Raw genomic sequence first — 115,343 nt, 5'->3', positions numbered from 1 at the left:
AATCACGAAGATAAGGGTTATTTTATATCCGGAAAAGTTAATTTACCTTATCGCTCTTTCTGAAACTTCAAGTTAAACAATTGCTCCAGCCTTGAATTCAAAATCGGTAATATGGCCTGTATCTTCCTCATGTTCAGCCCTTACCTGTTCCATTTCCTGCCAACTTGTCCAGCCGGTAAGTCTTTTACTTTCATCGTAACAAACGGCCCTATAAACACAACCTGGCCTTGGATGGTTATCAAATTCGCTCGTTATCTTTTTCAGCGTTTTCGCAAAGTAAAGGTTTTGCTTAAGCTGTACCGGTTTTTTGCCAGCCTTTGGCCGACTGTTTTTCTTTGCCATAGCTATTTGAATAATTTGTTAAAAGGCAAGGTTATGCGTACCCCAAATTCGTTTCTATCCCAGAAGTTGTTTGTGGCATCCAAACTGTTAAAGCTATCCACCGATACAAAATAGGCTTCCAGGTTCAGCGTAGATTTCTCTTTCTTCTGGTCTTTAAAAGAAAACATCATCCCTAAACCAGTATCAAGATAGCCCCGCTTATCCTTAGGCTTGTAAAATGAAGGGAAGAAATGGAGCGCAATATTGCCACCGTTGAAAATATGATACAGGTTGGAAAAAACACTCAGCTGCTGGTAATCGGCTATTTTATCTGGCTCGGTATACGCCGTGTATTTTTTTGTAGCTTTGCGTGTGACGTCGCCAGCGGTATTCTTATACACCGATTCCTGCGAAATTTCCTGAGTAGGCAGCAGGGAAAGGTTATTGTCTTTCATCCATTGCACACCTAAATTGGCCATCCATGCCTTTTTGGTAAGGTTGTCCTGATCATAGAAATTCAAGGCAAAGCCAAATTTATAGGTAGGCAAATTCGGGTTCTGCAACTGGTCGGCAAAGGGTTTTGTACTATCAAAAGTATAGTAATCCACTTTACCGGCGCCAGCGATTAAGGTGACCCAAAACAGCTTAAACTCGGCAAACTGATAGTCGTTTTGCAGCTTGGCTCTTTTTTCGTTAGCAAGGTTACGTTGCTGCAAGCGATACTTGGTAATCAATCCCCCACTATTTGCCGATACTATGCCCAAAGAGTCGATCTGAAAATTGGCCGTTTCTAGGCTTTTTCTCATTTTGGGCAATTCGGCAACAATCTTCTGGCTTTCTACATAGGCTTTCTCTTTAGCCTCATAGGTTTCTGTAGCGTTGTTTATGGTTTTGTCGAAGACTTTTAATTGCAACTCCTTGGCCGCTATTTGCGCATTGGTGCGTACAACCTGATCTTGCAGAGCGGCCTGCCTCGCAGCTATTTTGGCTATTTCGTTTTTATAGGCATTTACGGCATGATCTTCAGCTTCGGTTATCATACGCATATCTGCTGTATATTTTGCATCATTGGCCCCGAATTCAGCGGGATTGTCTTTTCCAAACCTAAAATTATATTCCAAATTAATGCCCGCACTGGTATTAAGTCTGGTATTTTTAAAGACTGTGGCAAAATTGCCATTCACCAGGTTTCCCTGCGCCGCAACAGACAAAAAACTCAGTCTTCCGCTTTTTGCCGCAATAGGTACAGTTCCTTTAAAAGAAAGCGAAGCATTTAAAGGGTCTAAACTGGCATAGCTGCCAATCGTGCCACCATTGCCATCGGCACCAACCAAAGTACTGTAGGACCCATTGAGCGACGCCTTCCACTTATCAGGAATAATGGACTTTTTACCGACACTGTCATTTTTCTCTTGGGCGTAAAGTCCAAGCGAAAAAAACGACAGACCAAGAAATAAAATAATTGCACGAATAAGCACAACAGGCCTATAAAGAGCGAGATAAGATAAAGAAATCATCTTTTGAGCATTTAGATACTTAAAGCTAACTATAAAAATCCGACATTTTTATAGTTGTAAAAAACAAGAACATTTAGGCCATTTGTTCAACCCCATGCTACATCAACCCACCTTGCTTTTTCACCTTCTGATGTCTTGCCATAGGACAAGACTTTTATACCCCCTTTCCAGGTAGCATCTCCTATATCAAACCGACTGCCGACCTACTGAAAACAAAAAAATCGCCTTCATTATATCCTGAAAGCGATTCGTGGTTGGTGATTGTATCTAATTTGACCTAATTTATGCAACAATGAATTGAAATTGATTTATTTACTTAAACGATAAAGTCTTAAGATTGGATAAACGCCAACAAATCTTTATTGATCGTAGCAGCTTCGGTTGTTGGCATACCGTGAGCAAAACCCGGATAAGTAATCAACTTTCCATTTTTCAACAACTTAATGGACTTTAACGCTGCGTTTTGATAGGGAACGATCTGATCGTCTTCACCATGCATCACTAAAACCGGGATCTCCACTGCTTTCAAGTCTTCGTTAAAATCTGTTTCAGAAAATGCCTTAATTCCTTCATAATGCGCTACAATTCCACCCATCATCCCCTGTCTCCACCAATTTCTTTGTACACCTTCCTTCACTACCGCCCCTTCTCTATTGTATCCGTAGAATGGAATGGTCAAATCCATATAAAATTGTTGCCTATTGTTAAGGGTCTGCTCTCTGATCCCGTCGAAAACTTCCATTGGCACACCATCCGGATTGCTCTCGCTGGCCACCATGATTGGTGGCACCGCACTGATCAGCACAGCCTTTTTAGCCCTACCATTTGCATATTTATGTACGTAGCGAATTACTTCGCCTCCACCGGTTGAGTGGCCAATGTGAACCACATCTTTTAGGTCAAGAAACTCAACTAGTTCAGCAGCATCAGCGGCATATTGTTCGATGGTGTGCCCATAGATATCCTGACTGGAACGGCCATGGCCTCTCCTATCGTGCGTTACGACCCTGTAACCCTTTTGCAGGAAGAAAATAACCTGTGCATCCCAATCATCTGATGACAAAGGCCAGCCGTGGTGAAACATTAATGTTGGTCCTTGACCTTGATCTTTGTAGAAAATTTCGGTTCCGTCTTTTAATTTTAGTGTACTCATGGTTTTAAGTTTTTAGTGGATGATTATTGATTGAGCATGTTATTTGCCTTGATGCCCGAACAAATGTAGTCTAGTAAAAACCAATCCATCTTGATCTATGGTAAAATCGTCTTATAACCTGCCGTCGCCTAGCTTGGCCTGCGCACCCTTAAACAGCTCATTAGTGTAACCAGGATAAACACCCATCGCGAAAACCTGCTGAAAAAATTCGATGTAAAAAATATTGCTACGCTCATTGTAAAGGCTACGAATTTGGGTTTGCTGGATAAGGGCGCTCATAGGTTCGGTTTTGGCTGTCTCGAATAGCTATTATAATTACCCACTTAGCCCTCATCAAGGTTGCCAGACTATCTCATCGACAATATCGGCTGCGCCACCAGACATTTACTTAGCTAAGCTTATGAAGAAAGGATAAAATTTGCGCTAGACTATTTAAAACAATGACATAAATACTATCCAAGATATTCTTGAGCAAAACCTTATTGCCTTTGTTTTTTTAAAACGATATGCAACCCTTTTCAGATCCATATCGTCTTGCCGATATATGAAAACTACACGTAATGCTTCGAAAAAGCTGTTTTTGACGGTTATAGCCGTCTTTATATTATTTAATGCCAGGGCTCAACACATTTTAGAAGGAGTGGTGAAAGATATCAGGCAAAATCCTGTTGCCTATTGCTCTATAGGCATTAAAAACAGCAGGGTTGCCACAGTGGCTGATGAAAATGGAGCCTTTAGGCTATCCATACCCGATAGTTTGGCCAATAGCAACTTGGTTTTCAGCGCTATTGGTTTTATTGATCGGCAATTACCGCAGAAGGAGCTCAAATCTGTAGCTGTGGTCATCCTTAAAGAAAAAATATTTGATATGGCCGAAGTGGTCATCAAGGGATCCCAGTTGAAAGAAAAAACCATCGGACAGCAGTCACGTCCGATGATTACTTTTTCGAAGATGTTCGATCAAAACATTCCAACAATAGAACAGGGAAGTATCTTTGAAATCTATGACCAAACCATATTAAAAGGTTATAACTTCTATATCATGCCAAGCTCGAAGTTCTCTTCCATCACTTTGAAGCTCAATATGTACGCGGTTAAAAACAACTTGCCCGATAGCAATGTAATGCGCAAATACATTACCTACCGCACAAGCTCTACAGGTTGGCAACACATAGATCTTGCACCTTATCAGCTCAGTTTTGAGGGAATGGATCAGATTGCCATCACACTCCAACTTGTAGCACATGCCCCCGATAGCAGCAATAATTTTGTTTTTGGCGTTTCGGCAAAAAAAACAATATCGAAAAACTTGCTTTTCCGTTACCAGAGCCAAGGAAATTGGGAAAGCAATGCCGGCACATTCATTGCCAACCTTGAACTTAAATACAACAAGGAAGACCGCAAAGCGGGTGCTACGCTGAAACCCGAAGCAACCGAAAGCTCGGCAATAAAGCAGCTTGCCAATTATTACCAATATAAACATGAAGCCTCAAAAAGCGGCTATGGCAAAAATAAAAAGGGCAGGTACATTGATTTGGGCGATGCCAAAATTTATACCGAAGAATATGGCAGTGGCGAGCCTTTGGTCCTATTGCATGGCAACAATGGAAGTATAGCGGACTTCTATCGCCAGATTCCTGTCTTTGCGAAACATTTCAGGGTGATTGCCATCGATACCCGTGGACAAGGCAGAAGTACCGATCTCTCTACTGGGGCTTATAGTTATGATTCGTTTGCGCAGGACCTATATCAGGTGCTCACCGCAATGGGATTGAAAAAAGTAAATATAGTAGGCTGGAGTGATGGAGGCAATACTGCGTTGAGCTTTAATCTAGCCCACCCTGAGGCCATCAATAAGATCGTAACCATTGGCGCCAACTTAGACCCTTCAGGTATAAACGATAGTTTGTTGGTGAGTTTTAAAAACCAACTTGATGCCAAAGATCTTTCTAAGAACAGTAGATTGATCAGCCTGATGCTGACGCATCCACACATTACCGCAGCACAGCTGCAAAAGATAAACAATCCTGTATTGGTTATTGCGGGAAGCAATGACGTCATCAAACCTGAGCATACCAAACTCATTGCCGCTCAGCTTAGCCAAGCTAAGCTCCAGACTATTCCCAACTCAACCCATTACGTACCTTTTGAACAACCAAACCAACTTAATCAGCTCATCCTGGAGTTTTTGGACATCCGTTAAAGAAAAGGCGAAAATTGGCCGAAAGTAGGTGCGCTTGCATACCAATCAGACTAGGTTTAAAGCTGCTTTTAAAAACTCAGGGGCGTTGGCAAATGAGGATCAGGCAAAGAAAATTTTAGATTTTTGTATTTCATAGCAAAGACTTGCAGCATTACTGAAAGCAATAATTATAACCCCAATCAGAAATCGAGGGTTAAATAAAAACACAAAATCCCGAACCGCTTTACAAGCTATAAATTAGCAATTTAAAACATTGACCACAAAGAATTAGAGAAAATAAAAAAAGAGATGGTCAAAATTGATCATCTCTTTAAGGGTGGAATACCGGGCTCGAACCGGCGACCTCCTGAACCACAATCAGGCGCTCTAACCAACTGAGCTAAAACCACCGTGTTTTTTCGAGCTACAAAGGTACTATTTTATTGTTTGCTGTCAAATAATTTTGAAAATTAGCAAAAATTCAGCGTTAAAGCATTAAAAATCAAATCAATGAAATCTACCCAAACCAACCAACTAACTAAAGTAAGCCTTCATCTCCTCATTAATTTCCTTACGCATGTTGGCTAGCCTAATGGCATATCGGTGCAACTGTTTGTCTTCTTCGGTTTTGGGCACCCACTCCGGCACCGGCACCGTTTTGCCTTCATCGTCAATGGCCGCAAATACAATGATACAGTGGGTGGCTTTGGTTTCGGCCTTGGTTTTAGGATTAATGGCATTAATATCGACGCTGATGTGCATGCTGGTACGACCTGTATAAATAATCCTGGCGTTCACTTCCACAATTTCGCCGATCAGGATAGGGTTAACAAATCGAATACCGCCTACATACACTGTTACGCAATAGTGGCTGCTCCAATTCACCGCACAGGTATAAGCGGCCTGGTCTATCCACTTCATAACGGCGCCACCATGCACCTTGCCACCAAAATTCACGTCGCCGGGCTCGGTTAAAAACCGAAAAGTAACTGCATTTTTCTCCATAAATCTTTTATTTTGTTGGGTTTTACCAACATTTCAAAGGCTAAACTAACCGTAATTCCTATATTTGGGCACTTTGAACAGCACTAATTTAATGCAATTAAACGGCATTGAAACTTAACCGGCTAAAAAATAAAGCTTACCAAACTGCATGATAGAAATTTACACAGACGGCGCTGCAAGCGGCAATCCTGGTCCGGGAGGCTACGGCGTAATCTTGCGCTCGGGCACCCATTACAAAGAACTTAGTGGCGGCTTTAGGCTAACCACCAACAACCGTATGGAGTTGCTCGCTGTTATTGTAGGTTTGAAAGCCCTCAAAAGTCCCGGACAGCAGGTCATGATTTTTTCGGACTCCAAGTATGTGGTCGATTCGGTAGAGAAAGGCTGGGTTTTTGGCTGGGTAAAAAAAGGCTTTCAGGGCAAAAAGAACAAAGACCTTTGGATGCAATACCTCGCCCTGCACAAGCTGCATCAGGTTAAATTTACCTGGATCAAAGGCCATAACGAACATCCCGAAAACGAACGTTGCGACCGCTTGGCCGTCGCCGCCTCGCAAAACAAAAGCGCAATGGGAATCGACGCTTTTTTTGAAGCCGAGCGCAACAGCACTTCGCTACTTTAAAATTATTGCTTAATTTCAACGGCAAATCTAACTCGCTCAATATGTTTGCCTACTGGAACGACTATTATTATATAGCTGTTGTTTTACAAGTGTTGGCTATTATCCATGCCCTTAAAACTGGCCGTGGAAACTGGCTTTATCTTTTGATATTCCTGCCGGGTATTGGCTTTGTCATCTACTTTGCCATGGAGCTGCTGCCCGAAATTACCAATGGCAACTTTTCTAAAAGCCTAAAAAAGTACTTCTTCCCCAACCAGGAAATTAACGAATGGCAAAGAAAAGTACAGATTGCCGACAGCATTACCAACAAACTTGGCCTTTCTAACGCCTACGCCAACCAGAAGCAATATGGCAAGGCGATCGAACTCTCTCAAAGCTGCCTGCAGGGCCACTATAGCGACGATCCGGCCATCCTGTTGCAACTGGCCAGGCAGTATTTTTACAATGGGCAATACAAAGAGAGTCTAACCTATTTTGATCAGCTTTACGCCAAAAACACAGCCAGGATAAGCATGGTGGAAGACGAACTGCTTCATGTACGCGCGCAGGAAGGCAATGGCGAAAACGAATTGGCCAACAAAGGCTATCAACAGGTCATCCGCAACCATCATTCTTTAGAGGCACGTTATTATTACGGACTTTTCCTAAAGAAACAGAACCGAAAAGAAGATGCCCGGGAACAGTTTCAGGCGGTGAGAAGCGAAATCAGGCTCTTGCCTCGATACCTCCGCAAAAGAAACGCAGGCTGGCTAAGGAAATCGATCAGGGAACTTCTATCCCTCAAATAAGCAAAAAAAAGCCGCATCCCAGTTGAACACGGCTTTTTGTACTTTTGACTATTTTATAGAAACAGGAACCGAAATCTTGTCCCAGTCCATAGAAAATCCTTTACCAGTGATCTTGTATTCCAATCTTTCCTGGGTAGTACTCAAGGCTTTTGTTTTTACATTAACCCTGAGCTGGTCTTGGGCTTCCTGATATTTAAAAGCACCCCACTGCTTGGCTTCTTTGTTAAAAATAGCCGTCCAGACACCATTTTCTTTCGGAATTAAAAAGAAACTGTAAGTGCCGGCAGGCAGGGTTTTGCCTTCAACCTTGATGTCTTTATCGGTTTGGAAGGTAGTGGCTTCGTTCGCCCCTGCACGCCAAACCTTATCATAGGCTTCTAGCCCACCCCAAATTTTACGGCCCTTTACCGATGGACTGCTGTAATTAATGGTAATGGTTGCATCTTTGATTTTGCCTGTTGCCGACGCCTTAGGGCTCACAGGTTTTGTGTCTTGCGCCATAACGTTTGCCGAAATGAAAACCGCAAGAAGCACCGGAATTGATTTAAGGATTGCTTTCATAATTTACACAATGTTTTAATTACGAATTTAATATTTACAACCAGTAATTGACGCAAAGCAAATCAGCTAATTTCACCTTTATCAGTCGATACCCCCTACGATGCCCAGCTGCTCCAGTTTTGCTGCTGTATTTTGACCTGCCTGCGGCTTTACTGGCGAATATTCGGCCATAAGCGCTTCGGCCATTTGAACCATTTTGGACGATCCGATAAAAATAGCGGTACGTTGATGCAGTTCGGTCGGTTCGATATCGAGGATGCGGTTCAATCCGTCTGAAGCCATGCCACCAGCCTGCTCAATAATGAAGGCCATCGGATTGCACTCGTACAACAGGCGCAACTTGCCATTTGGCGAGGCCGCCGTAGTGGGATAGATATAAATACCGCCTTTGATGAGGTTACGGTGGATATCGGCAACCATAGAACCAATATAGCGAGAGGTATACGGCCTGCGCGTAGCCAAGTCTTCCACCTGCGCATATTTCAAATATTTTTTAACACCATCGGGAAAATGTACGTAATTGCCTTCGTTGATCGAATAAATCACGCCATCTTCCGGAATTTTCATGTTCGGGTGCGATAGGCAGAACTCGCCGATGGATGGGTCTAACGTAAAACCATTAACGCCTTTGCCCGTTGTATACACCATCATGGTGGAGGAGCCATAGATTACATAGCCTGCGGCCACCTGCTCGGTTCCTTTTTGCAACACATCGCTAATGGTGGCATCGCCTTCTACCGATTTCCGGCGATATACCGAAAAAATAGTCCCCACAGCCACGTTACAATCGATATTTGAGGAACCATCCAAAGGATCGATACAGATGATGTATTTGGCATTTTTAGAAACCGGCGAATCAATCGGCACAAAGTCATCTTCCTCTTCTGTAGCCACAATGCAGCACTCGCCTCCGCTGGTTAAAGCCGAAATAAATTGTTCATTGGCATACACATCCAACTTTTTCTGGCCTTCGCCTTGGATGTTCATCGTGCCTGCATCGCCCAGAATATCTACCAGACCGGCTTTGTTCACTTCGCGGTTCACGATTTTGGCCGCAATGCCGATATCCCTCAACAGCCTCGAAAGTTCACCCTTGGCGTATGGAAAATCAGCCTGTTTTTCAATTATAAATTGACCTAATGTTTTTATACCGGACATATTCAGCTTAGTGTATATTTTACGTTATCTAACTCCTAATTCTATGGCCTCTAAGGTATGGATTTTTTCTGCCGAAATACAAAAACGAATCAAAGTTCTTACCTTATGCCAACCGTGTTTTCCGGCCGCACCAGGATTTATATGCAAACATTTGATTTTTTCGTCGTACATAACTTTTAAAATATGTGAATGCCCAGCAATGAAAAGCATTGGAGGCTTAGTGTAAATTTCAGGCTTCACAAAAGACGAATACCGCCCCGGATAGCCACCGATGTGGGTCATCCAAACATCCACGTCCTCACATTTAAAACGCAGGTGCTCCGGGAATTCGCTTCTGATGGTTTTATCGTCGATATTGCCATACACGCCACGCAAGGGCTTAAAGGCCGCCAAAGGCCCGGCCACATCCGGACCAAAATCGCCGGCATGCCAAATCTCGTCGCAGTCCGCAAAATACTTGAATACGGCTTCGTCTAGATAGCCATGGGTATCAGAAAGCAGGCCTATTTTTTTCAATTGTTAGTTTTTTCGTACCATTTTAAACGTACCGTTAGGCTGTATAAACGAAGCAGACAACGCATGAGTTGCCCCCTCTTTCATTTCGAATTTTACACTATAGCCTTTTAATTTTTTAATGTTAAAGGTATTATTGCCCACTGAAATGGTTTCGTACTCTGGCTGGCCCGGCACATAAATATATAAGACGTTTTCCTTCAGGTATACTTTTGTTCCATTGCCATATTCCCCAATGTAGCCCTTTAGAGCGTCTTTACTTAAATTAACCACTCTTGGCTTGCTGGCAAACACAATGGGTTTCATGCCCGCCTCGAGCGGTATAGCTATATTTTCGATCTTGCCATCTGACCCACTGCCAAAATTAAATCGCAAATCGCTTGTGGCGGTATCAATTTTACCATTTTTATCTATCCCACTTATACTAAACACATCATAATGGTAGTGCCTAAGCAATAACTGTTCTTTTCCCAAAGTTGCAAACAGCGAATCGTTCTTAAACACCACATTTATTGGCCCATAGGCTGGATTATAAAACAAACCATCATAATCTTTTAAAGGGTGCGAAGGTTCGGTATTTGGAATACGATTAGCCATGGCCTCCTTTTTAGCGATGGCTGTCCTTTCCTTCGCTTCAGCCCTTTGCTTGCGTTCCCTGCCGTTCCAATCTATTTTTTCAAGGGCAAACATCCTATCGGCAATACTGTTAAGTACAACCGTAGGCACACCTGAACTATTTTGATTGGTTAAAACCACAATACCTAATTTATCGGTAGGAAAAAACGACACACTGGCCGAAAAACCGTTGATATTGCCACCATGTTCCACCAGATAATGGCCACGATAAGAACTGATCATCCAACCAAGGCCATAAGTAGAGAGGTAGATGTCTTTATCCGCTTTGGGCAAGCCATCGTCCATTACCATTTGGGAACTGGAAGCCTCACGCACATAGGAGCTTGGCAAAATCTCTTTGCCCTTATAATAGCCACCACTTATCCAAACCTTTAACCAATTGGCCATATCGTCAACATTACTATTTATACTGCCAGCGGGACCCATTCCGTCGATATTATAGTAATCGATTTTCTCTATCTCGCCTTTGTCATTTACTATATAAGGCAAAGAAGCATCGGCATCTTTCTCAAGCTCGAAAATGCTAGTATTGGAACGGCTCATTGCCAATGGCTCAAAAAACCTCTCTTTGATATTTTGTTCCCAGGTTTTGCCACTTAGCTTCTCGGCGATCATGCCCTGGGCCAAAAACATAAAATTATTGTATTGCCACTTTTCGCGAACACCCGCACTTGGTTCCATATAGCGAACCCGTTGGATCAAGCTGTCGCGATTAGATGTATTGAAAACAAACCAAGATAAATCGTAACGCGAAAGACCAGTGCGGTGGCACATCATGTCGCGCACAGTAATCTGATTGTTCATGTTATCATTAAAAAACCGTAGCTGGGGCAAATAGGAAACTGCATTTCCATCCAACGATAATTTACCTTCCTTTTGCAACAAACCCATCAGCGAAGCAGTAAAAGCCTTGGTGCTCGACCCTATGGCAAATAACGTATTAGAGGTTACCGGCTTTTTGTTTTCAAGATCGCGATAGCCAAAACCCTTACTGTAGATTACCTGGTCGCCTTTAACCACCGCCACAGCAAAGCCCGCCAGTTGTTGGTCTTTTAATATCCTGTTAAATAAAGTATCTACTCCAGCCAAGGGATCTGTAGTTTTTGGAGATTGTGCCCGAGCTGACAAAACAATAAGGCAGCCTAAAAGGACAAGAGTATTTTTCATCTTAATTTTAAAGGGTGTATGTTGTAGAGCGCCTAAATTACGAAGGATACTCCAATAATTTTAGCCTGCAGAAAAACATTTGATGTAGACCAACAGCAGTTTTAGGAAACAATCAGAACATTTTTCTTACAGATAGGGCTTAAAACGCCAAAAAGAAATCCTTCAGCAATATCCGATAAGCTTGGGTATACACTTTCTCGGATTCGTAAATATAGAAATGTTCGCGCGCCACTTCTCCTCCAGTCCTGCCTAAACAAACAATACGCCGAAACTCGGGCTTGCGTTCATCAGAATGCAAATGGATCTGTTTGGCGAGGCTTAAACCATGGCTTTTTGCCTTTTCTACCAACAGTAGCGCTTGTTTAACGGGCAAGACAACCCAGAACCGCCCCTTTTTGCTCAACAAAGAGGCCACTTTGGCAATCAGTTGATCAAAAAAAATTTCATCAGTATGTCGCGCCAGGCCTTTCTTTTCAGCGGCGTTTTTCAAATCGTTGATAAAATACGGGGGATTAGAAACAATAAGATCAAACAGTTCATCACTTTCAAACTGTTCGATGGCCACCGCATTGGCCCGAAGCCGATCCTTAAAAACCGAAGTTTCAAAATTTCGTTGCGCGGTATCGGCGGCCACTTCATCTATTTCTACGGCATGCACCTCAGCCTGATCAAACCGCTGGGCTAACATCAAAGCAATCACCCCTGTTCCTGTTCCAATATCCAAAATACGCTTGGGCGCTTCGCTTTCGGTCAACACGGCCAGCAATATGCCATCGGTATTGATTTTCATGGCGCAACCACTTTGGTCTACTTCGAACTGCTTGAACCTAAATATGCTCATCTTTCGTAAAGCTCTAAAGGCAAACCATCCGGGTCGGCAAAAAAGGCAAACTTCCGGCCGGTAAACTCATCGATCCTGATCGGCTCGGTCACAATGCCTTTAGCATTTAGTTCAGCAACTGTTTTTTGCACATCGTCTACCTCAAAAGCCAAGTGCCTCAAACCCGCAGCTTCTGGCCGCGAAGGCCGGGCAGGCGGATTTTCAAACGAAAAAAGCTCCAGCTGATAAATCCCGTTCACAGCCAAGTCGAGCTTGTACGATTTTCTTTCTTCGCGATAAACTTCTGCCAACACTTCAAACCCCAGCTGGTTCACGTAAAAGTATTTAGAGCGTTCGTAATCTGTACAAATAATAGCAATATGATGGATGCGGTTAAACATGGCGTTGAATTGCGATAAGCAAATATTAATTTTTGAACTTTAAGATGACAAAGTTGCGTATTCTATCCTTCAAAATTGAATGATTCTTTCATTAAAAAACGCTAAATTTGCGGCATCAAAAATAAAGCATGATTCATTTCTTTTTAAGTCAATCCGACACGATTTTTGTTTTGCAAACAGCTCAATCGCTCCTTTCAACTGATGTTCCTAAATTAGAATGGCTTTTCGGCGATGCCAAGTTGCAGCAAGAAACCATACTCAACGGTACTTTTGTTGGGCCGCGCGCGGCCATGATTACTCCTTGGAGCACCAACGCCGTTGAAATTACTCAGAATATGGGCATTGAGTGCATCATCAGGATTGAAGAATTTAAAAAGGTAGCTGCCGATTTTTCCGACTTCGACCCCATGCTTTCGCAAAAATACGACCAGCTTGGACAGGATATCTATACCATCAATATCCAGCCCGAACCCATCTTGGAGATTACCGACATTGCCGCCTATAACAAACAGGAAGGCCTTTCTTTGAGCGACGAGGAGGTTGAATATTTAAATTCGCTTGCTCAAAAACTAGGCAGGGCATTAACCGATTCTGAAGTATTCGGCTTCTCGCAAGTTAATTCAGAGCACTGCCGCCATAAAATATTTAACGGAAAATTTGTGATTGATGGCGTAGAACAGCCTACTTCGCTGTTTAAGCTGATCCGCAAAACTTCTGAAGAAAATCCGAATGATATCGTTTCGGCCTACAAAGACAACGTCGCTTTTATCAAAGGCCCTGTTGTACAACAATTTGCACCTAAACGTGCCGACGAGCCCGATTATTACGCTACCAGCGATTTCGAATCCGTGATTTCGCTCAAAGCCGAAACCCATAACTTCCCCACTACAGTTGAGCCTTTCAATGGCGCGGCAACTGGTTCGGGGGGCGAAATCAGAGACAGGCTGGCTGGCGGACAAGGCTCTTTGCCCCTGGCTGGAACCGCCGTTTACATGACCGCCTTTTCGCGATTGGAAGAAAACCGCCCCTGGGAAAAAGCCATGGAAGCAAGGCAATGGCTGTACCAAACACCAATGGACATCTTGATCAAGGCTTCAAACGGTGCCAGCGATTTCGGCAACAAATTTGGCCAGCCCCTCATTACCGGCTCGGTACTTACTTTCGAGCATGAAGAAGATGCCCGCAAGCTGGGATTCGACAAGGTAATTATGCTTGCCGGCGGCATTGGTTACGGCAAGGCCAGTCAGGCGAAGAAACAAAAACCATCAACCGGCGACAATATCGTTGTGCTGGGTGGCGAAAACTATAGGATTGGAATGGGTGGTGCAGCCGTATCTTCGGCCGATACCGGCGCCCATGGAAGCGGCATTGAACTGAATGCCATCCAACGTTCCAACCCAGAAATGCAAAAAAGAGCGGCCAATGCTGTTCGTGGCATGGTAGAAAGCGATAACAACCTCATTATTTCTATCCACGACCACGGCGCTGGTGGCCACCTGAACTGTTTGTCGGAACTGGTAGAAGAAACCGGTGGCAAAATAGATTTAGACAAATTGCCGGTTGGCGACCCTACCCTTTCGGCCAAAGAGATCATCGGCAACGAATCTCAAGAGCGAATGGGATTGGTTATCAGTGCGGAGCATACCCAAACGCTGCAAAAAATTGCCGACCGCGAGCGTTCGCCTATGTATACCGTGGGCAAGGTAACCGGCGACCATCGTTTTACTTTCCAATCGGCCAGTACCGGTATCAAGCCAATGGATCTCGAACTGAAAGACATGTTTGGCAGTTCGCCCAAAATGGTGATGGAAGACCAGAAAGTTGACAGAAAATACAGCGACCTTACTTATAGCGATTCGCAAATTGCCACTTATGTAGAGCAGGTACTGCAACTAGAGGCTGTAGCTTCGAAAGATTGGCTAACCAACAAGGTAGACAGGTGCGTAGGTGGTCGCGTGGCCAAGCAGCAATGTGCCGGTCCGCTGCAATTGCCTTTAAACAACTGTGGCGTAATGGCCTTAGATTACCAAGGCAAGGAAGGCATCGCCACTTCGGTAGGCCACTCGCCGCTTTCGGCTTTGATTGACGCAGGCGCAGGAAGCAGAAATGCCATTGCCGAATCGCTTTCAAATGTGGTTTGGGCACCGCTTAAAGATGGCCTGAAAAGTGTTTCGCTTTCGGCCAACTGGATGTGGGCCTGTAAAAACGAAGGCGAAGATGCCCGTTTATACGAAGCCGTAAAAGCTTGTTCCGACTTTGCCATCGAATTGCAGATCAACATTCCAACCGGAAAGGATTCGCTGTCGATGAAGCAAAAATACAAAGATGGCGATGTAATTGCCCCGGGAACCGTGATTATTTCGGCCGCTGGCAACTGCAACGACATTACCAAAGTAGTTGAGCCTGTTTTGCAAAAAGACGGTGGGGCTATCTATTACATCAACCTTTCTAACGATGCCTATCATTTGGGAGGTTCTTCTTTTGCGCAGATTCTCAATAAAATCGGCACTTCGGCACCCGATGTTAAGGATGCCGTACAGTTCAGCAATGCTTTCAACACCATCCAGCAACTCATTAAGGAAGATAAAATCCAGGCCGGCCACGATATTGGCAGCGGCGGATTGATCACCACCTTGTTAGAGCTTTGTTTTGCCGACCGCAATTTGGGCGCAAGCATTGATTTAACCGCTTTGGGCGAAGCAGACAGCACCAAATTGCTATTTGCAGAAAACATTGGCCTGGTATTTCAGGCCACAGCCGATGCTGAGGAACTATTAAAAGCTAATGGCGTAACTTACCATAAAATTGGCGAGGTAAACCACCAGGCTACCTTGAAATTGGCCAATCATGGTGCCAATTTTAGTTTTGACATCGACCACCTTCGTGATGTATGGTTCAAGACTTCTTACCTTTTAGACCAAAAACAAAGTGGTCCTCAAAAAGCAAAAGAGCGTTTTGACAATTACAAAAACCAACCTTTAAAATATAGCTTCCCTACGCAGTTTACCGGCAAAAAACCGGTAATCGATTCGAGCAAGCCACGTCCGAAAGCGGCAGTTATCCGCGAAAAAGGCAGTAATTCGGAGCGCGAATTGGCCAATGCGATGTATTTGGCGGGTTTCGACGTCAAAGACGTACACATGACCGACCTGATTTCGGGCCGGGAAACTTTGGAAGACATCCAGTTTATTGGTGCCGTTGGCGGTTTTTCCAACTCCGATGTTTTAGGTTCGGCTAAAGGTTGGGCCGGTGCATTCATGTACAACGAAAAGGCAAGAGTGGCTTTGGCTAATTTCTTCAATCGCCAAGACACACTTTCGGTAGGCATTTGCAACGGCTGCCAGCTTTTCATAGAATTGGGCCTGATCAACAGCAACCACAGCGAAAAACCAAAAATGCTACACAACGAAAGCCATAAACACGAAAGTATCTTTACTTCTTTAACTATCCAAGAGAACAATTCGGTGATGCTTTCTTCGTTGGCAGGCAGTACTTTGGGCGTATGGGTATCGCATGGCGAGGGCCGTTTCCAGTTGCCTTACGAAGAATCCAAATACCATATCGTATCTAAATACGGCTACGAAAGCTATCCGGCTAATCCAAACGGCTCAGACTACAACACGGCCATGCTTTGCGACGAAACAGGCCGCCATTTGGTAATGATGCCACATATTGAACGTTCTTTATTCCAATGGCACTGGGCTAACTATCCAAAAGGACGCCAAGATGAGGTTTCGCCTTGGATGGAAGCTTTCGTAAACGCCAGACAATGGATCGAGCAACAAGGCCAATAAGCAACAAAATATCAAAAGCTATCTCCAAATGAGGTAGCTTTTTTTGTTGGCAGGCTACTGTACAGGCCATATCGAGGCGAAGAACATCAAAAATTGCGATTTCACCTCTAAAATGGCCGTTATTTTGGCAATTATTTGTATGTTTGGGCATGTTCAATATCATCAAACGATGAATAGCGTTGAACCAAACAAAGCCAAACCCCGCCAGGTTGCCGGCCCCAATCAGATATAGATTTTAGCATTTTTGCGCCAATTGTATAGAAAACAAGTATGTGCGGGATAACAGGATTTATCGATCATACAGGAACCTTAACGGAGCAGCATCTCCGAAAAGCGTCTGCCTCCATCGCCCATCGTGGCGGCAATGGCAGCGGCTTTATTATCGATACCCAAGCCCATTACACTTTAGCCATGGCCAATGAGCGTTTGGCCACCATAGACCTGAGTCCCAAAAGCCAACAGCCACTTACTTCCAACTGTGGCAATTACAGCATTACTTTTAACGGCACCATTTACAATTATCTCGAATTGAGGGAGGCCCTGATCAAATACGGCATTGCCTTTTCTACGTTAACCGATACCGAAGTAATCCTTGAAAGTTATAAGCGATGGGGCTATAAGGCCTTCGAAAAACTCGACGGTTCCTTTGCTTTCGCCTTGTTCGACAGGAAACAAAATCAGCTGCTGCTGGCCAAAGACGAAATAGGCGCCAAGCCCTTGTATTATTTCAAGCAAAAAGGCTGCTACGCCTTCGCCTCCGAAATCAGGGCTTTGCTGCAGTACCCCGCTATTGAAAAGGCGATTAGCCCAAATGCGCTGGCTACTTATTTCAGGTACGGCTACTTCATCGGCGAAGAAACCATTTACCAGCACATCTACAAGTTTAAAAAAGGCATGCTGACCACGATAGACATCCACAGTGGCAACAGTTACGACAGTCCGTTAACCATGCGCAAGCCTCCGCAGGTTGCAAACGAAACGCAAAGCGAAGAAGAAATCCTGGCTAAAATCGAGGAACTGCTAACCGAATCCATTTTAAAAAGAAACGTGGCCGATGTGCCTATAGGCTTATTGCTGAGCGGTGGCTACGATAGCGCCACAACTGCAGCCATTTTGCAAAAAAACCAAACCAAAAGGATAAAAACCTATACGCTCGGCTTTAAAGGCGAAAAACTTGACGAGGTGCCACAAGCTCGAAAAATAGCCGAGTACCTCAAAACCAATCACCACGAGCTCTACCTCGATAAAAACCAGGCACGAATGATCCTGAAGGAGCTGCCAGAGGTTTTTGATGAGCCCATTGGCGATAGCGGCGCCATTCCCTTAATGTTTATCGCATCGAACGTAAATAAAGAATATAAGGTATTGCTCAGCGCCGAAGGTGGCGACGAGCTTTTTGGTGGCTATCGGACGTACTCGCGTGCCTTGCAGTTTGAGCGGTTGCAAAAAAGAAAAATCCCGAAACTGATTAAACGTTTGGTGCTGGGGCTGCTCAAAAAAACACGTCCGCAGCTAAAGGAGGTCATAGAAGCCGAAAACCTGTTGGCCAAATACCTCGAAATCAACGCCAGCTTTACGCACCACCAGATCAATAGGTTGCTCAATACGGACAACGCGCCCAGCAAGGGCATAGAACGAAAGGCGCAAAACATCAAAGACCTGTTGATTTACGACCTGCACAATTACCTGCCCAATAATATTCTTTTTAAAAGCGAGCGGTGTTTTGCGCATTATGGCATAGACAACCGTGATGCCTTGCTGAAAACCGACCTTGTTGAGTACCTGGCCACCCTGGATTCGAAATGGTTTATCAAAGATGGCGAACAGAAATACCTGCTCAAAAAAATCACCAATAAATACATCCCGGCCTCTTACCTCAAAAAACCGCAAAAAGGCTTTGGCATTCCACTGGCCAACTGGCTTAAAACTTCTTTCAAGCCCTTGATAGAAACCTATCTTTCGGCCGAAAAACTAAACAGCCATGGCTTGCTTAACCTGAAGGAGGTGCAGAAAATCAAAAACAACTTCTATACCAACGGCTCCGCCTACAATGCCCAAAAGGTTTGGTTGCTGTTGCAATTCCAAATGTGGCACGAAAGATGGGTGGCTTAAAATAAAAAAGCGGTGACAAAATCACCGCCCTTTGAAGCACTTTCGGAGCGTTACCTTTATATTATGGTGTGATGGTATAATTAATCGGCATATTGTAGCGAACCCTAACCGCTTGTTTGTTTTGACGGCCGGCTTTCCACTTCGGCGATTTCTTGATCACGCGCATGGCTTCCTCATCGCAGCCGCCACCAATGCCCTTTACCAGGTTCACGTTACTGATAGAGCCATCTGTTTCGACCACAAAACTTACATATACCTTTCCCTGAATGCCATTTTCTTGTGCCATATAAGGATACCTTAGGTTTTTTTGGATAAATTTGGCCCAGGCCGCCATCCCACCCGGAAATTCCGGGTATTCTTCCACACCTGCCAATTCAACAATGGCACCCGGTTCGTTAGTACCTGTTGTTGCATTTCCGCCACCCCCACCTGTATTCGTGCTCGGCTCAACGGCATTTACTTTTCCAGCAACACCCTCTTGCGTGGTATTAGAAATTACCGCCTCTTGAACCTGCGCCGTTGTTGGTGGCTCTTCAATAGTTTCCTCCACCATTTTAATATTGGCAGTTAGCTTAACCGATTTAACGGGCGCAGGATCTTTGATGGGTTCAGCCTTGGCAGGCTCCTCTTTTTTCGGTTCTTCCTTCTTCATTTCGTGGATGGGTTGCTGCGACAATTCTACCGGAATAACCTTATCGGCTATTTCTTTAGGCTCGTGCGCAAACATTTTAGCATAGATCATAGGCCCTACAAACAGCATTGCAAACAAAGGCGCCACGATCATAAACGACCTGAACAAGATACTTGCCGACTGCATCCTTAAGGCGTAAGCGCCATAATCCTTGTTTCTGTTGTTGAATACGAGAGCGAGCCACTCGCTGCCGTACAAATTTGATGAATTGTTGAACATAGCTTTTAGGTTTTTCAACTATGATGTTAGTTGATTAGATATTCCATAAAGCAATTCAAAATATTTTTTTTTGACCTCTTGGGAAGCCTGCACCTGTGAAGTTTTAGAAACGTTGCATGCCTAGGCTCGAGTTAAACTTTACAAGTATTAGCAAGCATCAAAAATATTTATCCACATCAAACCCTATTTATTTCGAGAAATTTTGAAGAAAAAAATTGTATTTTAACAAAAACCAACATTTTTTATCACCAAAAAATCAATTATCATTGAAAAAACAGATTAAAAAATATATTTTTGGATAAAATTTTAAACTAATCCATGAAAAGTCTAAGAACTATTGCTCTAAAAGAGGCGCAAACCAGAGTATCACCTGAAGTTAAGGCCCCTTCTACTAAAATTTCTGAATTTTTCGGTTCAAATGTTTTTGACAAGAAAAAAATGAAGGACTACTTGTCCAAAGAAGTTTTCGAAAAACTAATGGCATCCATTGGTCAGGGAGAACTCATCAACCAGGAAGATGCCAATCAGATTGCGTCGGCAATGAAAACTTGGGCCATGGGCAAAGGTGCTACCCACTATACGCACTGGTTTCAGCCATTAACAGGTTCAACTGCCGAAAAACACGATTCGTTTTTTGAGCCAAGCGGCGACGGCGCTATCGAGAAGTTTTCTGGCAGCGCATTGGTACAACAAGAACCAGATGCTTCAAGCTTCCCTAACGGTGGTATCCGCAATACGTTCGAGGCCCGTGGCTACACGGCTTGGGACCCTTCTTCACCTGCATTCATCATGGAAAGCAAAGCAGGCAAAACCCTTTGCATTCCAACTGTATTTGTTTCTTACACCGGCGAAGCCTTAGATTACAAAGCTCCATTGCTAAAGGCATTGGCCGCTATGGACAAAGCTGCCGTTGATGTTTGTCAATATTTCGATAAAAGCATCACTAAAGTGAATGCTTCATTGGGTATCGAGCAAGAATATTTCTTGGTTGATTTGGCCCTATACAACGCCCGTCCTGACCTTGTATTGACTGGTCGCACCTTATTCGGACACATGTCTGCCAAAGGCCAACAACTGGAAGACCACTATTTCGGCTCTATTCCTGAGCGCGTATACGCTTACATGGTAGATTTCGAAAACGAGGCGCTTAAATTAGGTATTCCTCTAAAAACCCGCCATAACGAGGTTGCACCTTCGCAATTTGAATGCGCTCCTATTTACGAAGAAATCAACTTGGCTATCGACCATAACCAATTGTTAATGGATTTGATGGACAAGGTTGCCTTAAGACATAACTTCAAAGTATTATTGCACGAAAAGCCTTATGCAGGCATCAACGGATCGGGCAAGCACAACAACTGGTCGCTAATTACCGATACCGGCAAAAACTTGTTGGCTCCAGGCAAAACGCCTAAAAACAACTTGATGTTCCTGACTTTCTTCGTAAACACCATTAAAGCGGTGCACGAACATGCCGATTTGTTGAGAGCCAGCATTACTTCGGTAAGCAACGACCACCGTTTGGGTGCCAACGAAGCTCCCCCTGCAATCATTTCTATTTTCTTAGGGCAACAGTTAGACGAAATTTTAGATGAAATCGAGCATTCTCGCATCAGCAAGAAAGCCAAAGAAGACAATGGTTTGTGGCTAGGCATCCCTAAAATTCCGCAAATCTCTTTAGATAACACCGATCGTAACCGTACTTCTCCTTTTGCCTTTACCGGCAACAAATTCGAATTGAGAGCGGTAGGTTCTTCGGCTAACTCTTCTGCTCCAATGACTGTATTGAACGCGATTGTTGCAGACCAATTGACCAAGTTTAAGATTGATGTAGATAAATTGATCAAAAAAGGCGACAAAAAAGACGTGGCTTTGTTAACCGTGATCAAAAGATACATCAAAGAATCAAAAGACATCCGTTTCGAAGGCAATGGCTATAGCCAAGAATGGGCTGATGAGGCTGCCAAACGCGGTTTGTCGAACATCAAAACTACGCCAAAAGCTTTGGACGCCTATGTAAGCGACAAATCAACCGACCTGTTTGTTAAAACCAACATCTTCAGCAAACGCGAACTGCATGCCCGCCATGAGATTTTGCTAGAAAGCTTCTACAAAAAACTACAGATCGAGGCCAGAGTAATGGGCGAAGTAACCAACAGTCAGATTTTGCCTGCAGCTATCGCCTACCAAAATACCTTGATCGAAAACGCCAAAGGACTTAAAGAACTTGGCTTGAGCAAAGAAGCCATCGCTACGCCATTGGCGATCATCGAAAAACTTTCTGAGCACATCGGTATTGTTAAGAAAAGCATCGATACCATGCTTGAAGAACGCAAGAAAACCAATGCCATCGAAGACAGCCGCGACAAGGCAATCGGTTATGACGAGAAAGTTAAAGTTTACTTTGACACCATCCGTTACCATACTGACAAATTGGAGCAAATTGTTGACGATAGCGTTTGGCCATTGCCAAAATTCAGAGAATTACTCTTTTTAAAATAGAAACTTTACATTTAAGGTTAAAGCGCCCCGAAATTCGGGGCGCTTTTTTTTATTTTGCTTGTTTATATTGACGGGCAAGCAATTCATCTATGCTTAATTTCCCCGCACCAAAAAACAGCAAAACCAATAACATCGCTATATAATAAAGCGGTATTTCGAAACCATTGTTGCCTGCTTCAAATCCATTAGCCCAGTGCACTGTAGCAATGGCCACTAGCATGGTAACGATTAAAGGAATGGCGATTAACCGCGTACCCAAACCAAGAGCCAACAATACTACTCCGAGCACTTCTGTACCTGTGGCCAGGTATGCGTTTACATGCGGCAAGGGGATACCAATTTCTTCAAACCAAGATGCAATATCAGCAATGCTGGCCAGTTTCATTTTCGCGGGTCCATAAAAACCATAGGCGAGCACAAGCCTAAGCGAAAGCAATGGCAACCACTGGACCTTGTTGAACAGGGCTACAGTTGCGAAATACTTTGTACGTATTTTCATATTCAATAAAAGATTAATTTATAAAACCGAGCAGCAACTGCTGTTCGATGGCTTTTGCTATAAAACCAGCCACCATGTCCCTATCGGCCATGGATAAGGCCAACTGGTATTCGCTTTCAAACCTGCCCAACAACTGAGGCAGCGTTAAAGCTTCGTCGGCCAAATACTCGACGACCCTAAACATTGCAGGCGACAATTCGTTGAACTTTACCTCTCCTTCCTTATCGCGATGGGCAACTACATAATAATCGCTTTTATCTTTTTCAATGATTTGGAGAGGGTTTTTAAGGTGTACAGGGTACCTGAATAACAGCATAGCCAATTCTGGATTAAGCACCAGCTTATCTTCCAAGCTATTTCCTATCTGCCTATAGTCGACAACCCGGTCTTCCATCATAAATAATTCTATCTCTATCCATTCAAACCATAACAGGTCTTTTAGAACCGGGTATTTGATTAGAATTGGATGCTGTTTTTCTATGAGATAGGCATAAAATTCCTTTGGCATATACCAAACCTGTGGAGAATGACATGGATGTTTGGAGAGAAAATCGTCTACCGTATTTTTCCATTCTTTTTTAGGCAGCAATTCAAATGTTAACGGATAGGCATTTTCGAGGGTATCGTTAACTACATTGGAAACCAATCTTCTGTAATACGATACATTTTTTCGGTTAACGCCAGGAATATGCGTCATTTTTCCGGTACGGCAGTATGCTGCCAATGCCGATTGATGCTGAAAAGTTGTTGTTGTATCAGGCCGCTGCATAAGGCTGTACTTTAATTGCTTTGTTCTTGATCGATTTCAGTTTATCCATTTCCTGCTGCAGTTCGCCCATCTCAGGGATATTAAAATCGCGTTCCAACAATACCGGCACATCCCTTCCCAACTGCTCCATGGCAAAATCAAACAGCTCATATACCGGATCTACAATGGCTTCGCCGTGCGTATCGATGATCAGCGTATCCGACACCTGCAAATGGCCAGCCATGTGGATATAACTCACCTTATCCATTGGCAATTGCTTTAAAAACGCCTTGGCATCATAGCCGTGGTTAAAGCTGTTCACATAAACATTGTTCACATCCAGCAACAGGCCGCAGTTTGCCTCGGTTATGATTGCGTTAATAAATTCGATTTCTGATAGTTCTGGCGCAACAGGCGTATAATAGCTTACAATTTCTATAGCGATCTGCCTTTCTAACACATCTTGTACCGTCCTGATCCTCCCTGCCACATGTTTCACCGCCTCGGCTGTAAAAGGGATGGGCAAAAGATCGTACAAATGGGCATTGTCACACTTGGCATAGCTTAAATGTTCAGAATAAATGCGCGCGCCTGTTTCGGCTAAAAACGTCTTGACCTTACTCAAAAATTCAAAATCTAATTCGTCGGGACTCCCAACAGAAAGCGACAAGCCATGTGTAAACAACGGATACTTTTCTAAGGCCCTACGGAATTGTTTTTTCCAAAAGCCTCCAACACCTATCCAATTTTCGGGTGCCACTTCGATAAATTCCGGTCTCAAAGCTGTATTTTCCAGAAATTCGGAAGCAAAATCTTTTCTATAACCTATGCCTACCATTGTTTTAAGACTTAAAGATTTTAGGTGAGATCGCTCACCTAAAATCTAGTTCAACGCTGTGTTATCCTTTTGTTTTTGGTTTGGTCTTTTTGTCGCCACATTTGCCTTCTCCACACTTGCCTTCTTTGCCTTTTTTGCCGGTCTTGGCTTTTTTATCGCCACATTTGCCTTCGCCACATTTACCTTCCTTACCTTTTTTCGCAACAGAATCTGCTTTGCCTTTTGCGCCGCATTTAAGATCTAGGCTTTTGACACCTGTTTCTCCCTTTGCCAATAAATTTGTTCTCAGTTCTTCGGCAGTGCCCAAACTGTTGTGACTAAACAGGCCCGATGCACTAGCTGTAAAACCTGATACTGCGATAATAGCTCCTGCGATTAGTGAACTGGCGATCATGCTTTTTTTCTTTTCCATGTTGTTAAAATTTTGATTTTAAGTTTTCTTTCCTGTTTAGTAGCGCAAGCGCGTCAAACCTTACAAAAAAAATTTTCTCCAGTTAAAGAAACCTGAAAAGCCATCCCGATTTACTGTCCGTTTTTCCCTTAAAACCGCTATCTTTGTAGCAACATGAGCGATAACAGGTACAACCAACGTGGCGTTTCGGCCTCGAAAGAAGATGTGCACAATGCCATCAAAAACATCGACAAGGGAATTTTTCCGCAAGCATTCTGCAAAATCATTCCGGATATTTTAGGAAACGACGAAAACTACTGCAACATCATGCATGCCGATGGCGCGGGAACCAAGTCTTCGCTGGCTTACACCTACTGGAAAGAGACCGGCGATATTTCGGTTTGGAAAGGGATTGCCCAGGATGCCATCATCATGAACCTGGACGATCTGATCTGCGTGGGCGCTACCGACAATATCTTGTTATCCTCAACCATTGGGCGCAACAAAAACCTTATTCCTGGTGAAGTTATTGCGGCCATTATCAATGGCACCGAAGAAATTTTGGCCGAATTGCGCGAATTGGGCATTTCTATCTACTCTACTGGAGGCGAAACCGCCGACGTGGGCGATTTGGTAAGAACCATTATCGTCGATTCGACCGTAACCTGCCGCCTCAAACGTGAAGAGGTCATCAGCAACCATACTATCCAGCCCGGCGATGTGATTATCGGCTTGGCTTCTTACGGACAAGCCAGCTACGAAAGCGAGTATAATGGTGGCATGGGCTCTAACGGATTGACTTCTGCCCGTCATGATGTATTTGAAAAATCGATAGCCAATAGTTACCCAGAAAGCTTTGACCCTGCCGTACCTCTGGATCTTGTATTTTCTGGCGGCAAGAAATTAACCGATCTGGTAGCCATCGACGATCAACATAGTATAACCGCAGGCAAACTGGTACTCTCTCCTACCCGTACGTATGCCCCGGTGCTTAAAAAAATACTGGACCAATACAGAAAAGACATCCATGGCTTAGTTCACTGCAGCGGTGGTGCACAAACCAAGGTATTGCATTTCATCAATAACGATATACATGTAATTAAGGATAACCTGTTTCCTGTTCCACCTTTGTTTAAACTGATCCAAGAACAATCGGGCACCGACTGGAAAGAAATGTATAAGGTATTTAACATGGGGCACCGCATGGAAATTTATGCGCCTGCCGCCATTGCCGAGGACCTGATTGCCATTTCAAAAAGTTTTAACATCGATGCCCAAATTATTGGCCGAGTAGAGAAAGGCGAACAAAAACAAGTGACCTTAACCAGCGAGAAGGGAACTTTCGTTTACAACTAACCCAAAAGGATATTAAAAAAGCCCCGACAAAACCGGGGCTTTTTATGTTGGTTAGCGTAGCTAAGTTTTAACCAATTTTTGCCTTGAACAAATCTATGGTTCGCTGCCAAGCCAATTTAGCGGCAGCTTCATTATACCGGGTTGGCGAAGTATCGTTGTTAAAGGCATGGTTTACGCCATCATAGATATAGAGTTTGTAATCGATATGGCTGGCTTTTAGGGCTTGCTCGTAAGCCGGAATGCCCGCGTTGATCCGTTCATCCAATCCGCCGTAGTGCAACATAATGCTGGCCTTTATTTTAGGCACGTCTTCGGCCTTTGGCTGGGCGCCATAGTAAGCTACCGCGGCCATCAGATTTGGATCATTAACTGCCAGTTTATTGGCCATGCCCCCGCCCCAGCAAAAACCTACACAAGCCGTTTTGCCATTGCCATCTTTGTGTTTTCTCAAATATTCCAACCCTTTAAGATAGTTTTGCAGGTTCTTATCGGCATCAAGCTTGCCAATCAGTTCGCGACCTTTATCTTCATCTGCCGGCGTTCCACCAAACGGAGAAAGTGCGTCTATGCCTAAAGCCAGAAAGCCTTCGGTTGCCATACGTTTAGTTACATCGATGATATGTGGATTAAGCCCTCTGTTTTCATGAATCACCACGACGCCTCCTAAGCTTTTCTTGTTTTTGGGTTTGGCCAATACGGCTTTCATTTCGCCTTCGGCGCCTGCATAGCTGACATTTTCAACGCTGATATCTTCGCTATGAAAACCAGCTGCACTTGCATAGTTGTTTTCGAGCATGGGCAGAACGCTCAATGCCAGTGCCGTGCTTCCAGTTAGGATAGCTAGCTTTTTCATAAACGCTGCCCTGCTCAACCGGCTATGAGTGTACGAATCGTACAGGTTGATGATTTCCTGATTCATGGTTTCGGGTTTTGATACAAGATACAAATTATTGACTAACGAAAAGTTAAGGCAAAAAAAATCCCGCTAGCAAGCTAGCGGGATTTTTTTGTATGCGACGGTATTAGTTAAAGTTATAACGGATACCAAATTGAGCATAGAAAGTAGAAGATATGGTTTGAGAAGTACCAAAAGTGCTTCTTACGATATCGCCTTGGCTACTTGCCATAATAAATGTTGGCTTAGTAGTAGCGCTAATTGCACTCACGTTTTGAGGAACCAAAATAGCAGCATTGTTTACAAAGTTAACATTGCCCCAGTTTCTGTTCAACAAGTTGCCTACGTTGAAAATATCAGCAGTGAACTGCACTGAATTTTTAGAGTTGCCAAAGTTTTTGAATATTTCTTGGGTCAATCTAAAATCGAATTGGTTTCTCCAAGGTGAAGTTCCACCGTTACGTTGAGCGTACTCGCCTTTGTGTTTGCTCAAGTATTTATCTTGGTTGATATAAGCAAAGAAAATATCGCTTTGTTCTTGCGGCGTATAAGCTTTAGCATACTGTCTTACAGTAGTTACGCCACCAACTGTTGATGTAACCAAGTTAGTAGGTACCTGAACGAAAGTGATTTCAGATGGATCTCTTGGAATGTAAATCAAATCGTTTACTTGGCCATCACGGTTAAAGTCAGCCGAGTAAGTATAAGAGAACCTACCTTGTTGCGAGCCTTCATAGAATAATGACACCGAAGTAGCTAAATTTTTCAGGAACTCTTTTTTGTAAGAGATCGAAGCAATTAAGCGGTCAGGGTTCAAGTTACTTGAATAGCTCAAAGTTGGGATATTTGAATTGGTTGAAGTTTGAGGAATTGACCACAAATTCAACAATTGATCGCCAGAACCGTCGCCAAAGTTACGTTGATCGGTACGGGTGTAGGCAATCATCATCGACAAGCCTTGGCTAAATTGTTTGCTCAACTGTGCAGTAGCCATCCAGTTGTAACCACCTTTGGCATTGCCCATTTTAATAACGTTAACTGCTTGCGTACCAGTGGCAGATGGAACACCTGCAGAAGTAGTATTTACCGCTTGTCTTGCGTTTACGCTATTTGGATAGAAAGGCCTATTATCAGGGTAACCAGCAATGTTCAATGGAGCTGGGTCTTTCAAGTTTACGTTCATGGCTACAGCCGAGTAAAGATCTTTACCATAGATACCCTCTAAAGTACCTACGATGCCCCATGGCAACTTGGCATCAACAGCTAAACTTGATTTCCAGGTTTGCGGGAAACGCAAATTTTTAGACATCGCACTGATGGTACTTGGAATAGTAGTACCTGCGGCTCCTTTTGGAGAAGTCAGGTTAGGTGCAATGCTAGGGTTAAAGAATGGCGTTGCATTACCTGAATAAGTTTGAGTGTATTGCAACAAACCAGCATCACCTGATTGTGAAACGATCCATACAAAAGGAACACGGCCAGTAAAGATACCGGTACCACCCCTTACTTGTAACGAACGATCGCCGTTTACATCCCAGTTAAAACCGAAACGTGGAGAGTAGGTAATTTTGTTATCAGGCAATTCGCCAGTGTTCACGGTTGCACCATTGGCAAAAGTTTGAGCCGCGACCAAAGGATGCGTTCTGATCGCATCTGTACTTGGATACCTGGCTTGTTCTACCCTTAAACCGGCGGTCAATTTCAAACGATCGGTAACGGTAAACTCATCTTGCAAATAAGCAGAATATTGGGCGAATTTAAAGCTTGGGAAAGCTTGAGAACCATCCGCAGTTAAAGGATAAGTAACTGAATATTGCAATGGTCTTGCGCCATTCACAAAATCATCCCATGATTTGAAGGTATAGAAACCAGTTCCAAAACGTTGGAAACCGTTTTTAGTTGTACTGAATTCGGCTTGTAAACCCAAAGTCAAGTTGTGTTTGCCTAAGGCTGCGCTCAACTCGTCGCTATAAGTATAGGTTTTAACATCTCTTAAGTTACCATAGGTAAACGGCTCATAACCAAAAGTAGTAAGCACGTTACCAGCTGAAGTACCAGTTTGGGTATTATCCAAGATATCAACCAATGGGAATGGAGCACTGTCTGAATTCCTAGGGTCATTTTGGTGCGAATAAGCCGCACGCAAAGTGTTGGTGAATTTGCTGCCTAACTGAGAGTTTAACTCAGCAGTACCTGAATAAAGGTTGGCTGCTTGGTAATAGTTAGAGTTAGCAAATGGCAAACCAGCGTTTTGGTTGTTACCAGACCTTACGTTTCCATAAGACAAGCTTCCTGTAACAGCAGATCCAGAAACCGAAGTACTTGCAGGACTTGGGCTTTGGCTTTCTACCTGGTTGTAGCGCACACTGAAGTGATGGCCTTTAGCAATGTTCCAGTCTAAACGGGCGAAGAACTTTTTATTGTCGCTCACGTTCTCGTAGTTTTGATAAGAACCTGTTTTATAACCATATTTTGTATCCAAGAAAGAACTTACTGAATTCATAAAATCAGCAGTAGTTTTGGTTACGGTAGATAGCGATCCATAAGGAAGAGCTGGGGTAGCGGCAATCCTGGTTGAACCTGGCGCTTTTGTCTTTTTGATCTCGCCATTTACAAAGAAAAATAATTTGTCTTTGATAAGCGGACCGCCAAAGCTGGCACCATAGTTTTTCTCATCTAGGTTCTGCAGACTGGCAATGTGGTAATCGCCAATATTACGACCTTGCTGATCATCGCCACGCATGGTGTAGAAGATATTGCCTGAAAACTTATTTGTACCTGAACGTGTAACAGCGTTTACAGAAGCACCGGTAAAACCGGTCTGACGAACATCATAAGGTGTTACATTGATTGAGATCTGCTCCAAAGCGTCAATCGAAATTGGAGAACCGCCAGCGGGAATATTAGCACCAATACCAAATTGGTTGTTGTAGTTGGCACCGTCAACCGTAAAGTTGTTCGAGCGGTAGTTACCACCACCAATAGCTGTACCATTAGCCTGAGGCGTTAAACGCGTAATATCGTTGACACTACGGGTAATAGTTGGCAAAGATTGGATTTGTTGCCTGCTTACAACGGTATTTGCACCGCTTTTGTTCGAATTTAAGATCGGGTTGCTGCCTGTACCTATAATGTTAACGGTAGACAAAGTAGAGCTGTTGTCTGAAAGCGTTACATTAAGCACGAAAGGCTCGCCTAATTTTAAATAAACATCTTCAAATTTTTGTGGTTTATAGCCCACAAAGCTTACTTCAACGGTGTATGGGCCACCTACGCGCATCGCACCAATGGTATAGCGACCATCGGCGTTGGTAATTACGCCATAAACCGTACCGGTAGGCGTGTGTGTAGCTTTAACGCTAGCACCAGGCAAAGTCTCTTTCGAATCTTTGATGGTACCGGTCATTGAAGTTGTGGTAACCTGCGCATTGGCAACAACGCTCAAGCCCACAAAAGCAAAGACAATTACTACAAATTTTAATAGTAAAGATTTCTTCATACTCTTTTATTTTTTTTCGTTTTGTTAATGATATGTTAAATATCGCCACAAATGTAAATATTAATTTTCGACAGGTTTACATTTCCAATGTTAAATTATTATTAATTATCCCAAAACTTATCAACACTTAACATCAGATCACCATCCTTTAACTAGCAGTTTTTCAGCATTTTGACAGCCAGCAACTTTTGTATTTCTTTTTAACGCTTTACACCAAGCTTATTTAAATTGTCAAAAGCTTGTAGCAACAGGGGAGCTAATCTTATTTTAACCAACATTTTTTTTAATTTTGACACATTATTTTAAGTTAATTCCTTTTTTAAAAAGATACGAACCCGGCATAATTAGAATAATTATCAAAGGCTCCATCTGACAATTAAAAACAAAAACGCAAACAGATGAACTACGATGTAATTGTTATAGGCAGCGGTCCAGGCGGATATGTAACTGCAATAAGAGCGTCGCAATTGGGCATGAAAACCGCAATTGTAGAACGCGAATCATTAGGTGGTATTTGCCTTAACTGGGGCTGCATCCCAACTAAAGCCCTGATTAAAAGCGCACAAGTTTTCGAATATATCAACCATGCGGCAGAGTACGGTATTGAAGCGGCCGAGCCCAAAGCCGATTTCGCTGCCATTGTTAAACGCAGCCGCGGCGTAGCCGATGGCATGAGCAAAGGCATCCAGTTCTTGATGAAAAAGAACAAAATCGACGTGATTATGGGTACCGGAAAAGTTAAACCTGGACAAAAAGTTGAGGTTAAAGGCAACGACGGGACCCAACAGGAATTAACCGGAAAGCACATCATCATTGCTACTGGCGGCCGCTCTAGAGAATTGCCAAACCTGAAGCAAGATGGCAAGAAAGTAATCGGCTACCGCCAGGCCATGGTATTGCCAGAACAACCCAAATCGATGGTGGTGGTAGGCTCTGGAGCCATTGGCGTTGAATTTGCCTACTTCTATGCCACATTGGGCACCAAGGTAACCATTGTAGAATTCATGGAAAACATTGTTCCGGTTGAGGATGAGGAAGTATCGAAACAATTGTTGCGCAGCCTCAAAAAATCGGGCATCGAGATCATGACCTCTTCAAGCGTCGAATCTGTTGACACCAGTGGCACAGGCTGCAAAGTACAGGTTAAAACAGCGACCGGCATGCAAACTTTGGAGTGTGACATCGTGCTCTCTGCTGCAGGCGTAGTAGCCAATATCGAGAATATCGGACTGGAAGAAACCGGCATCAAAACCGATAAAGGCAAAGTGGTGGTTGACGAATTTTACAATACCACCGTCAAAGGATATTACGCCATTGGCGATATCGTTGGTGGACAGGCCTTGGCTCACGTGGCATCAGCCGAAGGCATTACCTGTGTAGAAAAAATTGCCGGATTGCATGTAGACCCTATCGATTACAACAACATTCCGGGCTGTACCTACTGCTCGCCAGAAATTGCTTCGGTAGGCTACACCGAGAAAGCAGCAAAAGCAGCAGGTTACGAATTGAAAATTGGCAAGTTTCCATTCTCGGTATCGGGCAAGGCAAGCGCTGCTGGCGCTAAAGATGGTTTCGTGAAACTGATTTTCGACGCCAAATACGGCGAATTGCTAGGCGCACACATGATTGGCGCCAACGTAACCGAAATGATTGCCGAAATTGTAGTAGCCCGCAAGCTCGAAACTACCGGCCACGAAATGATCAAAGCTATACACCCGCACCCTACCATGAGCGAAGCGATCATGGAAGCCGCCGCGGCAGCTTACGGAGAAGTAATCCACTTGTAAGCAAAAAGCTTAAAGATAACTGGAAAGCCTGTTGATGAAGTTCAACAGGTTTTCTTATTTTTGCCACTAGGCAAACCTTTGAAGGTTTTTCGCCAATTATTTGTTTTAACCCTGCAACATGAAACTCTATACCATTAATACCGGCTTTTTTAAACTCGATGGAGGCGCCATGTTTGGCGTGGTTCCGAAAACGATCTGGCAAAAAAGCAATCCGGCCGACGCCAACAACATGTGCGATTGGGCCATGCGCTGCTTATTGATAGAAGACGGAAGCCGCTTGATTTTGGTTGACAACGGCATAGGCAACAAACAGGATGAAAAGTTTTTCGGCCATTATTACCTGCATGGCAGCGACACCTTGGATAAATCTTTGGCGCTACACGGATTTCACCGAAACGATATTACCGATGTATTCTTAACGCACCTCCATTTCGACCACTGCGGAGGCTCCATTGAAAGAATTGGCGACAAACTGGTTCCAGCTTTCAAAAATGCTGTGTATTGGTCTAACCAACAGCATTGGGACTGGGCTGTGCATCCAAATGCGCGCGAAAAGGCTTCTTTCCTCAAAGAAAATATCCTCCCTATCCAAGAAAGCGGGCAATTGAGGTTTATTCCCACCCAAGATGGCGTATTTTTTCACGATGACATCAAAATCCGCTTTGCCTACGGCCATACCGACGCCATGATGCTCCCACAGCTCAGTTATAAAGACCGTACCATTGTTTACATGGCCGATCTTTTACCCTCGGTTGGACATTTGCCCCTGCCCTACGTTATGGCCTACGACATGTTTCCGCTACAAACCCTGAAAGAAAAAGCTGCATTTTTGGAGGAAGCCGCCAGCAACGAATACATCTTATATTTGGAACACGACCCCATTAACGAATGTTGTACTGTACAGCAAACCGAAAAAGGCATCAGGCTAAAAGACACTTTTAAGTTAACTGAAATCTAGATGATTAGGCAAGCCACCTTGGCCGATGCAAAAGCTATTGCTAAATTGACTGTTGCGGCCATGCCCGACTTGGCCATGCAGTTCTGCGCTTCCAATCGTATTGACGACGCCATTGACTTGCTCGAACGCTTTATTGCGTTGGAAGGTAATCAATACAGCTACGGCAATGCTTTGGTCTATACGGCCGACGGCAAAGTGGCAGGCTCTATTTCGGGTTATGATGGTGCGCAGATTCAGCAATTGCGCCAGCCCTTTTTCACTTATCTTCAAGAAAACTATCATCCACATGGCTTTGAAATGGAATACGAAAGCGAGCCTGGCGAGTACTATTTAGATACCATTAGTGTAAGCCCGCTGCACCAGGGCAAGGGCATTGGCAAAAGCCTGATCAAAGCCGCACTGCAGCACGCGAAGGCCTTGGGCCATCAAAAAGCAGGGCTATTGGTAGATGAAGAAAACCCAGATGCCAAAAGACTGTACGAAAACCTGGGATTTAAAATAGCTGGCCATAAGCTATTGCTAGGCAAAATGCACCACCACCTAAGCTACCAGCTGTAATTACTCGTCCCTAAACTCCAAAATATCACCGGGCTGGCAGGCAAGCGCCCTGCAAATGGCCTCCAACGTTTCGATGCGTACCGCCTTGGCCTTTCCGGTTTTGAGAATGGAAAGGTTTGACATGGTAATGCCCACCCGCTCACTCAGTTCGGTTAACGACATTTTGCGCTTGGCCAGCATTACATCCAAATTTACGATGATCGACATGTCAGATGGTGAGTTGATTTTCTTGTTTGGCAAAGATGGCAATTCTCAGCACTTCAGCCAACAAAATAATCAATATGCCCAAACCGATATTGGTAAAGCTAAATCCATTAAAAAAATCAAGGTCGACATCGAAATGGCGATAGGTCTTATCGTGCATCAGCGAAGCGCTATGCAAACTGGGATGCTGCAAAATAGATCCATTGATTATGCTGACCACAAAGTTGAAAACTTCGCTACCAATCAACAACCAGCCCAGGGATGCCACCAGCTTAAAGCTGCGTTGCTCAAAGATTTCGTTGTCCATATAGCGGTTCGTTAGCTTGATCAGCACCAAGAAGAACAAAGCCGTAACGATGTAATGCACTTGCGAGCTTATTGCCCAAAAGAGGTTGTGTTTCCAGTTGTTCGATTTAACTACCACGCTTACGGAACTGGGCACATATAAGCTATTGGAAATTTCGATGCCCTTGGTATCATAAACCTCAAACCTGTTGATGATTTTTTCGGAAACAGTATCCTTGGCACTTAATTCGTGTTTGAAAGGCAACAGATCGTCTTTATATACCCGTTGCTCGCCATTATTACTATAATAAATAACCGTATCTGGAATACTCATGCTAAGACCAGCCGGCAACGTATAGCCTTCCCGAGAATCTCCAAACGACCAGCCATCTCCTTTGATATAGGGCTTTAGCCCAAACACCCTGACTAAAATACTTAACACAATGGCCGATACGGCGAATAGAAATCCAAATTGGAGAAAAAGCCTGATGAAACGGGCCAGCAAAAAATATTTAACGTTTTTCATAAAGTGTAAATGAGATAGTTTGATTAGATGGTTAAAAGTTGTTCTTCCTTAATTTTATAGCGAGATCAAGACACCCAGTTATTGCCCGTTGCGCCGATTAACATAGACTGATCTTTAATTTCCGTGATTAGATGGTAAATTCTTGTTCCTTTTTCAATTGCAGCGAATAGCCCAGCACAAGCAAAAACACCCATACCATCACAATGGCAATGATCAAATCGGCATGAGGCTGCAGTTTCAGGCCAGCATGCTCAAAATATCCCAGTTTTGTAGCCAAAACGGCATCTTCGGCTTTCGGCAATACATAACGGACTATGATTTCCTTAAAAACGAGCTTTACAAGCAATAAGGCAATTAGGCTGGTCAATATCTTTCGCAACTGCTGCAGGCCCTCTTCAGAAACGAGATTGATAAAAGCTCCCTTCCGCGTATAAACGAGTCTGAAAAGATGATAGGCAACCACACCATAAAGCAAGGTTGTGACCAATTGTTTCAACGCATCGTTAAATACCAGCGACCGCACACTATAATCAGTTAATGCCGGATAGAGCTTTATGATTGATTCCAGTATAAAAATCGTTACGGCGGCTGTCCATACGCCTACCACAATCTGTTGCATCTTTTTGGTTGGTGCATCCATGTTTTTAGCTCTTAGTTTCCAATTTGTTTCTCCAGGTATGCAAATCTGTCAACAATGAAGGACTGACAATGCCCAGATACAGGTTGATCCAAGGTCAGTGAAATTAATCTTGATGTCATCTTTGACAGTACCCTGTCCAACTTTCGAATATTTTTGAAATACTTAAATAAAATATCCTCTTGCAAATAGAAATAATATTTATTAAAAAACAAAATATTTTTATTGTAAATCAATAAATATTCATTCCATTAGGGAAAATTCGGAAATTTACTGACAATTATAATTTGGAATGATTTTTGTAGTCAAGTATTTGTTAAAAAATAGGTCGTAAAGCCTAACATTTTCAGCATTTTACCCTTTCGTACTGTATATTTTTTTGTATTTTTGCAGCTTCGATACTTATATTTCAGAGGACTAAAACACATAAATGAGACAACTCAAAATAACCCAATCCATTACCAACCGCGAAAGTCAATCATTAGACAAATACTTGCACGAGATTGGAAAAGTAGATTTAATTACCGCAGAAGAAGAAGTAATATTAGCACGTAAAATACGTGAAGGCGACCAGGCCGCTTTAGAGCGCCTGACCAAGACCAATTTACGCTTCGTGGTGTCGGTAGCTAAACAGTATCAAAACCAGGGCCTAACCCTAGGCGATTTAATTAACGAAGGCAACCTGGGCCTGATCAAGGCCGCCAAACGCTTTGACGAGACCAAGGGCTTCAAATTCATTTCTTATGCCGTTTGGTGGATCCGCCAGTCGATTTTGCAGGCTATCGCCGAACAGAGCCGTATTGTACGTTTGCCATTGAACCAGGTAGGTTCACTGAGCAAAATCAGCAAAGCCTTCTCTAAACTGGAGCAGGAATATGAACGTGAGCCGTCGCCTGAAGAATTGGCAGACATTCTAGAAACCACTGTCGACAAGATTTCCGACACGTTGAGTAATTCGGGTCGCCATGTATCAATGGACGCACCGTTTGTGCAGGGCGAAGAAAATACCTTGTTAGACGTATTGGAAAACCATGAGCCGAATACCGACAGCAATTTGATCAACGAATCGCTTTCTGAAGAAATCAAACGCTCATTGTCTACCCTTACCGAGCGCGAGCGTGAAATCATCGTATTGTTCTTCGGCTTGAGCACCAACCATCCGCTTTCGCTGGAAGAAATCGGCGAAAAATTTAACCTGACCCGCGAACGCGTGCGTCAGATCAAAGACAAGGCCCTGCAACGCCTGCGCCATACGTCGAGAAGCAAAATCCTAAAATCTTATTTGGGATAACATCCTGCTCGCGCTGACGAACTTAGCACAAAAAAATAAGCAAGATATAATTAGAAAAAGATTGGGTACTCGCCCGATCTTTTTTACTTTTGTGGCTTTCTAACCAAATCAAATTTCTTGTATGTTAAACAAATATCAATCAGAGTTTCAAAACTGGATTGAAAAGGAGAAAAAAGCGCTCGAGCTCATCAGCGCAGTGGGGCACCTATGGTTTGATCGGTCTATCGAACTTGTCCTTTTCCGTAAACCCCTGTTCGATGTAGGAAGCAGCGAAATCCTGGCTTACCACCAGTATGCCAAAGAAGTAAGCGGAAAAGACATTTCCATTTACGAAACGCTCGAACTGGCCCTTACCATTTCGAAATGCAACATTGCTCCCTCGCGCATAGACGTTGGCCGTTTGGCAGCCGAGTGGCTCGACGAAAACAACAACCATTCTTCTATGCACGATTTCATCATCAGCAAATTGGGCAACCACATCGGCAAAGACAAAATCAGCCTAAAACCCAAAGATGTAGTGCTTTACGGCTTTGGCCGTATTGGCCGTATTGCCGCCCGCGAACTGATTGTACAGGCTGGTAAAGGCGAACAATTGCGTTTAAGGGCCATTGTTACCCGCAGCTACAGCGACGAGGAACTGATTAAAAGAGCCGAACTGTTGCGTACCGATTCGATACACGGTCCTTTTAACGGCACCATTATCGAAGATTTTGAAAACAAGGCACTCATTGTAAACGGACAAACCATTTACATCATCGCCGCCAAAAACCCTGAAGATGTTGATTATACGGTCTATGGCATCCAAGATGCTTTGCTGATTGACAATACCGGCGTTTTCCGCGACCGCGACGGCTTGGGAAGACACCTGAATGCCAAAGGCATTGCCAAAGTGTTGCTGACCGCTCCAGCCAAAGGCGATATCCCTAACATCGTAACCGGCATTAACGACGCTGACTTTAACTACGAAACCGAAAATATCTTTTCCAATGCCTCTTGTACCACCAATGCCATAGTGCCGGTGCTTAAGGTTATAGATAGCGCGTTTGGTATTGAAAAAGGGCACATCGAAACGGTACACTCGTATACCAACGACCAAAACCTGTTGGACAACTACCATAAAAAATACCGTCGCGGACGTTCTGCAGCCTTGAACCTGGTGATTACCGAAACTGGTGCAGACAAGGCGGTAGCCAAAGTTATTCCGCACTTGGGTGGCAAACTAACCGGCAATGCGGTACGCGTACCTACGCCTAACGTTTCGCTGGCCATCTTAAATCTTTCTTTGGATAAAACCACCTCGAAAGAAGAGGTAGAAAGCGTACTTAAACAAGCTTCTCTTTTTGGCGATTTGTCGGAGCAACTGGAGTATTCGATTTCGAACGAGTTGGTAAGTACCGACCTGATCGGCAACAGCCACGCTTCGATTGTTGACGGCCCAGCTACCATTATTGCCCGCGACAATAAGTCGATCGTACTTTATACCTGGTACGACAACGAATACGGCTATACCCGTCAGGTAATCCGCCTGGCCAAGAAATTGGCTGGTGTAGTGAGGCTCACCTACTATTAGTCGTGTTGTAGATGTGAGATTTGAGAGGTGAGATTTGAGATTCTTATGGCAATATTTTTCTGTCGCGGGCCTCAAATCCCACCTCTCTTTTGTAAAATCTCTTATCTTTAGCGCTCATCAATTTCTGTTTCATGAAACTCCCTTTATTTCAGGTCGATGCCTTTACCGATCGGCTCTTTGGCGGCAATCCGGCGGCTGTGGTTCCTTTGGCAACATGGTTGCCCGCCCCGGAAATGCAAAAGATAGCTGCCGAAAACAACCTGGCCGAAACTGCTTTCTTTGTACCACAGGGCGATAGCTTTGAACTGCGCTGGTTTACGCCCGAACTGGAAATAGATTTATGTGGCCATGCCACTTTGGCTACGGCGCACATCCTCTTTACCGAATTGGGCCATCGTCAATCGCACATTCATTTCCACACGCTAAAGGCAGGAACCCTAACCGTAACCAGGAATGCGAATTTATATACGCTGGATTTTCCGTCGAGACCCGTAATCGACTGCGAAATCCCCGAAGGTTTGTTGGCCGCAATGGGTGGCAAGGCTCCCATTGAAGTGTGGAACTCGAGAGACTACCTGCTAGTTTACGAAAGTGAAGCCGATGTACTGGCCTTAAAACCTGATTTTGTGGCCATGAGCAAAATAGATATGATGGGTGTTATTGCAACCGCCAAAGGCGACAACAGCGATTTCGTGTCGCGCTTTTTCATTCCCGCAGCGGGCGTTAACGAAGATCCGGTTACCGGCTCGGCCCATTGCAACCTCATCCCCTACTGGGCATCGAAACTGGGCAAAACCCAATTGCATGCCTATCAGGTATCGGCCCGGCGGGGCGAGCTGTGGTGCGAACTTAAAGGCGACCGCGTACTGATGTCGGGTAAAGCGGTGACCTATCTTAAAGGAGAGATTTATGTGTAGCTCATTGGCCGATTAGCGGATCTGGTTAGCTGCAAACTATTATCGCTTCGTTATTCCGCCTCGCAATGACGAGTTGCCTGGAGACCTAAAACACAGCTATCACCCATGAATGCCTTTACATTCAGCAAAAAAGCGATTTTCCTGTAACTAATCGCCTTCAAAATTGTCTATGAAGTATATAAATTCCTTAGGTTATGGATGCGATACTCACTTGGACAAAAGGCTTTTTCGAAAGCAACTACCAAATCTTCAGCAATGGACAGATTAAAAACAGCCTGCTTTTCAACACTTGGAAAAACGAGGCGCAAGGCATAGGTGCCAGCCAAAGTTATCATTTCAGAACCTCAGGCTTTTTGCATCCAACTACACAAATATTCAATCAGCAGCAAGAACTGATAGGCACCATCAACTATAATTCATGGCAAACAAAAGCCACGGTTAATATGAGCTCGGGCGAACAGTTCATGTGGAATTTTACCAATGGCTGGTACTCCAAATGGGCAGTCGGCAATTTTCAGGGCAAGCAAATCTTGTTTGATTCGAACAGCAGCAGCGGGGTTATCAGTACCAATACCGACGATGAAGTGCTTTTATTGATTGGGCTTTTCATCAGGGAATTCCACTCGCGTTTGTTTATCTTCTTAATCCTGATTATCCTCATCCCGATTATTCTCCATTAAAACTGGCTCACGCCACCGCTTACCACCAGTTTCATGGCATCGGCAGCACTCATGTTTAAAGGCTTGATTTTTTCTTTGCTTACAATATAAACCTGTCCGGCAAAGGAATACGAAAAAGGAAAATAAACAATGGCTTCGCCCGGAAGGTCGAGCTTGGTTAAATCGCTCTGCGTTAAAAAACCTATTTTTTTCAGGTTGCCCTCTGCCTCTACCAATACCGGATGGTTAAACTTCTTTTCGTCGCCCACAAAAGCTTCGGTGAGGTCTTTAATAGAAGAAAAGATAAAATTGATGAGGGGCAGTCGATTAAGCATGCGCTGAAACCAATTGTACATGGGCTCGGTAACGAAATTGGTAACAAAGATGCCGGCCAGCAGGATAATGGCGATAACCATGGCCAAGCCCAGACCCGGAATATTGCGGTTGGCGCCTGTAGCCGGATTAATACCCAGAAAATTGTTGATGTTTAACCAACTGTCGACCGTCGTAACTGCCCAAACTACGATAAAAACACTCAGGGCAATAGGTACAACAACCAACAAACCTTTGATAAGGTAATTCAAGAGAGCTTTTCCGATTTTGTTCATAACGCAAAGTTACTCATAAAAATAAACTCGTTTTACGCGTTGCGAGATATTGGTCAGGATTTCGTAGGGAATGGTACCGATTTGGCTGGCTAATTTAGCAATATCATGCGTTTCGTTAAATACAACAACTTCGTCGCCAGTGTTTACCTCGAGGCCAGTAACATCAAGCATGCACATGTCCATGCAAATAGAGCCTATGGTGGGCACCAATTTGCCACGGACGAGCATTTGCCCTACCCCATTGCCAAAACCGCGCGTATAGCCGTCGGCATAGCCGATTTTAACCGTTGCAATCTTTCCTCCGTTGGGCATCACCCCTCTTCTGCTATAGCCTACCGTTTCGCCGGGTTTAAGTGTTTTGACCTGGGTAACCGTAGTTTTGAGCACGGCTACGGTTTGCAGGCCACGGTTGTCTTTTAAAGCGCCATCAAATCCGTACAAGCCAATGCCCACACGCACCATGTCGAAATGCGCCGTTGGCCAGCGGGTTATTCCAGAAGTGTTCAAGGCATGCCTGATCGGCCTATAGCCTATCCCTTTGGCCAGTTCTTCATAAAGCGAAGCGTAAGTGGCCAGTTGCTGTTCGGTAAATCCATCGTGCTGGGCATCGTCGGTAGCTACCAAATGGGTAAAGGCCGAAACGACCTTCAGCTGTGCGCTATCTTTCAGCAAGGCAACCAATTCGGTCATTTCGTGGGCTTCAAAACCTAAGCGATGCATGCCAGTATCGAGCTTGATATGGATTGGAAAATCGGCAGTAGAAGCCGGCAAAAAATACATCAAGCTCTTTAATATAGCCGTACTGTAAATTTCGGGTTCCAATTGATGGCTGAGCATGGCCTCAAATGCCGACGGCTCTGGGCTCATCACCATAATGGGCAAGGTAATGCCCGCTTTGCGCAAGGCTATGCCTTCGTCGGCATAAGCTACGGCCAGGTAATCTACCTTATGGTATTGCAACAGGTTGGCAATTTCAAAACTGCCACTGCCATAAGAAAAAGCCTTTACCATGGCCATGGTTTTTACACCAGGCTTGAGCTTGGAACGGTAAAACTGCAGGTTGCCCAACATGGCATTGAGATTGATTTCGAGAACGGTATCATGGATTTTTTGTGTCAGTAGTTTACTGATGCGTTCGAAGCCAAACTTTCTGGCGCCCTTTACCAGGATGGTTTCATTGGCAAAATGGATAGCCGACAACTGCGCCATAAAATCCTGCGTACTATCGTAAAACGAGGCTTCCATCTTAAACAAATCGGCAAATGCCGAAATATTAGGCCCAATACCGATCAAGCGGTTCAGGTTTTTCTGCACCAGCAAGGCCGCTATCTCGGCATAAAGCACTTCGTTGGTTTTGCCACTTTCGTAAATATCCGATAAGATGAGTGTTTTCTTGGGATGCTGGTTCTGTTGGTTCAAAAAATCGAGCGCTATGGCCAGCGACGAAATATCGGCGCTGTACGAATCGTCGATGACCGAACAATTTTCAATACCATTGATCAGGGCCAGGCGCATGCTTACCGAAGTCAGTTTTTCTAGGCGCTGGTCGGCTTCTTGCGGCGTATAACCCAAAGCCAGTAAAGTAGCCCAACAAATAATGCCATTTTCGACGGAAGCTTTATCGCTAAATGGAATGAGGCATTCTATTTCCTTATGCTGGTAAATTGCCCGGATATAGTTTCTGCCTTCTATGGGTTCAATAAAGGAAATCTGCAAATCGACAGGTTGAGAGGCGGAAGTACCCCATGAAAATTTGGTTTTGCCGGGCAGGTCGGCTTCTTTGATGCCCATGGTATAGGTTGGCGAATACACCAAAAGCTCTACATCCTTAAAAAGCTTCAGCTTTTCGTTAAGTTTTTCCTTGCTGCTCTCAAAACCTTCGGCATGGGCCTCACCGATGTTGGTGAGTATACCTATCGTTGGCGCAATGATATCGGCCAAAACTTCCATTTCTCCTTTCCTGGATATTCCGGCTTCGAAGATGCCCAAATCGTGCGTTGCACTGAGCTGCCAAACCGAAAGTGGCACGCCTATTTGCGAATTAAAGCTTTTGGGGCTGCGTACAATATTAAAATCTGGCGCGAGCAACTGATACAGCCATTCTTTGACGATGGTTTTGCCATTGCTGCCGGTTATACCTATCACTTTGAGCTGGTTGGCTTTTCGGTGGGCAATGGCCAATTGCTGCAAGGCCTTCAGCACATCGTCTACCTGCAAAAAATTGGCATCGGGATAGGCCGAAGCATCCACTGCATCTGACACCACAAAATTGCGCAAGCCATTGTGATAGGCATCCGCGATAAATTCGTGGCCATTGCGCTGAGCCTTGAGGGCAAAGAATAGCGAAGCTTCCGGATCGATAGGCGTACGGCTATCAGTCAGCAACTGTGCAATAAGGGTTGTTGGCGTAGAGAGCTGGGCCTGAGCACCTAAAATTTGGGCAATATGGGCTATAGTATAGTGTTCTTGACTCATTGTAGCAGAAAAATACAGGATTGCTGTTATTTTTTACGAATTTCAGCATTTAATTATGAAAAGTCCTCAAGAAAAGCCATTGATTTTAGATAAAAAAACGGCATTGGTCAAAGCCGAAAGTTGGTGTGCTTATCAGGAGCGGTCGCAACAGGAAGTACGCAACAAACTTTACGATTGGCAACTGAAGCCGAATGAAGTGGAAGAAATTATAGGCGAATTGATTGTCAACAACTTTTTGAACGAAGAAAGGTTCGCCTTGGCCTATGCTTCGGGCAAGGCGAATATCAAAAAATGGGGAAAGCTTAAAATCAAACAGGGGCTCAAACTGAAAAAGGTTCCGGATAAGCTGATCCAAAAAGCGTTGAACAGTTTGGATGGCGACAAATATTTTGAAGATTTATGCCAAGCCGTGCTCAAAAAAGAAAAAACACTGACCGAAAAAGATCCCTTCAAAAAAAAATATAAGCTGTTAAACTACCTTATGGGCAAGGGCTATGAAAAAGATTTAATTTTTCTTGCACTGAAAGCCAATAACTTAAGCGAATAAGCCAATTTTTTATAAAAAAAATGTTGACGGGAATATAAATCTGTTTATATTTGCAAACCCAAACGGAGAAACGCACTACAAAAAAGGCCAACTTCGGGGAAGCATCGGAGGATGTTTACATCATGCGAAAGTAGCTCAGTTGGTAGAGCACGACCTTGCCAAGGTCGGGGTCGCGAGTTCGAATCTCGTCTTTCGCTCTAAATGCCTTCCTAACCGGGAGGCATTTAACATTAAATAGCTTTACCAAGCTTGCTCAGATGGTGGAACTGGTAGACACGCAGGACTTAAAATCCTGTGCCCTCAACAGGCGTGCGGGTTCGATTCCCGCTCTGAGTACTCAAGACATAACATACTGATAATCAGTTAGTTAAAGGAAAAATCGACTCCCCTCCAGAAGTCGAACCTAAAATTAAAAACCTGTAAGACAGACACTTACAGGTTTTTTCTTTTTAAAACTACGTCAACATGAATGTAATTTTCGTGAGTCTTTAGCTAGCAGAATTAAAATATCGAGCCGCTTAAGTTGCCTCACAATTTGGATCATCCATGATAAATTCATCAAGACATTTCATCAAGATGCCATTGTCCATTTGATGGGAGCTACAAAATCATCTAAAATATCTATTCTGAAATCGGCAAAAGACATTCCTTTTTTTGCATCGCAAAGTATGCTTACTGGAAAAACTACAACGACAATGCGACGGGACGGAATGCCAGAGCAGCCATTTTTCATTGGTTTTTCGACAGCCCGAAAAGCCGCACCATTCTGAAAAATAGTACTGCCATTTTGAAAGACATCCTTTCGAATATCCCACAACAAAAAAACACAATAAACTAACAATCAAACATTTATAAAAAACAAAATACTCATAGGCACTGAATTTGCAATCAGATGAGGTGAGGTGAGCTGAGCAATCAATCAGCAACCGATTAACATGGATGCCAACAATAAAAATATCGCTCAACTAAGAAGGCTTGCAAAAATAAGGGCCAAGGTTACTTCCGTTCATCTCGCAACAATCGTCATCGTCATTATGATGTTTTTTGGCGCCATAATGAAAGTTGTTTGCCGATAACCTGGAAAAACCACAAGCTATTGAGCCCTCTTTGCCAAAAACAATTTAACAGATATTTAATGGTCAGTCGGCGTATTATATATTGTTCTAAAAATTTGGGAAAGGGGTCAATCAATTTGGTTTGTCCACATATTACAAACCGTTATAAGAAAATATTCTTAATTTATTTATCTGATAAACAACAATTTATGGAACTAATCAGAATCAAAATTTGAAATATAAGAAATAACTCTTACGTTTATTCAGAAATAAGAATTATTTCTTAGAATAAAAGATATGAAAGCTAAACAAAATGCCCCTATAGGCGAACCCACCAAATCTGAACTTGAAATCCTGCAGGTGTTATGGAAATCAGGGCCTTCCACCGTTCGGTTTGTGAACGATGAGCTCAACCGTTCAATGCGTAAGGTAATCTATATGTCTACACTGAAGCTTATGCAGATCATGGTGGAAAAGGGCTTTCTGAAGAAGGACGAAAGCCAGTTCAAGCATGTCTATATGGCAGCCGTTGAAGAGGGAAAGACCAAGAGCGTGATGCTCAACCGGGTGATTGATACGATGTTCGGCGGTTCGGCCAGTAGCCTCTTGATGCAGCTGATGGGCAACCAGAAGCTATCGTTAAAAGAGATGGAAGAATATCAGGCCCTGATCAAAAAAATGGACGAAAATTCTAAATCCTAGGTTATGGAACTTAATATTTTCAACGACTTGTTGTCTCCTGGGCAGATGCGGGGCATCTGCTGGACGCTGGCGCATTCGCTCTGGATCGGACTGGTCATAGCTGCACTTGCTGGAATTGTCCTTGCGCTGACCAGACGGTCGAGCCCCCAGTTACGCTATCACCTGTTCTGCTCGCTGATGGCGATTTTCGTCCTGTCGGTTGTATTTATTGGGATCTACGAGCTTGGCGGAACGGCCAGTACGGCGGATTCCACGGCTTCTTCAGGTAAGCTGTCTGAACTTGTCTCAAGGGGCGGCCAGAAAATGAGCGCGACTGGCAATACCCTATCAGTTAGCGCCTCGTCATGGCTCGATAGGCATTCGGATTGGATACTTGTGGGCTGGTGTGTGCTGTTCGTCCTTAAGAGCATAAAGCTGATCGCAGGGCTAATCTATGTACAGCGTATCCGTAGCTTTCAGGTGCTGGGAGCAGGTGCTGACTGGTCGAAGAAGGTTTCACGATTCGCCATGGAAATGGGTATTTCCAGAAAAGTGGAACTCATTCAATCCAAGCTGGTGAAAATACCGGTGACATTGGGACACTTTAAGCCCTTGGTCGTTCTGCCAATCGGGTTGCTTTTTCAGTTGCCGGCTGACCAGATCGAAACGATCCTTTGGCATGAGCTGGCACATATCAAAAGGCGGGACTATCTTGTAAATATTATGCAGAAAGTGATCGAAGCGGCTTTCTTCTTCAATCCGGCGGTACTCTGGGTCAGTACACTGATCTCTGAGGAGCGCGAGGCCTGTTGTGATGACATGGTGCTGGGCCACGTGGAGCAGAAGACCAGCTATCTGGCCGCACTGGTGGCCTTCCATAGCTCGAAAAGCCGAGCCCCGGCCCTTGCCATGGGACTGAGCCTAAGACCCGACCAGCTCATGCGTCGACTTCGTCGAATGGTGCATAGGGAAAACCAGCGGCTCAGCGCACTGGAGCTTGGTATCCTTGTCGCAGGGTTTATCCTGTTCTCGGCTTTAATCTCCATTCCACAGGTACATAGCGGGCTAAAGAAAAGCGTCAGCTATCTCAACTACGCCATCACGCAAAAGATGAAGCCAGCCGCCGTTGTCAAGGTTAAGGGAGAAGCCGTTTCAGCAAAGGTGCGCAACGAACCTGACCGGCAAACCCCGGTCGCCCTGGACAGCCTCGCTCCTGATACCTTGATCAGATTCAAGAGCATCCGCTTCAATGGGGACAATCGCGACAGGGCCAACAGGGAGATGACCGTACTGGACGGGAAGGATAACCGCTACCGGATTACCGTTTCAGGGGGAAAGATCACCTCGGCCGAGTTCAACGGGCAGGTGGTTGCGCAGCAACGGTTGGCAGACTATGAGACCCTTGTCGCCCAGGTGGACCAGCTGATTGCGAACAAAGCCAAGGGTCCGTCCACCCAGTATGATAATGGCTACGATCCCTCACGGCATACCCTACAGTTCAAGCTTTCTGGTATACAGCATCCAGGCAAGGCCAAGGGCGATAGCAGCTTAGGTAGACAGGATGGGCTCACCAATGTGAAGACCCTTCCGGAAAAACTGGCCCTCGGCACCAAGGTGACTGGGGCAGGCCGTGTAGCAGCTCCCGACAAAATGGCGGTGATCGGCGCTCAGGTTATCCCGCAGAAAAAAATCGCTGTGGTAGATGCCTCGGCTGATAAGTTAAGGGTGCTGGGTGTAATCTCTGAACTTATCGATCGAAAGATCGTCCATGGTATTGAAGGCGTTGAATGGTTCGCCCTTACTGATGAGCAGCTGGTGGTCAACGGGCAGCAACAGGAAACTTCCCTACATCAGCAGCTCGTCAAAAAATATAAGATCTCCCCAGGCAATGGCCTGTTCTTTGGTCCTACCAAGGTGCACGGATCAGGGATCATATTCGATAAAAAAGACCTATAGCAATCAACTAAATACACATATCATGAAGATTTTTTTTTCGGCACTCATAGTGCTACTGGCTCTTTACGGCCCGATTTTCGCCCAACAGGAGGCAATTCTTAGGATAGACCGCCTGTTTTCCTCACAGTTCAAGCGGGAAGAGCCCGGGGCGAATGTGCTGGTGGGAAAGGGCGGAAAGATCGTCTATCAAAAGTCCTTTGGACTGGCCAATATGGAGTTTGGGATCCCTAGCGATACTTCAACGGTCTACTATATCGCCTCCAATACCAAGCAGTTTACCGCCGTTGGCCTACTGCAACTCGTTGAAAAGGGAAAGATCTCGCTCGAGGATACCTTAGGCAAGTTCGTCAACTGTACCGCTCCCGCCTCAGGGGTGAGCATCCGCAGGCTGCTCTCGCATACCTCGGGCCTCGGGGGCGACGGTTACCGCGATTCGCTGAACATACCCAAGGGGAAAGGGCCACAAGCAGAGGCCGAGCGATATGCCGCCCGTAAGATGGTCTTTGTTCCTGGCACCAAGTGGGCCTATAACAACGCAAACTTCCAGATCCTGGGGTATATCATCGAGAAGCTCTCTGGGGTGAGCTATGCCGAGTACATCAAAGCGAACATCTTTGTTCCGGCGGGAATGCGCAGCTCATTGGTGGCCACCTCGGATGAACCGATCATCAAGGGCAGGGCTTCGGGCTACGGGATCCTTCGAAGGGGGATCGTGAACTATCCGCTCCATGATATCGGTGAATTCTACGCCTCGGGCGGGATACTTTCCACTACCGGGGATATGTACCGATGGAACCGGGCACTGGTATCGGGAAAGTTGCTGCAGCAGAAGACCTTGGAGATGGCTTTAGCCCCAATCCTATTGAACAGCGGACAGACCGCGCCCTACGGGTTTGGTTTTTATATTGATGACCTAGGAGGAAGCCCCGTCGTTCGACATGGCGGCGCGGTTCCTGGGTTCATTTCCGAGACCTTTTATTATCCAAAGGAGGATGTCTACATCGTGATCCTGATCAACTCGGAATCCGCAGTGGTTCCGCAGGCGCTGGCCAGGATCGCGGCGAGCGAATTTACGGGCAGACCCTACCGCTATGAGGGAGCGTTAACTTTGGCGGGAAGGAATTTGGGCAGCTATGCAGGGGTATATGAAAACGATCGTAGGGAAAAAGTGAATATCAGCGAGGAAAACGGCAAGGTGTTTTGGCAAAAGGTTGGTGGCAAAAAGTATGAACTAAGGGGTGCCTATAGCGATGAGTTCTATCTGGAAAAGGATTTTCTTTGGGTAGCGTTTAAGCGCGGATCCAACGGCAAGGTTTCAGAACTGGCGTTCTCCAGGGCGGGTTTTATGCCCAGCTACTGTAAAAGGCTGGATATTCCGGTAATGGTGCTCTCTGAAAATGGACAGGAGGTGAAATGAGAAGGTCGGATATCAGAAAACTGATCATGATGCGGGGCCAAGTTTCCCGTCAGACAGCTACTGAACATGACCTCGGGCCTTGTCAATATAGATGTGGAAAGTAAGTTAGAAATCAACCTTTCCCAAAAGTTGAATAAAAAATTAAAAACCTGTAAAACAATCGTTTACAGGTTTTGTTTTTCTAAGCTTTTAATTTAATTGCTGTCTTTTAGTTTTCCGATTCCGCTTTTAAGTACCGGAGCCAGTTGTCGATGGATTTATCCAGGCTGGACTGAAACTTACTTTTTAGCAGCCACACCAACCAGCCTTCCATGCTTTCTTCTACCCGTACTGTGGTTTGTCCATTCTGCTCGTCAAAATGCCAGGTATGGATAGCGAAAGATCCAAAAGCAGGGCCCGACCAGCCAACCATTTTGTTAACCTCGACTGTTTGTAGGGTTGAAACAATGGTCAGTCCGTTACTTTTCCAATTGAACGTTGTACCTTGTTTGAAATCCCCGTTGATCTTCGGGCTTTTAATTTCATTCTGCTATTTACCCCAACCATCCACATCACTGAAAACTTTCCAAACCTTCGCAACCGGAGCATTGATTGTTATGGTTTTTCTCGTGATCACCGGTGCTTCCTGGTGTATTGTTTTCGACACCCTACCTGCTGAATGTTTCAAGTGCGGTTACCGCTATGGCTAGCGTACCGGCCAAAATGGCTATTCCGAAGAATACCTTTTTAATTTTCTCTTTGATGCTCATGGCTATTGTTTGGAGTTGCTGTAGATGGCTTCTATTTTGATTACATATTCTTCAATTGCATCTGCTGTTGTTCTGTCGGCTTTGTCAAAGAAGAAATGCTGCTTGATTTCAAAACCGCAATAGAGATAAATCCCTTTGTCGGAAGTAAGCGACAGGGCCTTGTCCATGCCTATGGCACTATATTCGGCATTTGATTTTCCATGAGAATTGATGATAACGGCCTGTTTCCCTGTTAGCAAGCCTTTTTGAACGCCTTGATCATAGCGGTAGGCAAAGCCATAGCTGAATACGCGGTCGATATAACCTTTCATGATGGCTGGCAAACCCGTCCACCAGATTGGGTGAATGAACGTGATACAATCTGCCCACGTAATAAATTCCTGCTCTCTTCTTACATCCTCGGCTACTTCTCCTTTCCGCTGTCCAGCCATATCCTCAAGGGAAAGAACAGGATTGAAATTCAGTTGGTATAAATCCCGTACTACAAGTTCATGACCTTGTTCTTGTAGTTTTGCCGACAGTACATTTTTAAAATGGCTGTTCAGGCTGCTTTCATTGGGATGTGCATAAATGATTAAATGTTTCATCGTTTTATTGTTTTAATGAAACAAAAGTAGCCAGGGGCCGTTCCTCAGAATTGTAAGAAAACGAAATCAGGATTTTGAGCTGCAGATGTCCTGCTGGAATTTCAGGTACTTGGTAGGGCTAAGATTGATATAGTGCTTAAAGTCATGGATGAGCTGGCTTTGGTCGTAATAGCCGCATTCAGCGATAACCTCGAACCAGTCTGCCTTTCCGGTAGCCGAAGCAAGCTGCTGTACCAGTCCTATAGCTTTCAAAAAGCGCCGGTACCGGCTCAGTTCCTTGGAAGAGTAGCCGAGGTGCTTTTTATGGTAGAGCTGGATGTTGCGCTCGCTTTGCTTAAGCTCAACGGCCACCGTTTTTATGGGGCTCAGCGAATCATTGTCGAAATCGGCAAGCTGCGAGGCAATGGTATTCTTGCTGCCCAGGTAGGGCCGGCAAAATTCAAAAATATATTTGGCCTGCTCTTCTATCTCCTTTATTACATTGAGTTCCTGCCACAGTAGCGTAAAACAGTTCTCCTCCAAGAGGTTATCCGGGTTCATGGGTACATGCTCGGCTATGGTGGCGCTTCCAAAGAAACGGTAAAATGCATCTTCTCTAAAATTGACTACCAATATCGCGGCATCGGGAGGCAACGAATAATTAAAGGCCTGTTTTATCGGCCCAAGTACGAGGCATCGTTCTACTTCGATCTGCGTGTTCTGTTTGGAATGCAACAACGCCCTGGTGCCAAAATTAAAGATCAGGATTGTCTGATAAGAGGGCAACAGGGTTTTGGTAATGGCCTCCCCCGATTTATTTTCCGCAAAATAAAGATGAGTAAATACTTCGTCGAATTCGGCTGGAACTTTAATCCGAGAGCTGCGATACTGCCCATTTTTATCCATGAACGAATATACTAAATTGCCTTGGTGTTTTGCAATGTTGCATGCGGGCCTTACCCGTTTCGGTCTGGATGAAATCTATGATGCCGTTCACATACCTGGATGCGCTCTATATAACCGGTCGTTTCTCCGATGGCACTGTTCGTCTTTTTGTGTACCCCCCCTATGTTTATTTTGACAAGGTATCATGCTTCGTTCAACACTGCCCTATCCTGCAATGAAATAGTTTATTGCAAAGAATATAAATAAAAAACCCACCCCTAAAGGGCGGGTTTCCTGTTAACCTATTTCTATCAGTCGCGAAAAGCGCTGACTTATTTGATCTCTATTTGGCGGCTTATGGTCTTCGCCTCTTCCCTTTTCGGAATGTTTATGGCAAGTACACCATCGTTATAAGTTGCCTGAATGCCGTTCTCGTCTGCGCTTTCTGGCAGGGTAAACGACCTTACGAAGGAACTGTAGCTATATTCGCGCTTGGCATAGTTCCTGTCCCCCTGCTTGTCTTCTGTTCGTTGTTCAACAGAGATGCTCAGTACGTTTCTCTCGAGACTTAGCTTAAAGTCTTCTTTTTTAAGCCCAGGAGCGGCAAGTTCTACATGATAGTGATCGGCGCTTTCGCTGATATTGGCCGCCGGCACCCTGGCCACCATACGGTCTGAGAAGAAAGAATCATTGAAGATGGAATCGAAAACGTCATTAAAGCCTGGCATTAATACGCTTCTCTTGTTGTCCGGATTAAATTTAACCAATGTCATGGGTTTTCCTCCTTAATTTGATTTCACGATTAAAACTTATAATTAATTAAACTCATAGGACTAATTGTCCATTAAGAAAGGTACAAGCCAAGTGCCAATTGGCCTTTTCACATCCTTGACGGAAAAAATTGCAGAATTTCTGAAAAACATTCAGTCTTTAGCTGTCAAAAATTCAGAAAAATGGAGACCAACCAAAACCGAATCCGATTTAGAGTAGCATTCTGCTTTTATTCAAAGTTGGCTTGTTTTCGTATCAAATATTATTTGCAAAGCTTTAGCTAGTACTTTAAAATCTTAAATTCGGTACGTCTGTTTAGTTGATGTTCAGCTTCTGTACATTTTACCCCATTGCCACAATGATTTAATAGCTTGCTTTCGCCATACCCTTTTGCTACAATTCTATTTTTAGCAATTCCTCTATCAATAATGTATTGTACCGCCGAGTTTGCCCTGCTTTGCGACAACCACTTATTATACTGGTCGTTACCACGGCTGTCGGTATGCGAACCCAGTTCTATCCAAATATTAGGGTTATCTCTCATGATTTTAACCAACTTATCCAGCTCAATCGATGCATCTTTTCGGATATTAGATTTATCAAAATCGTAGTAGATGTTTTCTATTCTAATTGGTGTATCTATTTGTATTGGCAACAGGTAGAGGTCTTTCCTAATTACCGTATTGGTTGTGAGGTTACGCACGGTTAAACTATCCATATCACTTCTGTAGCCTGTTTTTATTCCCTTAAGTTCGTAATCTGCATCCTTTTCCAGATTAAACGAGAATTCGCCCTTATCATTAGTTTGCACCTTCAAGGTTTGTCCGTCTAATTTTTTGAGGCTAACAATTGCATTGGACAGCAAGGCATTGGTCTTTTTATCGAATACCTTGCCTGCAAGCTGAAACAACAATTCTTGTTGCTTGGCAAAGCTGTAAATATCATCATCGCCTAAGCCATTATCGCGGTTTGAGGAAATAAAGCCTGTCGAGGCTGACGTTTTCAGGAAAGCAAAATCATCCTGGGCTGAGTTAAACGGATAACCTAGGTTCTTAACATTGGCAAATTTATCTCCATCTATTTTTGCTTCAAATACATCTAAGCCTCCCATGCCTACAAGGCCGTCGCTGCTGAAATAAATATAACCATCGGCTATGGATGGCGTACGTTCATTACCTGCTGTATTTAGTGCGATTAAGTTAATTGGATTTGCCCAACCATTAGCGGTTCTTTCGCATTTGTAAAGATCTGAACCGCCAGCACCCCCCGGCATATTGGAAACAAAGTACAACCATTTCCCATCATTGCTTAAAAATGGATCTCCCACCGAATATTCGTCAATCTTATTGTATTGAAAGGCTACCGGAGTGCCCCAATTACCCTCATGATCGATTTTACTACTGTAAATTTCGACATTAATGGTAGCCAATTTTCCTTTTTTGTAAACTGGTTTCTTAGGAATACGTGTCAGTGCAAAAAAAACTTCTTTTCCATCGGCAGAGAAACTGGCCGGACCGATGTGGTAAGGTGTGCCAGCCTCTATTGGAAACCTCATGGCCGTGTCTTTACCCGAGTATAAGCGCAGGTAGGATCTACCAGTCCAGCCACTCACCATTTGATCAGGTTTTTTTCCGCTGTCGAACTTTAAAAACGGACGGCTTCTGGTTTCTTTTTCATCGTCCACGTGTCCTCTATCAGATGCAAATACGAGTTTGTTTTGATACCAGCCTGCGCCCCAATCAGATTGTGGCGAGTTTAATTTTGTTTCATTGGCAATATTGATTTTTTTTGGATTTTTCATCCATACCATTGCCGAGTCGCAACTTGCCATCCATAGGTCGAGTTGTTTTGCGGTAACTTCTTTTTGTGCTTTGGCATATTGCAGGAACTGCTCTTTGGCCTCACTGTACTTCGCATTTCTTTGTAAGGCTTTCGCATAGCTTAAAATGTTTTCTGGTTTACTTTGGGGCATTGCTATTGCTATGGCAAACCAACTTTCTGCTTCTACAGCATTATTAATCAGTTCGTAACTTTTGCCCAATCTTTCGGCAGCATGTAGGGTCTTCTTTTTTTGGAAGGCTTGTTCGTACAAATCTATAGCCCTCGCATAATTATATAATTCGTACGCTTTATCGGCTTCGTTTAAAACATACTGTGCTTGTAATGGCCTGCTTACCAGTAGTAGCGATAGGACCATTAGCCATAACCTTGCGTATTTTTTAAATTGCATTATCATCAATTTTAGCGTTTGTTTGGGTTGATTTAGAAAAAGCGAGGCGTAGCCATACGTAACTTTTTATTGTTGAAGAAATAGCCTACAGAAATTTCGTGAGTTCCACCCGTGTAGCTTCTTATTGCACCTAAAGCAAAATCATAGGCATAACCGATACGCAAATTTTTTGTAGGGAAAACCTGAATGGCCGCCACCGCCGAGTTAAGGTTAGACAAATCTTTTTGTAAGTAATCTTTGTTATATAATTTTACTCCAGTACGGTAAGAACCACCGATCCAGAATTTTTCTGCCAAGATTAAAAATGCGGTGACATCTAAACTTGTAGGCCCGGCTCTATCATCCTTCAATAAAAAAGATGGCTTAATTAGAATGTCTGTAGACAAGGGCAGCAAAGCGCCAGCAGTAAGGTAATAATGTGGCTTAGGTTGCGGAATGTAGGCATATCTTTCGATACTGATGTACTGCGAAACCAAATTATCGGCACTAAAACCAGCATATAAACGATCGTTGGCAAAATATATACCTACCCTAGCATCAGGCACTATGGCATTTTGCATGCCCAAAGGCTGGTCTGGTTCCAAATCATTTGGATTAAGCAATGCCCCATTTAAACCTAATTGAACCATTCCTGCTCCTAAACCAAAAGCCAGTCTAGAGGTTCCGTCGGCATTTAGCCTTAAACGGTAAGCATAATTGGCGTAGGCCGATAAATTTTGTTGTGCACCCAGTTTATCATTGCTTATTTGTAAGGCCAACCCAACATTGCCGTCGTTAGCTATGGCATCTATTGCCAAGCTCAACGTTTTGGGAGATCCTTGAATTCCTGTCCATTGGTTACGGTAAAATGCATGCGCATTCAATTGCTCCCGATAGCCCGCGTAGGCAGGATTGATATATATGCCATTGAACATATACTGGCTGAACTGCGCATCTTGCTGTGCGTACATATAGTTTGCCGCCAGTATAAATACGATGGTTAGTAGTGTTTTTCTCATTTTAATTTTGGCCTAATAACCTCAACTCATTAATTTTTAAATTTTCTTATCAGTGTTACCCAACCTTTAAACACTTGCCATGTTGATGAGGCATTTTCTTTTACCCGTAACACATAATAATAGGTGCCTTCGTTTAAGCCTTCGCCCGTCCAAGTATTTTTATAGTTAGCTTGCTTGAATACCTCATTTCCCCATCTATTTACAATAACCAGGTCGTTTTCTGCAAATAGCTCTAGTCCGCGTATCTCAAAAGTATCATTGTTCCCGTCGCCGTTTGGCGTATATAAGTTTGGAATAACGAGTGTTGAACCAGTTACCGAATACTTGGTAAACCATGCGCCATTGGCAATGGCCTCGCCAACGATGTTTACGCCAAAGCGGGTATGCAGCCCTGGCAATGAGCTGTTGCTTTTTGCAATATCCCATTTGGTGTTCGACACGTACTGTGCAATTCCAGCATTTTCGTCTTTAAACAAACTGCCATTGGTGTAGCTATTGTGCTGTAAAGAAAGGTCTGCCTTTAGCGGTATATTCGCAAAAATGTGCCAATTTCTATCCATTCCCAATTCGGGTTTAATGCCGGCCAAATTGGAAGCCTTATAATCTTGAACACTGGCGAAAATACGGCCTCCCTGCTTAACATCTACGGTAGCTGGCGTATAGTCATTTACGGCTATGCCTATTGGAAATTCAAAATTACCTGAAGCCGCATAGTCTTTGATTACATGTGCGGCGATACTATTACTGGTGACAACCATGCGATTAGCATTATAATTAACAGGCATTCCCTGTTCGTCAAAATGCAGGTTATTACCATTTAAAATAATATTTGCACCGTTTACAGCAAAACTAAGCTGTGCACCCACGTTAAGCTGTGCCGCCGAAGCACCCGTGCCATTTATCGTTCCGTAACCTGGATCATTAATATCTGCCAATAACAAATTAGCATTGTTACGGTGTTCTATAAACAGCTTAATAAAAGCGCCATTATTGCCATCTATGTGAGTGGGGCCAGCCGGCATATCTACATAATATGGGTTGTTGCCGGGATTGTAAATGATAATTTTACCAGTACCACTAAACTTAGCTCCTGGTGCAATCCAAATATTCTTACTGTAGATTTCTAATATACCATCAATTTGCCAAACTGCGTCGGGACCGAAATAAGTGCCTTCACTGAAACGCTGTTCCATTGTTCCGGCAGAAACTGTAGTAATTGAATTATCGACAGTCATGCTTCCAGCTCCGTTTTGCGCATGTACCTGCAGTTTTAAGCTAAATAGCAGGCTAACATAAAGGATAATTTGGTGTCTGTAATTTTTCATTTTCTAAAATGGTCTTTATTTTGCTCGGCTTTCTCACAATTTTTTCTGATGATATAAAAAGATGGCTGGTTATTTCATTTACTTCCAATAATTCCAAACTTTACCATCAAATACAGCAAGCGCTTTCCTATTGGTGTCGTAGCACATCATCCCTGGGTAAGGGCTTTTTACATTTAAATGCGGATTAGAAATTTTGGGCAGAACCAGGGCTTTATTTGGAGACTCCAATACCAATACACCATCAACTGCCCCATCCACATAATTTCCAGATCCGTCTACAACTTTGGTAGTTCTAGAACCCATAATGGTTTGTTTGCCATTATCAACGGTACCACTATATGGCGCAATGGGCACGGTTCCGGCAATATCGCCCACACCAGAAAGATTTACCCAAACTCCGTTTTGATACATTTTTACGATTTTGGCAACTTTATCAAATAAAAACGTTCCGTTTGCGGGATTTGTAGGCAGTGTTTCTACAGCAGGCAATATGATGCCTTTGGTAGTACCTGTTGCAAAATCCAAAACAGCTGATGGACTGCTAACGGTTTGGTTCGCAATCACCGTTTGTGCATTGGCTACCGAAAGCATGCCTAAACTCAGAATCAATAAAACGAAATACTTTTTCATACTATTATTTTTTATAGATGCTTAATTACAATCTTTAGCTAAACAGTTCCATACCGAGCCATTGTATAGTTTTACGCAGGCGGCTGTAATGTCATAAACCAACATCCCTTCTACGGGATTAGCAACATCACTTGCATTTTTTACCCTGGTAATTACAAAACCTTTATTCTTCGATTCAATAACGATATGCCCATTAGGTATATTAGCAGGCCAGCCTGTTGTACCGCCCGTAAAACCTGCCAGACTAGAAATTCCCGTGGTGCTTGGCAAACCAGCTGCATCAAATAGACCAGGTTGGGTACAGATAGCTACTAATAATCCACATATATCGAGAGGGGATACATAAGTGTATTTATTCAAATTGGTTGAAGCAACATTAGAACCGTCTCCCATAGATCCACGCACATTCGTACCGATAAAACCAAAGCTCGTAGAGCTTGCTTTAAAGTTGATGACATGATTACCTCCGTCTTCTACAGCGATTACCTTATCATTTAAGCCAAGCTCGTTTGCTCCAGTACCGTTACCCGGCATATAGCTTGGGTCAATTCCATTACTACTAGCCCCACCTAATTGCTGGCGTAGATTGTATCCCCATCCCCATTGTTTTCCATCGGTAGTCAATACATTAATAGATGGATAATCATTAGTGTGCTCAGCCGGCGAGATCCAGGCGATATTGCCACCTAGGGTATTACTACCTGAAGTAGCGGTTACCTCTGTCCAATTCAGTCTTATGGTGGCATCACCAAGCCCCAACTGTCTTTGCGCATTATAACCCATAGCATAGAGCTTGCCGTTGGTAGCCAAAAGATAATAAGAGCTTTCTCCTTCATTAACCCCTTCGGTCATCCCTATCATTTTTGGAGTTATTCCAACAGGAACATTGATTTCTGTAGCGTAATTAGATACTGTAGCATTAGTACCATTACCATGAAAAGTAACATTCCCCCAGGTATACAACTTGCCATCAGAAGTTAAAGCGAACTTAGTATTCCATATACCACGCACAGCAACTACATTGTCCAGCGTCTGGGTAGCCGATATCATCACACGGTGCCATATTAGATCATTAGCCGAAGTGTTCGCAGCTCCATCTCCATAATAATCTGAATTATAATTCCATACTGCACCGCTACAGGTTGTAATAGTTAATGACCCTTGATTAGCCACCATCATTTTTACATTAGCCGGGCTAACTCCCGGTGGCAGACCGTCTGCCTTTCCGTTAACCGATTGCTTGCCAAATCTGAAGTCGCCTGTGCTTCTAAATCCTATAGGAAGAATACTATTTCCCCAGGTATAAAGCCCATCGGTAGTCAGTAAAACAAAGCCATTACTACTACCGCCCATTGTTGCTTTTAAGGGTGTACCGGTATAGTTGAAGCCTGAGCCTGTGCCTGGAAGTGATGTAGCAGGGTCAATTTTCGTTGGCGTATACAGGTCTAATATAAGGTTAGCATTTGCATTATCTACTTTAGGTGATGTGTTCGGTCCCCAGATATAAAACGAACCGTCTTTTTGTTTTACGATAGTAGCTGTTTCAGATGCAACCATATTATCATATTCTATGGTATTAGGATCTGTTGCATTAAGGTAAGTGTTGTCATTGCAACCTGGGGTACAAGCTACTTCATCCAATGCCGCATAGGTAATATACCTGTTGGCGTTTCCTGAGTCAAAGTTATAGCTGTGTACCCATTTTCCAGTCGTGGCATTATAGGTTCCGTTAAGGGACACTACATTGGTTGTAAATGTTGCATTGTCCGCAATGATCATTTTTACCTGGTCTCCACTCCCAAAACCTGCCCCATAAGCAGAAAGGTCTGCTGCAAAGTACATCGTACCGCTGGTATTGGTACGCTGTGCCAGCCATATTCTTGGGATACGTAAACCACCTGTAAAGCCGTTTAGCGCAATGCTACTTAACGTAGTTGTTGCATTATTGTTATCTCCCAATAGGAAATAGGTTTTGTCATTGGCAAAGCTGGTACGTGAAGCCGTATTGTTCGGGCTTACAAAATCATTGGTAGTGGCTACGGCAAGAATGGTTCCGGCATTTACAGATGTAGAAACTTTCTGCTCAAATGCTTCAATATCATCTCTTGCAATTCCGAAAACGTTGTTGTTGTAAACGGCATTGAGTGTCCTGCTCCATACGCTAGCTCCGTCTGTATTGGTATAGTCATACAGGTTATTAGCACCTGCTGTAGCTAACTGTCCTAATGTAATCCCATACTTGATGGCAAGATAAGAATCTACCTGTCTACGTTCCACATTCGATAAGGTACCAGCACCGTAAACAATGGTTTCTCCAATATGTCCGATGAAACCGGCATTATCGCTACCATTTCCTGAAAAAACAGTATTTCCAAACATATGCCCGCCGAATTGATAACCTATTAAAGAATAAGTTACGGAAGCTGACATCAATTCTCCATTCAATCCTTTAGCAGTGGCGATGTCTGTATTTCTGTAATACATGATGCTTGGTATGGTTGTACTGTATGCAGGAAGTACATTTGGATAATTAGTACCTCCGTTATACACTCTTCTTTCAATTTGTCCTGTTGGCCAAATACCGAAAGCATCCCAGTTTGTAATACCGGTAGTGGTATTATCCATCCCTACACTGAATAATCTTGGATTTGTTCCGCCAGAGGCCAAACCTTCTTTAGTCAATGTAAAGACATCGTAATTTAAACTCGTCAAAGTACGTATTGCGTTATTCCCTAATGTTTGTGTTCCTACTGTAAAGTTAATTCCAGGATTAAAGTTGAAATAATTGGAAGCTCCCTGTACATACTTTGGTAATGCGTTAGCTCCCAACTGCGCAACGGCAGTGCCGTTCCACACATCTGTCCATCCGGTTACGTCTGTTGCTGCACCGGTATTTGCAGCATTTTTATCAGCTCTGTACCAGTAAGATAATCCATTTGCAACACCTCCCGGAGCATTTCCAAAACCTGCAAAGGTGAAGAACTGTCCATTTGATAATGTAACGTTTGCAGTATTGTACACCACCCCATTCACAGTAACTTCTGTAGCCATTGGGGTAAAGGCATCGGTTCCGTCAAAAGCAGCATCAGGAGATTGTACCAGATACAGGTTCTTCACTTCTTTAGGCCATGCAACGGTTACGGTTCCTACATTTCCTGAATTTTGTACTTTCCAGATTGCTTCAAAACGGTAATTGGTTACTCCATTTGTTCCAGCAGCATAAACAAAAGGCGTCGTTAAGCTTTGCTTCAGACCGTTATCTCCTGTCATCAAATATTGCATATCGTTTACTAAACTAGTACCGTTAGCCGCGTTGTTAGCTGCAAATCCTGTAGTAGAAAGCACAAGTTGTTGTGAAGCATTGGTACTTCCAGACTGTTTCTGGTCTAATGCTGTTAACCTGTCTTTTGCAATACCAAAAATGTTATTATTGTAACCGGTGTTAATTATTCTATCCCATACTACATTGCCGTTGGTTGCAAGATAGCTTTCTGCTAAAGTTACTCCGTTCTTTACAGCAAGGTAAGAGTTTACTCGTGATTGCTCATTGGCAGTTAAGGCACGTTTGAACCAAACAACTTCCATAATGTCTCCAGGGAAAGCACCAGCAGCGTCCCATCCCCCCAGGCCTATCTTTAAATTGCGCCCGTAGCTCTGGAATTTATTCCCTGTTGCAAATGGTGTTGTTTCATAAGCGCCGTTCAGTCCTAATACTTTTTCTCCTCCGGCTGAAGCTGAACTTCCGCCATTTGCTGTGGAATTATTAGCAATCGCAGAGAAGACATTGGACTGTCCGATATTAAAGGTGGCAGAAAAATCTGTTGATGTGGTAGTATTAGAAAATTCATACTGTCTTGGTTTTCCGGCAGCAATCGAAATGCCTGGTTCAGCCGCATTCGCGTCATCATCAATCCCGGTAATACGTCCTGTTCCATTAGCGGTAGCAGGTCTTACTGCAGAGAAAATTGAAGTATTGGTATTAGGTAATTCTACATTCCCTAATGTGTTCAGCTTAGAAGTACTATTTTGAAAATATTTTGCAGCCGTATATCCTGTGGTATAAGGATAGAAGTTATGTGCTCTGTCTGCTGGAGAAAGTGTTATACCTCCTGCTACGTTCGTGATGTTGTCTGCATTGGCAGAATTATCTTTCCATGCTGTGGCAATGTCTCCTGCATCATCGGATTTTACCCAGAAATCTGCTCCAGAAACACCTCCTGCGGTTACGGCGATTACATTTACCGCTAAATCGCTGGCACTTATACAGTTATCAGTGGTCACAGTCCATCGGAAGGTATAGGCACCTGCTGTAAGCCCCGTAACCTGGGTATTATATGCCGATGGGGTTACAATAACCGGATCGGTTGCCGCTACAGGTTTTGCCAACAGTGTCCACATACCCGTAGATGGGCTGGGATCATTACCTGCTAGCATAGTCTGGTTTGCGCCTATTAAAAACTGATTACTACCGGCATTGGCACTTACTATATTTTGTGTAACCGGGATTGTAATACTTTTGGTAAGCGTACCTCCTCCGCATGAAGAAGGGCTTGTGTATTGAACAGCTACATTACCATCTCCTGTAAAAGTTAGCAACCCTGTATTGGAAACTGTAGCAGGGCCACTGGTTACCGTATAGGTACCACCAGCAGGTGAACCGGCAAGCTGCATCGTAGCAACTCCACATGCAGTAGGCGTTGGGCTGGTCAGGTCAACTGGTGTTGCACTACATATTTCTATTGGCGCCGTATTAAAAGTATAGGTGTCTTCTTGAGTGTCCATATCAGAGCCATTACCCATACTTCCGTTAATTCTGTGTCCTATATAACCAAAGTTTGTAGTACATTCTTTTATCAGCATAGTGGTATGACCACCTGTCTGTACCGCAATGATTTTATCTGTTGGAACTATTCCTGCTGGCATTATCGGGTTGCTGTTAAGATTAGCTGCCCCAGCTCCAATCATATCTTTCGAATTGTTACCCCAGGCATATAATGAGCCAGCAGTTGTGAGTACATTCATAGCTACAGCTCTTTCATCTGAAGCGCCAGGGCTTATCCATGCAATATTATTCATTACCGGTCCGGATGCAGAAGTATATCTGGGCTGTACCCAAGAAGTTTGGGTGGCCCCGCTCCAGTTTCCCATTAAGTTGGTCCCACCTGTGCCGCCCGTTCCCATAGCATATAAATTGCCATTGGTCATCAAAACATAGTATGCTGAAGGTTTAGCCGAAAGAGGCCCGTCAACAACCAGCCCTATCATTTTGGGTGTACCAGCAGGAGCTGTCATTTGTGTTGCCATTGTACGAGACGTGATAGCCGTGCCATCCCCTAAATAAGAATATCCCCAGGTCCAAAGTGTACCATCTGATTTTAAGGCGATAATAGCATTACCGCTTCCATTTGTTCTGGCAGCTATTATACCGGTAAGAAAAGTAGTAGCCGTTGTTTGTACACGCGACCATACCGTAGAAGATCCTGTACTACCATTACCTCGTGTTGGTGCATCGGCAGCTAAGACCCATACATCACCGCTGCAGGTGACAATCACCAAAGTGCGATTTGAACCGGCAGTCATCATTTTAACATCTACCGGAGATACGTTAGGTGGTAAACCATCTGCTTTTCCGTTGACGGCTATTTTCCCAAAAGTCTCTGTACCTTTTATATTAATATTCAAAACTATTGTGGTTGCTCCCCATGCGTATAGCCCATCGGATGTTAAAGCGACAAACTGAGCATTACCGGTCACTGGGGTTGTACTTTTAGATCCATCTGATGCGCCGGTCACCTTGTAGACTTTGGCACTGCCCAATGCAGGATAATTGGTCGCATTCAGGTCTTGTGGAATTAATACATTAGATATCCCATCGTTGGCTATACCTTCTCCCCATACCTTGAAGCCTCCGGAAGAGGTTCTTACGATTGAAGAGTGATAAGTAGATACAAAGTTATCATACTCTATGGTAGCAGGGTTGTTGTAGGTAAGGGTTTTCAGAAAAGAGTTATCATAGTTCGTATTACTGCATCCCTCACCGGAAGCAAAGCCGCAGAGCTGTGCATAAACTGTCAAATTGCCCAGAAAGAGCAACATAAATAAAAAAAGTTTTTGCTTTTTCATTGTTTGGTTTTTATGGGTCCCCTTCTTCTTTGAAGAAAGGAACCCCACTAAGATTTCTTTCCCTCTTATTGTTTATTGATTAATAACTGCTCTAGTTTTTTCAAGCGTTCTTCCAATTCGCTGGTTTTATTTTGAAGTGCTTGGATCTCTTTATCTTTTTGGCTCAACTTATCATTCATCTCGATGACATGCAGGTACAATTCTTCCAGCTTTTCTAGTTGTTGCATAGAAAGCTGAGTTAGATCTATACTGTAACCATTTTTACCAACGTTAACCTCACTAACTGGCGTAACGCCTGGTAAGTGCTTATTCTTTTTAATGAATTCGGCTACTTCTTTTAAAGATTTGAATTTGTAGTCTTTATAAATTTTAGAGAAACCATCGAAATAATCTTCAAATACATAATCGGCATAAACACTATTCGTAGTCCAGATTTTACCAGTCGTAGAGATATCTCCAGCTACGTGCAACAGAGGTTGGATGGTGGTTGCACCTACTGTGAACGACGGAGCCGTTGTGGCGCCTATCGCAAATTCCCCTGTTGGTGTTACCGTAGCTCTTGTGAGCCCATTAGTAATAAGATTTAATGGCTTAGCTTGTCCTGTAGTTGTTCCTACATTTAAAGATGTAGCATTGCCTCGTGCAGTTAATTGGGCAGCCAAACCATTATCAACATATAAATCTACTATACCACCACCGCCGTTTAAGGTTAGGTTTGCTCTATTCGTTGTACCAATAATAGACTGGCTTGCATTACCGGCATTATTCGTGTTAAATAAGATACTACCATTGGCCGCAGTTGAAAACGTTAAAGTCTTCGAATTCATATCTACCGTTCTGTTACCAGCTAACGTACCATCATTGGTATAAAGATTATTACTTAGCGCAGCGATTGCAGCGGTTTTTAAAACACCGTTTGCATCAGCAACCACTACCTTGTCTGTTGCAGTGTTTCCTGCCAGGCCGTTAATATCCCTAATTCGAACATTTCCAGATCCAACATCAAATTGTTCTGAAGGCGCATCGAAGGCGGTAGCTATACCTACAAGTCCTGTTCCTGTAATACGCATTCTTTCGGCTCCTGAAGTATTGCCACCTGCACTTGTTGAAAATACTAACGGTGCTGGATCTGTTGTCATGTGGGTAGTAATCAACAATTGCTGAACTCCCGCCCCAGTTGCCGTTAAATTAACCTGACCACTTGGAAAAGACTGCATATCAAAACGATTATAAGTAGCTCCAGCACCCGAACTCACATATATATCTGCATCGTTTGTACCTTGTGCCTCAGAGCCAATACGGCCATTTGGATCAAACCTAATAACTCTTTCCGGTGAAACAAACCTAAGGCTGTTTCCAGCTAAAGTTACTGTTCTGTTATTTGTTAGTGAACCGTTTGCATTGTATATATTGACAAAAGATGATGGAGAAATTGATCTTAACACACCTGTAGTCGGATCTGTAACCACAAGATTATCGCTATTTGAACCAGTTTGTAGGCCTTTAACAGCTAAAGTATTAGTAGCATCTGTTACTATAGCAGTTGCTTTGATTAAGTTGCCACCTAATTGGATATTATCTGCAGTTTTAGTTAAACCATTATCTGCGGTTACGGCAGCTGTAGTTCCTGCAGGACCTTGAGGACCTGTAGTACCTGCTGGACCTTTTAATGTTCCACCGTCTGCTGTCCACGTACCACCTGTTTTGATATAGGTTAAACCAGTTGTCGTATCTACATATGTATCGCCATCAACACCTGTGCCTGCTCCGGGAACTGTCGTTCCGCTTAGCATCGATTTACCGTTGGTTCCATTAGTTCCGTTCGAACCAGTAGCTCCCGCTGGACCTTTAATATTGCCATTTGAGATCCAGGCTGTACCGTTGTAAACATAGGTTTCACCTGTAGATGTATTAATGAAAGTATCTCCATTGGTTCCGGCAGCTGGCAAAGCTGTACCGCTGGTTACAGAAGTACCGTTCGTTCCGTTGGTGCCATTTGTTCCGGCAGGACCTTGCGGACCAAGAGCGCCTTGAATACCCTGGGCGCCCTGCGGGCCGCGGATATTGCCGTTGGAAACCCAAGTCGTTCCGTTGTAAACATAGGTTTCGCCAGTGGTCGTATTAATGAAAGTATCTCCATTGGTACCGGTAGCTGGCAAAGCCGTACCGCTGGTTACAGAAGTACCGTTCGTACCATTGGTGCCGTTGGTTCCGGCAGGACCCTGGGCACCCTGCGGGCCACGGATGTTGCCGTTGGAAACCCAAGTCGTTCCGTTGTAGACATAGGTTTCGCCGGTTGTCGTGTTGATGTAGGTATCGCCAGTGGCACCCGTACCCGTTGGGGCGGTCGTGCCGCTGGTTACCGAAGTACCGTTAGTTCCGTTGGTGCCATTGGTACCGGCAGGGCCTTGCGGACCAAGAGCGCCTTGAATACCCTGGATACCCTGCGGGCCACGGATATTGCCGTTAACTACCCAAGTGGTGCCGTTGTAAACATAGGTTTCACCTGTGGTCGTATTAATGAATGTATCTCCATTGGTACCGGTAGCTGGCAAAGCTGTACCGCTGGTTACAGAAGTACCGTTCGTACCATTGGTGCCGTTGGTTCCGGCAGGACCTTGCGGACCAAGAGCGCCTTGAATACCCTGGATACCCTGAGGGCCACGGATGTTGCCGTTGGAAACCCAAGTGGTGCCGTTGTAAACATAGGTTTCGCCAGTGGTCGTATTAATGAAAGTATCTCCGTTGGTACCGGTAGCTGGCAAAGCTGTACCGCTGGTTACAGAAGTACCATTAGCTCCATTGGTGCCGTTGGTACCGTTGGTACCGGCAGGACCCTGGGCACCCTGAGGGCCACGGATGTTGCCGTTAACTACCCAAGTGGTGCCGTTGTAGACATAGGTTTCGCCGGTTGTCGTGTTAATATAGGTATCTCCAGTGGTACCCGTACCCGTTGGGGCGGTGGTACCGCTGGTTACAGAAGTACCATTCGTTCCGTTCGTACCATTGGTGCCGTTGGTGCCGGCAGTACCTTGGGCACCCTGAGGGCCACGGATGTTGCCGTTGGAAACCCAAGTGGTGCCGTTGTAAACATAGGTTTCGCCAGTGGTCGTATTAATGAAAGTATCTCCATTGGTACCGGTAGCTGGCAAAGCTGTACCGCTGGTTACAGAAGTACCATTCGTTCCGTTCGTACCATTGGTACCGTTGGTGCCGGCAGGACCCTGGGCACCCTGCGGGCCACGGATGTTGCCGTTGGAAACCCAAGTCGTTCCGTTGTAGACATAGGTTTCGCCTGTAGTCGTATTAATGAAAGTATCTCCATTGGTACCGGTAGCTGGCAAAGCTGTACCGCTGGCTACAGAAGTACCGTTCGTACCATTGGTACCGTTGGTGCCATTGGTTCCGTTCGCACCAGTAGCTCCTGCTGGACCTTTAATGTTGCCATTTGAAATCCAGGTTGTACCGTTGTAAACATAGGTTTCACCTGTAGCCGTATTAATGAAAGTATCTCCATTGGTTCCGGCAGCTGGCAAAGCTGTGCCGCTGGTTATCGAAGTACCGTTCGTACCATTGGTTCCGGCAGGACCCTGGGCACCCTGCGGGCCACGGATATTGCCGTTAACTACCCAATTGGTACCGTTGTAGACATAGGTTTCGCCGGTGGTCGTGTTGATGTAGGTATCGCCATTGGCGCCCGTACCCGTTGGGGCAGTGGTGCCACTAGTTACCGAAGTACCGTTCGTTCCGTTCGTACCATTGATACCGGCAGGACCCTGGGCGCCCTGTGGCCCGCGGATGTTGCCGTTGGAAACCCAGGTCGTTCCGTTATAGACATAGGTTTCGCCAGTGCTTGTGTTGATGTAGGTATCGCCAGTGGTGCCCGTACCCGTTGGGGCGGTGGTGCCGCTGGTTACCGAAGTACCATTAGCTCCATTGGTGCCGTTGGTACCGGCAGGACCCTGGGCACCCTGAGGGCCACGGATGTTGCCGTTAACTACCCAAGTGGTGCCGTTGTAGACATAGGTTTCGCCGGTTGTCGTGTTAATATAGGTATCTCCAGTGGTACCCGTACCCGTTGGGGCAGCGGTGCCGCTGGTTACCGACTTGCCATCGACACCGTTCGTTCCGTTGGTGCCATTGGTTCCGGCAGGACCTTGCGGTCCGACAGCACCAATAACATTTGTCCAAGTGTTGGTAGCAGGATTGTAAATCCATACCCCGCTATCATTATTGACAATAATTACACCGGCTCCTGGGCCACCAGGCTGTCCCGGTGTACCTGGTTGACCTGTTTTTCCGGGTTGTGATTCTACCAAAGTAATAGAAGAATTTTTTACAAAAATCCATTTACTCCCATCATTATAATAGATACCAGGAACTACGTCATTCACCGTAGCAGTATTGTAAACCATCATACCTGCCACGTGAGCCGAGGTGGGCGATGGATCGTTTGTTGCTGTGAGTGCTACACGTGCATGTAATAAGCCTTTCTTGGTACTTTCCAGCTCCAAGAGGGCGTCCTTGTTTGGTAAATTTCCATTAGTTACCGTGCCATCTTTAATTTTCTGTTGCGCAAATGCAACAGAAATGCACAGTACAAAAGCTAAACTGAATAATAGACGTTTATGCATATTTTTATAATTATCGTGTTTAAGATTTAAGAGCGACAGAACAGAGCATTAATATCCTTTCTTTCCTACATCCTTTTTGTTAAATAAGCCTTCGACATGGGGATGGTTTGTCGCGGGGTCACATAAGAGTAAATGATATACCCAAATCAAATAAACAACTCCGATCAAGCCTCGAGGTATGTCGGAAATGTGTATTTTAGTTTGATGAAAATTCTTCGTTTTTAAACTTCCAGCAACAGTCCTACAACAGGCCGAGAAGTGTTTTACGAATTAAAAGCCTATGGTGAATTAAAGACATTCCAAATGTGATCTCAAATGTTCTTCTCCTATGGCGTCCAATAGTTCTGTCATACCATAATATTTAATAGCCGCAACAATATCAACATGGCTTAATATATCTTCAACTTTTATTTCGTCCATATCAACATCTAAAAAAGGTCTATCTAAAGCTGGAACAACGTGTATCATTTCTGCATTTTTTATAGTTAAATACATTTTATAATGAAATTAAATTCCAAATCAACCTGATCATTACCTCATTTAGATTTCGTTTCGCAGATAATCCAATTGGTATTCGTAACGTTGCTCACCTCTACCGTTGAGTTGAAAGATTAAATGTATGGCAAAATAAAACACTTTATTGCAACGGATAAATGGATATTGAGCATTATAACAATATTCTGGTATGCCAATTATCCAAATAGCAATAATTTGCGATATAGCTTTTATTACTTTAACTTAGATTTTTCAGGACTGCCTGCAGTAAAAACATTATACCAGTCATAAACATTTATTAACTATTAATTAATGTTTATAACAAACTGAATTCCATACTTTTGTTATATTAGGTTATATGGAGAAAGCCAATACAGTAGCCATTATTTTTGATGACCATCTTCTATTTGCAGATTCTTTCTCGGCACTGATAGAACGGCTGGAACTTTTTAGTGCGGTCCACCTACTTCATGATAAAAGAGAATTAACACATTTTCTCATCAAAAACTCAAAAACAAAAATTTACCTATTTTTGGATTACTATCTAAAAAATGAAAATGGGCTAATGCTTGTCAATGAGATAAAGCGTTTAAATCGGCTGGTCACGATCATTATGATGAGTTCGACCATAAGCCCAGCGGTCATTACAAATATTTTAAATTATAAGCCCCAGGGATTTATCTCTAAATCGTCTGGGTTTGATACGATACTCCAATGCCTAACTACCGTATCAAGTGGCCAACAGTATATCTGTCCTGTAATCAGTAAAATCGTTGAAGCTACCGATACCAAGAGAAAAATACCGTTTACGGCCCGTGAGTTGGAGATTCTCCAGTATTTTGCACAAGGGTTGTCCATTGCCCACACGGCCGAAAAAACCTATCTCAGCAAACATACGATTGTAGCGCATCGGCGAAAAATGATGTCGAAAGTGAATGTAAATTCCATTACGGAACTATTAGCCTATGCACGCGTACAGGAGTTAATTTGACAATCTTTTCAAATTTTCGCGAGTTACAATTGATGAATAATCCATCTTGTATTCTTTACTTTTTATTTTTGATATTATCATCCCTATTATCATGCTTTACTTATTACGAAAACGATGTTTGCTTCCGATTTTATTGGTTTATGTTGGTGTCAGTTGCGCGCATGGCCAAATCCGACAAATCGAGCAGGAGTTGCATGGATTATCTTTAATCAAAGACAGTGTTGCCCTCATCAACAGCCTAAACAGGCTGGGAACACTTTACAGAGCCAGAAATGCAGACAGCTGTTTTTATTATGGGGTTAAGGCCAAAGGTATGGCTGCCAATATACATTACCAGAGGGGGCAAACAGAGGCCAACCATTTAATCGCGTACGCTTTTTATAAAAGAGGGTTATATGCCGAATCATTGGAATTGCTCGGAAAGATCTTATCACAGTATCAGCACCTTAACGAGACCGAAAAAATCATTCAGGTAAACCTGGATATGTGCGAGGTGATGAACAAGGGCATCTCCGATAGGGCTAAGATTATTTCACTTTTGCAAAAGACTATCCAAATGGGAAAAAAGTTGAAAAAAGACAGCATCATGTCCAAGGTATATATCAGTTATTGTTCGCGTAATCCAGATCTTCCGCAGGATAGCATTCAATACTACCTGAACAAGTCCAAAGAAATTGCAAACCGCTACAAAGATGAAACCTTGCTGATTTACAATCGACTATGGCAAGGACGTTCTTTAGTTTTAAAAGGCCAGTTACGGGAAGCCTTGCCACTAGCCAAACAGGCGCTACTTGATGCCAAGCGTATTGGCAACACAGATATGCTGATCAATGCATTATTCCTAATGACAGGATTTTATGACAACAATCCTAAAAAGCAGCTTGAGTTTTTTTATCAGGCTTATGAGGTGGCAGAAAAAAATGGAGACAGTTCCATAGAAATGTACATCTTACACAATGCATTAGAAGTGGCAAAACGATTAGGCGATAAAGACGAAATCATCAAAGTTTATTTCGAACTGGATAAATCGATGACAGCAGAATGGGAAAGATCAAGAAAGTTCATCAATGATTATGTTGCATACAATGCGGTGCAGGACAACAATAAGCTATTAAGCGAAAAAAATGCGCAACGGACCCTTTGGTTACTGATCATTTCGTTTTCTTCAGTGGTGATTGTACTGGCCATCTATCTCATCATGCTCCGTAGGGACCGAAAAGCGAAGGCTCAGCTAGCAGTGCTCAACGACATGGCCAATATGCAAATCATAACCCTAGAAGAGGCTAAACACCAAGCCGTAAAGGAAGAGCAACAACGGCTTGGGCAAGATCTCCATGATGGCCTTTCGTCATCCATTGCCGCCATTCGGTATCAATTGGAGGTATTATTAATGGATACCCATGATGTTGCCCTAAAAAACAAATTGAGTATGCTCCTGCACGAAACCGAGAATGCCTATAAAGCAACCCGAAACAAAAGCCATGAATGGTTCCGTGCCGGAGATGAGCAGCAAGAACAATCTTTTGAAAAGCAGATTAAACTACTTACAAGCAGTGCTCTTCCTGACAGCCGGTACCATAAAACTATCCAGATCGACAATAGCGCTTTAATAGGGGTAGATATGGATATGCGAATTGCATTACTCCGTATCATTCAGGAGGCGGTGACTAATATTATCAAACATGCCAAGGCCAAAAATGTAGAAATCTTGATTTACGAAGAAGAAGACACCCTCCTATTGACCATCAGTGATGACGGAATTGGTCTGGATGAAAAGAAACTCAGGAATGGCAATCCAACGATGGGTTTGCAATCCATCCGCCGACGGGTTCAATCCCTTAACGGTGAAACTCAAATCCATTCAGATGTGAAAGGAACCGAATTAATCGTCTCCATTCCATTGGCATTCGCATAATTTAGTGCTAGCCTATAAAACATAGGGTTCAAATTGGGGATAATGGATGCTAATTCCCTTATTCCATTAAAATACTCTTGGCCTTCTCATACATTGCCATATTTTCGGACAATTTTTATTCTCCCGGTTGCGAGTACATCAAACCCAAAAAATTCGGTACTTTGAATGAAAGAAAGAAGTAATGCCACGAAAATAATTTCGTAAGTCCTTAAAAAAGGATAGCGTGACCTGAAGATATTGTTGCTTAGACGACCAAAGAGCCACTGCGCAACAACGCAATGACCACTTTGAACGCAATTCCAATTATTTGTTGAATTCCGGATAAGGAAAGCCGTTGCCCGTTTCGCAGAGAAATTTCAGGCTCCTGAAAAAGAGTGCCCAATCAAAGCTGCAGGAGGCAAACTCGGTCGTATATGCCGCCCAGCCATCGTGATGGAACAAGAGCGTACATCCCTTTTGATGCGGTTCAAGCTCAAAAGTAAGCGTAGTGCCAATCCAGTCTTCAAAAGCTCTTATGCAACGCCACCTCACAAGATGATAAGGTTGGAGTTCGGTTACCTCCATCTCTTTGAAATAATCGGGGCCAAAACCAAACCTCAAAACACTGCCTATTTCGGGCTTTGCCATGGCATCGGGTGTCCACCAGCCTGCCAACCCTTCCTGTGTGGTGAGGGCCCAATAGACTTTTTCGACCGGCGCTCCTACCAACAACCTGTGGCAAATGCTTTTTGTGGCTGTTTGATCAGATTCTGGTGCTGGCCGAACGGCTGTTTCAGTTCCGGTTTCTTTGGGTGTTGCATTACCCTGGCCAGTTGTAACCAGCTTCATTAAGCTATCTTGTATATAATGGGTCCATGCATCGCGACAAACCTGATAGCACTCGTACGACGGCACCAGCCCATGATGTGTAAACTTTAGTTCGATCCCTTCGTTTTTTTCGGTAATCTCAAAAACAACCTGGGTATCTTTCCATTCGCTTTTGTCGACCGTGAACTTGAAATCGTTATCAAGAATGTGCCAGACCACTTTAGCACCAGGCTGCATTTCCGTAATCCTTATCTTGCAACGGTGCACATCCTGGTAATGGTACAAAAATTCGCCGTTGAGCCTGTCGGTGCTCCCTTCAATATTTTCAGACCACCATCCACGCACGTTGACAATGGCATCGAATACTTGTTGGGGCGTTGCATCCACGGTAATGGCTGTTGTAAAATCCTGCTGTTCCATAATTTTTTATTGTTGAATGGTAATGGTGTTTCTTAATTTGCATCTTGCCTACATCTCAAAGGTGTCGAATATATAAATCTGTACATCATCGCTGCCCGGAGCCAAAATCCTGCGATCGGCAGCACACTTTATCCCCTGTTCGGAAGCAAATGCAGTTTTGATGGCATCCAGACTTTCAAAATACAAGGTGCCGATACAATACACATCCGAGTGGCCTGTGGTCGACATTATTTGTTGATGGCCTACTTCATACTTCATCAATCCGGGAAGCTCCTTGGCCAAAGGCACATGAACCTCAAAATAGTGTTTGTTAAAAGCCTCGATATCTTTTGGCGTTTTATAGATAGCAATCATTCTGGCCATGCCGCTTATGTTTTGTTACAGCTCAAAGTTATTGGCTCAACAGCACTTTAAAAGGGTGTAAAATAGACTTTATGAGAGGTTGATTTGGACAAGGCATTTACCTAACTTTGAAACAACAAACAGTTGCATCCGATAGCTCGGTTTCATTTTAAACCCTTTTGTATGAAACATCTTACCCTGTTGGTGCCCGATGCACAAACCGGCCCCAATACCATATCCTGCATCGTGGGCGCCTATCATGTTTTTACAGAGGCCAACAACTACTACAAAAAGCAGAACAGGGAACCGGTGTTCGAAATCGAGCTTGTGGGGGCCTCGGCGCAATCGAGTTTTGTAAATGGATTGCTGATGGTAATGCCACAGGTTGATATAGGCTCTATCCGCCATACCGACCTGATTATTGTTCCTGCCATTGCAGCCGCCTTTAAAAAGCTAGAAGGATTGAATGTACTGCTTGTAGAATGGATATTGGAACAATACAAAAAAGGTACGGAACTTGCCAGCATGTGCACCGGGGCTTACCTGTTGGCTTCGACAGGTTTGCTGGACAAAAAAAGCTGCTCCATCCACTGGAACGCTGCAGCAAATTTCAAAAGCCTGTTTCCAAAGGTAAATTTAAAGCCCGAAAAGCTTATTACCGACGAACAGGGCATTTATACCAATGGAGGCGGCTATTCCTTCCTAAACCTACTGATCTACCTGGTTGAGAAATACTATGACAGGCAAACAGCCATCTACTGTTCCAAAGTATTCCAGATTGATATCGACCGGCAGGCACAATCGGACTTCGTGATCTTCACGGGGCAAAAGAACCATGGCGATGAAGTAATTATCAAGGCACAGGAATATATTGAAAAGAATTTTTCAGAAAAAATATCCATGGAACGGCTTTCGGAAAAGTTTACGGTTGGCAGAAGGAATTTTGACCGCAGGTTTATCAAAGCAACCGGCAATACGCCCGTAGAATACCTGCAAAGGATAAAGATCGAATCGGCCAAAAAGGAACTGGAAACTTCACGCAAGACCATTAGCGAAGTGATGTACGAGGTTGGCTATTCCGACGTTAAGGCATTCAGGGAAGTATTTCGCAAGGTTACCGGCATGTTGCCCCTAGCATACAAAAACAGGTACAACAAACTGCACGGAATAGTTTGATCAAGAATCTATCGTTTGTCGTGCTGCACCTTCCACAAAATATCGAAACCCCGCAAAAAGCATCGGGCATCTTTCTGCCATCCCCAAACCAACGCCTATTTGGTCAGCAACAGCTAATTCCAAACTCATCTTCTTTCTACGCATAAAAATAATATTCCGATTTCCCGAGCACGGATTTCCGGCCATCAAGCCTATGTAAAAGCTATATTTTACAAAGTTTACATTTTTATTTACAATCTAAATTCGCCTTGCCGCAAGGCACCTTGGTAATTTTGCCAGATCAAATTAAACATCAAGGCCACCCGGGCGAAGGGTGCATTACTGCTTTTAAAGTCAATTATTATTAACCCATTTAATTTCTGTAGCATGAACAACAAACTATCAACCACTTCTTTCGTTTTAATTATTGCATCCCTGATTTTCGGTTGCCGTGGACCTGTAAAGGAGGCCAATAAAAACAAGGCGGCAACAAGCGCTTTATCCTTACATGCAGGGGATGAAAGATATATGGCAATAGACACAAAGGAAAGTACCGTAACCTGGCAAGGGTCTTCGTTAGCTGGTGTCAACCCTCATAAAGGATACGTCTATCTATCAAAAGGAGAATTGATGATCGAAAACGGCCAACTGACGGGAGGCACAGCCGAAGTAAACATGACTACCATTGAAGATGAAGCCCATAGAAGCAATAACAACCTGATTAAACACTTAAAAGACCCTGATTTTTTTGATGTTAAGCAATTTCCCTTTTCTACCATTGCCATTACCAAGGTTGCCTCCATCAATACCGAGGATAAGCAAATTACAGGGAATCTGACTATTAAGAACATCACTCACCCTGTTACTTTTCCGGCCAAAGTGGAAGTTAAGAATGGACTGGTTAAAGCGAATGGCAAGCTGACGATTGACCGGACATTATGGGATATCCGTTATAGATCAGGAAAGTTCTATGGACATTTGGCCAATGGGGCAATTTCGGATTCCATTGCATTCGACATCAAGATTATAGCCAAAAAATAATTCTAGGTTCTTAATGTTCTGGAATTATAGCCTTAGGCTCCAGCAAAAACTACAAAAAGCCAGTCAGGTCACGACTGGTTTTTGTATTAAATCCTGTGGCCAATCCACTCAACCTGCCCTATTGCTCCAAATACTGCAAAGCAAACTGGATCCAATCTTTTATGCTCTTGTCCAGGTAAATGTCGGGTTGCATGCCAATGTTGTCAATCGGGTAATCAGGCAATCTTAACGAACGAAAAGTAGGCAATTGCAAAAGGTATTCGGGGCAACCGAAATCGAACCTGCGGGCCGCCGCATAATCCAATCCGCCAGAGGTTACCGTGCCGGCTACTTTTACTTTCTTGCTTTGTTTGGCCTTCATCACGAAATTCTCGGCAGAACTCCCTACCCTATGATCGGTAAGTACCAGCACATGACCGGGGCCTTTCTCGGCAGGCATGACCTTTTGGACGGCAAACGAACTGCCTTCAACATTCACAAATTTTCCCATATTTTGTTTAAACAGGCTAATCCATCGCTTCACTGTGTCTATCTCTCCCTGTTTTTCTTTCTTGTCGCTCACTGTTTTGATATAGCTTTCGAGGCCGTTAACTAAAGTTTGGGTTGCCAGATATTCCACCCCCATCGTCCTGATCGAATTGCTCATGATGTAAGGCAACAGCATTTGATAGGCATTGTCTGTCCCGCCCGAATTTCCCCTAACATCGACAATTAAGTTTTCGGCCTGTGCCAACTGCGAACGGTTGCTTTCCACAAGGTCTTCGATAATATCAACAAAAGGATAATCAAAAGACGGCAGCGTAATGAGCATGGTTTTGTCGGTCAGTTTTTTCATGGTAAATCCGTAAAACTCTCCTACTTTTCTTTTAATCTGCGTGGCTGTAAGGTTCGACTGTGGCGTTTCTTTGATAAAGGCGGCCCTTGCCTCCTTAAAATAAATGATACTGTTGTTGTAGATTTCGTATCGCCCGGTCTTCAGGGTTTTATCGAAGCCATAAAATTCAAACTTGCCATCAGGATATAGCCTGAATTTTATTTCGTTGGGCTTCCAGAAAGCAGAGCTTGAGGTGATGACAAAGCCCACTTGCACACCATCGTTGTTTTTGGTTATTCCGATTTCGTAGCCCACTCCTCCTGTCCATTCAAATTTATTTTTCCAAATTCCTTCCAGAGGCTTAGGTGACTTTTTCAATCCATCCCGAAATTTTGCCAAATCGATATTCACAAAATTAACCGGATCGGTGCTAGCCACGCTTTTTGTACCTACCGAAGTGGCTGGGTTAATCCAGATATGGCCATCCCTGAAAAAAGAGGTATATTTTTTTAAGATGTCAAAACATTTTGCCTTTTCTGCGCTATTGGCCTGTTTCCTTAACTCTTGCTTAAAACTTTCGTACAAAATCTTGTCTTTGGTTTTTTCTTCGAAGCCCGGGTATTCGCTTTCGATTTTCTTAATCAATTTGTCCAGGGCATCGCCACAGGCACATTCGTTTTGTGCATGGGCCATTTTGGTGATGAAAAGTAAGGCTACAAGGAGAATAGTTCTGGTCTTCATGGTGTGTTTTATTAATTCTGCCGGCAAAATAAGCGAAATCAAAAGAATCAAAATTGTAAAAATCGTGCAGAAATATCGCCCCACCTCAATCTCCTAAAAAAACATTCCGATGACTTTAGCCCCTCGTTTCTTTAGGTTTGATTTTTATAACTTTGTTCCATGAGCCAGCACGAAACCATCAACGACTTTTACAAACGCATCCTCAAAGATTCTTGTTTAAACCTATCGGAGCTGAACACGCGCATTGGCCATGTCAACATCTTTTCGAGAGATAATTGCGCTACCATTTCGCCTTACAGCCGTCGCGATTACTACAAGGTATCGCTCATTATAGGCACAGGCACTTTGCACTACGCCGATAAATGGATCTACATCAACAAACCTGCATTGCTGTTCTCCAACCCTATTGTGCCATATTCTTGGGAAGCCGAATCGGAAAAACAAGAAGGCTGGTTCTGCCTTTTTACCGATGCTTTTATTGAGCCCGGCGAACGCAAGGGTTCTTTGCAGGAATCGCCTTTGTTTAGCCTAGGCGCCAATCCGGTTTACTTTTTAGATGAAGCGGCGCTAAAGGAAGTCTCTGATATTTTCATGAAAATGCAGGCCGAAATCCAGTCGAGTTATCCGCACAAGTACAACGTGATCAAAAACTACCTGCATTTGCTTATCCACCAGGCCATGAAGCTCTCGCCTACCGAGGAATTCAAAAAACAGATCAATGCATCCACCCGTATCTGCGGCTTGTTTCTCGAACTACTTGAACGTCAGTTCCCTATTGATACGCCGGCCAATGCCCTGCAAATTAAAACTGCGCAAGATTTTGCCAACAGCTTGTCTGTACACGTCAACCACCTGAACCGCTCGGTAAAGGAAATTTCGGGCAAAACCACCACCGAGCATATTGCCAGTCGCATTACCCAGGAAGCCAAAGCGCTTTTGCAGCACACCGATTGGAACATTGCTGAAATAGGCTATAGTTTGGGTTTTCAGGAACCTGCTTATTTTACCAATTTCTTTAAAAAGAATACAGGCATTACCCCCAATACCGTAAGGTTGCAAATGGCTTAAAACTGCTGTTTGATTTTTATAAGTTTTGGTTTGATAACTATAATTATACAGCCCAGCATTGCGAGTAGTTTTGTATCATAAAATTTCATCATGCCAATCTTATCCCAAAAACTGCAGCCCAAAAACAAAAAGATAGCCACTTTTATCGCTTTTCTATTGATCCCGCTTTCGGGCCTAATTACCGATATGTACCTGCCTTCTATGCCGCACATGGCCATAGAGCTGCACCAGACAGAAAATGCCATTCAGCTTACCTTGGCTTTGTTCCTGATCAGTTACGGACTGGCTCAATTCATTACCGGCAGTCTGGTTGACAGCTATGGCCGCTACAGGCCAACACTCATTGCACTGGCTATTTTCATCGGTAGCAATTTCGTTATCGTATTAACCAAACAAATCGAAGTAATCTACGCCATGCGCATTGTGCAGGGCATTACCACGGGCTTTATCGTAGTAGCCAAAAGAGCCTATTTTGTTGATGTTTATGAAGGTGATGAACGAAAAAAATACCTGAGTTCCCTATCTATCGTATGGTCGTCGGCACCGGTTATTGCTCCGTTTATAGGCGGTTACCTGCAGCAATATTTCAACTGGCAGGCCAATTTTTATGTGTTGGCTGTTTACGGCATCGTGGTATTGGTATTGGAAGCGATCTTCTCGGGCGAAACCGTTCCCGAATATCGACCTTTTCGTTTGCCATCTATCATCAAGGACTACAAAACCATGCTGAGCACACCGCTGTTCTTATACGGCATCTTCATTATCGGGCTTTGTTATGGCACCACCATGGTTTTCGGGCTGTCGGGTTCCTTTATTATCGAGCACCAGTTTGGCTATTCGCCTGTGGTAGCCGGTTATGCGGCCCTGATGATGGGCCTGGCCTGGATGTGCGGTGGCTTGCTGGGCAAAGCACTGATCCAAAAGCCGTTTATCCCCAAAATACGAATCGCCAATATGCTGCAGTTGATTTTTATTGCGGGCATGCTCGTTAGCGCGCAATGGTTTAACAACATTTTCACGTTGATATTTTTTGCCTTTTTGATCCATGTCTGCGTTGGCTTCATCTTCAACAATTATTTCGCCTACTGTTTGGGCAGGTTTCCGCAAATGGCTGGAGTAGCGAGCGGCTTGAGCGGTGGCGCCAATTTTATCATCACCTCGGTATGCAGCTACACCGTGGTAGGCGTTTTGCATCCCCAATCTCAATTAGGACTTGGCTACGGCTATCTGTTTATCGGGCTTATTGCTTTGCTACTGCTCCAGTTTTTGGTTAAACCAGTGGTCAACACTAAAGCGGCAATAGCTTAAAACATTATAAACAAATCGTTATTTACGACTATTCAAACCATATCGTTATGAAATATAGAAATCTTGGAAAAACAACTGAACAACTATCGGCTATAGGCCTGGGTTGTATGGGCATGAGCTTTGCTTATGGCCCTGCCGACGATACCGAAAGCATTGCCACCTTGCATAAAGCCTTGGATCTGGGCATAAATTTTTGGGATACCGCCGACGTTTATGGCAATGGCCTGAACGAAGAACTGATTTCGAAGGTTTTGGTACCCAACCGCGACAAGGTTTTCATTGCCACCAAATTTGGCTTCAGGTTTAAGGAAGATACAGGCACTTCAAATGCCGTAGGCACCTATTTCGATGGTTCGCCAAAATGGATGAAACAAGCCGTTGAAGCCAGTCTGAAAAGACTGAAAACAGACACCATCGATTTGTATTACGCACACCGTGTTGACGTGAATGTTCCGATAGAGGAAACCGTTGGCGCCATGGCCGAGCTGGTAAAAGAAGGCAAGGTAAAATACCTGGGCCTGAGCGAAGCCTCGCCGGCATCGCTCCGTAAAGCACACGCCGTGCACCCTATTTCGGCCCTGCAAAGCGAATATTCCTTGCTAACCAGGAATGTAGAAGGCGAAATTCTGGCAACCACCAGAGAACTGGGCATTACTTTGGTTCCTTACTCGCCATTGGCAAGGGGATTGGTTTCGAATACGCTCGACCTCAATGCCCTAACAGCCGACGATTTTAGAAAAACCCTGCCCCGCAACCAAGGCGAACATGCCGAAAACAACGCCAGGTTAGTGGCCGATTTTGCACTGTTGGCTCAGGATAAAGACTGTACACCTGCCCAATTGGCTTTGGCTTGGGTATTGGCACAGGGTGATGACATTATCCCTATTCCGGGCACCAAGAAAAGAAAATACCTACAGGAAAATGCTGGCGCCGTTGAAGTACAACTGTCAGGAGCAGAATTAAATGTGATAGAAGAAATCCTGAAAAAATATCCGAATGTTGGTGCCCGTTATGCCGAAGGCGCCATGAAATTGGTCAACAATTAACTTTCGTAACTACCCCTTACCAACCAAGCTGCCCATTGGGTAGCTTGGTTGCTTGCTGAAAGTTTCTTCTTTATTTAATTGTTTGCAGATTGTCTTGCTGGTTGTCGTCTAAATAATAGGCATAAGGATCTAGGGCGACAGCTTTGGGCTTTTGAGGCACCATGATGCTCAAAATGGTTTGCCGTTTGGTAAAATGATGCTTTTTCAAATAAAACGGTTTGGTTTGGTCGGTCCAGTCTTCCTTAAGTTGATCAAAAGTGGCCAAATCTACCGTCATATGGGGTTGCAACGCTGTCTTTCCGGCCTTTTCGCTGGGCTCAATATTTACCTGCAACTTCAATTCGTACTGGCCGTTTGCCAACGCTTTGCCTGGCAGCACTTTAAGGCTCATCCGGTAAATCATAATTTTGTTGATGCTCTCGTCTATAAACTGCCTTTGTTCATGAGTAGCTGCTTTGTATAATTCGGCAACCAGGTCTTCAGTTCCCGCCTTTTTGTTAGGGCTCGAATGTTTGGCGAGCAACCGGCTCAGCACCAGGTTCATTTCACGCTCGCCCAGCATTTCTTTCAAGGCATACATCACCAACCCGCCTTTTTGATAATAGATATATGGTTGGTTATACGATTTGCCCAATGGCCGTTCTTCACGGTCGGTGGCGCTGTAAACAAAATAAAGGTTGTTGTCGAAACTCAGGTATTTGCGCAGGTACATCTTGCCATATCGATGTTCCATCAATACAGCTTCGGTATATTTCGCTATCGATTCGGTAAACATATCGGCTCCGGGCTGCGACAAGGGCCTCAGCTGGTTGGCCCACCACTGGTGCGCGGTTTCGTGGGCAGCAATGGCATAGGCATGGTTGATCAGACTTTTGTTATAATTGGTCAGGAAATTGAGCTTTTCGGCGCTAAAAAGCACCCCGGCATAAGCGGTTGCCGCCCCGTTGTACTGCGGAATTTCGGCCAGGCTCAATTGCTTAAACTGATACGGGCTATAGTACTCTGCCCCATAGCTTAAGGCATCTTTCATACCCTGTAGCATATCGCTTAAATTGTATTCATGTCCTTTGAGGTAGTAGAGCTTAAGCGCCATGCCTTTGTAGAGTTCGGTTTTTACTTGATAGCGCGCCGAACTCAAAGCGAACATAAAATCGATAGGTTGTGTGGTTTTATAATGAAAATAACGGCGGCCATCCTTTATCCATTCTTTTTGCAATTGGCCTACGGTAACCACTTGCTGATCTGGAGCCGTTGATATCGTGGTTTCCAAATCAATCAGATGGTAAGTGCTGTCAGTGGCATTGCCGATGATAATTGGCGCTAAACCGGCTTTTTTTCTAGCCCTTTCGTCGCTTGTTTCCATCCTGCTGTTATAGCCAAAGTCGGGCACAAACTTTTCCAACTCGATGTAAGAACCATTTTCAACTACCGAATTTTCTTTGTTAAAGGGCACAAAACCGGAGGTAACCACTTCAAGACTAAAATCCATGTACAGCGTATCGCCTGGTTTTAACGGTTTTTCCAATTCAATAAACTGCTGCTTAAATTCCCGATCAATTATCGATTTCCCCTTGGCACGTACTCGCACATCAAAATAATTCACCTCCCGGTTAATGCCTACCCAAATTTTAGCAATGGCTAGCTTGCTTTCGTTTTGCAGCAAATAACTTCCCTTAACGCGGTATTTGGCTTCTCTGGTGAGTAAATCGACATGGGTTTTAACCGATTTAACAGTAGGTTGCGGCCAATTGGCCAATGCTTTGTACTTTTTCTCGTAGCGGATGCGCCAATCGAGTTGGGCCTTTTTATTTTGGTAGCCTCCTACAAGATTGGTTTGCTCGTAAATATAGCCTCCACTGGTAAAAAACACAACAATGCCTAGGCCAAACAGCCATTTATGGCTCCTTATCAAGTGGCCAATCCTTTTAAAACGCTGCGTCAAGGTGCTGTTCAAACGGTCTTGCCACAGGGCAACAGTTAAACCGGCCAGCAACATGCAAAAGCCAGACCAATAAACCATGTACCAATTAAAAGCCTTTGCGTAATGGCCAAAACCATTAAAATAAGAATATTCGAGATCGGGTACGGCCGCAAAACGGAAAAGGTAATGTTCCAAACCCACGCGCTGCGCCATGACGAAAAACGCGGTAACAAATAGGCCCAGCACCATGCCCAAATATTTGTTGGCACTTAAGTTCTGTGCAAATACAATAAGCACAACAAACAGGCACAAAGGCAACGAATTGTAATAGTACAAAGAAATGTAGGTAAGCGGTTCGATGTTAAAATAGCCATGGCTCAGCTGCAGGGCAATGCCAATGCCTATATTGGTTGTGGTAAGCGCCAGCACCAAAACCATCAGTGCCAGCGTTTTGGCTGCCCACATTGGCCAGTTCTTAATCGGCGTGCTGTAAATGAGCGAATGTATATTAACCGATCGTTCGCTACCCAACAACTCGGCCGCAAAAAAGATGACCAAAATAAGCGAAAAACGCATGGACCGCAATTGCTCTACAATTAGGCCTGTAGTTGGATAGGCGGAAGTGCCGTACTGACCGTTAAAAATAGTGTCCTTGAGCTCGATGGTGTAAATAAATATCCAAAGCAAGAGCATCACCATAAACGAAATGTGCTTGAACAGCGAAATGGTTTCGAGCCTAAACTGCGATTTAAACACCAACCAACTATAGCCAAATCCTTGGGCCTGCGTTTTAAAATTCCTGAAAGGCACAAGTGCGATTTTTCTTTTCAACACCTTCGCTTGTTTGCTTTTGAGGGTTTGCCCTAACCTGAAATTGAAGAAGCGATAGCTCAGCAAAATCAGCACCGCAGTAAAGCCTAACCATAGCAGCCGGTTCATCAAAAACAGTCCTTCAACCGGAAATTGCTGGGTGTTGCGTTGCAAATCGGTCCAGGTTTTTACGGTAGCAAAGAAAGCGGCAAGGCCAAAAGGATCTGTTAAGATAGGGACAGCCAGCGAATCGGTCGTTTTATAAGCCGAGTTGGCCAACATGGGCGAATTGCCCAAAATAGAAGCAGCCATGTACAAAATATACAGTAGTACACCTGCGGCATAAATGGCCCTTGTGTTTTTGCTGAGCACTGCGGTACAAAAAATGATGGCCGACGAAAACAAAATATTTGGCAAGCCGAAAACCAGCAAGGGCTGCAGGCAATTGATCCATTTAAATGGCCCCAACTGATCGGCAGCAAACCAATAACCACCTAACAACATGCCCAATATAGCCACAACCAGTATAAAAAATACAGCCATCACCAACCCTGCAAAGCGAACAAAAAAATAAGGCCCTTTTTTAATCGAAGTGGTAAATACCACACTGTCCATTTGGTAAACCTGATCTCTCAGCACAACATTGGCACAACACAGCGTAGTGGCAAATACGGTAAGCAACGACAAGAAGCTGGTGATATAGGTAATGGTAAAGGGCGAATTTTTATATACTTCGCTGCTGCCAAAACCTCCATTAACAATGACCATGCCCAACGCAAAGAATAACAGGGCCGTAATTTTGAACGAAAGCTGGCCGAAATGGTATTTCAGCTCGAACCTTAAGAGTTGACCCATCATCTTCCGCCCTCCTCTTGTAGCTGTTGTGCGCCAAACAGCGCCGAGAAATATACTTCTTCCAACCCTGGATAAAAAGGCTCGAAACCTGTTGCTGGACGCTCATCGGCCAATACGTGCAATTGGATCTGACCAGCTAATCTTCGGGTAGAAATGACATTAAACACGTTTGCATAATCAGCCAAAGCCTCTTTCGAAATGGTTTTGCGCCATATCCTGCCATTTAGGCCTTCGGTTAAAATTGATGGCTTGCCTTTTAAAATGACTTTTCCGCCTGCCAACACCGCCATTTCGGGACAAAGATCGTGTACGTCTTCTACAATATGGGTAGAGAGCAATACCACTTTCTGTTCGCCTATTTCGCTCAGCAGATCGTGGAAACGGTTGCGTTCGAGTGGGTCTAAACCGGCAGTGGGTTCGTCAACAATAATCAGTTGCGGATTACCGAGCAAGGCCTGGGCTATACCAAAACGTTGCCTCATCCCTCCCGAATAGGAGCTCACCGCACGTTTGCGTACTTCATAAAGGTTGGTTTGCTGCAACAGCGATAGCACCTGTTCTTTCCGTTCGCTTTGATTGAGCATGCCTTTAAGCACCGCCATGTGGTTGAGCAAATCGACCGCCGATATTTTGGGATAAACGCCAAAATCTTGGGGCAGATAACCCAATTGGTTGCGCATGTATTGCGAATCTTGGTAAATATCCTGTCCATCAAAGTAAACCTGTCCGCTATCGGGGAGCTGCAACGTAGCCAGGGTGCGCATCAGCGACGATTTGCCCGCGCCGTTAGGGCCAAGCAAACCGAACATGCCATTGCCAATACTAAGCGTAACATGGTCTAAGGCCTTTACGCCATTGCCATACTGCTTACTGAGATTTTGTAGATGAAGTCTTTCCATGGTCATTCGAATTATGATGGAACAAAGAAAACCAGCCGTTTCCATTCCCTTAAATTTTAGTGACGAAGGCGCTGGTAACGATGATGAAAGGCTCGAAACGAGGTTAAAGCGCAAAGACCAATACCGCTATTGACCGTAGACGATAAACCGGTTTTCCTTTCATCACCAAAAAGCCCCCCTTCGTCATTTAGATTTGAGGATATGGGCAATTTGTTGTTCTTTCGTTATTTTTAAAGCAATGGATAAATCGGCAGCCCGCTTAAATGTGATTTTCAAACACCAAGAGTTCTTTATTTTTATTGGGCTTTGGTTTTGGATTGCCATTCTTTTCTTATGGGATAAGGGTGCAACCACCTGGGACAATTATTTCAATTACCTATCGCTTACTTTTCCGGTTCTGGCACCTTGCCTGTTATTTTCGTGGTTCAACCCACAATTACAGGCCAACACTGCACGAAAAAAATATCTGCGCTATTGGTTGCTTTGCTTCATGGTTTGCCTGCCTGCAATAGCTACCCTTTTTGCCTGTCTATTTCAGCGGCAATACATTAACCTGTATGCACTTACTGCTGGTGCAGCCTTGGCTTTAGCATTATTGCTGCGCATCAACAGCTACTATCAAAACAGCATCAGACATGTGAAATGGATCAAAAAAATAGGACTCGAAAATGCAGTGTTGATCAGCATCGTACTTTTTGCGCTTACCATTTCCATAATGGCGGTATCGAGCATGGGCAACCCGCGTTACGACCACCAAAACAACCTATTGATAGGATTAGAGTTTAACTTTTTTAAGGTTATACGCCATTTCAGTGCTTTTATCAGTTTTTTTGTCCAGTTTTTAATCATGTACCTATCGGGTTACCTGTTCTTTTTCATCAACAACCGCTACCTTGTGGCCAAAGTACTGAAACAACAGGGACTCACCAGTTACATCTTAAGCTTATTGACAACCGTTGTTATCCTCTACCCCATTATTGCACAGCTTTTGTTGTTTTTGCCCATTAACAAGATATTTGGGCGCGATATTTTCTCTCCCAATCCCTTCGACCTCGAAAATGCCTTTAGCGTAATAGGAATTATGATTTTGAGCCTGCCTATTGTGCTTTCGTTGCAATGGGGTAAGCAGAACAACCAGATTATTGCATTGGAAAAAGAAAAATCGCAAGCCGAACTCGATTTGCTGAAGCAGCAGCTCAATCCCCATTTCTTTTTCAATACGCTCAACAACCTTTATGCATTAAGCCTGCAAAAATCGGACAAAACGCCCGAAAGTATTTTACAACTGGCCGAGCTGATGCGCTATACCATTTACAAAGGCCAGGAAAAGCAGGTAAGCTTGGCCGACGAGCTGAAATACATCGAAGACTACCTCCAATTGCAGCAAATCAGGCTCAAAAAGCCTTTAGATCTTAAATTTGAAGTGGAAATTAGCGACGACAAACAAACCATCGCACCCCTGATGCTCATCATCTTACTAGAAAATGCTTTTAAACACGGCATTGAACCCGCCGAAGAAACCGCATTTTTACGATTAAAGCTACGCTGCCAACAAAAGGAGCTTTATTGCTGCTGCGAAAATTCATTCGAAAATGACGAACCTGAAAAAGCAGGCGGCATTGGCCTTCAAAACCTGGTTAAACGTTTAGAGTTGCTTTACCCAAACCAACATCGCTTGACCATCAGCAAAGATAATTCTATTTTTAAAGCACAGCTATTCCTCCAGTTATCATGAGTTTACGTTGCCTAATTATAGACGATGAGCCGCTGGCCCACAACATTATCCTCACCTATCTGGACGACATTCCTTTTATAACGGTAGCAGGCCAGTTTTATCGGGCAACGGAAGCGCTGGATTTTTTGAGTAAAAATGAAATTGACCTTATTTTTCTCGACATTCGAATGCCTAAACTCAATGGTCTGGATTTTATCAGAACGCTAACACACAAACCCATCATCATCATTACTTCGGCTTACGAAGAATATGCACTGGAAAGCTTCGATCTTGATGTTTGCGATTACCTGCGCAAACCGTTCCGTTTCGATCGCCTGCTCAAAGCGGCCAATCGGGCACTCGAAATCCATAACCTCAAAAAACAAGCTTACAAGGCAAGTGTCCCACAGCAAACTGTCATAGCACCCGAAAGCGCACAAATTGCCATCAAGGTGGATAAGAAGACGGTTTTGATGCCTTTAGACGAAATACAGTACCTGGAAAGCCTGGGCAATTACGTAAAGGTTTGGCGCGACGCTGATTTCCTGCTAACGCCTAGAACCATGAGCAGCTTTGAAGAACAGCTGCCGGCATCAGCCTTTGTCCGCATCCATAAATCGTACATCCTGAACAAGAAATTTGTTCACTACATGGAGGGAAACACCATATACCTCAAAAACAAACGCGAAGTGCCTATTGGCAAAAACTTCAGGTCCATGATCAAGCAATTACTCGATATGGAAGAATAAAGCTAGCCGTTCATGGCTTCCAGCAGCTCTTTTTTATACAAGGGCCCAATCGGCACAAAATCCTGATTGCTAAGCATCAGTTTATTATCCACAATGCGCCGTACATGGTTTTTGTTGACAATGTACGAACGATGGGCCTGCAAAAACTGCTTGGGTTGCAACTGTTCGAGCAAGCCTTTCAAAGTTTGATATACCAGGTAAAATTGCGCTTCGGTAAAAATCTTCACGTAGTCTTTGTTGCCCTCTATGTATATAATATCCTGTTGCCTGAGGTTGAGTAGGCTTTGGCCATCTTTAATCAACAAATGGCTTATTTGAGCATCTTCGGCAGGTCCATCCAACAGGCCCGCCTTGTTTACCGCTTTCCTAAAACGCTCGTACGAAAATGGTTTTAACAAATAATCAACGGCCTCGAGTTCATAACTCTCAAAGGCATATTGCTTATAGGCCGTGGTAAAAATGGTCTTTGGCCTTCGCGTTAAAGCCTTCAAAAAATGCAATCCATTAACCAGGGGCATTTCAATATCCAAAAACAACAGGTCTACCTTATACTTGCCCAAATACTCGAATGCTTCGACAGCATTTCTGAACGAAGCCAAATGCTCCAGGCCTGGCGTTTGGCCGATGTAGTGTTCTAATACCTGATGAGCCATGGGCTCGTCGTCTATGACAATGCAGTTCATTTGCGGTTCAAAATTACGGAGGCCACATATTGGCCGTTTTCTTCTGTTAAGATCAGCTGGTGTTGCTTTGGATAGTAAAGTTCCAATCTTTTTTTGACATTGACCAACCCGATGCCACCAACAGGTTTTGCACCGAGCTGAGGCGTGTTTTGCAGTTGGTCATTCTGTATGGTAAAGCTAATTTGTGACGGCGTAACCGCTACATAGGCCAATACCGAAGCATGGTCTTCCAGTTTATGCCGGCCGTGCTTAAAACTATTTTCGACCAGGGGCAAAAACAGCAAAGGCGGGATCTTCACCCTTGCATCTACCTCAGGTGCCTGAAAAACAATACTGGCTTTCGGAAACTTTTGCTGTTCCAACTCAAAATAGCCTTTTAAAAAATCGATTTCCTCCTGTAAACTCACTTCTTCTTTATCACAATCGTACAAAATGTATTGCATCATTTGCGAAAGCAGCAAAATAAAACGGGGCGCTTCTTTTGACCCTACCAAGCTCAAACCATACAAACTGTTTAAGGTGTTGAACAAAAAATGAGGCTGCAGCTGGGTTTTAAGCATATTGAGCTGCAGGTGCAGGTTATCGGTTTCCGACTGGTGACGTTTGATTTCATTCTGATACGAAAACCTGGAAAGCCCGATACAAAAAAAGGCGATCAAGTCGGTAAACATCATGTTCCAATCCCAATACTGATAAGCAAATTTAAAAAAATTATTCACCGGGAGGCCCTGCGTAGCCATTTTAAACAGCCATGAAACTGCTGCATTATTCAAAGGCATAAGCAGCAAAAAATAGGCTACCGTAACCAAAAACAATCCCAGATACTTTTTACGCTGCAATAAATAAGGGATAAGCCAACGGTAATACGGAATGAGCAGCAATGTTGAACAGATGCCGTATAGACAAATCTGCAGGTAGGGAAAATCATTATTTGGCACATGAGGCAAACTCGAGCTCTCCATATAAGCCGAATACTTATAAATGCAAACATAAAGCAGCCAGATGATCAGTTCGAAAAAAAGGGGAAAAGTAAGCGCTGGTTTCTTCATGATGGGACTAAAATCGTAATATTTATTGACTATGCCGTGTTTGTTTTCGACGAAGGCCAGTTTTTGCACGACCAAAAAAATCAGCCGCAGTTTGGCAGCCTACACCTCGGTCTCGGTCGAATAATCGACAGCGAGCCTATTTTTTGTGTGTTGATTTGCATCATCAAAAAACAAGAACATGAAAACAACACTTCAACTTTTTATCCTTGCTATCTTTTTAACTCTTAATGCCAGGGCACAATCGGCCAACGCGCTTAACCTGGCCAGCAGACAGGCATTTGTAAAAAGTGCCCAACCACTGATCGAAAAAATGGCCGAAAAAAGAATTGTAGCCTTGGGCGAAGGTACGCATGGCACCGCCGAATTTTACAAACTACGCTATTGGATTACCCGCGAACTGATCGAAAAGAAAGGCTTTACCCGCATTGCCTTTGAAAACGACCTGAGCGATGGCCTGATGCTGAACCAAGAACTAAACAGCCAAGCCGACCTGAATGCGCTGATGAAAAAGCGCCTGCTGCGCATCTGGCAGAACGAAGAAACCAAAGAACTGTTAACTTGGGTGCGAAGCTACAACCAAACTCATCAAAAGAAAGTGGTAATTGACGGCATAGACTATGTTTACAACAATGTTGATATAGAGGCCTTGCAAAAAATATTGGCCAAGCAACCCGAATTTTTGGTTGAGGTGAACCGCTTAAAGATCCCGGCCTCTTTACAGGACGCCACATGGGAAGCCATGAACGACAAAAACAGTAAAATTGATTTCCCCGCCATGAGCAACAGCAGCTCTAAAGGCTATTTATTGGCCGATAGCCTTGATCAGAAAATACAGCAATCGAAGCTCCCTGAAAAGCTGAAATCAGCCAGCCATTTGATCTTGTTGAATATTAAGCAGGCTTTCTCTCCTTTCTATTACAATGCCATCAAAAAAGCAGAACCCAGCCGCGATGTAAACATGGCTGCCAACGTAGCCGAAATATTAAAGGATAACCGCGATAAAATGATTATTTGGGCACACAATGCCCATGTGGCTAAAACCGGCGTTTACGATAATGCCGTTGGCGGTATGGGTGGCGAAATTGCCAAGCTGTTTCCCAACCAATATTTTGTAGTAGGCACCGGAACGGCCACCGGCACTTTTGCGGCTACCGAACAATCGCGCGATACCTACACCAATCTTATGAAAGCCTACCCATTAGAAAAAACAATAGCCGAATCGTGGGAAACCCAGTTTTTAGCCTTGAATAAACCAGCCTTTTACATTTTCCCGGCGCAATACAACAGCAAAAACGAAACGAAGCCTTTGCGTTTTATAGGCTATGGCCCAAAGAGCGATCCAAGCACTAACGATAAAACCAATATCAGCCAACATTTTGATGCTTTTTTGTTTGTTGGCAATACCCATGCAGCCACTCCTTTAAAATAATGGAAAGCATTCGCCATAAGTAAATTTATAATTACATCTTGAGCCACACCAGCGAATTACGATACAAACATCCGCTTTTTTCTTATCTTGAGCTTATGAAAGCTGTTTTCTCCATGATGTTGCTTTGTTTGGGGCTATCGGCATTTGCCCAACAAGATTCGCTTATTCTTTTAAAACCTGCGCAGGTTTTTGACGGCGAGAACTTGCACAGCAACTGGGTGGTACTGGTAAAAGGCCAGCAAATTGAAGCAGTGGGCGCCATGACTTTTAAGCTGCCAGCCCATACCAAAATTATAGAATTGCCAGGCACTACTTTAATGCCGGGCTTGATTGAAGGACACTCGCATTTGTTTTTGCATCCTTACAACGAAGTAAGCTGGAACGAGCAGGTACTGAAGGAAAGCCGCGCCGAAAGAACCGCCAGAGCCGTTAAACACGCCGAAGCAACCTTAATGGCTGGTTTTACCACCGTTCGCGATTTGGGTACTGAAGGCGCTGGATTTGATGATGCGGGCCTCAAGCAAGCCATCGAAAAAGGGGTAATCAGCGGACCAAGAATGATCATTGCCACCAAGGCCATTGTGGCTAGGGGAAGCTACGGACCCAACTATAAGAATGCGGATTTGGAGCTGCCACAAGGCGCGGCCGAAGTAGCCGGCACTCCCGAAATGGCCAAAGAGGTTTACCTCCAAATTAGCAAAGGTGCCGATTTGATCAAGCTTTATGCCGATTACCGCTGGGGATTGGACGGCAAGCCAGCCCCTACTTTTAGCATCGAAGAAATAGCCACCGCAAGTGCCATTGCCAAAAGCAGCGGACGGCCAACCGTTGCGCATGCCTCGACCAAAGAAGGCATGCGCAGGGCAATTCTGGGCGGTGTCTCTACCATAGAACACGGCGACAACGGCGATGAAGAGATTTTTAAGCTCATGAAGGAAAAAGGAGTTGCCTTATGCCCCACTTTGGCCGCCAGCGATGCCACTTTACAATATGATGGCTGGAAAAAAGGCATTGATCCAGAGCCCGAACGCATTAAAAACAAAAAGAAAAGTTTCGAACTGGCCTTACGCAATGGCGTTACCATTTTAATGGGTGGCGATGTGGGTGTTTTTGCCCATGGCACCAATGCCCGCGAAATGGAACTGATGGTAGCCTACGGCATGAAACCTATCGATGTGTTGCGATCGGCAACCTCGGTCAATGCCAAGGCTTTTGGCTACGACGAAAAGATTGGAAGCCTGCGCAAGGGCCTCATGGCCGACATCATTGCCGTACAAGGCGATCCTAGTATAGATATTAAAAAAATAAAGGAAGTGGTGTTTGTGATGAAAGACGGAAAGATTTATCGTTCTGCTTTTAAACAGTGATCAATAGCCGTTTTGAGTATCCATAAATTAGGGACGTTAAGCTAATCTTCAGACAACTGATGCAGAAATAGCACATGAATTAATCGGGAAACCATTCCAGCCACTTCTCGATCAGTGCTACCCTTTGCTTTAAGTAATTAGGCCCGAAGAAAATGCTCGACCAGTCGTCGAAGTTTTCGTATTGGAAGCCGAGGTAAAATACCCAAAAGCCAAAACCAAAATAAGGCATCGTAGCAAGCTCTTCATCACTTAGAAGCCTCACTTTTCGATAGGCCTCCACAAATAAGGCAAAAGATTTTTCTGCCTCTTCCCTACTGATTTTGTTATGGATACATTCCAAAAAATAATGGATGTAAAAAGAGGTGATGTCGTTAATCAAATATCCTTGACCAGCAAAATCGAAATCGAAGAAAGTGAGCTCACCATTTTTTTGGAAGTGAAAGTTTTTAGGCAGGAAATCAAAATGGCAGTAGCCGTAACTGAAATTGCTTAAATCCAGCTTTTCCATTTGGGTGCTTACCTGATTAGCCATTTGAACCAATTGGGCATAAACTTCCTCCATCCCCTCGAAAGCCGGTTTTACTATTGTTATCGGTTGTTTGATCGTGGTCTCTATCGTATAGGCTTTTCTTGGGTGTTTCAATTCAATAACGCTGGCTAGATTATGGAATTTGGCCATTTCAGTACCCAGCGTTTCCAATTGCTGTGGATTAAGCTCATAAACCGGTTGGCCTAAGGCATAGCTCAGCAAAATACCATAGCGTGTACCTTCAGCCGCATTAAAAGATTGGATCTGTTCGCCATCCAAGGCTTTGATTGGATAAGAAACGCTTACGCCATTTTCTTTGAGGATATTGAGCAGTTCTACTTCTGCCTTGATCTCGTCAAGTTTTCGGTGTGCATCGCGATAGATCTTGAAAATATATTGCTCCGTATCGTTTTCGAGCAGGTAAGTATCGCTCACATTGTGCACCAGCAAACGACATTTCATTTGCGAAAAACCATATTGCTGCTCCAAAAAATCTTTTAAGGCTCGAGCAGCAAGGGTTGAGTACTGCGTAGGGAAAATATCCATGATGGCGCAAATATAGGAATAGTTGAACGTTGGCAGTCGGATCATTTGGTAGAACCGATAGATCAGATCCGGTGTAAAGATTTCTTTTAAACCGAAGAAAGCCCACCATGCGGGCTTTCTTCGGTTTTATTCTATATTGAACCTGAGTTTAGCTGAGGGCCTAGGCTCAAAGATTACTGCTTCCAGCCGCCACCCAAGGCTTTGTACAAATTGACTACGGCTTGCAGTTTTTGCAACTTATCGCTTACGCTACTCAATTGCGCTGCCAAAAGGCTTTGCTCAGAGGTCAGTACGTCGGTATAATTGGTTGCCGAGCTATAGCGCAACAATTCTTGTGTAAAATCAACCGCCTTAGTTAAAGAAGCGATTTGCTTGGCGCGCGTACCTTCTTTTTCGGTTGCCGTTTGGTAAGCATACAAAGCATTCGACACTTCTTGTCCAGCGGTTAGCAAACTCTGTTGAAAACCATAAAAAGCAATCTGCTGTTGTGCCTGAGCCGTTTTTAAACGCGCCTTGTTCTGGCCTTTGGCAAAAATAGGTTGGGTTAAGCCACCTACCAGGTTATAGAAAATCGAGTGGCTGAAGAAATCCTTCAGCTGCAAGCTCGATAAGCCACCCGACGCCGTTAAAGTTAAAGCTGGATAAAAATAAGTCCTGGCTACGTTGGTGTTTTCGAAAGCCGAGCGCAGGCCCAATTCGGCAGCTTGCACATCCGGGCGGTTTTGCAACAACTGTGCAGAAACGCCTGTTTTCAAATCGCCGTAAGGTACTTGTTTGTCTAAACTGGTACGGGCAATGGCTCCCGGCGCCCTTCCCAACAAGATGCTCAAGGCATTTTCGGCTTCCCTGATGCTTCTTTTCAAATCGGGGATAGTTACTTGTGCCGCATACAAATTGGCTTCGCTTTGCACTACCGCGGCACCGTTTACAATCGCTCCTTCTTTCAGCTCTTTCATGGTGCTTACGCTTTTCTCCCTCACTTTAACCGTTTGTTCGGTAATGGCCAACTGCTGATCCAAGGCCAACAAATTGTAGTAAGCATTGGCAATATTGGCAATCAGTTGGGTTTGTACGGCTCGCTTGGCGGCATCGCTTTGCAATAAGGCGGCATAAGCCGAACGCTTGGCGCTGCTCAATTTGCCCCAAATATCGGCTTCCCAGCTGGTGCTGAGCTGCGCACGGTATGTTTGGGTTTCCAAATCGATGTTAACGCCTGCCGGAAAGTTTAATGCGGCTTTCGATTGCTTGGCATCGGTTACCGAAACATCGCCTTGCAGGCTTGGCAACAAGGCCATCCTGTTTTGCAACAAGGTTGCTTCGGCCACTTTAATACGCTCGATGGCCGTTTTTAAATCGAGGTTTTCTTTTAGCCCTTGTTCAATCAAGGTTTGCAGCTCGGTATCGGCAAACAAGGTTTTCCATGGCAGATTGGCAATGGTAGTGCTATCTGTTCCCGTTTGGCTACGGTACAAATTATCACTGATAACCTCCGGACGCGTGTATTTTTTGGTTACACAGGCACTGAGGCTCAATACAACAAAGCCAAGGATTAATAACGAATATTTATGTCTAGAGTTCATCTGTTTGTATGTTTAATTTTGAGTGATTGAATTTTGAATGACTGAATTTTAAACCCGTCTGCTCTATCTTCCCTTTCAATCATTCAATAATTCGCTCATTCAATAATTCTATTAATGTTCGCGGGCATCAACCTCTGGAAACTCCAGCGAAGCCTGTTCCGCATCGTAGCCTTCGTCAAATGGCGATTTGTTGCTTACTTTCTCTTGCAGGGTCTGAAAAACGATAAACAAGGCCGGAATAACGAAAATCCCGAAAATGGTACCGATCAACATACCGCCTACGGCACCTGTACCGATAGATTTGTTACCTGCAGCGCCTACACCTGTAGAAATCATCAATGGCAACAAACCCAGGATAAAGGCAAATGAAGTCATCAAAATTGGACGCAAACGCGCCGTAGCGCCATCAATGGCTGCATTTACAATGCTCATGCCCTTACGCCTTCTGTCAACCGCGTACTCTACGATCAGGATGGCATTTTTAGCCAATAAACCTACCAACATAATGAGGGTAATCTGGGTATAGATGTTATTGTCCACGCCAAAGATTTTATCGAAGATGAATACACCAGCCAAACCAATCGGCAAGGAAATCAATACTGCCAAAGGCAAAATATAACTCTCGTACTGTGCGCAAAGCAAGAAATACACAAATATTACACAAAGCAGGAAGATAAACACGGTTTGGCTACCGCTGCTCACCTCCTCGCGGGAAAGACCCGAAAACTCGTAGCCATAACCCGCCGGCAGGTGGATGGCCGCTTCTTCCTGAACCGCTTTCAAGGCATCGCCCGAGCTAAAGCTAGGATTAGGTGCACCTGTTACCGAAATAGAGGTAAACAAGTTGAAACGCGAAATAGCCTGTGGCCCATAAACTTTCTCTAAGGTGATGAACTCGCTAACCGGAGCCATTTTGCCACCCGAATTACGTACATAGATGCTGTTCAGGCTTTGCTGGTTGGCACGGTATTGCGGTTCGGCCTGGTACATTACCCTAAACTGCTTGCCAAACTTGTTGAAGTTAGAGGCATAAACACCGCCATAATAACCTTGCAACACGCCTAAAACATCGCTCACCGTTAGGCCTGCCTGTTTTACCTTGGCCACGTTCACATTGATTTGATATTGGGGGAAATTAGGATTAAATGAAGTTGACGCATATTGTATTTCAGGACGTTTGGCCAATGCGGCCAAGAAGCCCTGCCCTATTTCATTAAACTTCCTGATGTCGCCACCGGTTTTGTCCTGCAGCTGGAATTCGAAACCACCACTGGTACCAAAACCTTGGATGGTTGGCGGTGCAAAGAAAATAATCTTTGCGCCTTTAATGCGGGCTGTTTTGGCAAATAATTCGCCAATAATGGCCTTCACATCGCGCTTACGCTGGTCCCAAGGTGCCAAACGGGCAATTACCATACCGTACGAACTGCCGGTACCACTGATCAAGCTTCGGCCCACTACCCTAAACGAGTGTTTGATTTCGGGAATGGTTTTTACAATGCTGTCTATTTGGGTAATCACCACATTAGTGGCTTCCTGTGAGGTTGACGGAGGTAAGGAAATATCAGAAAACACTGTTCCCAAATCCTCGTTGGGCACAAATCCTTTTGGCGTGGTATTCATGAGGTAAATCAGTACCGCCGCAAAAATGGCAATGCCTAAGCCTGCTATCCACTTCGCATGCGACAGGAAGTTCACCGCACGTTTATAACGGGAAGTCATGCTGTCGAAACCGGCATTAAAGCCCGCATAAAAGCGCTGCAAAAAGTTTTTCGATTTTTCGTGCTCTTCCTTGTGCGGCTTTAAGAACAAGGCACAGAGTGCCGGACTTAAAGTTAAGGCATTAATGGCCGAAAGGATAATTGAAATGGCCAAGGTTAAACCGAACTGTTTGTAGAACACGCCCGACGAACCTTGGATAAAACTTACCGGAATAAATACCGCCGCCATAACCAGGGTAATCGAAATAATGGCACCGCTAATGTCGTCCATCGCATCGATGGTTGCCTGTTTGGCCGATTTATAGCCATGGTCGAGCTTCGCATGCACCGCCTCTACCACCACAATGGCATCATCTACCACAATACCAATGGCCAATACCAAGGCGAAAAGGGTTAACAGGTTGATGGTAAAGCCAAAGAGGCTGAGGAAGAAGAAGGTACCGATAATAGCCACCGGCACACTGATGGCTGGGATTAAGGTAGAGCGGAAATCCTGCAAGAAGATAAACACTACGATAAACACCAAAATAAAGGCCTCAACTAGCGTATGTAATACCTTTTCGATAGAGGCATCCAAGAAATCGTTGACATTAACCAGTGCCTGGTAGTGTACGCCCTTAGGAAAGGATTTTGAGGCCAGATCCAAAGTTTTGATCGAGTTTTCGATTACTTCTTTTGCGTTTGAACCTGCCGTTTGGTTAATGGCGATACCCAAGGCCTGCTTGCCATCGAATTTTACCGAGCTGCTGTAGCTTTGTGCACCCATTTCGATACGGGCGATATCTTTCAGACGCAACACTTCGCCGTTGGCACCGGTTCTGATGATGATGTTGCCAAACTCAGTTTCGTTTTTAAGCCTGCCCGTGTATTTTAAAATGTACTGGAAGGCCTGATTGCCCTGCTCGCCAAACTGGCCCGGTGCCGCTTCGATGTTCTGCTCGGCCAAAGCCACACTGATATCGTTAGGTACCAAACCATAGGTAGCCATTACATCGGGCTTTAGCCAAATACGCATGGTGTAGTCCATCAAACCAAAAGCACTCGCATCGCCCACCCCATTGATACGCTTAATTTGAGGGATGATATTGATGTTGGCATAGTTCTGCAAGAATTTTTGGTCGTAGGAAGGGTCATCACTGTAAATACCAAAAATCAACACGTTACTGGCCTGTCTCTTGGCCGTAATTACGCCCGATCGGGTAACCTCTGCCGGCAATAAGCTGGTCGCGCGGGCCACCCTGTTCTGTACGTTTACCGCAGCCAGATCGGGGTTGGTGCCCAATTTAAAGTTAACGGTAATGGTTGCCGTACCGTCGTTGCCAGCGCTAGAAGTCATGTAGGTCATGTCTTCTACCCCGTTGATTTGTTCTTCGAGCGGAACAACTACGCTATTCATAACTACATCGGCATTGGCACCTTGGTACGAAGCCGAAACCTGAACGGTAGGCGGCGCAATTTCGGGATATTGGGATACAGGCAGGGTAATCAAGCCCAAAATACCCAATATAACGATGATGATGGATATAACCGTTGATAGTACCGGTCTCTCTATAAATTTTTTAAACATAAATGCTAATGCTGCTGGACCAAGCCAGTATTTAAATGAATCTTATTTTTTTACTTCGGCAAGTACTGAATCGGCGTTCAGTTCTTCTGGCTTGATGGCCGTTCCATCTTTAAGCGACTGGAAACCTTCCAACACCACTTTATCGCCTGCCTTTAAGCCCTTGGTTACCACGTAGAAATTGCCCTTTGTCAATTCCATAACTTGAATTTCGGTGCTAACCACTTTAGCCGAGTCGCCCAAAACATATACAAATTTCTTTCCTTGCAAATCGGTAGTCGATTTTTGAGGAATCAGGATAACGTTCTCCAAGTGTTGCGGAATACGGACCAAAGCGCTGGCTCCGCTTTTTAGTAGAGACACCGGATTAGGGAAAGTTGCCCTTAAGCTGGCCGAACCTGTGCTGGTGTTAATCTGGCCGTTGATCGACTCGATCTTGCCGTTTTGCGCATAGACGCTGCCATCAGCCAAAACCAGGCTTACCGCCGGGATATTCTTCATCTGCTCGGCCAAGGTTTTGCCCTTATAGGTAGTAGAGAAATCGAGCAGTTGCTTTTCGTTGAGCGAGAAGTAGGCATAAACTTTCGAAATATTAGAAACCGTAGTTAAAGGCTGTGCGCTGGTGCTGCTTACCAAAGTACCGGTTTTGTAAGGAAGACTGCCCACAACGCCATCAACCGGACTGGTAATTGAAGTATAGCCCAAATTGGTTTTGGCATTTACCAAATCGGCTTTTGCCTGGGCCAATGCTGCTTTTCTGCTCTGCAGAGTTAATTGAGCCGCTTCGAGTTCGTATTTGCTGATGATTTCCTTATCAACCAGGGGCTTGGTTTTATTGACCTGTAGCTGCGCCGCGTTTACATTGGCTTCGGCACTGCTGATGGCGGCCGTTGCGGTTCTCACCTGCTGTTCGTACTGTGGCGCATTGATGGTAAAAAGCAATTGCCCCTTCTTCACCACAGCCCCCTCGTCAACGTAGATTTTTTCGATAAATCCGTCAACTTTTGGCCTGATGTCTATGTCCTGGATACCTTCGATGGTAGCCGGATAATCTTGATCCAAGGTAGTAGCTTGCGTGCTCACAGCAAAAACCGGATAGGCTTGTGGCTGCCCGGCTGCCGCCGCTGCCTTTGCCGCCTTATCGTCTTTACCACCGCAAGAAGCAAGTACGGTGCCCAGGAATAAAATAAGCGATAATCGAATTGTTGTTTTCATATTAATATGGGGTTTGCTTTTGTGTTTCATGTTGATTTTATTGATAAACCATTTCAAAAATTAGCTTTTTACGCTCTTTCATCAGCTCGAGGTATTCAGCATCGTTGATGTTATATAGTGATTTGTTTAAGCAATTATTAATTAATGGATAAGCCATTAAGGCGAACAGATTCATGCAGAAGTGGCGCGGATCCATCCGCTTGATCTTGCCTTTGTCCATTTCGGCACTTATTTCCTTCAAAAATGCCGATACCCTGGTCTTCTTCTCTTCCGGAACCTGACGGTCATTGCGGTTCAAATCGGTGATGATATACATCTCCCGGTAAGGATATTGCATAGCCTGATCCATAAAAACATGGATCAGTTTTTCGAGCTTGTCCTTAAACTCGAGCTGCGAAGCGAAAACGCCGTCCATTTCTTTCGACATTTCTGCGCGCGCTTCGGTAGCTACCTGTTCAAATAGAATATCCCTCGATCTAAAATAATAGTTTAACAAAGTGCGGTTAACACCAGCCGCATCTGCAATATCCTGTGTTGTAGCATGTAATTTTCCCTCAGAAAAAAAGATCCGCTTGGCGGTATCTTTAATAAGCTGTTCAGTTCCCGTATCTCGCTGCGCCATTTACAATTGTGTTTAACATTTTTGTTAAACAAATGTAGACATCTATTTTAACCTGCCTATTTCCTATCAAAAATGTAGCCGATTTATGACACTTGGCAAACACTTTTCGAAGTTTCGATTCTGGGTTTTCAGTTGACAGTTGGCAGTTTTCAGTTGACAGTAGGCAGTTCTCAGTTGGCAGTTCCCAAATGAACTAATCAGCTAATCAGCCAATGAACTAATGAACAAATATTTTTCAAAGACATGGGGGTAAAACCAAGTTGGGTTGTATTACTATTAAAACGCCTTTAACACACCACAAAAATTAGCTTATGATACCAGCACTTTTATTTTGGTTGTTCAAAAAATATGCACAACCAACCTTACATCAGCTATACCTGCAATTGGGCACAGGCAACCTGCTAAGGTTTACCAAAAAGAAAACCATCCTTTTGCTTTTCGTAATCTTGAGTCTGTTCGCGCATGCTGAGGAAAAAACGGCTACCTATCTGATCAAACGAAACGGAACCGTCATCGGGCAGCTGCTGCTGCAACAAAAACAGCATGGTGCCGAAACATTTTTAAAGATGAGCTCGAAAGTGAAAACCCGTTTCATTTTTGAAATCAATGTGCAAACTGCCGACGAATCGTTTTTTAAAAACGGACAGCTCCAGTATTCGAGCGTTTATCGCAAGGTAAACGGCAAGGAAAAAGAAAACCGGCAAACCAAGCTCCTGCAACAAAACTACCAGCTTTTAGCCGGCAACAAAAGCAGCTGGTTCAATGCGAGCATCAATTACAACATGATGTTGCTGTATTGCCAGGAACCTATCCATATTTTGCAGGTTTATTCGGATCATTTCCAGCAGATGCTGCCCATCAAGAAAATCGGCACGAACAATTACCGCATCGATCTGCCCGATGGCAATTACAACACCTATTATTTCCAGAATGGCAGCTGCAAAACGGTAGAGATACATCATTCGCTGTACACCATTACGATGGAATTGGTTGAAGGAAATGACTGAATGAGGGAATGAATGAGAGAATGAGAGAATGAATGAAGGATTGAGTCAAAGCATAAGTAATAGCAGACAAGGCCTATTGAATCATTCAAAATTCAATCATTCAAAACTCAATCATTCAAGAACGAAGGACAGAACGAATGAAAGGCAAAGTTAGAGCATAGGTAACAGCAGACAAGGCCTATTCAATCATCCAAAACTCAATCATTCAAGAACGAAGGACAGAATGAATGAAAGGCAAAGTTAGAGCATGGGTAACAGTAGACAAGGCCTATTCAATCATTCAAAACTCAATCATTCAAAATTAAAAATATGGAAACGAAAATATTTGTAAGTGGTGCTTCTGGTTTTATTGGGCGAAAATTGTGCTTAGATTTGGCCGAAAAGGGCTTCAAGGTGCATGCGCTTTGCCGAAATACGGCACACCCCTACCTGCTTAAACACGAGAACATCAGTTTTTTCGAAGGCGATATCCTCGACATGAAAAGCCTGGCTACTGCTATGGAAAGTTGCAAACAGGTTTACCATACCGCAGCCATGGCCAAAATGTGGAGCAAAAACAAAGACGATTTTTACAGCGTCAATGTAATCGGCACCCGAAACATATTGCAAACAGCAATAAATCAAGACGTGAAAAGAGTAGTATATACCTCAACCTGTGGAGTTTGGGGGCCAACGCTGCGCTACCCGATGACAGAGAACGATCCGCGTATCATGGGATTTCCTATCGACTACGAACGTACCAAGTACCTGGCCGAGCTGGAAGTAGGCAGCTTTGTAAAAAACGGATTGGACGTAGTTACCGTTAATCCGTCGCGGGTTTTTGGCGAAGGTCCGATTACCGACAGCAATACCGTAAGCAAAATGGTTAATGGCTATTTAAAGGGCAAATGGCGCATTATTCCGGGCAATGGCAACAAGGTGGCCAATTATGCCTTTTTAAACGATGTGGTAAACGGGCATATCGCAGCCATGCAAAACGGCGAAACCGGACAACGCTATATTTTAGGGGGCGAAGACATCAGTTTTAACCAGTTTTTCGCCCTTTTGGGGGCCATTTCCGGCCATCACCAGAAAATGTTCAGGGTGCCCCAAAAAGTCATCAAGTTATACAGCCACCTCGAACAGCTCAAAACTACCTTAACCGGCTGGGCACCGGTGTTTTTGCCCGAGTTTGCCGACCGCCTCCTTTACGACCAGAAATACAGCAGCAAAAAGGCCATCAACCAACTCGATTACCGCATTACGCCTTTTGCCGAGGCCTTAACCAAAACCGTTCATTATTTACAAAAACACGCATCATGAAACTTACCGCCGTTGTAACCGGGGCTAGCGAAGGTTTGGGCAAATCGTTCGCCTTCGAGCTAGCCAGTAGAGCCATCAACCTGGTTTTGGTTGCCCTACCCAATTCGGGTTTGCCTCAATTAGCCAACTTTATCCGCATCAATTTTAAGATCGAGGTGACCGAGTTTGAGCTCGACCTCACGCAAACCGAAAGCTGCGAAACCATATTCAACAACCTGCAACAACAAAAGATAAAGGTCGATTTTTTGATCAATAACGCGGGCTTGGGCAACTGGTCGTGGTTTGAGGAGAAACAGATCGATTTCTACAAAAAACAGATCGACCTGAACATCACCAGCACCGTATTGCTTACGCGCCTGTTTTTAGACCAGGTTAATAAACAGCAGCCGTCGTATATTTTAAATGTGGGCAGTTTAGGCGGCCGATTTGTAGTGCCCCGGAAATTGGTTTATGGTGCCACCAAATCGTTTATCAGCTATTTTACGCGTTGCCTGCAGCTGGAACAGGCCAATTCTTTGGTAAAGGTGAGTTTGTTGAGCCCAGGGGGAATTAATACCAAACCCGAACTGCTGGTGCTGAACCATGCGCTAAAAGGCATTTCGAAGGCCACCATTTTAGAACCCGAGCAAGTAGCCAAAACGGCTATCGATGGTTTGCTGAAAGGCAAGAAAGAAATCATCCCCGGACAAATCAACAGGCTTTTGGTATTCTTCGATTTACTGTTGCCCAATTTCATCAAAGCATTGATCATTAAAAGGAAACTAACGGCAACAGTGGGCAGTCCCCATTTGCTCAATGCCTAAAGATTTTTAATAAAAGCTTATCTTCGATTGGAATAGCCCATAGCTTGGAAAGTAACGACAACCATTTAATCGGCCTCATCAAATCTGGCAAGCAAACCGCATTTGATACTGCTTACCTCAATTATTTCAGGCAGCTGCAACGTTATGCCTTTACTTTTACCAAAGACAACGACGATGCCGAAGAATTGATACAGAACGTGTTTTGCAGGATCTGGGAAAAACGAAACCAGCTTGATGCCAATGGGCAATTAAAGTCTTTCCTGTACAGAGCCGTGCATAACGAATGTTTAAACTATTTAAAACACCAAAACGTGAAGCTGTCTTTTCATAACTACCAACAGGAAAATGCAAGCATAGCCAACGATCCCGTTCAGGAAATGGCGGCGCAAGAGCTGGAAAAACAGCTTTACCTGGCCATCAACGAACTGCCTGGCCAATGCCGAACCATTTTTCAGCTGAGCCGGATAGAACAGCTCAAATACCAGCAGATAGCCGATCGGCTGAACCTCTCTATCAAAACCGTTGAAAACCAGATGGGGAAAGCTTTGAAAACGCTGCGTTTAAAGCTAGTTGACTTTCTGCCCATTTTATTGATTTATTTAACCAAAGGCCTATGACCTGGAATGCTACGATAACTGATGATTTACTGGTAAAATACTTGCTGGATGAAGCCAATATGGCCGACCGGAAGGAAGTAGAGCAGTGGCTGGCTGCCGATGCCCGGAATCAAAAATATTTCGATGATTTTAAGCTGATCATCGAAAAAAGCCAAATACAGGCCACTGAAGACGAAAAAGACTACGCCGCCTTAGCTCGTTTGCACGCGCGTATGAAGCGACAAAGCGCAGAAGCACCTACCCGACCGCTGTTTACACGAACCAGAGCCATTGCCGCCGTATTGATGATAGCCTTAGGTTCATGGCTGGCTTATACCCTGCTTAGCCAGAACAAGCCCATCAGCTTGCAGAGCGAGGCTAATGTAATAACCCAAAACCTGCCTGATGGCTCTACGGTGATTTTAAACAAACATTCGTCGTTCACTTATCCGGCCAAGTTTAAGGGCGCTACCCGAATGGTAAAGCTCAACGGCGAAGCTTTTTTTAAAGTAACTCCCCATAAGCAAATGCCTTTTATTATCGAAGCCAACGGCGTTACCGTACAGGTGGTTGGCACGTCGTTTAATGTCAAAAGCAGCCAAGACCAAACCCAGGTTATTGTAGAAACCGGAATGGTAAAGGTAAGCAAGCTCGAAAAAAGCATTACCCTTTTGCCCGGCGAAAAAGTAAACGTAGCCAGCAACAGCAATGTACTGGTCAAAGAAATGAACAAAGGCAAGCTGTACAATTACTATTACAGCAATGAATTGATATGCGATAAAACCCCATTGCACGAACTGGTACAGGTGCTGAACCAAAAATTCGATGCCAATATCGCAATCAGTAATCCGAAACTGGAAGATTTGCCCATCAGTACTACCTTTAACAACAATTCACTCCATGAAATTTTAACTGTTATCCACGAAACTTTTAACGTGAACGTTGAGTATAAAGGCAATCAGATTTTATTGAAGTAACATGCGGTTAGGGCTTAGGTGCTTGATATTTCCCCTTCTTGTTCTGTTTTTGACAAACAGCGAAACCCATGCGCAAAACCTGGGCAAAACAGTGGCTATTCAAGTCAAAAGACAGAAACTTAAAGCCGTACTTTCGCTGTTGGAAGAGCAGGGCAAATTCAAGTTTTCCTACAACAGTAATATCCTTCCCCTCGATAGCCTGGTAGATTTCGATTCTAAAAATCTCAATGTTAAGGAAAGCCTTAACCTCTTGCTCGGCAACCCATACGAATATCGCGAAACGCCAAATTTTGTCATTATCCGTTATGCGCCATTCGAAATGACAATGTTGGTACAAGAATCGAACGGTAGCCAAGAGCAATACTTCATCAGGGGAAAAATAGTGGATAAACAGACCGGCAAACCCATTGCCGATGCCAGCGTGTACGAGAAAAACCTGTTGCAATCGACCCTGAGCGACAAAGATGGCCTTTTTAGCCTGAAGCTGAAAAATATACACGCCACAATTACCCTTACCGTAAGTAAAGAGGGCTATAAAGACCACTCTTCCTATTTTTTGCCCGAAGTAGTTATTTTTAAAAACCCCAAAAAAAGCAACGGATCTTATACCGACGACGAGCTGCCCAAAGTAGAAAACACCTTTCTCGGCCGGACATTCATTACCCGAAAACAACGTACCCAAACCCGTAACATTGGTGGTTTTATTGCCAATGCGCCAGCACAGATTTCGCTCGGGCCCGGCCTCGGTACGCATGGCTCACTAAGCGGACAGGTGGTAAACAAATTCTCCATCAATGTAACCGGCGATTTCAATGCTGGCACTGAAGGTATCGAAATAGGCCTGTTATTCAACATCGACAAAAGAGATGTGCGTTATTTCCAGTTTGGCGGGGCATTCAATCTGGTGGGCGGTTCTTTTACCGGCTTGCAAATCAGTGGTTTTCATAACGATGTGCTTCAAAACTTCAAAGGCCTGCAGGTTTCATTAGGCTATAACCAAGTGTTGGGCAATTTGAACGGCTGGCAGATCGGTGGCCTGTTTAACCAGGTTTACAGCGATGTTAAAGGCATACAGGTGTCTGTTGGCTATAACCAGAACAAACAATCCATGCAGGGAATACAGATAGGCGGTTTGTTTAACCAGGTAAAAGGCAATTTTAGTGGCCTGCAAATTGGAACCGGCTACAACCGTACTAATCAACAGCTCAATGGGGTACAGGTTGGAGCCATCAACAGTGCCCGAAAGGTAAAGGGACTGCAACTGGGCTTTGTTAATTTCGCAGACACTTCGTCGGGGTATAGTGTTGGCTTGTTCAATATTATTCGCAAAGGCTACCATAAACTGAGCATCAGCAGCAACGAAAGCATCGATTTGAATGCCGCCCTGAAAACAGGAACCTCCAAGTTTTACACGCAATTGCTTTACGGACAAAATGTAAGGGCGCATAAAAAATTAATCGCCATAGGTTTTGGCCTGGGCAAAGAAATCGAGCTGGGAAAGCTGTTTTCACTTAATCCTGAACTCAGTACCCGCTACGTTTACCAAGGCGATTGGCAATATACCAACCTTCTCAACCGTGCCGACCTTAATTTCAATTACCACATTAATTCGTGGCTGACCATTAATGCCGGACCAGCTTTTAATGTTTACTATGCCCAGCAATCGGTTCCTCTTAAGGGCTACGACTTGCTCAAACCTCCCCAAGCAGGCAACAAACTACGGAGTTGGGTTGGCTGGAATTTGGGGGTAACATTATTTTAAGTACCCCCAACTTGCGAAGTTTAAGAAGCTTCGCAAGTATGCTCGCTAACGTCTGTGCTACAAGTTAGCCATTAAGGTTTTAACCGAAGGCCTTTTCTTGTAGTCGGCATCAAAATGAACGTATTTGATTTTTCCATCTTTGCCAATGATGTAGGTTGCCGGCACCGGCAATACATAATCTGTTTGGCCATTGGCCATAGCCACATCCAAGCCACCTTTTTTATAACGATCGGCCAAACCAGGTTCCATTACATAATTTACCTGATAAGCTTTCATGATACTATAATCGCGATCGCTCACGATGCTGAAAGACGCCTTTGTTTTGGCTACCGTTTTCTGTACGCCTGCTGCAGTTTCAGGCGAAACACCCAGCACATAAGCGCCCTTACCGGTTAACAGTTGCAGGCTATCCTGCAAATCCTTGATGTGCTTGTTGCAATACGGACACCATTGGCCACGATAAAAAAACAGCACTACCGATTGATTGTTTTTTAACAGCTGTTTCAAGTCTACCACTTGGCCAGCATTGTCCTTCGCACTAAATTGGGGCGCCTGCTGACCTACTTTTAACGGATTTTGGGCAAATACAGGAGCCGTGGCCAGCAATAAAATGGCCAATACTAAGATTTTTTTCATGCTATTCATTTTCTAGTTTCGTGTTGATTAAAATTTTGAGTTTATTTTTAAATTCTGGATCCAGTTCTTTGGTTTTGGTGGCCGATTGCCTAAATACGCTGCCCATGAGCAATTGTATGTTTTTGCTTTGCCTTTCGTAGGTCCTGCACCAAGAGCAAGCGGCAAGGTGTATTTTTAGTTTTACCTGCTCGCCTAGCGTTAAAGGCTTAAACTGTTGCTTTTCTATTAAAAAAGTAGCCTTTTTACAGTCTGCCATTATTTTTTCTGTCAGCTTCATCTTATAGCCAGTGTTTTTGCAGGCAGGCCCTGAGGTTAAGCTTGCTTCGGTGAACAATTACCCAAAAGTTTGCAGCCGTAATGCCCAAACTTGTACAGATCAATTCAGAAGTACTGTCTTCGAGATATTTGAGGCTAAACACCGCCAGCCAAAGCGCCGGGAGTTTTTCCATGCATTTTTTAAGCACCTTATCCAGTTCTTTGTTTTCTAACGGATTTCCATCATCAATTCCAATTTCCAGGGGCTTGGTTTTCCAATGTCCGCTTTCATCAAAAAAGTCATCTCCACCCAACTCTTCTGGCCTTCGCTTCTTTTTGCGAAAGGTATCGGCAATTTTATGCTTGAGGATACCCGTAAGCCAAGTCAGTTCTGCGCTTTCCTCCCTAAAAGCATTCCTGGCCTGCAAGGCGGCCAAAAAAGTTTCCTGAACCAGGTCTTTGGCCAGTTCATCTTCAAAAACCTTTTTTAAGGCAAAGGCATACAGCCGATCTGCATATCGCTCTACCCATAATGCAGGATCGCTCATTGTTTTCTCCATATATTAAACATGCTTCAAAGCCATTTGCCACATTCTTTACCAGGTTAGTGGCCAAGTCATGGTATTCCTTACAAAAATTTACAAAAAAATATTGGGTGCAGTTAAAAATCTAAATTTTATAGATTTGTTTCCGTGCCAAAGCCAGGCTAAGCTGTTTTAAAGGGGTTGTTTGAAAATCAAGGCTTTCTGTTCTTGGCCAGGTTCAGTCCTGCTTTAATTTGCACGAAATAAGCTTTGTTGGAAAAACTTTGCCGCTTCCCCTGTAGGCAAATTTGAATTCATATTGCCTACCGCAAACTGACAACTAAAACCGAGAACTGTAAACTTACCTGTAAATCAACTGATAAATTTGTCCGCGGTTGCCGGTGAGCAGCACCAAGCTTCCTTTTTTGGCTTTTTGCAGGGCATTAAAGTTTTGAGTAGAAATATTTGTCCAGGTTTTACCACCATCTGTCGATACATCGGTGCCTGATGAACCTGTAGCAAAACAAAGCTGCTCGTTAACATATTCAACTGCCGATCGATAACCCAGCACAGGCTTTTCTGGCTTAAACCAGCTTTTGCCACCATTTTTGGTTAAGAGTACATTATTGGTGTTTTCTTTGTCTTTAAGATAGTTGCCCCCCACTACAATCCCTTTTCTATTGTTAAAAAAGGCGATAGAGAATGGTCCGGTACTATTTTCTCCTTGGATAATCGGACATTGATAAACTTTCCAGCGATGCCCGTAGTTGGGCGAATAGTAGATGTTTGAAGTTGAGCCTCCCGTGGCTATCCATACTTTGCCATCGGGTGCCGTTCTGATGGTGGTACCGCTTGCGGCAAAACCCGCTTCGCCCGCTTTGAGGTCTTTTTTCAACTGGGCCGAAATATCCTGCCAGGTCAAGCCGCCATCAACGGTTTTGAGCAGCTGCATTTTGTTTTTGATCGGATCGCCGAAGATAATGCCTTGTTGTGCATCCCAAAAGCCCATTCCGTCTAAAAATATGGCCGAATCGGTATTTTTATAAACCTCACGCCAAGTTTTGCCACCGTCAACAGTCGACAGCACATAAGCCGGCGAACCCGCATTCACCACAATAGCCTTCAGTTTGTCAAAAGCCTCGATATCCCTGAAATCAAGCTTTTCATAGCCCTTCGGCTGGACCCACTCCCATGTTTTGCCGCCATTGAGGGTTTTGCCTACATAACCGTTGCTGCCACTTACCCAAGCTATCGAATCGCTAACCACTGAAAGGCCACGCATACTGGTGTTTTTACCGGTTGCCAGTTGTTTTAACGTATAGTTTTGGGCCATGCCCCAAAAAGGGCAAAGCAAAAAAACACAAAGTAGCTTTTTGAACATAACAGGGATTTTAAAGGCGTTTGGCCTATTTTACTCTTTTCCAGCTTTCAGACCGGCCAATTAGCGAAATGCCAATATAGCCTCTAATGTTGAGCTGTCCGTTTTCTTTCAACGTGATATTGCAACTATAAGTCTTGCCGGTTTTAGGATCGTAGATGCTGCCGTCGGTCCATCTTTTATCTTCAAAAACAAAATCCTTCAGAATTTCCAATCCCAATAAAGGCTTGTTCCTGAGGCTTGTATTCGGATTTTTGACATCGGTTTTTGGTTTACCGTGTTCGTCGTTCGGTTCTTTGATCCAAGCCAGTTTGCCAAAATACTTGTCGCCTTTTTTATAGATTTCTATTTGGCCTTCACCAGAAGGGTTGACCCATTTGCCCAGGATATCGTCATTCTTTTGAGCAAAAACAGAAAGCGTGGAGAGCGCTAGTATCAACAAAAAGGATAGTTTCTTAACCATAAGATGTGCTTTAGCTAGGCTAATTTAGCGATTAGGAATGAAAAATAAAACTTGGGTGCAACAGCACCAAGCTAATTTTACATTCAAACTTCTTTAAGCCAAGGCTCTAAATACATCAATCAAGCCCCCCTTTGGCGCGTATTAACGCCGGGTAAACAAGGTCGCCACGGGCTGAAAATCGTCGGGGAGCACGCTAGCCTCAAAACCGTTTGCCAGGAGCAGTTTAATGATCGAATGGGGACAAACCACGCCATTGACACATTGAATGCGAAGAATCAGGTCGCAATCTTCTAAATCGAAGTTGGCCTGATACTCGCTAAAACTTTGGTGTATCTGATCGACGATGTTTTTGGCATCTTCGCCATGGGCTACGTTTGTCTTAAAAACTTCTACCATAGGTATTTCACATCAACTTGTATATTTTCTCGTTCACCACAACGTCTTTGCCTACCCTTTTGCAGGGCAATGGCGCTCTATTTTTCGGGTTCGTTTATTTGAAACTGGTGCCTTTGCCATTGCATCAAACCTTATTAACCATTTATTGTCTGATCATTTTATGGTAGCTGATGTAAGAAGTGAGCAGCACGGCAAATACAACCAAAGGGAAGAACGACATCCCTACTGCACCATCGACAGCCAAATGGCCAATGAATGCCGAAAGGTATTTGATGCCACAGCCTACATAAGCCCATTCTTTGATGCGCTTGCCAAAAAACGGCAGGATCAAAATCAATCCGCCAATAAAATGACCTATGCCGATTTCCATGGCCAGCCAAGTGGGAATGCCCAAATGTCTGGTGCCTTCTACGGCTTCGGGACTGTTCATAAAAAATATGCCCGGCAGGATAAATAAGGCCAGTAGGCCCGTCGAAACCCAGAAAACTATTTTCGCGGTTTTGTTCGGTTTTTTCGTTTGATTTTCCATCCTCTTATTTTTGGTTGTAATCGTAGTTCACCATCCATTGAATGCCGAATTTATCGGTCAACTGGCCATAGTAGGCATTCCAGAACATTTTTTGCAAAGGCATAACTATTTGTCCGCCTTCGGCCAAGCCATTGAAAAGCTTATCGGCTTCGGCTTCGCTTTCGGCGCCTATCGAAATAGACATGTTGCTGCCGGGTTTTACCTGTACCATACTGCTTGGCACATCAGTTCCCATTAAAATGCTGGTTGGGCCAATTGGAAGCGCTACGTGCATAATGCCTTCCTGATCTTCCTTCGTCATGCCTTCGCATCCCGGCGTATCTTTAAAGCGCATCAAGGCCGTAAATTCGCCACCAAATACTGATTTGTAAAAATTGAATACTTCTTCGGTATTGCCGTTAAAGTTTAAGTAAGTGTTTAATGTTGCCATCTTGTTTGTTATTTTTTTGTTTTAATGAGGTTATTGGTTTATGGACTAGGGTTCTACTATCAATTAGCCAGCTGCTGATAAGCCCGGTTCAGCTGATTGGTATGCCTTATGGTATGAAGCATCACAAAATGGAGGGCTTCCAGGCGAGTAACATAGCCAATACCAGGCAGTTCGAAACCTAGGCAAGTGGCATCGAGGTCCAAATCGGCTATGGCTTTGGTTAAGGTCTCGTTAATGGCTTTTATGTTGTCCAAATGAGGTTCCTTTTCGTAGTTTTTTATTTCGGGACGTACAAAATCCGGTGCTTCCATCTTCGAATCGAAGTTGAGCATGATGTTCTTCAGCAAACCAATATGCTGATCAGCCGGCCTTTCGGTTTGCCGGGTTTCGCCATAAAGCATATCGGCAAAACCGCCGTTGGCCAGGGTAAGATGCTGTACGATTTGGCCGGGTGTCCAGCTGCCTTCGGAAGGAACCAGGTTATATTGTTCGTTACCAAATTGTTGTGTGGCTTTTGTCCAATTGGCAAAAGCCTGATCCAATTCTTGTTGCAAGGTTGTTTGCGTTGTCATAATCTTTAAATTTTACATGTATTTCATTGCCGGATAATTAAGCAGGCGACGCCATAAAGCGATTTGACCGATGCAGTTCGCTTCGCGATAGGTATTGAATGTTACCATATCATACAAGGGAAAGCTCATGTTCATTTCCGGAAACTCGAGGATTTTATCGAGCTCGGCATCACTAGCCTGTATCAGTTTTTCGCGCAGGATCGGCGAAATATGCGCCCAGTCTTTTTGATAGCTTTCGAGCGATGGGTATTGTACATCGTCCTGAATGCCTTTGTTATGTTTAAACAGCTCATGCGACTGGGCTTTGTGGTCGACACCAAACCAGTTAGCCAGTTCGAAGCGGCCTTCGAGCATGCTGCCTGCCAACCAGGCGACATGATTAGCCTTGGTATCTAGGCGTTTATGCGCATCGGCATCGGCAATGCCATCCAATACGCTATTGAAATAAGTGCTGTGCATGTCGTACAATACAACGATGGCAAACATGCGGTTACTTTTGGGTTGAGTTTCCATATTGTTTTTTGTTTATGCTAAGTTAAGCCATGTTTAACTGGATATGGACTGCTAAAAAAGTCAACCTTGGGGGGTATTTGAGACATTTTTATTATCTTAGTTCTGCAACAATCCTATCCTTACCATGCGACAAATCGGCGTGCTGCTCAGCAAAAGCTATAAATTATTAAGTATTGCAGCCATTTTAGAGGTTTTTGAAACCGTCAACAAATTTTACGAGGCAGATGGTCTTCCCCTGCCTTTTCACATCAACATACTGACTTCTGAAGAGACCCTGGCTACGCAGCAGGAAGCTTTTGGCTATGCCTTGCAAAGCATTAAAGAAGCCGAAACCATGGAAATTATCCTTATTCCGGCTTTTACCTCAGATAACATGGCCGAAACCCTGCAGGCCAACTATGCCTGCATACCGCATTTGATTAGGCAGTATAATGCCGGAGCCTGCGTAGGCACTTTCTGCACCGGGGCTTTTTTGTTGGGCGCGAGCGGTTTGCTGAACGGAAAAATCGCCACTACGCACGTAGATGCCAGCAATGGCTTTGCGCAGGCATTTCCATCGGTAAAGCTTAAGGCCGACAAAACCGTAACGCAAGACGGCCGTTTGTATACCAGTGGCGGTGCTACTTCTTCGTTCCACCTCTTGCTGCATTTGGTACACGAATATTGTGGCAAGGAAATGGCCATCAAAATTGCCAAGGTTTTTGCCATCGATATGGATAGGGATAAACAGTCTTATTTCAGTACTTTTCAGCCCTCTAAAGACCATAACGACGATTTGGTGGCCTCGGCACAGGCCAAAATAGAAAGCAATTACCAAGATGCCGCCACCATTGAAGAACTGATTAAGGATATTCCTTCGAGCCGGCGCAATATTGTAAGGCGCTTTAAACAGATTACGGGCATTACCCCGATCGAGTACCTGCAGCAAACCCGCATCGAAGCCGCCAAAAAACTCTTGGTAAAAACTGGCCAGCAGATGTCTGAAATTATTTTCAACTCGGGCTATAGCGACCCCAAGGCTTTTAGAAAAGTATTTAAGAAAAGTGTGGGCATGACACCTTCGCAGTATCGGGAGAAATTTCAGGTGAGGTAAGCCTTTTGCCCTCGACGAGAGAGGCAAAAGGCTTGCCACGTTTTCCAAACTTTACCAATCTATGCTACTGGCAAAGCAAAGCAAAACCTGCTGCCTTCGCCAATGGCACTTTCTACCCAAATACGGCCTTGTTCGGCCTCGATAAAATCCTTAGAAATAGCCAAGCCCAAACCCGATCCCGATTTGTTTTGCCCATCGGTTGGCACCTGGTAATAGCGATCAAAGAGTTTCTTTTGGTATTGTTCCTCAATACCTTTTCCAAAATCACGAACCGAAAATTCAACAAAACCATGCTGTTCGCTCACCTGTACCAATACTTTCGATTTTTCGGAGCTGTAGCGTAGGGCATTCGACAGGAAATTAACCAGCACCCAAGCCGTTTTCTGTACATCGGCATTAACGGCAGGCAATTTTGCAGGTACATTTAACTCTAAGCGGATTTCTTTTTGTTCGGCCTGAAAGTTCACTGCGTCTATGGCCAGTCCTACAATAGCGGCAGGATTAGTCCGTACAAAATTGAGCTGCAGGTTTCCGGTTTCTACCTGGGCCAGATCGAGCAGTTCGCTGGTGATCTTCAACAGGCGTTCGCTATCTTCCTTAATGTGTTTCACCAGCTCGCTCTGTTCCTGGTTCATAGTGCCTACCCTTTCGTCGTTGAGCAGCTTTAAACTCATTTTGATCGAGGATAGCGGTGTTTTCAGCTCGTGCGAAACCGTGGCAATGAAATTGGTTTTGGCTTCGTCGAGCTCCTTGAACTGGGTGATGTTTTTGAGCACATAAACCTTGCCTACCGATTTGCCAACGGCAATCAGCGTGGGATCGTTAAACTCATCGAAATTGGGAATGGTAATTTCGCGCTGTTCGAGCAAAAAGTAGGATTCCTTTTCGTCGGCATAGATTTTCAAAGGCTCTTTGCTGTTTTTATCCGCCAATATCCTTTGGAGCAACTCGTTCCTTTGGGCCAATTCATCGGCACTTTTACCGACTGCCACGGCCGAATCGAGGTTAAGCAACTGTGCGGCAACCTTATTGAGGAACAAAATTTCCTGCTTTTCGTTTAAGCCGATAATGGCATCCTGCATCTGCTCGATAATGGTTTCAATGCGCTGCTTTTCCGATTTGATTTTGGCTACATTGCTGTTGTCCCAGTTTTTGAGTTCCAATGCCATTTTGTTAAAGGCCAAAGCCAGTTCGCTAAACTCGTCGTGCCCTTTAAAATTAAGGTGCTGCTTGTAGTTTTTACGGCTGATTTCGCGAATACCTTCCAACAGTTCACGCAATGGATTAGCAATAAAGCCCGGAAAGTTGACAATAAAGCTGAATAGGATAATAAAAGTAACCGAAGCGGTAATGCTCAAAAAAAGCGTGGCCCTTTCGGTAGCCTGCTGCGCCTTTTCGTTTTTCCTGACAATGGCGTTCATGTTCAGCTCGTCGATATTGCGCAGCTGCAAATGGATCTCGTTCATAGCTTCGCGTTGCTGCGCGAATATCACATTGGGCTGTTTGAGTCGATCGAAGGCTTGCCGAAGAGCCAATACCGCCGCCTTTTCGCCGGGTTCGGTCACGTTGGCTTCTTCCAATTGCAAAGCCTTTTCAATGGGTGCCGCATTTATTGGGTTGATGGTGCCGTTTTGGGCATCGAGTGCCGTGCGGATATCATTTACATACACCAACGACTTATAGTTGTCTTTCAAAATCACTTTCGAACGTGAGGCGATCTCGTTGATATGGTAAAGGGAAATGGCGCCAAAGCTGATCACAACCAGGAACAAAAAGCCAAATCCAAGCCGAAGTTTTGTTTTTATCTTCATCGCTTTAAATTTAATATTCATTTAAGACAAAATAACCAAGTCGGTATCCCTTGCTGCCATGGCCTTGAGCAATTGGTTAAACAAATTGGTGCGCCAAATGAGCTGGAACAGGTTAAAATGGGGCTTCCCGATACAAATGGTCGTTATTTCTCTTTCTGTGGCCAACTGGATAATGGTTTTGGTAATCTCATCGCTTTTGATCCGGATTACTTCAGCCCCCAATTCGGTAGCCAACTTCAAATTGTTCAGTAAATATCGCTGTTTATCCAGCTTAATTTTATCGGCCTGTTCATGGGTGCTTTGCACGTACAAAACCAGCCAGGGCGAATGATAATAGGAAGCCAGCCGGGCCGTTTTTCTAATCACCACCCTTGCCGTATCCGGATTGGAGGAAATGCAGGCCAAGAACCTCTCCTGGCGCAATTTAACCTGTTTGGGCACTTCCCTGTTTACTTTCCGCTCTACCTGATGGGCTACTTCCTTTAGCGCCAGTTCCCGCAGCTGCAGTATTTTCTCCGACTGGAAAAAATTATTCAAGGCCTGCTCAATCTTGTTTTCCCGATAGATCTTGCCTTCTTTTAACCGCGTAAGCAATTCGTCGGCTGTTAAATCGATATTCACGATTTCATCGGCCAGCTCCAAAATCTTGTCGGGGATCCTTTCGGTAACCGGAACGCCTGTAATCTGTTCAATTTCTCCGTTGATGCTTTCGAGGTGTTGGATATTAACCGCCGAAATCACACTGATACCCGCTTCTAAAATATCGTAAACATCTTGCCAGCGCTTGGCATTTTTGCTGCCTTCGGCATTGGTATGGGCCAGCTCGTCTACAATTACCACTTCGGGATGCGCATTGAGAATAGCCTGCAGATCCATTTCCTCCAATTCTTTGGCTTTGTAGAAAATCTTTTTGCGCGGAATAACCGGCAAGCCATCGAGCAGGGCATTCGTTTCTTTCCTCAAATGGGTTTCGATGTAACCGATACGCACATCTACCCCGCTTGCCAACAAGGCATGGGCCTCCTGCAACATGCGGTAGGTTTTGCCAACGCCCGCGCTCATGCCCATGTAGATCTTGAGCTTGCCCCTGCGGTTTTTCTTAACCAGCGCGATAAATTCGTTTACATTTTCCATTTTGCGTTTGACAAAGTGCCTAATCTTTAAAACTGTTGTAATTATTTAACAAACTTCCCAATGAGCTAATGACTAATGACTAATGAACTATAAATATTTCCTTAAAAAGCCACCGCGATACTCGCTGTTACGGCAGCATCTTGGTTAACTGTACTGTTGTTGCGGGTAAAAATCTTGTCTTTGCTATCATAAACCTTGCCTTCTAAACGCACTACGGCATTGCTGATGGGCGAATAATCTAAATTTAGCGAATAGCCCATCGTTTTGAAACCATTTGGCGTTCCAGTGGCTATAAATATACCGTCTTTGTCTTTATAATATTCGGCTCTGCCGGCG

At 44.2% G+C, this 115,343-nt stretch carries 94 protein-coding genes and 3 tRNA genes (1 of these 97 only partly in view); 38 read left to right on the top strand and 59 right to left on the bottom strand.

All coding sequences use genetic code 11. From position 1 onward, the window contains the following. Window positions 1-72: 72 nt before the first annotated feature. From AC6H1S_RS06825 to AC6H1S_RS06810, 4 genes are all read right to left on the bottom strand, one after another. Complete coding sequence (locus AC6H1S_RS06825; RefSeq protein WP_199141806.1) at window positions 73-342, bottom strand: hypothetical protein; 270 nt, start codon at window positions 340-342, stop codon at window positions 73-75. A gap of 2 nt (window positions 343-344) precedes the next feature. Next, the gene (locus tag AC6H1S_RS06820; protein WP_497565630.1) at window positions 345-1,838 is read right to left on the bottom strand and encodes a hypothetical protein; all 1,494 of its coding nucleotides are present in this window, start codon (window positions 1,836-1,838) and stop codon (window positions 345-347) included. 331 nt (window positions 1,839-2,169) lie between these two features. Continuing rightward, window positions 2,170-2,991, bottom strand: a complete 822-nt coding sequence (locus tag AC6H1S_RS06815) for an alpha/beta fold hydrolase (protein ID WP_497565629.1) — start codon at window positions 2,989-2,991, stop codon at window positions 2,170-2,172. A gap of 111 nt (window positions 2,992-3,102) precedes the next feature. Next, window positions 3,103-3,270 carry a hypothetical protein gene (locus tag AC6H1S_RS06810; protein ID WP_497565628.1) on the bottom strand — a complete coding sequence of 56 codons (168 nt, stop codon included), beginning with the start codon at window positions 3,268-3,270 and terminating at the stop codon, window positions 3,103-3,105. Between the two features lie 265 nt (window positions 3,271-3,535). Between AC6H1S_RS06810 and AC6H1S_RS06805 the strand changes: the two genes are divergently transcribed. Next, window positions 3,536-5,194: an alpha/beta fold hydrolase gene (locus tag AC6H1S_RS06805; RefSeq protein ID WP_497565627.1), complete on the top strand. Its 1,659-nt coding sequence runs from the start codon at window positions 3,536-3,538 to the stop codon at window positions 5,192-5,194. Between the two features lie 314 nt (window positions 5,195-5,508). Here AC6H1S_RS06805 and AC6H1S_RS06800 read toward each other — a convergent pair. Further along, window positions 5,509-5,584, bottom strand: a tRNA-His gene (locus tag AC6H1S_RS06800). Window positions 5,585-5,707: 123 nt separating this feature from the next. Further along, entirely contained in the window at window positions 5,708-6,178 is a 471-nt protein-coding gene (locus AC6H1S_RS06795) for an acyl-CoA thioesterase (RefSeq protein ID WP_497565626.1), read from the bottom strand. Between the two features lie 148 nt (window positions 6,179-6,326). Between AC6H1S_RS06795 and rnhA the strand changes: the two genes are divergently transcribed. Next, window positions 6,327-6,800 carry a ribonuclease HI gene (gene rnhA / locus AC6H1S_RS06790; RefSeq protein WP_199141833.1) on the top strand — a complete coding sequence of 158 codons (474 nt, stop codon included), beginning with the start codon at window positions 6,327-6,329 and terminating at the stop codon, window positions 6,798-6,800. 5 nt (window positions 6,801-6,805) lie between these two features. Next, window positions 6,806-7,588: a tetratricopeptide repeat protein gene (locus AC6H1S_RS06785; protein ID WP_497565625.1), complete on the top strand. Its 783-nt coding sequence runs from the start codon at window positions 6,806-6,808 to the stop codon at window positions 7,586-7,588. Window positions 7,589-7,636: 48 nt separating this feature from the next. On the opposite strand, the gene AC6H1S_RS06780 is transcribed toward AC6H1S_RS06785, so the two are convergent. The 6 genes from AC6H1S_RS06780 to gloA2 all read right to left on the bottom strand — a co-directional run bounded on the left by AC6H1S_RS06780 (window position 7,637) and on the right by gloA2 (window position 12,844). Further along, a complete protein-coding gene (locus AC6H1S_RS06780) occupies window positions 7,637-8,149 on the bottom strand; it encodes a DUF2911 domain-containing protein (protein WP_497565624.1) in 513 nt (170 codons plus the stop codon). 81 nt (window positions 8,150-8,230) lie between these two features. Beyond that, the gene (gene fbp / locus AC6H1S_RS06775) at window positions 8,231-9,307 is read right to left on the bottom strand and encodes a class 1 fructose-bisphosphatase (protein WP_199141836.1); all 1,077 of its coding nucleotides are present in this window, start codon (window positions 9,305-9,307) and stop codon (window positions 8,231-8,233) included. A gap of 24 nt (window positions 9,308-9,331) precedes the next feature. Beyond that, complete coding sequence (locus tag AC6H1S_RS06770; RefSeq protein WP_497565623.1) at window positions 9,332-9,823, bottom strand: metallophosphoesterase family protein; 492 nt, start codon at window positions 9,821-9,823, stop codon at window positions 9,332-9,334. 3 nt (window positions 9,824-9,826) lie between these two features. Further along, window positions 9,827-11,623, bottom strand: coding sequence for a serine hydrolase (locus AC6H1S_RS06765; protein ID WP_497565622.1), 1,797 nt, complete (start codon window positions 11,621-11,623; stop codon window positions 9,827-9,829). 139 nt (window positions 11,624-11,762) lie between these two features. Then, a complete protein-coding gene (locus AC6H1S_RS06760; RefSeq protein ID WP_497565621.1) occupies window positions 11,763-12,464 on the bottom strand; it encodes a tRNA1(Val) (adenine(37)-N6)-methyltransferase in 702 nt (233 codons plus the stop codon). Beyond that, entirely contained in the window at window positions 12,461-12,844 is a 384-nt protein-coding gene (gene gloA2, locus AC6H1S_RS06755; RefSeq protein WP_199141494.1) for an SMU1112c/YaeR family gloxylase I-like metalloprotein, read from the bottom strand. Before gloA2 ends, AC6H1S_RS06760 begins: the two co-directional genes overlap by 4 nt. A gap of 128 nt (window positions 12,845-12,972) precedes the next feature. Here gloA2 and purL point away from each other — a divergent pair, with 128 nt between their 5' ends. Continuing rightward, complete coding sequence (purL, locus tag AC6H1S_RS06750) at window positions 12,973-16,638, top strand: phosphoribosylformylglycinamidine synthase (RefSeq protein ID WP_497565620.1); 3,666 nt, start codon at window positions 12,973-12,975, stop codon at window positions 16,636-16,638. Between the two features lie 270 nt (window positions 16,639-16,908). After that, entirely contained in the window at window positions 16,909-18,750 is a 1,842-nt protein-coding gene (asnB, locus tag AC6H1S_RS06745; RefSeq protein WP_497565619.1) for an asparagine synthase (glutamine-hydrolyzing), read from the top strand. Between the two features lie 61 nt (window positions 18,751-18,811). Here asnB and AC6H1S_RS06740 read toward each other — a convergent pair whose 3' ends face one another. Then, window positions 18,812-19,660 carry an energy transducer TonB gene (locus tag AC6H1S_RS06740; RefSeq protein WP_497565618.1) on the bottom strand — a complete coding sequence of 283 codons (849 nt, stop codon included), beginning with the start codon at window positions 19,658-19,660 and terminating at the stop codon, window positions 18,812-18,814. A gap of 318 nt (window positions 19,661-19,978) precedes the next feature. Between AC6H1S_RS06740 and AC6H1S_RS06735 the strand changes: the two genes are divergently transcribed. Further along, complete coding sequence (locus tag AC6H1S_RS06735; RefSeq protein WP_199141498.1) at window positions 19,979-22,162, top strand: glutamine synthetase III family protein; 2,184 nt, start codon at window positions 19,979-19,981, stop codon at window positions 22,160-22,162. 49 nt (window positions 22,163-22,211) lie between these two features. On the opposite strand, the gene AC6H1S_RS06730 is transcribed toward AC6H1S_RS06735, so the two are convergent. From AC6H1S_RS06730 to AC6H1S_RS06715, 4 genes are all read right to left on the bottom strand, one after another. Then, entirely contained in the window at window positions 22,212-22,661 is a 450-nt protein-coding gene (locus AC6H1S_RS06730; protein WP_497565617.1) for an HvfX family Cu-binding RiPP maturation protein, read from the bottom strand. Window positions 22,662-22,674: 13 nt separating this feature from the next. Next, window positions 22,675-23,430: an HvfC/BufC N-terminal domain-containing protein gene (locus AC6H1S_RS06725; protein WP_497565616.1), complete on the bottom strand. Its 756-nt coding sequence runs from the start codon at window positions 23,428-23,430 to the stop codon at window positions 22,675-22,677. Then, the gene (locus AC6H1S_RS06720) at window positions 23,417-24,247 is read right to left on the bottom strand and encodes an HvfB family MNIO-type RiPP peptide maturase (RefSeq protein ID WP_497565615.1); all 831 of its coding nucleotides are present in this window, start codon (window positions 24,245-24,247) and stop codon (window positions 23,417-23,419) included. Before AC6H1S_RS06720 ends, AC6H1S_RS06725 begins: the two co-directional genes overlap by 14 nt. Window positions 24,248-24,308: 61 nt before the next feature. Continuing rightward, window positions 24,309-24,659: an HvfA family oxazolone/thioamide-modified RiPP metallophore gene (locus tag AC6H1S_RS06715; protein ID WP_497565614.1), complete on the bottom strand. Its 351-nt coding sequence runs from the start codon at window positions 24,657-24,659 to the stop codon at window positions 24,309-24,311. Window positions 24,660-24,812: 153 nt separating this feature from the next. Between AC6H1S_RS06715 and AC6H1S_RS06710 the strand changes: the two genes are divergently transcribed. Beyond that, entirely contained in the window at window positions 24,813-25,994 is a 1,182-nt protein-coding gene (locus AC6H1S_RS06710) for an AIR synthase related protein (protein WP_199141503.1), read from the top strand. Between the two features lie 67 nt (window positions 25,995-26,061). On the opposite strand, the gene AC6H1S_RS06705 is transcribed toward AC6H1S_RS06710, so the two are convergent. Further along, a complete protein-coding gene (locus AC6H1S_RS06705; protein WP_497565613.1) occupies window positions 26,062-26,913 on the bottom strand; it encodes a dienelactone hydrolase family protein in 852 nt (283 codons plus the stop codon). A gap of 103 nt (window positions 26,914-27,016) precedes the next feature. Continuing rightward, window positions 27,017-30,388 carry a TonB-dependent receptor gene (locus AC6H1S_RS06700; protein ID WP_497565612.1) on the bottom strand — a complete coding sequence of 1,124 codons (3,372 nt, stop codon included), beginning with the start codon at window positions 30,386-30,388 and terminating at the stop codon, window positions 27,017-27,019. 398 nt (window positions 30,389-30,786) lie between these two features. Here AC6H1S_RS06700 and lpdA point away from each other — a divergent pair, with 398 nt between their 5' ends. The 3 genes from lpdA (at window position 30,787) to AC6H1S_RS06685 (ending at window position 33,691) form a co-directional block, all read left to right on the top strand. Continuing rightward, window positions 30,787-32,175 carry a dihydrolipoyl dehydrogenase gene (lpdA, locus tag AC6H1S_RS06695; RefSeq protein WP_199141417.1) on the top strand — a complete coding sequence of 463 codons (1,389 nt, stop codon included), beginning with the start codon at window positions 30,787-30,789 and terminating at the stop codon, window positions 32,173-32,175. Between the two features lie 118 nt (window positions 32,176-32,293). Continuing rightward, window positions 32,294-33,133: an MBL fold metallo-hydrolase gene (locus tag AC6H1S_RS06690; RefSeq protein WP_497565611.1), complete on the top strand. Its 840-nt coding sequence runs from the start codon at window positions 32,294-32,296 to the stop codon at window positions 33,131-33,133. Continuing rightward, on the top strand, window positions 33,134-33,691 hold the full coding sequence (locus AC6H1S_RS06685) for a GNAT family N-acetyltransferase (RefSeq protein ID WP_497565610.1): 558 nt from the start codon (window positions 33,134-33,136) through the stop codon (window positions 33,689-33,691). It begins immediately after the preceding gene. Here the strand turns inward: AC6H1S_RS06685 and AC6H1S_RS06680 are convergent, their stop codons facing one another. The 3 genes from AC6H1S_RS06680 to AC6H1S_RS06670 all read right to left on the bottom strand — a co-directional run bounded on the left by AC6H1S_RS06680 (window position 33,692) and on the right by AC6H1S_RS06670 (window position 35,346). Further along, a complete protein-coding gene (locus tag AC6H1S_RS06680) occupies window positions 33,692-33,898 on the bottom strand; it encodes a helix-turn-helix domain-containing protein (protein ID WP_199141420.1) in 207 nt (68 codons plus the stop codon). Between the two features lies 1 nt (window position 33,899). After that, on the bottom strand, window positions 33,900-34,706 hold the full coding sequence (locus tag AC6H1S_RS06675) for a DUF2975 domain-containing protein (protein ID WP_497565609.1): 807 nt from the start codon (window positions 34,704-34,706) through the stop codon (window positions 33,900-33,902). 127 nt (window positions 34,707-34,833) lie between these two features. After that, window positions 34,834-35,346: a hypothetical protein gene (locus AC6H1S_RS06670; RefSeq protein ID WP_497565608.1), complete on the bottom strand. Its 513-nt coding sequence runs from the start codon at window positions 35,344-35,346 to the stop codon at window positions 34,834-34,836. A gap of 427 nt (window positions 35,347-35,773) precedes the next feature. Between AC6H1S_RS06670 and AC6H1S_RS06665 the strand changes: the two genes are divergently transcribed. The 4 genes from AC6H1S_RS06665 to AC6H1S_RS06650 all read left to right on the top strand — a co-directional run bounded on the left by AC6H1S_RS06665 (window position 35,774) and on the right by AC6H1S_RS06650 (window position 39,801). Continuing rightward, window positions 35,774-36,634, top strand: coding sequence for a sigma-70 family RNA polymerase sigma factor (locus tag AC6H1S_RS06665; RefSeq protein ID WP_055130013.1), 861 nt, complete (start codon window positions 35,774-35,776; stop codon window positions 36,632-36,634). Window positions 36,635-36,755: 121 nt separating this feature from the next. Further along, window positions 36,756-38,204 (top strand): glyceraldehyde-3-phosphate dehydrogenase, encoded by a 1,449-nt coding sequence (locus tag AC6H1S_RS06660; protein WP_497565607.1) that lies wholly within the window; start codon window positions 36,756-36,758, stop codon window positions 38,202-38,204. Between the two features lie 131 nt (window positions 38,205-38,335). Beyond that, on the top strand, window positions 38,336-39,121 hold the full coding sequence (locus AC6H1S_RS06655; protein ID WP_497565606.1) for a PhzF family phenazine biosynthesis protein: 786 nt from the start codon (window positions 38,336-38,338) through the stop codon (window positions 39,119-39,121). Window positions 39,122-39,315: 194 nt separating this feature from the next. Then, window positions 39,316-39,801: a hypothetical protein gene (locus tag AC6H1S_RS06650; protein ID WP_199141425.1), complete on the top strand. Its 486-nt coding sequence runs from the start codon at window positions 39,316-39,318 to the stop codon at window positions 39,799-39,801. Here the strand turns inward: AC6H1S_RS06650 and AC6H1S_RS06645 are convergent. Together AC6H1S_RS06645 and AC6H1S_RS06640 are read right to left on the bottom strand one after the other, a co-directional pair. Continuing rightward, on the bottom strand, window positions 39,798-40,388 hold the full coding sequence (locus AC6H1S_RS06645) for a DUF502 domain-containing protein (RefSeq protein WP_497565605.1): 591 nt from the start codon (window positions 40,386-40,388) through the stop codon (window positions 39,798-39,800). The two genes, AC6H1S_RS06650 and AC6H1S_RS06645, sit on opposite strands and share 4 nt — an antisense overlap. Window positions 40,389-40,397: 9 nt before the next feature. Then, window positions 40,398-42,863, bottom strand: coding sequence for a bifunctional UDP-N-acetylmuramoyl-tripeptide:D-alanyl-D-alanine ligase/alanine racemase (locus AC6H1S_RS06640; RefSeq protein WP_497565604.1), 2,466 nt, complete (start codon window positions 42,861-42,863; stop codon window positions 40,398-40,400). 55 nt (window positions 42,864-42,918) lie between these two features. Here AC6H1S_RS06640 and AC6H1S_RS06635 point away from each other — a divergent pair, with 55 nt between their 5' ends. The 6 genes from AC6H1S_RS06635 (at window position 42,919) to AC6H1S_RS06610 (ending at window position 48,519) form a co-directional block, all read left to right on the top strand. Beyond that, on the top strand, window positions 42,919-43,410 hold the full coding sequence (locus AC6H1S_RS06635) for a regulatory protein RecX (protein ID WP_497565603.1): 492 nt from the start codon (window positions 42,919-42,921) through the stop codon (window positions 43,408-43,410). Between the two features lie 124 nt (window positions 43,411-43,534). Further along, a tRNA-Gly gene (locus AC6H1S_RS06630) sits at window positions 43,535-43,607 on the top strand. A gap of 54 nt (window positions 43,608-43,661) precedes the next feature. Then, window positions 43,662-43,746: transfer RNA gene (locus tag AC6H1S_RS06625), tRNA-Leu, on the top strand. Between the two features lie 1,016 nt (window positions 43,747-44,762). Further along, window positions 44,763-45,167 carry a BlaI/MecI/CopY family transcriptional regulator gene (locus AC6H1S_RS06620; protein ID WP_497565602.1) on the top strand — a complete coding sequence of 135 codons (405 nt, stop codon included), beginning with the start codon at window positions 44,763-44,765 and terminating at the stop codon, window positions 45,165-45,167. Between the two features lie 3 nt (window positions 45,168-45,170). Further along, window positions 45,171-47,102, top strand: coding sequence for a M56 family metallopeptidase (locus AC6H1S_RS06615; protein ID WP_497565601.1), 1,932 nt, complete (start codon window positions 45,171-45,173; stop codon window positions 47,100-47,102). Window positions 47,103-47,124: 22 nt separating this feature from the next. Then, window positions 47,125-48,519 carry a serine hydrolase gene (locus tag AC6H1S_RS06610; protein ID WP_497565600.1) on the top strand — a complete coding sequence of 465 codons (1,395 nt, stop codon included), beginning with the start codon at window positions 47,125-47,127 and terminating at the stop codon, window positions 48,517-48,519. Between the two features lie 751 nt (window positions 48,520-49,270). On the opposite strand, the gene AC6H1S_RS06605 is transcribed toward AC6H1S_RS06610, so the two are convergent. The 10 genes from AC6H1S_RS06605 to AC6H1S_RS06560 all read right to left on the bottom strand — a co-directional run bounded on the left by AC6H1S_RS06605 (window position 49,271) and on the right by AC6H1S_RS06560 (window position 67,925). Further along, the gene (locus tag AC6H1S_RS06605; protein WP_497565599.1) at window positions 49,271-49,855 is read right to left on the bottom strand and encodes an NAD(P)H-dependent oxidoreductase; all 585 of its coding nucleotides are present in this window, start codon (window positions 49,853-49,855) and stop codon (window positions 49,271-49,273) included. 66 nt (window positions 49,856-49,921) lie between these two features. Next, the gene (locus AC6H1S_RS06600) at window positions 49,922-50,740 is read right to left on the bottom strand and encodes an AraC family transcriptional regulator (protein WP_497565598.1); all 819 of its coding nucleotides are present in this window, start codon (window positions 50,738-50,740) and stop codon (window positions 49,922-49,924) included. A gap of 311 nt (window positions 50,741-51,051) precedes the next feature. Continuing rightward, window positions 51,052-51,492 (bottom strand): Hsp20/alpha crystallin family protein, encoded by a 441-nt coding sequence (locus tag AC6H1S_RS06595; RefSeq protein WP_497565597.1) that lies wholly within the window; start codon window positions 51,490-51,492, stop codon window positions 51,052-51,054. Between the two features lie 278 nt (window positions 51,493-51,770). After that, a complete protein-coding gene (locus tag AC6H1S_RS06590; RefSeq protein WP_497565596.1) occupies window positions 51,771-53,720 on the bottom strand; it encodes an OmpA family protein in 1,950 nt (649 codons plus the stop codon). 32 nt (window positions 53,721-53,752) lie between these two features. Next, complete coding sequence (locus AC6H1S_RS06585) at window positions 53,753-54,718, bottom strand: PorP/SprF family type IX secretion system membrane protein (protein ID WP_497565595.1); 966 nt, start codon at window positions 54,716-54,718, stop codon at window positions 53,753-53,755. 29 nt (window positions 54,719-54,747) lie between these two features. Beyond that, the gene (locus AC6H1S_RS06580; RefSeq protein WP_497565594.1) at window positions 54,748-56,043 is read right to left on the bottom strand and encodes a T9SS type B sorting domain-containing protein; all 1,296 of its coding nucleotides are present in this window, start codon (window positions 56,041-56,043) and stop codon (window positions 54,748-54,750) included. A 78-nt stretch (window positions 56,044-56,121) separates the two neighbouring features. Beyond that, window positions 56,122-56,673: a hypothetical protein gene (locus tag AC6H1S_RS06575; protein ID WP_497565593.1), complete on the bottom strand. Its 552-nt coding sequence runs from the start codon at window positions 56,671-56,673 to the stop codon at window positions 56,122-56,124. A 21-nt stretch (window positions 56,674-56,694) separates the two neighbouring features. Continuing rightward, window positions 56,695-62,796, bottom strand: coding sequence for a DUF8202 domain-containing protein (locus tag AC6H1S_RS06570; RefSeq protein ID WP_497565592.1), 6,102 nt, complete (start codon window positions 62,794-62,796; stop codon window positions 56,695-56,697). 65 nt (window positions 62,797-62,861) lie between these two features. Further along, window positions 62,862-67,430, bottom strand: a complete 4,569-nt coding sequence (locus AC6H1S_RS06565) for a beta strand repeat-containing protein (protein WP_497565591.1) — start codon at window positions 67,428-67,430, stop codon at window positions 62,862-62,864. A 288-nt stretch (window positions 67,431-67,718) separates the two neighbouring features. Continuing rightward, entirely contained in the window at window positions 67,719-67,925 is a 207-nt protein-coding gene (locus tag AC6H1S_RS06560; RefSeq protein ID WP_497565590.1) for a hypothetical protein, read from the bottom strand. A 358-nt stretch (window positions 67,926-68,283) separates the two neighbouring features. On the opposite strand from AC6H1S_RS06560, the gene AC6H1S_RS06555 reads away from it, so the two are divergent. Both AC6H1S_RS06555 and AC6H1S_RS06550 read left to right on the top strand, forming a co-directional pair. After that, window positions 68,284-68,916: a LuxR C-terminal-related transcriptional regulator gene (locus tag AC6H1S_RS06555; RefSeq protein WP_497565589.1), complete on the top strand. Its 633-nt coding sequence runs from the start codon at window positions 68,284-68,286 to the stop codon at window positions 68,914-68,916. Between the two features lie 91 nt (window positions 68,917-69,007). Then, the gene (locus AC6H1S_RS06550) at window positions 69,008-70,831 is read left to right on the top strand and encodes a sensor histidine kinase (protein ID WP_497565588.1); all 1,824 of its coding nucleotides are present in this window, start codon (window positions 69,008-69,010) and stop codon (window positions 70,829-70,831) included. A 303-nt stretch (window positions 70,832-71,134) separates the two neighbouring features. On the opposite strand, the gene AC6H1S_RS06545 is transcribed toward AC6H1S_RS06550, so the two are convergent. Together AC6H1S_RS06545 and AC6H1S_RS06540 are read right to left on the bottom strand one after the other, a co-directional pair. Next, window positions 71,135-72,058: an SRPBCC family protein gene (locus AC6H1S_RS06545; RefSeq protein ID WP_497565587.1), complete on the bottom strand. Its 924-nt coding sequence runs from the start codon at window positions 72,056-72,058 to the stop codon at window positions 71,135-71,137. Window positions 72,059-72,106: 48 nt separating this feature from the next. Further along, window positions 72,107-72,421, bottom strand: coding sequence for an EthD family reductase (locus AC6H1S_RS06540; RefSeq protein ID WP_497565586.1), 315 nt, complete (start codon window positions 72,419-72,421; stop codon window positions 72,107-72,109). 162 nt (window positions 72,422-72,583) lie between these two features. Here AC6H1S_RS06540 and AC6H1S_RS06535 point away from each other — a divergent pair, with 162 nt between their 5' ends. Both AC6H1S_RS06535 and AC6H1S_RS06530 read left to right on the top strand, forming a co-directional pair. Continuing rightward, window positions 72,584-73,576, top strand: a complete 993-nt coding sequence (locus AC6H1S_RS06535; RefSeq protein WP_497565585.1) for a GlxA family transcriptional regulator — start codon at window positions 72,584-72,586, stop codon at window positions 73,574-73,576. 366 nt (window positions 73,577-73,942) lie between these two features. Then, window positions 73,943-74,596 carry a YceI family protein gene (locus tag AC6H1S_RS06530; RefSeq protein WP_497565584.1) on the top strand — a complete coding sequence of 218 codons (654 nt, stop codon included), beginning with the start codon at window positions 73,943-73,945 and terminating at the stop codon, window positions 74,594-74,596. 118 nt (window positions 74,597-74,714) lie between these two features. On the opposite strand, the gene AC6H1S_RS06525 is transcribed toward AC6H1S_RS06530, so the two are convergent. Next, on the bottom strand, window positions 74,715-76,151 hold the full coding sequence (locus AC6H1S_RS06525) for a S41 family peptidase (RefSeq protein WP_497565583.1): 1,437 nt from the start codon (window positions 76,149-76,151) through the stop codon (window positions 74,715-74,717). Between the two features lie 159 nt (window positions 76,152-76,310). Between AC6H1S_RS06525 and AC6H1S_RS06520 the strand changes: the two genes are divergently transcribed. From AC6H1S_RS06520 to AC6H1S_RS06510, 3 genes are all read left to right on the top strand, one after another. After that, a complete protein-coding gene (locus AC6H1S_RS06520) occupies window positions 76,311-77,219 on the top strand; it encodes a helix-turn-helix domain-containing protein (RefSeq protein ID WP_497565582.1) in 909 nt (302 codons plus the stop codon). 90 nt (window positions 77,220-77,309) lie between these two features. Further along, the gene (locus tag AC6H1S_RS06515) at window positions 77,310-78,527 is read left to right on the top strand and encodes a multidrug effflux MFS transporter (protein WP_199139486.1); all 1,218 of its coding nucleotides are present in this window, start codon (window positions 77,310-77,312) and stop codon (window positions 78,525-78,527) included. Window positions 78,528-78,574: 47 nt separating this feature from the next. Continuing rightward, on the top strand, window positions 78,575-79,573 hold the full coding sequence (locus AC6H1S_RS06510; protein WP_497565581.1) for an aldo/keto reductase: 999 nt from the start codon (window positions 78,575-78,577) through the stop codon (window positions 79,571-79,573). 70 nt (window positions 79,574-79,643) lie between these two features. On the opposite strand, the gene AC6H1S_RS06505 is transcribed toward AC6H1S_RS06510, so the two are convergent. Both AC6H1S_RS06505 and AC6H1S_RS06500 read right to left on the bottom strand, forming a co-directional pair. After that, a complete protein-coding gene (locus AC6H1S_RS06505; RefSeq protein WP_497565580.1) occupies window positions 79,644-83,162 on the bottom strand; it encodes a M1 family aminopeptidase in 3,519 nt (1,172 codons plus the stop codon). After that, window positions 83,159-84,058 carry an ABC transporter ATP-binding protein gene (locus AC6H1S_RS06500; RefSeq protein WP_497565579.1) on the bottom strand — a complete coding sequence of 300 codons (900 nt, stop codon included), beginning with the start codon at window positions 84,056-84,058 and terminating at the stop codon, window positions 83,159-83,161. The genes AC6H1S_RS06505 and AC6H1S_RS06500 overlap by 4 nt, the downstream gene beginning before the upstream one ends. Window positions 84,059-84,296: 238 nt before the next feature. Here AC6H1S_RS06500 and AC6H1S_RS06495 point away from each other — a divergent pair, with 238 nt between their 5' ends. Together AC6H1S_RS06495 and AC6H1S_RS06490 are read left to right on the top strand one after the other, a co-directional pair. Then, the gene (locus AC6H1S_RS06495) at window positions 84,297-85,793 is read left to right on the top strand and encodes a sensor histidine kinase (RefSeq protein ID WP_497565578.1); all 1,497 of its coding nucleotides are present in this window, start codon (window positions 84,297-84,299) and stop codon (window positions 85,791-85,793) included. After that, window positions 85,790-86,521 (top strand): LytR/AlgR family response regulator transcription factor, encoded by a 732-nt coding sequence (locus AC6H1S_RS06490; protein ID WP_497565577.1) that lies wholly within the window; start codon window positions 85,790-85,792, stop codon window positions 86,519-86,521. Before AC6H1S_RS06495 ends, AC6H1S_RS06490 begins: the two co-directional genes overlap by 4 nt. 2 nt (window positions 86,522-86,523) lie before the next feature. Here the strand turns inward: AC6H1S_RS06490 and AC6H1S_RS06485 are convergent, their stop codons facing one another. Together AC6H1S_RS06485 and AC6H1S_RS06480 are read right to left on the bottom strand one after the other, a co-directional pair. Continuing rightward, a complete protein-coding gene (locus AC6H1S_RS06485; protein ID WP_497565576.1) occupies window positions 86,524-87,204 on the bottom strand; it encodes a LytR/AlgR family response regulator transcription factor in 681 nt (226 codons plus the stop codon). After that, entirely contained in the window at window positions 87,201-88,322 is a 1,122-nt protein-coding gene (locus AC6H1S_RS06480; protein ID WP_497565575.1) for a sensor histidine kinase, read from the bottom strand. The genes AC6H1S_RS06485 and AC6H1S_RS06480 overlap by 4 nt, the downstream gene beginning before the upstream one ends. Window positions 88,323-88,431: 109 nt before the next feature. Here AC6H1S_RS06480 and AC6H1S_RS06475 point away from each other — a divergent pair, with 109 nt between their 5' ends. Together AC6H1S_RS06475 and AC6H1S_RS06470 are read left to right on the top strand one after the other, a co-directional pair. Next, window positions 88,432-89,682, top strand: coding sequence for an erythromycin esterase family protein (locus AC6H1S_RS06475; protein WP_497565574.1), 1,251 nt, complete (start codon window positions 88,432-88,434; stop codon window positions 89,680-89,682). A gap of 95 nt (window positions 89,683-89,777) precedes the next feature. Beyond that, window positions 89,778-91,049, top strand: coding sequence for a metal-dependent hydrolase family protein (locus AC6H1S_RS06470; RefSeq protein ID WP_497565573.1), 1,272 nt, complete (start codon window positions 89,778-89,780; stop codon window positions 91,047-91,049). 79 nt (window positions 91,050-91,128) lie between these two features. Here AC6H1S_RS06470 and AC6H1S_RS06465 read toward each other — a convergent pair whose 3' ends face one another. The 5 genes from AC6H1S_RS06465 to AC6H1S_RS06445 all read right to left on the bottom strand — a co-directional run bounded on the left by AC6H1S_RS06465 (window position 91,129) and on the right by AC6H1S_RS06445 (window position 98,826). Next, window positions 91,129-92,169 (bottom strand): phosphotransferase enzyme family protein, encoded by a 1,041-nt coding sequence (locus tag AC6H1S_RS06465; protein WP_497565572.1) that lies wholly within the window; start codon window positions 92,167-92,169, stop codon window positions 91,129-91,131. A 128-nt stretch (window positions 92,170-92,297) separates the two neighbouring features. Next, entirely contained in the window at window positions 92,298-93,704 is a 1,407-nt protein-coding gene (locus tag AC6H1S_RS06460; protein ID WP_199139502.1) for an efflux transporter outer membrane subunit, read from the bottom strand. Between the two features lie 111 nt (window positions 93,705-93,815). Beyond that, window positions 93,816-96,992 carry an efflux RND transporter permease subunit gene (locus AC6H1S_RS06455; RefSeq protein ID WP_199139504.1) on the bottom strand — a complete coding sequence of 1,059 codons (3,177 nt, stop codon included), beginning with the start codon at window positions 96,990-96,992 and terminating at the stop codon, window positions 93,816-93,818. Window positions 96,993-97,034: 42 nt separating this feature from the next. After that, a complete protein-coding gene (locus AC6H1S_RS06450; protein ID WP_199139506.1) occupies window positions 97,035-98,204 on the bottom strand; it encodes an efflux RND transporter periplasmic adaptor subunit in 1,170 nt (389 codons plus the stop codon). Window positions 98,205-98,241: 37 nt separating this feature from the next. Continuing rightward, entirely contained in the window at window positions 98,242-98,826 is a 585-nt protein-coding gene (locus tag AC6H1S_RS06445) for a TetR/AcrR family transcriptional regulator (RefSeq protein ID WP_199139508.1), read from the bottom strand. 311 nt (window positions 98,827-99,137) lie between these two features. Here AC6H1S_RS06445 and AC6H1S_RS06440 point away from each other — a divergent pair, with 311 nt between their 5' ends. The 6 genes from AC6H1S_RS06440 to AC6H1S_RS06415 all read left to right on the top strand — a co-directional run bounded on the left by AC6H1S_RS06440 (window position 99,138) and on the right by AC6H1S_RS06415 (window position 105,273). Then, the gene (locus AC6H1S_RS06440) at window positions 99,138-99,833 is read left to right on the top strand and encodes a DUF6134 family protein (RefSeq protein ID WP_497565571.1); all 696 of its coding nucleotides are present in this window, start codon (window positions 99,138-99,140) and stop codon (window positions 99,831-99,833) included. A gap of 309 nt (window positions 99,834-100,142) precedes the next feature. Beyond that, window positions 100,143-101,135, top strand: a complete 993-nt coding sequence (locus AC6H1S_RS06435; RefSeq protein ID WP_497565570.1) for an NAD-dependent epimerase/dehydratase family protein — start codon at window positions 100,143-100,145, stop codon at window positions 101,133-101,135. Then, complete coding sequence (locus AC6H1S_RS06430) at window positions 101,132-101,938, top strand: SDR family NAD(P)-dependent oxidoreductase (RefSeq protein WP_497565569.1); 807 nt, start codon at window positions 101,132-101,134, stop codon at window positions 101,936-101,938. The genes AC6H1S_RS06435 and AC6H1S_RS06430 overlap by 4 nt, the downstream gene beginning before the upstream one ends. A gap of 44 nt (window positions 101,939-101,982) precedes the next feature. Continuing rightward, the gene (locus tag AC6H1S_RS06425; RefSeq protein ID WP_497565568.1) at window positions 101,983-102,555 is read left to right on the top strand and encodes an RNA polymerase sigma-70 factor; all 573 of its coding nucleotides are present in this window, start codon (window positions 101,983-101,985) and stop codon (window positions 102,553-102,555) included. Then, window positions 102,552-103,511 carry a FecR domain-containing protein gene (locus AC6H1S_RS06420; RefSeq protein WP_497565567.1) on the top strand — a complete coding sequence of 320 codons (960 nt, stop codon included), beginning with the start codon at window positions 102,552-102,554 and terminating at the stop codon, window positions 103,509-103,511. The genes AC6H1S_RS06425 and AC6H1S_RS06420 overlap by 4 nt, the downstream gene beginning before the upstream one ends. A gap of 49 nt (window positions 103,512-103,560) precedes the next feature. Then, window positions 103,561-105,273: a carboxypeptidase-like regulatory domain-containing protein gene (locus tag AC6H1S_RS06415; protein WP_497565566.1), complete on the top strand. Its 1,713-nt coding sequence runs from the start codon at window positions 103,561-103,563 to the stop codon at window positions 105,271-105,273. Window positions 105,274-105,330: 57 nt separating this feature from the next. Here the strand turns inward: AC6H1S_RS06415 and AC6H1S_RS06410 are convergent, their stop codons facing one another. The 10 genes from AC6H1S_RS06410 to AC6H1S_RS06365 all read right to left on the bottom strand — a co-directional run bounded on the left by AC6H1S_RS06410 (window position 105,331) and on the right by AC6H1S_RS06365 (window position 110,969). After that, on the bottom strand, window positions 105,331-105,909 hold the full coding sequence (locus AC6H1S_RS06410) for a peroxiredoxin family protein (protein ID WP_199139521.1): 579 nt from the start codon (window positions 105,907-105,909) through the stop codon (window positions 105,331-105,333). A gap of 1 nt (window position 105,910) precedes the next feature. Continuing rightward, window positions 105,911-106,186, bottom strand: coding sequence for an anti-sigma factor family protein (locus AC6H1S_RS06405; protein ID WP_497565565.1), 276 nt, complete (start codon window positions 106,184-106,186; stop codon window positions 105,911-105,913). A gap of 1 nt (window position 106,187) precedes the next feature. Then, window positions 106,188-106,724, bottom strand: a complete 537-nt coding sequence (locus tag AC6H1S_RS06400) for a sigma-70 family RNA polymerase sigma factor (RefSeq protein ID WP_199139525.1) — start codon at window positions 106,722-106,724, stop codon at window positions 106,188-106,190. Between the two features lie 325 nt (window positions 106,725-107,049). Then, window positions 107,050-108,069 carry a WD40/YVTN/BNR-like repeat-containing protein gene (locus AC6H1S_RS06395; RefSeq protein WP_497565564.1) on the bottom strand — a complete coding sequence of 340 codons (1,020 nt, stop codon included), beginning with the start codon at window positions 108,067-108,069 and terminating at the stop codon, window positions 107,050-107,052. Window positions 108,070-108,094: 25 nt separating this feature from the next. Continuing rightward, window positions 108,095-108,529, bottom strand: a complete 435-nt coding sequence (locus AC6H1S_RS06390) for a DUF2147 domain-containing protein (protein ID WP_199139527.1) — start codon at window positions 108,527-108,529, stop codon at window positions 108,095-108,097. A 141-nt stretch (window positions 108,530-108,670) separates the two neighbouring features. Then, a complete protein-coding gene (locus AC6H1S_RS06385; RefSeq protein ID WP_199139528.1) occupies window positions 108,671-108,925 on the bottom strand; it encodes a hypothetical protein in 255 nt (84 codons plus the stop codon). 142 nt (window positions 108,926-109,067) lie between these two features. Then, window positions 109,068-109,454, bottom strand: a complete 387-nt coding sequence (locus AC6H1S_RS06380) for a DoxX family protein (protein ID WP_199139530.1) — start codon at window positions 109,452-109,454, stop codon at window positions 109,068-109,070. A 4-nt stretch (window positions 109,455-109,458) separates the two neighbouring features. Beyond that, window positions 109,459-109,884: a VOC family protein gene (locus tag AC6H1S_RS06375; RefSeq protein ID WP_199139532.1), complete on the bottom strand. Its 426-nt coding sequence runs from the start codon at window positions 109,882-109,884 to the stop codon at window positions 109,459-109,461. A gap of 59 nt (window positions 109,885-109,943) precedes the next feature. Next, a complete protein-coding gene (locus AC6H1S_RS06370; protein ID WP_199139534.1) occupies window positions 109,944-110,456 on the bottom strand; it encodes a DinB family protein in 513 nt (170 codons plus the stop codon). A 12-nt stretch (window positions 110,457-110,468) separates the two neighbouring features. After that, entirely contained in the window at window positions 110,469-110,969 is a 501-nt protein-coding gene (locus tag AC6H1S_RS06365) for a DinB family protein (protein WP_497565563.1), read from the bottom strand. A 124-nt stretch (window positions 110,970-111,093) separates the two neighbouring features. Here AC6H1S_RS06365 and AC6H1S_RS06360 point away from each other — a divergent pair, with 124 nt between their 5' ends. Further along, complete coding sequence (locus AC6H1S_RS06360; RefSeq protein ID WP_497565562.1) at window positions 111,094-112,062, top strand: GlxA family transcriptional regulator; 969 nt, start codon at window positions 111,094-111,096, stop codon at window positions 112,060-112,062. Window positions 112,063-112,121: 59 nt separating this feature from the next. Here the strand turns inward: AC6H1S_RS06360 and AC6H1S_RS06355 are convergent, their stop codons facing one another. From AC6H1S_RS06355 to AC6H1S_RS06345, 3 genes are all read right to left on the bottom strand, one after another. After that, on the bottom strand, window positions 112,122-113,873 hold the full coding sequence (locus AC6H1S_RS06355) for a HAMP domain-containing sensor histidine kinase (protein ID WP_497565561.1): 1,752 nt from the start codon (window positions 113,871-113,873) through the stop codon (window positions 112,122-112,124). 21 nt (window positions 113,874-113,894) lie between these two features. Next, a complete protein-coding gene (locus AC6H1S_RS06350) occupies window positions 113,895-115,007 on the bottom strand; it encodes a sensor protein KdpD (RefSeq protein WP_497565560.1) in 1,113 nt (370 codons plus the stop codon). Window positions 115,008-115,108: 101 nt separating this feature from the next. Then, on the bottom strand, window positions 115,109-115,343 hold the final stretch of the coding sequence (locus AC6H1S_RS06345; protein WP_497565559.1) for a porin. 836 nt of this gene lie beyond the right edge of the window; the window shows 235 of its 1,071 coding nt (coding positions 837-1,071); the start codon falls outside the window, past its right edge; it ends in the stop codon at window positions 115,109-115,111.

Source organism: Pedobacter sp. TM02 (assembly GCF_059705275.1).
This window is presented reverse-complemented; position numbering and strand designations above follow the sequence as displayed.

Excerpts from the sequence above, each read along its gene's own strand:
- AC6H1S_RS06385 (WP_199139528.1), bottom strand. The coding sequence starts at position 108,925 with ATGGTAGAAGTTTTTAAGACAAACGTAGCCCATGGCGAAGATGCCAAA.
- AC6H1S_RS06460 (WP_199139502.1), bottom strand. The coding sequence starts at position 93,704 with ATGAACTCTAGACATAAATATTCGTTATTAATCCTTGGCTTTGTTGTA.
- AC6H1S_RS06615 (WP_497565601.1), top strand. The coding sequence starts at position 45,171 with ATGGAACTTAATATTTTCAACGACTTGTTGTCTCCTGGGCAGATGCGG.
- AC6H1S_RS06495 (WP_497565578.1), top strand. The coding sequence starts at position 84,297 with ATGGATAAATCGGCAGCCCGCTTAAATGTGATTTTCAAACACCAAGAG.
- AC6H1S_RS06815 (WP_497565629.1), bottom strand. The coding sequence starts at position 2,991 with ATGAGTACACTAAAATTAAAAGACGGAACCGAAATTTTCTACAAAGAT.
- AC6H1S_RS06410 (WP_199139521.1), bottom strand. The coding sequence starts at position 105,909 with ATGAAAAAAATCTTAGTATTGGCCATTTTATTGCTGGCCACGGCTCCT.
- AC6H1S_RS06570 (WP_497565592.1), bottom strand. The coding sequence starts at position 62,796 with ATGAAAAAGCAAAAACTTTTTTTATTTATGTTGCTCTTTCTGGGCAAT.
- AC6H1S_RS06350 (WP_497565560.1), bottom strand. The coding sequence starts at position 115,007 with ATGGAAAATGTAAACGAATTTATCGCGCTGGTTAAGAAAAACCGCAGG.
- AC6H1S_RS06670 (WP_497565608.1), bottom strand. The coding sequence starts at position 35,346 with ATGGATGCACCAACCAAAAAGATGCAACAGATTGTGGTAGGCGTATGG.
- AC6H1S_RS06380 (WP_199139530.1), bottom strand. The coding sequence starts at position 109,454 with ATGGAAAATCAAACGAAAAAACCGAACAAAACCGCGAAAATAGTTTTC.
- AC6H1S_RS06795 (WP_497565626.1), bottom strand. The coding sequence starts at position 6,178 with ATGGAGAAAAATGCAGTTACTTTTCGGTTTTTAACCGAGCCCGGCGAC.
- AC6H1S_RS06355 (WP_497565561.1), bottom strand. The coding sequence starts at position 113,873 with ATGAAGATAAAAACAAAACTTCGGCTTGGATTTGGCTTTTTGTTCCTG.
- AC6H1S_RS06370 (WP_199139534.1), bottom strand. The coding sequence starts at position 110,456 with ATGACAACGCAAACAACCTTGCAACAAGAATTGGATCAGGCTTTTGCC.
- AC6H1S_RS06805 (WP_497565627.1), top strand. The coding sequence starts at position 3,536 with ATGAAAACTACACGTAATGCTTCGAAAAAGCTGTTTTTGACGGTTATA.
- AC6H1S_RS06530 (WP_497565584.1), top strand. The coding sequence starts at position 73,943 with ATGAACAACAAACTATCAACCACTTCTTTCGTTTTAATTATTGCATCC.
- purL (WP_497565620.1), top strand. The coding sequence starts at position 12,973 with ATGATTCATTTCTTTTTAAGTCAATCCGACACGATTTTTGTTTTGCAA.
- AC6H1S_RS06645 (WP_497565605.1), bottom strand. The coding sequence starts at position 40,388 with ATGAACAAAATCGGAAAAGCTCTCTTGAATTACCTTATCAAAGGTTTG.
- AC6H1S_RS06580 (WP_497565594.1), bottom strand. The coding sequence starts at position 56,043 with ATGAAAAATTACAGACACCAAATTATCCTTTATGTTAGCCTGCTATTT.
- AC6H1S_RS06700 (WP_497565612.1), bottom strand. The coding sequence starts at position 30,388 with ATGAAGAAATCTTTACTATTAAAATTTGTAGTAATTGTCTTTGCTTTT.
- AC6H1S_RS06640 (WP_497565604.1), bottom strand. The coding sequence starts at position 42,863 with ATGAGTCAAGAACACTATACTATAGCCCATATTGCCCAAATTTTAGGT.
- AC6H1S_RS06760 (WP_497565621.1), bottom strand. The coding sequence starts at position 12,464 with ATGAGCATATTTAGGTTCAAGCAGTTCGAAGTAGACCAAAGTGGTTGC.
- AC6H1S_RS06585 (WP_497565595.1), bottom strand. The coding sequence starts at position 54,718 with ATGAGAAAAACACTACTAACCATCGTATTTATACTGGCGGCAAACTAT.
- AC6H1S_RS06730 (WP_497565617.1), bottom strand. The coding sequence starts at position 22,661 with ATGAAAATACGTACAAAGTATTTCGCAACTGTAGCCCTGTTCAACAAG.
- AC6H1S_RS06590 (WP_497565596.1), bottom strand. The coding sequence starts at position 53,720 with ATGCAATTTAAAAAATACGCAAGGTTATGGCTAATGGTCCTATCGCTA.
- AC6H1S_RS06440 (WP_497565571.1), top strand. The coding sequence starts at position 99,138 with ATGATACCAGCACTTTTATTTTGGTTGTTCAAAAAATATGCACAACCA.
- AC6H1S_RS06435 (WP_497565570.1), top strand. The coding sequence starts at position 100,143 with ATGGAAACGAAAATATTTGTAAGTGGTGCTTCTGGTTTTATTGGGCGA.
- AC6H1S_RS06660 (WP_497565607.1), top strand. The coding sequence starts at position 36,756 with ATGTTAAACAAATATCAATCAGAGTTTCAAAACTGGATTGAAAAGGAG.
- AC6H1S_RS06405 (WP_497565565.1), bottom strand. The coding sequence starts at position 106,186 with ATGAAGCTGACAGAAAAAATAATGGCAGACTGTAAAAAGGCTACTTTT.
- AC6H1S_RS06735 (WP_199141498.1), top strand. The coding sequence starts at position 19,979 with ATGAAAAGTCTAAGAACTATTGCTCTAAAAGAGGCGCAAACCAGAGTA.
- rnhA (WP_199141833.1), top strand. The coding sequence starts at position 6,327 with ATGATAGAAATTTACACAGACGGCGCTGCAAGCGGCAATCCTGGTCCG.
- AC6H1S_RS06365 (WP_497565563.1), bottom strand. The coding sequence starts at position 110,969 with ATGGAAACTCAACCCAAAAGTAACCGCATGTTTGCCATCGTTGTATTG.
- AC6H1S_RS06705 (WP_497565613.1), bottom strand. The coding sequence starts at position 26,913 with ATGAATCAGGAAATCATCAACCTGTACGATTCGTACACTCATAGCCGG.
- lpdA (WP_199141417.1), top strand. The coding sequence starts at position 30,787 with ATGAACTACGATGTAATTGTTATAGGCAGCGGTCCAGGCGGATATGTA.
- AC6H1S_RS06445 (WP_199139508.1), bottom strand. The coding sequence starts at position 98,826 with ATGGCGCAGCGAGATACGGGAACTGAACAGCTTATTAAAGATACCGCC.
- AC6H1S_RS06565 (WP_497565591.1), bottom strand. The coding sequence starts at position 67,430 with ATGCATAAACGTCTATTATTCAGTTTAGCTTTTGTACTGTGCATTTCT.
- AC6H1S_RS06710 (WP_199141503.1), top strand. The coding sequence starts at position 24,813 with ATGAGCGATAACAGGTACAACCAACGTGGCGTTTCGGCCTCGAAAGAA.
- AC6H1S_RS06455 (WP_199139504.1), bottom strand. The coding sequence starts at position 96,992 with ATGTTTAAAAAATTTATAGAGAGACCGGTACTATCAACGGTTATATCC.
- AC6H1S_RS06360 (WP_497565562.1), top strand. The coding sequence starts at position 111,094 with ATGCGACAAATCGGCGTGCTGCTCAGCAAAAGCTATAAATTATTAAGT.
- AC6H1S_RS06725 (WP_497565616.1), bottom strand. The coding sequence starts at position 23,430 with ATGCAGCGGCCTGATACAACAACAACTTTTCAGCATCAATCGGCATTG.
- AC6H1S_RS06600 (WP_497565598.1), bottom strand. The coding sequence starts at position 50,740 with ATGGATAAAAATGGGCAGTATCGCAGCTCTCGGATTAAAGTTCCAGCC.
- AC6H1S_RS06620 (WP_497565602.1), top strand. The coding sequence starts at position 44,763 with ATGAAAGCTAAACAAAATGCCCCTATAGGCGAACCCACCAAATCTGAA.
- AC6H1S_RS06605 (WP_497565599.1), bottom strand. The coding sequence starts at position 49,855 with ATGAAACATTTAATCATTTATGCACATCCCAATGAAAGCAGCCTGAAC.
- gloA2 (WP_199141494.1), bottom strand. The coding sequence starts at position 12,844 with ATGTTTAACCGCATCCATCATATTGCTATTATTTGTACAGATTACGAA.
- AC6H1S_RS06450 (WP_199139506.1), bottom strand. The coding sequence starts at position 98,204 with ATGAAAACAACAATTCGATTATCGCTTATTTTATTCCTGGGCACCGTA.
- AC6H1S_RS06680 (WP_199141420.1), bottom strand. The coding sequence starts at position 33,898 with ATGTCGATCATCGTAAATTTGGATGTAATGCTGGCCAAGCGCAAAATG.
- AC6H1S_RS06500 (WP_497565579.1), bottom strand. The coding sequence starts at position 84,058 with ATGGAAAGACTTCATCTACAAAATCTCAGTAAGCAGTATGGCAATGGC.
- AC6H1S_RS06765 (WP_497565622.1), bottom strand. The coding sequence starts at position 11,623 with ATGAAAAATACTCTTGTCCTTTTAGGCTGCCTTATTGTTTTGTCAGCT.
- AC6H1S_RS06540 (WP_497565586.1), bottom strand. The coding sequence starts at position 72,421 with ATGGCCAGAATGATTGCTATCTATAAAACGCCAAAAGATATCGAGGCT.
- AC6H1S_RS06505 (WP_497565580.1), bottom strand. The coding sequence starts at position 83,162 with ATGATGGGTCAACTCTTAAGGTTCGAGCTGAAATACCATTTCGGCCAG.
- AC6H1S_RS06595 (WP_497565597.1), bottom strand. The coding sequence starts at position 51,492 with ATGACATTGGTTAAATTTAATCCGGACAACAAGAGAAGCGTATTAATG.
- AC6H1S_RS06390 (WP_199139527.1), bottom strand. The coding sequence starts at position 108,529 with ATGGTTAAGAAACTATCCTTTTTGTTGATACTAGCGCTCTCCACGCTT.
- AC6H1S_RS06395 (WP_497565564.1), bottom strand. The coding sequence starts at position 108,069 with ATGTTCAAAAAGCTACTTTGTGTTTTTTTGCTTTGCCCTTTTTGGGGC.
- AC6H1S_RS06555 (WP_497565589.1), top strand. The coding sequence starts at position 68,284 with ATGGAGAAAGCCAATACAGTAGCCATTATTTTTGATGACCATCTTCTA.
- AC6H1S_RS06690 (WP_497565611.1), top strand. The coding sequence starts at position 32,294 with ATGAAACTCTATACCATTAATACCGGCTTTTTTAAACTCGATGGAGGC.
- AC6H1S_RS06740 (WP_497565618.1), bottom strand. The coding sequence starts at position 19,660 with ATGTTCAACAATTCATCAAATTTGTACGGCAGCGAGTGGCTCGCTCTC.
- AC6H1S_RS06525 (WP_497565583.1), bottom strand. The coding sequence starts at position 76,151 with ATGAAGACCAGAACTATTCTCCTTGTAGCCTTACTTTTCATCACCAAA.
- AC6H1S_RS06665 (WP_055130013.1), top strand. The coding sequence starts at position 35,774 with ATGAGACAACTCAAAATAACCCAATCCATTACCAACCGCGAAAGTCAA.
- AC6H1S_RS06430 (WP_497565569.1), top strand. The coding sequence starts at position 101,132 with ATGAAACTTACCGCCGTTGTAACCGGGGCTAGCGAAGGTTTGGGCAAA.
- AC6H1S_RS06820 (WP_497565630.1), bottom strand. The coding sequence starts at position 1,838 with ATGATTTCTTTATCTTATCTCGCTCTTTATAGGCCTGTTGTGCTTATT.
- AC6H1S_RS06420 (WP_497565567.1), top strand. The coding sequence starts at position 102,552 with ATGACCTGGAATGCTACGATAACTGATGATTTACTGGTAAAATACTTG.
- AC6H1S_RS06490 (WP_497565577.1), top strand. The coding sequence starts at position 85,790 with ATGAGTTTACGTTGCCTAATTATAGACGATGAGCCGCTGGCCCACAAC.
- AC6H1S_RS06610 (WP_497565600.1), top strand. The coding sequence starts at position 47,125 with ATGAAGATTTTTTTTTCGGCACTCATAGTGCTACTGGCTCTTTACGGC.
- AC6H1S_RS06685 (WP_497565610.1), top strand. The coding sequence starts at position 33,134 with ATGATTAGGCAAGCCACCTTGGCCGATGCAAAAGCTATTGCTAAATTG.
- AC6H1S_RS06655 (WP_497565606.1), top strand. The coding sequence starts at position 38,336 with ATGAAACTCCCTTTATTTCAGGTCGATGCCTTTACCGATCGGCTCTTT.
- AC6H1S_RS06635 (WP_497565603.1), top strand. The coding sequence starts at position 42,919 with ATGAAAAGTCCTCAAGAAAAGCCATTGATTTTAGATAAAAAAACGGCA.
- AC6H1S_RS06515 (WP_199139486.1), top strand. The coding sequence starts at position 77,310 with ATGCCAATCTTATCCCAAAAACTGCAGCCCAAAAACAAAAAGATAGCC.
- AC6H1S_RS06675 (WP_497565609.1), bottom strand. The coding sequence starts at position 34,706 with ATGAAAAACGTTAAATATTTTTTGCTGGCCCGTTTCATCAGGCTTTTT.
- AC6H1S_RS06400 (WP_199139525.1), bottom strand. The coding sequence starts at position 106,724 with ATGGAGAAAACAATGAGCGATCCTGCATTATGGGTAGAGCGATATGCA.
- AC6H1S_RS06465 (WP_497565572.1), bottom strand. The coding sequence starts at position 92,169 with ATGATCCGACTGCCAACGTTCAACTATTCCTATATTTGCGCCATCATG.
- AC6H1S_RS06375 (WP_199139532.1), bottom strand. The coding sequence starts at position 109,884 with ATGGCAACATTAAACACTTACTTAAACTTTAACGGCAATACCGAAGAA.
- fbp (WP_199141836.1), bottom strand. The coding sequence starts at position 9,307 with ATGTCCGGTATAAAAACATTAGGTCAATTTATAATTGAAAAACAGGCT.
- AC6H1S_RS06550 (WP_497565588.1), top strand. The coding sequence starts at position 69,008 with ATGCTTTACTTATTACGAAAACGATGTTTGCTTCCGATTTTATTGGTT.
- AC6H1S_RS06560 (WP_497565590.1), bottom strand. The coding sequence starts at position 67,925 with ATGTATTTAACTATAAAAAATGCAGAAATGATACACGTTGTTCCAGCT.
- asnB (WP_497565619.1), top strand. The coding sequence starts at position 16,909 with ATGTGCGGGATAACAGGATTTATCGATCATACAGGAACCTTAACGGAG.
- AC6H1S_RS06715 (WP_497565614.1), bottom strand. The coding sequence starts at position 24,659 with ATGGAAAAGAAAAAAAGCATGATCGCCAGTTCACTAATCGCAGGAGCT.
- AC6H1S_RS06825 (WP_199141806.1), bottom strand. The coding sequence starts at position 342 with ATGGCAAAGAAAAACAGTCGGCCAAAGGCTGGCAAAAAACCGGTACAG.
- AC6H1S_RS06520 (WP_497565582.1), top strand. The coding sequence starts at position 76,311 with ATGAGCCAGCACGAAACCATCAACGACTTTTACAAACGCATCCTCAAA.
- AC6H1S_RS06485 (WP_497565576.1), bottom strand. The coding sequence starts at position 87,204 with ATGAACTGCATTGTCATAGACGACGAGCCCATGGCTCATCAGGTATTA.
- AC6H1S_RS06510 (WP_497565581.1), top strand. The coding sequence starts at position 78,575 with ATGAAATATAGAAATCTTGGAAAAACAACTGAACAACTATCGGCTATA.
- AC6H1S_RS06650 (WP_199141425.1), top strand. The coding sequence starts at position 39,316 with ATGGATGCGATACTCACTTGGACAAAAGGCTTTTTCGAAAGCAACTAC.
- AC6H1S_RS06780 (WP_497565624.1), bottom strand. The coding sequence starts at position 8,149 with ATGAAAGCAATCCTTAAATCAATTCCGGTGCTTCTTGCGGTTTTCATT.
- AC6H1S_RS06475 (WP_497565574.1), top strand. The coding sequence starts at position 88,432 with ATGAAAACAACACTTCAACTTTTTATCCTTGCTATCTTTTTAACTCTT.
- AC6H1S_RS06535 (WP_497565585.1), top strand. The coding sequence starts at position 72,584 with ATGAAACATCTTACCCTGTTGGTGCCCGATGCACAAACCGGCCCCAAT.
- AC6H1S_RS06720 (WP_497565615.1), bottom strand. The coding sequence starts at position 24,247 with ATGGTAGGCATAGGTTATAGAAAAGATTTTGCTTCCGAATTTCTGGAA.
- AC6H1S_RS06545 (WP_497565587.1), bottom strand. The coding sequence starts at position 72,058 with ATGGAACAGCAGGATTTTACAACAGCCATTACCGTGGATGCAACGCCC.
- AC6H1S_RS06575 (WP_497565593.1), bottom strand. The coding sequence starts at position 56,673 with ATGAAAAAGTATTTCGTTTTATTGATTCTGAGTTTAGGCATGCTTTCG.
- AC6H1S_RS06470 (WP_497565573.1), top strand. The coding sequence starts at position 89,778 with ATGAAAGCTGTTTTCTCCATGATGTTGCTTTGTTTGGGGCTATCGGCA.
- AC6H1S_RS06810 (WP_497565628.1), bottom strand. The coding sequence starts at position 3,270 with ATGAGCGCCCTTATCCAGCAAACCCAAATTCGTAGCCTTTACAATGAG.